101 protein-coding genes and 3 pseudogenes (1 of these 104 running past the window's edge) are annotated in these 112,952 nt (G+C 69.7%); 54 read left to right on the plus strand and 50 right to left on the minus strand.

All coding sequences use genetic code 11. The features are described from left to right. Positions 1 to 96: 96 nt before the first annotated feature. A complete protein-coding gene (locus tag AB0D12_RS21815; protein WP_362685227.1) occupies positions 97 to 648 on the minus strand; it encodes a GNAT family N-acetyltransferase in 552 nt (183 codons plus the stop codon). A gap of 76 nt (positions 649 to 724) precedes the next feature. Between AB0D12_RS21815 and AB0D12_RS21820 the strand changes: the two genes are divergently transcribed. From AB0D12_RS21820 to AB0D12_RS21845, 6 genes are all read left to right on the plus strand, one after another. Further along, entirely contained in the window at positions 725 to 1,111 is a 387-nt protein-coding gene (locus AB0D12_RS21820; protein WP_362685230.1) for a VOC family protein, read from the plus strand. A gap of 166 nt (positions 1,112 to 1,277) precedes the next feature. Further along, positions 1,278 to 1,829 carry a DUF5134 domain-containing protein gene (locus AB0D12_RS21825; protein WP_362685233.1) on the plus strand — a complete coding sequence of 184 codons (552 nt, stop codon included), beginning with the start codon at positions 1,278 to 1,280 and terminating at the stop codon, positions 1,827 to 1,829. A gap of 108 nt (positions 1,830 to 1,937) precedes the next feature. Next, complete coding sequence (locus tag AB0D12_RS21830) at positions 1,938 to 2,873, plus strand: M56 family metallopeptidase (protein WP_362685236.1); 936 nt, start codon at positions 1,938 to 1,940, stop codon at positions 2,871 to 2,873. Positions 2,874 to 2,906: 33 nt separating this feature from the next. Then, positions 2,907 to 3,593: a phosphatase PAP2 family protein gene (locus AB0D12_RS21835; RefSeq protein ID WP_362685238.1), complete on the plus strand. Its 687-nt coding sequence runs from the start codon at positions 2,907 to 2,909 to the stop codon at positions 3,591 to 3,593. 19 nt (positions 3,594 to 3,612) lie between these two features. After that, the gene (locus AB0D12_RS21840; RefSeq protein ID WP_362685241.1) at positions 3,613 to 4,308 is read left to right on the plus strand and encodes an HAD-IA family hydrolase; all 696 of its coding nucleotides are present in this window, start codon (positions 3,613 to 3,615) and stop codon (positions 4,306 to 4,308) included. Positions 4,309 to 4,486: 178 nt separating this feature from the next. Beyond that, entirely contained in the window at positions 4,487 to 5,140 is a 654-nt protein-coding gene (locus AB0D12_RS21845; RefSeq protein WP_362685244.1) for a helix-turn-helix domain-containing protein, read from the plus strand. Here AB0D12_RS21845 and AB0D12_RS21850 read toward each other — a convergent pair. Further along, positions 5,116 to 6,627 carry a hypothetical protein gene (locus AB0D12_RS21850; protein WP_362685247.1) on the minus strand — a complete coding sequence of 504 codons (1,512 nt, stop codon included), beginning with the start codon at positions 6,625 to 6,627 and terminating at the stop codon, positions 5,116 to 5,118. The two genes, AB0D12_RS21845 and AB0D12_RS21850, sit on opposite strands and share 25 nt — an antisense overlap. A gap of 180 nt (positions 6,628 to 6,807) precedes the next feature. Here AB0D12_RS21850 and AB0D12_RS21855 point away from each other — a divergent pair, with 180 nt between their 5' ends. Beyond that, entirely contained in the window at positions 6,808 to 7,470 is a 663-nt protein-coding gene (locus AB0D12_RS21855) for a DUF305 domain-containing protein (protein ID WP_362685763.1), read from the plus strand. Here the strand turns inward: AB0D12_RS21855 and AB0D12_RS21860 are convergent. Beyond that, a complete protein-coding gene (locus tag AB0D12_RS21860) occupies positions 7,448 to 8,137 on the minus strand; it encodes a DUF6214 family protein (protein ID WP_362685250.1) in 690 nt (229 codons plus the stop codon). The two genes, AB0D12_RS21855 and AB0D12_RS21860, sit on opposite strands and share 23 nt — an antisense overlap. Positions 8,138 to 8,348: 211 nt before the next feature. Between AB0D12_RS21860 and AB0D12_RS21865 the strand changes: the two genes are divergently transcribed. Further along, positions 8,349 to 9,716, plus strand: coding sequence for an FAD-dependent oxidoreductase (locus AB0D12_RS21865; RefSeq protein WP_362685253.1), 1,368 nt, complete (start codon positions 8,349 to 8,351; stop codon positions 9,714 to 9,716). A gap of 37 nt (positions 9,717 to 9,753) precedes the next feature. Here AB0D12_RS21865 and AB0D12_RS21870 read toward each other — a convergent pair whose 3' ends face one another. Both AB0D12_RS21870 and AB0D12_RS21875 read right to left on the minus strand, forming a co-directional pair. Beyond that, positions 9,754 to 10,464 (minus strand): SDR family oxidoreductase, encoded by a 711-nt coding sequence (locus AB0D12_RS21870; RefSeq protein WP_362685256.1) that lies wholly within the window; start codon positions 10,462 to 10,464, stop codon positions 9,754 to 9,756. A 78-nt stretch (positions 10,465 to 10,542) separates the two neighbouring features. After that, positions 10,543 to 10,920: a helix-turn-helix transcriptional regulator gene (locus AB0D12_RS21875; RefSeq protein WP_362685259.1), complete on the minus strand. Its 378-nt coding sequence runs from the start codon at positions 10,918 to 10,920 to the stop codon at positions 10,543 to 10,545. Positions 10,921 to 11,129: 209 nt separating this feature from the next. On the opposite strand from AB0D12_RS21875, the gene AB0D12_RS21880 reads away from it, so the two are divergent. The 11 genes and pseudogenes from AB0D12_RS21880 to AB0D12_RS21930 all read left to right on the plus strand — a co-directional run bounded on the left by AB0D12_RS21880 (position 11,130) and on the right by AB0D12_RS21930 (position 21,184). After that, positions 11,130 to 11,621 (plus strand): Lrp/AsnC family transcriptional regulator, encoded by a 492-nt coding sequence (locus AB0D12_RS21880; protein WP_362685262.1) that lies wholly within the window; start codon positions 11,130 to 11,132, stop codon positions 11,619 to 11,621. Positions 11,622 to 11,751: 130 nt separating this feature from the next. Continuing rightward, positions 11,752 to 12,564 (plus strand): dimethylargininase, encoded by an 813-nt coding sequence (gene ddaH / locus AB0D12_RS21885; protein ID WP_362685265.1) that lies wholly within the window; start codon positions 11,752 to 11,754, stop codon positions 12,562 to 12,564. Positions 12,565 to 12,682: 118 nt separating this feature from the next. Further along, a complete protein-coding gene (locus AB0D12_RS21890) occupies positions 12,683 to 13,762 on the plus strand; it encodes an NADH:flavin oxidoreductase/NADH oxidase (protein WP_362685268.1) in 1,080 nt (359 codons plus the stop codon). Positions 13,763 to 13,927: 165 nt separating this feature from the next. Further along, positions 13,928 to 14,368, plus strand: coding sequence for a DUF6153 family protein (locus AB0D12_RS21895; RefSeq protein WP_362685271.1), 441 nt, complete (start codon positions 13,928 to 13,930; stop codon positions 14,366 to 14,368). Between the two features lie 153 nt (positions 14,369 to 14,521). Next, positions 14,522 to 14,685 (plus strand): annotated as a pseudogene (locus tag AB0D12_RS21900) (pyridoxal-5'-phosphate-dependent protein subunit beta); the annotation flags it as partial. Positions 14,686 to 15,096: 411 nt separating this feature from the next. Further along, entirely contained in the window at positions 15,097 to 16,629 is a 1,533-nt protein-coding gene (locus AB0D12_RS21905) for an FAD-binding oxidoreductase (protein WP_362685274.1), read from the plus strand. 312 nt (positions 16,630 to 16,941) lie between these two features. Next, positions 16,942 to 17,234, plus strand: a pseudogene (locus AB0D12_RS21910) (hypothetical protein); the annotation flags it as partial. A gap of 146 nt (positions 17,235 to 17,380) precedes the next feature. Further along, a complete protein-coding gene (locus tag AB0D12_RS21915; RefSeq protein WP_362685277.1) occupies positions 17,381 to 18,466 on the plus strand; it encodes an exo-alpha-sialidase in 1,086 nt (361 codons plus the stop codon). Positions 18,467 to 18,501: 35 nt separating this feature from the next. Next, entirely contained in the window at positions 18,502 to 19,179 is a 678-nt protein-coding gene (locus AB0D12_RS21920) for a uracil-DNA glycosylase (RefSeq protein WP_362685280.1), read from the plus strand. Continuing rightward, entirely contained in the window at positions 19,176 to 20,168 is a 993-nt protein-coding gene (locus tag AB0D12_RS21925) for a BadF/BadG/BcrA/BcrD ATPase family protein (protein ID WP_362685283.1), read from the plus strand. The genes AB0D12_RS21920 and AB0D12_RS21925 overlap by 4 nt, the downstream gene beginning before the upstream one ends. A 95-nt stretch (positions 20,169 to 20,263) precedes the next feature. Then, on the plus strand, positions 20,264 to 21,184 hold the full coding sequence (locus AB0D12_RS21930) for a hypothetical protein (protein WP_362685286.1): 921 nt from the start codon (positions 20,264 to 20,266) through the stop codon (positions 21,182 to 21,184). 75 nt (positions 21,185 to 21,259) lie between these two features. Here the strand turns inward: AB0D12_RS21930 and AB0D12_RS21935 are convergent, their stop codons facing one another. The 6 genes from AB0D12_RS21935 to AB0D12_RS21960 form a co-directional block, all read right to left on the minus strand. Further along, on the minus strand, positions 21,260 to 22,300 hold the full coding sequence (locus tag AB0D12_RS21935; protein ID WP_362685289.1) for a lactonase family protein: 1,041 nt from the start codon (positions 22,298 to 22,300) through the stop codon (positions 21,260 to 21,262). Positions 22,301 to 22,372: 72 nt separating this feature from the next. Continuing rightward, positions 22,373 to 23,524, minus strand: a complete 1,152-nt coding sequence (locus tag AB0D12_RS21940; protein ID WP_362685766.1) for a nitric oxide synthase oxygenase — start codon at positions 23,522 to 23,524, stop codon at positions 22,373 to 22,375. 224 nt (positions 23,525 to 23,748) lie between these two features. After that, the gene (locus tag AB0D12_RS21945; RefSeq protein ID WP_362685769.1) at positions 23,749 to 25,251 is read right to left on the minus strand and encodes an FUSC family protein; all 1,503 of its coding nucleotides are present in this window, start codon (positions 25,249 to 25,251) and stop codon (positions 23,749 to 23,751) included. Between the two features lie 492 nt (positions 25,252 to 25,743). Further along, entirely contained in the window at positions 25,744 to 26,196 is a 453-nt protein-coding gene (locus AB0D12_RS21950; protein ID WP_362685292.1) for an ATP-binding protein, read from the minus strand. Between the two features lie 17 nt (positions 26,197 to 26,213). Continuing rightward, entirely contained in the window at positions 26,214 to 26,408 is a 195-nt protein-coding gene (locus AB0D12_RS21955) for a DUF5999 family protein (protein WP_362685295.1), read from the minus strand. A 225-nt stretch (positions 26,409 to 26,633) separates the two neighbouring features. Further along, positions 26,634 to 28,787: an NB-ARC domain-containing protein gene (locus tag AB0D12_RS21960; protein WP_362685298.1), complete on the minus strand. Its 2,154-nt coding sequence runs from the start codon at positions 28,785 to 28,787 to the stop codon at positions 26,634 to 26,636. A 252-nt stretch (positions 28,788 to 29,039) separates the two neighbouring features. Here AB0D12_RS21960 and AB0D12_RS21965 point away from each other — a divergent pair, with 252 nt between their 5' ends. Further along, complete coding sequence (locus tag AB0D12_RS21965) at positions 29,040 to 31,340, plus strand: LuxR C-terminal-related transcriptional regulator (protein ID WP_362685301.1); 2,301 nt, start codon at positions 29,040 to 29,042, stop codon at positions 31,338 to 31,340. A 107-nt stretch (positions 31,341 to 31,447) separates the two neighbouring features. Here the strand turns inward: AB0D12_RS21965 and AB0D12_RS21970 are convergent, their stop codons facing one another. Continuing rightward, on the minus strand, positions 31,448 to 32,182 hold the full coding sequence (locus AB0D12_RS21970) for a TetR/AcrR family transcriptional regulator (RefSeq protein ID WP_362685304.1): 735 nt from the start codon (positions 32,180 to 32,182) through the stop codon (positions 31,448 to 31,450). 153 nt (positions 32,183 to 32,335) lie between these two features. On the opposite strand from AB0D12_RS21970, the gene AB0D12_RS21975 reads away from it, so the two are divergent. From AB0D12_RS21975 to AB0D12_RS21990, 4 genes are all read left to right on the plus strand, one after another. Further along, a complete protein-coding gene (locus AB0D12_RS21975; RefSeq protein WP_362685307.1) occupies positions 32,336 to 33,559 on the plus strand; it encodes a saccharopine dehydrogenase C-terminal domain-containing protein in 1,224 nt (407 codons plus the stop codon). A 118-nt stretch (positions 33,560 to 33,677) separates the two neighbouring features. Continuing rightward, positions 33,678 to 34,160, plus strand: coding sequence for an Lrp/AsnC family transcriptional regulator (locus AB0D12_RS21980; protein ID WP_327321968.1), 483 nt, complete (start codon positions 33,678 to 33,680; stop codon positions 34,158 to 34,160). A 67-nt stretch (positions 34,161 to 34,227) separates the two neighbouring features. Next, positions 34,228 to 34,923 (plus strand): HAD family phosphatase, encoded by a 696-nt coding sequence (locus tag AB0D12_RS21985; RefSeq protein WP_362685312.1) that lies wholly within the window; start codon positions 34,228 to 34,230, stop codon positions 34,921 to 34,923. 75 nt (positions 34,924 to 34,998) lie between these two features. Then, positions 34,999 to 38,154 (plus strand): carboxyl transferase domain-containing protein, encoded by a 3,156-nt coding sequence (locus AB0D12_RS21990; protein WP_362685315.1) that lies wholly within the window; start codon positions 34,999 to 35,001, stop codon positions 38,152 to 38,154. 36 nt (positions 38,155 to 38,190) lie between these two features. Here the strand turns inward: AB0D12_RS21990 and AB0D12_RS21995 are convergent, their stop codons facing one another. Further along, positions 38,191 to 39,030, minus strand: a complete 840-nt coding sequence (locus AB0D12_RS21995) for an SDR family oxidoreductase (RefSeq protein WP_362685318.1) — start codon at positions 39,028 to 39,030, stop codon at positions 38,191 to 38,193. A gap of 96 nt (positions 39,031 to 39,126) precedes the next feature. Here AB0D12_RS21995 and AB0D12_RS22000 point away from each other — a divergent pair, with 96 nt between their 5' ends. Beyond that, positions 39,127 to 39,588, plus strand: coding sequence for a MarR family transcriptional regulator (locus tag AB0D12_RS22000; protein ID WP_327321972.1), 462 nt, complete (start codon positions 39,127 to 39,129; stop codon positions 39,586 to 39,588). Between the two features lie 38 nt (positions 39,589 to 39,626). Here the strand turns inward: AB0D12_RS22000 and AB0D12_RS22005 are convergent, their stop codons facing one another. The 3 genes from AB0D12_RS22005 to AB0D12_RS22015 form a co-directional block, all read right to left on the minus strand. Then, positions 39,627 to 40,142, minus strand: coding sequence for a histidine phosphatase family protein (locus AB0D12_RS22005; protein ID WP_362685322.1), 516 nt, complete (start codon positions 40,140 to 40,142; stop codon positions 39,627 to 39,629). Between the two features lie 94 nt (positions 40,143 to 40,236). Further along, positions 40,237 to 40,917 carry a class F sortase gene (locus AB0D12_RS22010; RefSeq protein WP_362685325.1) on the minus strand — a complete coding sequence of 227 codons (681 nt, stop codon included), beginning with the start codon at positions 40,915 to 40,917 and terminating at the stop codon, positions 40,237 to 40,239. 146 nt (positions 40,918 to 41,063) lie between these two features. Continuing rightward, on the minus strand, positions 41,064 to 41,987 hold the full coding sequence (locus tag AB0D12_RS22015) for a hypothetical protein (RefSeq protein ID WP_362685328.1): 924 nt from the start codon (positions 41,985 to 41,987) through the stop codon (positions 41,064 to 41,066). A gap of 547 nt (positions 41,988 to 42,534) precedes the next feature. On the opposite strand from AB0D12_RS22015, the gene AB0D12_RS22020 reads away from it, so the two are divergent. Together AB0D12_RS22020 and AB0D12_RS22025 are read left to right on the plus strand one after the other, a co-directional pair. Beyond that, positions 42,535 to 44,235 carry a CocE/NonD family hydrolase gene (locus tag AB0D12_RS22020; protein ID WP_362685331.1) on the plus strand — a complete coding sequence of 567 codons (1,701 nt, stop codon included), beginning with the start codon at positions 42,535 to 42,537 and terminating at the stop codon, positions 44,233 to 44,235. Between the two features lie 74 nt (positions 44,236 to 44,309). After that, entirely contained in the window at positions 44,310 to 44,612 is a 303-nt protein-coding gene (locus tag AB0D12_RS22025) for a hypothetical protein (protein ID WP_362685334.1), read from the plus strand. A 99-nt stretch (positions 44,613 to 44,711) separates the two neighbouring features. Here AB0D12_RS22025 and AB0D12_RS22030 read toward each other — a convergent pair whose 3' ends face one another. Genes AB0D12_RS22030 through AB0D12_RS22040 form a run of 3 tightly spaced genes read right to left on the minus strand, consistent with a single transcriptional unit; the run spans position 44,712 to position 49,437 of the window. Next, complete coding sequence (locus AB0D12_RS22030) at positions 44,712 to 46,055, minus strand: MFS transporter (RefSeq protein ID WP_362685772.1); 1,344 nt, start codon at positions 46,053 to 46,055, stop codon at positions 44,712 to 44,714. Next, positions 46,055 to 48,067 (minus strand): PEP/pyruvate-binding domain-containing protein, encoded by a 2,013-nt coding sequence (locus AB0D12_RS22035; RefSeq protein WP_362685336.1) that lies wholly within the window; start codon positions 48,065 to 48,067, stop codon positions 46,055 to 46,057. The genes AB0D12_RS22030 and AB0D12_RS22035 overlap by 1 nt, the downstream gene beginning before the upstream one ends. Then, positions 48,064 to 49,437 (minus strand): ATP-grasp domain-containing protein, encoded by a 1,374-nt coding sequence (locus tag AB0D12_RS22040; protein WP_362685339.1) that lies wholly within the window; start codon positions 49,435 to 49,437, stop codon positions 48,064 to 48,066. The genes AB0D12_RS22035 and AB0D12_RS22040 overlap by 4 nt, the downstream gene beginning before the upstream one ends. 323 nt (positions 49,438 to 49,760) lie before the next feature. Between AB0D12_RS22040 and AB0D12_RS22045 the strand changes: the two genes are divergently transcribed. After that, positions 49,761 to 51,047, plus strand: a complete 1,287-nt coding sequence (locus AB0D12_RS22045; RefSeq protein ID WP_362685342.1) for a PAS domain-containing protein — start codon at positions 49,761 to 49,763, stop codon at positions 51,045 to 51,047. A gap of 176 nt (positions 51,048 to 51,223) precedes the next feature. Here AB0D12_RS22045 and AB0D12_RS22050 read toward each other — a convergent pair whose 3' ends face one another. The 7 genes from AB0D12_RS22050 to AB0D12_RS22080 form a co-directional block, all read right to left on the minus strand. Then, a complete protein-coding gene (locus AB0D12_RS22050) occupies positions 51,224 to 51,625 on the minus strand; it encodes an SDR family NAD(P)-dependent oxidoreductase (protein WP_362685345.1) in 402 nt (133 codons plus the stop codon). A 1-nt stretch (position 51,626) separates the two neighbouring features. Next, on the minus strand, positions 51,627 to 52,856 hold the full coding sequence (locus tag AB0D12_RS22055) for an acyl-CoA dehydrogenase family protein (RefSeq protein ID WP_362685348.1): 1,230 nt from the start codon (positions 52,854 to 52,856) through the stop codon (positions 51,627 to 51,629). Between the two features lie 117 nt (positions 52,857 to 52,973). Further along, the gene (locus AB0D12_RS22060) at positions 52,974 to 53,222 is read right to left on the minus strand and encodes an enoyl-CoA hydratase/isomerase family protein (protein WP_362685351.1); all 249 of its coding nucleotides are present in this window, start codon (positions 53,220 to 53,222) and stop codon (positions 52,974 to 52,976) included. Further along, positions 53,219 to 54,037, minus strand: a complete 819-nt coding sequence (locus AB0D12_RS22065) for an SDR family oxidoreductase (protein WP_362685354.1) — start codon at positions 54,035 to 54,037, stop codon at positions 53,219 to 53,221. The genes AB0D12_RS22060 and AB0D12_RS22065 overlap by 4 nt, the downstream gene beginning before the upstream one ends. 473 nt (positions 54,038 to 54,510) lie before the next feature. Then, complete coding sequence (locus AB0D12_RS22070; protein WP_362685356.1) at positions 54,511 to 55,203, minus strand: TetR/AcrR family transcriptional regulator; 693 nt, start codon at positions 55,201 to 55,203, stop codon at positions 54,511 to 54,513. Between the two features lie 559 nt (positions 55,204 to 55,762). Continuing rightward, positions 55,763 to 56,392, minus strand: a complete 630-nt coding sequence (locus tag AB0D12_RS22075) for an HAD family phosphatase (RefSeq protein ID WP_362685358.1) — start codon at positions 56,390 to 56,392, stop codon at positions 55,763 to 55,765. 117 nt (positions 56,393 to 56,509) lie between these two features. Beyond that, positions 56,510 to 57,709: an acetyl-CoA C-acyltransferase gene (locus tag AB0D12_RS22080; protein WP_362685360.1), complete on the minus strand. Its 1,200-nt coding sequence runs from the start codon at positions 57,707 to 57,709 to the stop codon at positions 56,510 to 56,512. Positions 57,710 to 57,930: 221 nt separating this feature from the next. On the opposite strand from AB0D12_RS22080, the gene AB0D12_RS22085 reads away from it, so the two are divergent. The 4 genes from AB0D12_RS22085 (at position 57,931) to AB0D12_RS22100 (ending at position 63,733) form a co-directional block, all read left to right on the plus strand. Continuing rightward, positions 57,931 to 58,812: an alpha/beta hydrolase gene (locus AB0D12_RS22085; protein ID WP_362685363.1), complete on the plus strand. Its 882-nt coding sequence runs from the start codon at positions 57,931 to 57,933 to the stop codon at positions 58,810 to 58,812. 4 nt (positions 58,813 to 58,816) lie between these two features. Next, on the plus strand, positions 58,817 to 59,635 hold the full coding sequence (locus AB0D12_RS22090) for a hypothetical protein (RefSeq protein ID WP_362685366.1): 819 nt from the start codon (positions 58,817 to 58,819) through the stop codon (positions 59,633 to 59,635). Positions 59,636 to 60,074: 439 nt separating this feature from the next. Further along, positions 60,075 to 62,162: a DUF4139 domain-containing protein gene (locus tag AB0D12_RS22095; protein ID WP_362685369.1), complete on the plus strand. Its 2,088-nt coding sequence runs from the start codon at positions 60,075 to 60,077 to the stop codon at positions 62,160 to 62,162. An 8-nt stretch (positions 62,163 to 62,170) separates the two neighbouring features. Next, complete coding sequence (locus tag AB0D12_RS22100; RefSeq protein WP_362685371.1) at positions 62,171 to 63,733, plus strand: DUF4139 domain-containing protein; 1,563 nt, start codon at positions 62,171 to 62,173, stop codon at positions 63,731 to 63,733. A 257-nt stretch (positions 63,734 to 63,990) separates the two neighbouring features. Here AB0D12_RS22100 and dacB read toward each other — a convergent pair whose 3' ends face one another. Together dacB and AB0D12_RS22110 are read right to left on the minus strand one after the other, a co-directional pair. Beyond that, on the minus strand, positions 63,991 to 65,610 hold the full coding sequence (dacB, locus tag AB0D12_RS22105; RefSeq protein ID WP_362685374.1) for a D-alanyl-D-alanine carboxypeptidase/D-alanyl-D-alanine-endopeptidase: 1,620 nt from the start codon (positions 65,608 to 65,610) through the stop codon (positions 63,991 to 63,993). A 167-nt stretch (positions 65,611 to 65,777) separates the two neighbouring features. Then, on the minus strand, positions 65,778 to 65,981 hold the full coding sequence (locus AB0D12_RS22110; RefSeq protein WP_362685377.1) for a hypothetical protein: 204 nt from the start codon (positions 65,979 to 65,981) through the stop codon (positions 65,778 to 65,780). 864 nt (positions 65,982 to 66,845) lie between these two features. On the opposite strand from AB0D12_RS22110, the gene AB0D12_RS22115 reads away from it, so the two are divergent. Next, positions 66,846 to 67,319 carry a DUF4142 domain-containing protein gene (locus AB0D12_RS22115; protein WP_362685380.1) on the plus strand — a complete coding sequence of 158 codons (474 nt, stop codon included), beginning with the start codon at positions 66,846 to 66,848 and terminating at the stop codon, positions 67,317 to 67,319. 307 nt (positions 67,320 to 67,626) lie between these two features. On the opposite strand, the pseudogene AB0D12_RS22120 reads toward AB0D12_RS22115, so the two are convergent. After that, positions 67,627 to 67,845, minus strand: a pseudogene (locus AB0D12_RS22120) (MarR family transcriptional regulator); the annotation flags it as partial. Positions 67,846 to 68,251: 406 nt separating this feature from the next. Continuing rightward, positions 68,252 to 68,650 (minus strand): SgcJ/EcaC family oxidoreductase, encoded by a 399-nt coding sequence (locus AB0D12_RS22125; RefSeq protein ID WP_362685383.1) that lies wholly within the window; start codon positions 68,648 to 68,650, stop codon positions 68,252 to 68,254. A gap of 825 nt (positions 68,651 to 69,475) precedes the next feature. Here AB0D12_RS22125 and AB0D12_RS22130 point away from each other — a divergent pair. Further along, positions 69,476 to 69,856, plus strand: coding sequence for a VOC family protein (locus tag AB0D12_RS22130; protein ID WP_362685386.1), 381 nt, complete (start codon positions 69,476 to 69,478; stop codon positions 69,854 to 69,856). A 917-nt stretch (positions 69,857 to 70,773) separates the two neighbouring features. Here the strand turns inward: AB0D12_RS22130 and AB0D12_RS22135 are convergent. Beyond that, complete coding sequence (locus tag AB0D12_RS22135) at positions 70,774 to 71,316, minus strand: FABP family protein (protein ID WP_362685389.1); 543 nt, start codon at positions 71,314 to 71,316, stop codon at positions 70,774 to 70,776. Between the two features lie 403 nt (positions 71,317 to 71,719). Between AB0D12_RS22135 and AB0D12_RS22140 the strand changes: the two genes are divergently transcribed. Then, the gene (locus AB0D12_RS22140) at positions 71,720 to 72,286 is read left to right on the plus strand and encodes a hypothetical protein (RefSeq protein ID WP_362685392.1); all 567 of its coding nucleotides are present in this window, start codon (positions 71,720 to 71,722) and stop codon (positions 72,284 to 72,286) included. Positions 72,287 to 72,771: 485 nt separating this feature from the next. Here AB0D12_RS22140 and AB0D12_RS22145 read toward each other — a convergent pair whose 3' ends face one another. The 3 genes from AB0D12_RS22145 to AB0D12_RS22155 all read right to left on the minus strand — a co-directional run bounded on the left by AB0D12_RS22145 (position 72,772) and on the right by AB0D12_RS22155 (position 75,268). Continuing rightward, positions 72,772 to 73,287, minus strand: a complete 516-nt coding sequence (locus tag AB0D12_RS22145) for a hypothetical protein (RefSeq protein WP_362685395.1) — start codon at positions 73,285 to 73,287, stop codon at positions 72,772 to 72,774. Between the two features lie 529 nt (positions 73,288 to 73,816). Further along, the gene (locus AB0D12_RS22150) at positions 73,817 to 74,239 is read right to left on the minus strand and encodes a secondary thiamine-phosphate synthase enzyme YjbQ (protein ID WP_362685398.1); all 423 of its coding nucleotides are present in this window, start codon (positions 74,237 to 74,239) and stop codon (positions 73,817 to 73,819) included. Between the two features lie 123 nt (positions 74,240 to 74,362). After that, a complete protein-coding gene (locus AB0D12_RS22155; protein ID WP_362685401.1) occupies positions 74,363 to 75,268 on the minus strand; it encodes a LysR family transcriptional regulator in 906 nt (301 codons plus the stop codon). A gap of 141 nt (positions 75,269 to 75,409) precedes the next feature. Here AB0D12_RS22155 and AB0D12_RS22160 point away from each other — a divergent pair, with 141 nt between their 5' ends. The 4 genes from AB0D12_RS22160 (at position 75,410) to AB0D12_RS22175 (ending at position 80,630) form a co-directional block, all read left to right on the plus strand. Beyond that, positions 75,410 to 76,564: an FAD-binding oxidoreductase gene (locus AB0D12_RS22160; protein ID WP_362685404.1), complete on the plus strand. Its 1,155-nt coding sequence runs from the start codon at positions 75,410 to 75,412 to the stop codon at positions 76,562 to 76,564. Between the two features lie 33 nt (positions 76,565 to 76,597). Next, positions 76,598 to 77,938, plus strand: coding sequence for a VOC family protein (locus AB0D12_RS22165; protein ID WP_362685407.1), 1,341 nt, complete (start codon positions 76,598 to 76,600; stop codon positions 77,936 to 77,938). After that, positions 77,935 to 79,473 carry an aldehyde dehydrogenase family protein gene (locus AB0D12_RS22170; RefSeq protein ID WP_362685410.1) on the plus strand — a complete coding sequence of 513 codons (1,539 nt, stop codon included), beginning with the start codon at positions 77,935 to 77,937 and terminating at the stop codon, positions 79,471 to 79,473. The genes AB0D12_RS22165 and AB0D12_RS22170 overlap by 4 nt, the downstream gene beginning before the upstream one ends. Before the next feature lie 62 nt (positions 79,474 to 79,535). Next, complete coding sequence (locus AB0D12_RS22175; RefSeq protein WP_362685413.1) at positions 79,536 to 80,630, plus strand: NAD(P)-binding domain-containing protein; 1,095 nt, start codon at positions 79,536 to 79,538, stop codon at positions 80,628 to 80,630. A gap of 6 nt (positions 80,631 to 80,636) precedes the next feature. Here AB0D12_RS22175 and mltG read toward each other — a convergent pair whose 3' ends face one another. The 3 genes from mltG to AB0D12_RS22190 all read right to left on the minus strand — a co-directional run bounded on the left by mltG (position 80,637) and on the right by AB0D12_RS22190 (position 84,040). Beyond that, positions 80,637 to 81,485 (minus strand): endolytic transglycosylase MltG, encoded by an 849-nt coding sequence (gene mltG, locus AB0D12_RS22180; protein ID WP_362685416.1) that lies wholly within the window; start codon positions 81,483 to 81,485, stop codon positions 80,637 to 80,639. A 110-nt stretch (positions 81,486 to 81,595) separates the two neighbouring features. Further along, entirely contained in the window at positions 81,596 to 82,192 is a 597-nt protein-coding gene (locus tag AB0D12_RS22185; protein ID WP_362685419.1) for a hypothetical protein, read from the minus strand. Between the two features lie 39 nt (positions 82,193 to 82,231). Next, a complete protein-coding gene (locus AB0D12_RS22190; RefSeq protein ID WP_362685422.1) occupies positions 82,232 to 84,040 on the minus strand; it encodes an ABC transporter ATP-binding protein in 1,809 nt (602 codons plus the stop codon). 119 nt (positions 84,041 to 84,159) lie between these two features. On the opposite strand from AB0D12_RS22190, the gene AB0D12_RS22195 reads away from it, so the two are divergent. Then, the gene (locus AB0D12_RS22195) at positions 84,160 to 84,621 is read left to right on the plus strand and encodes a MarR family transcriptional regulator (RefSeq protein ID WP_327322019.1); all 462 of its coding nucleotides are present in this window, start codon (positions 84,160 to 84,162) and stop codon (positions 84,619 to 84,621) included. Positions 84,622 to 84,770: 149 nt separating this feature from the next. Here AB0D12_RS22195 and AB0D12_RS22200 read toward each other — a convergent pair whose 3' ends face one another. Further along, positions 84,771 to 86,384 carry a peptide-N4-asparagine amidase gene (locus tag AB0D12_RS22200; RefSeq protein WP_362685425.1) on the minus strand — a complete coding sequence of 538 codons (1,614 nt, stop codon included), beginning with the start codon at positions 86,382 to 86,384 and terminating at the stop codon, positions 84,771 to 84,773. 157 nt (positions 86,385 to 86,541) lie between these two features. Here AB0D12_RS22200 and AB0D12_RS22205 point away from each other — a divergent pair, with 157 nt between their 5' ends. Next, positions 86,542 to 88,356 (plus strand): ABC transporter ATP-binding protein, encoded by a 1,815-nt coding sequence (locus tag AB0D12_RS22205; protein WP_362685775.1) that lies wholly within the window; start codon positions 86,542 to 86,544, stop codon positions 88,354 to 88,356. Next, entirely contained in the window at positions 88,353 to 90,134 is a 1,782-nt protein-coding gene (locus tag AB0D12_RS22210; RefSeq protein ID WP_362685428.1) for an ABC transporter ATP-binding protein, read from the plus strand. Before AB0D12_RS22205 ends, AB0D12_RS22210 begins: the two co-directional genes overlap by 4 nt. A 56-nt stretch (positions 90,135 to 90,190) precedes the next feature. Here AB0D12_RS22210 and AB0D12_RS22215 read toward each other — a convergent pair whose 3' ends face one another. Next, on the minus strand, positions 90,191 to 90,982 hold the full coding sequence (locus AB0D12_RS22215) for a metal-dependent hydrolase (protein WP_362685431.1): 792 nt from the start codon (positions 90,980 to 90,982) through the stop codon (positions 90,191 to 90,193). A 60-nt stretch (positions 90,983 to 91,042) separates the two neighbouring features. Between AB0D12_RS22215 and AB0D12_RS22220 the strand changes: the two genes are divergently transcribed. The 3 genes from AB0D12_RS22220 (at position 91,043) to AB0D12_RS22230 (ending at position 95,171) form a co-directional block, all read left to right on the plus strand. Beyond that, positions 91,043 to 93,616 carry a DUF3516 domain-containing protein gene (locus AB0D12_RS22220; protein WP_362685434.1) on the plus strand — a complete coding sequence of 858 codons (2,574 nt, stop codon included), beginning with the start codon at positions 91,043 to 91,045 and terminating at the stop codon, positions 93,614 to 93,616. 25 nt (positions 93,617 to 93,641) lie between these two features. Beyond that, positions 93,642 to 94,514 (plus strand): acyl-CoA thioesterase II, encoded by an 873-nt coding sequence (locus tag AB0D12_RS22225; protein ID WP_362685437.1) that lies wholly within the window; start codon positions 93,642 to 93,644, stop codon positions 94,512 to 94,514. A 168-nt stretch (positions 94,515 to 94,682) separates the two neighbouring features. Next, positions 94,683 to 95,171 carry a glutathione peroxidase gene (locus tag AB0D12_RS22230; RefSeq protein WP_362685778.1) on the plus strand — a complete coding sequence of 163 codons (489 nt, stop codon included), beginning with the start codon at positions 94,683 to 94,685 and terminating at the stop codon, positions 95,169 to 95,171. 69 nt (positions 95,172 to 95,240) lie between these two features. Here AB0D12_RS22230 and AB0D12_RS22235 read toward each other — a convergent pair whose 3' ends face one another. Then, complete coding sequence (locus AB0D12_RS22235) at positions 95,241 to 96,467, minus strand: acyl-CoA dehydrogenase family protein (protein ID WP_362685781.1); 1,227 nt, start codon at positions 96,465 to 96,467, stop codon at positions 95,241 to 95,243. A gap of 169 nt (positions 96,468 to 96,636) precedes the next feature. Between AB0D12_RS22235 and AB0D12_RS22240 the strand changes: the two genes are divergently transcribed. Next, positions 96,637 to 97,284, plus strand: a complete 648-nt coding sequence (locus AB0D12_RS22240) for a TetR family transcriptional regulator (protein WP_327322026.1) — start codon at positions 96,637 to 96,639, stop codon at positions 97,282 to 97,284. Positions 97,285 to 97,360: 76 nt separating this feature from the next. Here AB0D12_RS22240 and def read toward each other — a convergent pair whose 3' ends face one another. Further along, a complete protein-coding gene (def, locus tag AB0D12_RS22245; RefSeq protein WP_362685441.1) occupies positions 97,361 to 97,906 on the minus strand; it encodes a peptide deformylase in 546 nt (181 codons plus the stop codon). Between the two features lie 115 nt (positions 97,907 to 98,021). Here def and AB0D12_RS22250 point away from each other — a divergent pair, with 115 nt between their 5' ends. The 5 genes from AB0D12_RS22250 (at position 98,022) to AB0D12_RS22270 (ending at position 102,483) form a co-directional block, all read left to right on the plus strand. Next, the gene (locus tag AB0D12_RS22250) at positions 98,022 to 99,260 is read left to right on the plus strand and encodes a MurT ligase domain-containing protein (RefSeq protein WP_362685444.1); all 1,239 of its coding nucleotides are present in this window, start codon (positions 98,022 to 98,024) and stop codon (positions 99,258 to 99,260) included. A gap of 29 nt (positions 99,261 to 99,289) precedes the next feature. After that, the gene (locus tag AB0D12_RS22255; RefSeq protein ID WP_362685447.1) at positions 99,290 to 100,018 is read left to right on the plus strand and encodes a glutamine amidotransferase; all 729 of its coding nucleotides are present in this window, start codon (positions 99,290 to 99,292) and stop codon (positions 100,016 to 100,018) included. A gap of 138 nt (positions 100,019 to 100,156) precedes the next feature. Further along, the gene (locus AB0D12_RS22260; protein WP_327322030.1) at positions 100,157 to 101,182 is read left to right on the plus strand and encodes a 6-phosphofructokinase; all 1,026 of its coding nucleotides are present in this window, start codon (positions 100,157 to 100,159) and stop codon (positions 101,180 to 101,182) included. Between the two features lie 128 nt (positions 101,183 to 101,310). Beyond that, on the plus strand, positions 101,311 to 102,261 hold the full coding sequence (locus AB0D12_RS22265; protein WP_362685450.1) for a cytochrome c oxidase assembly protein: 951 nt from the start codon (positions 101,311 to 101,313) through the stop codon (positions 102,259 to 102,261). A 63-nt stretch (positions 102,262 to 102,324) separates the two neighbouring features. Continuing rightward, a complete protein-coding gene (locus AB0D12_RS22270; protein WP_327322032.1) occupies positions 102,325 to 102,483 on the plus strand; it encodes a hypothetical protein in 159 nt (52 codons plus the stop codon). 10 nt (positions 102,484 to 102,493) lie between these two features. Here the strand turns inward: AB0D12_RS22270 and AB0D12_RS22275 are convergent, their stop codons facing one another. Then, positions 102,494 to 102,901: an SSI family serine proteinase inhibitor gene (locus AB0D12_RS22275; RefSeq protein WP_362685453.1), complete on the minus strand. Its 408-nt coding sequence runs from the start codon at positions 102,899 to 102,901 to the stop codon at positions 102,494 to 102,496. Positions 102,902 to 103,391: 490 nt separating this feature from the next. Here AB0D12_RS22275 and AB0D12_RS22280 point away from each other — a divergent pair, with 490 nt between their 5' ends. Continuing rightward, on the plus strand, positions 103,392 to 104,099 hold the full coding sequence (locus AB0D12_RS22280) for a lysophospholipid acyltransferase family protein (RefSeq protein ID WP_362685456.1): 708 nt from the start codon (positions 103,392 to 103,394) through the stop codon (positions 104,097 to 104,099). Between the two features lie 65 nt (positions 104,100 to 104,164). Further along, positions 104,165 to 105,196, plus strand: coding sequence for an NAD(P)-dependent oxidoreductase (locus tag AB0D12_RS22285; protein ID WP_362685459.1), 1,032 nt, complete (start codon positions 104,165 to 104,167; stop codon positions 105,194 to 105,196). A 48-nt stretch (positions 105,197 to 105,244) separates the two neighbouring features. On the opposite strand, the gene AB0D12_RS22290 is transcribed toward AB0D12_RS22285, so the two are convergent. The 8 genes from AB0D12_RS22290 to AB0D12_RS22325 form a co-directional block, all read right to left on the minus strand. Further along, entirely contained in the window at positions 105,245 to 106,822 is a 1,578-nt protein-coding gene (locus AB0D12_RS22290) for an alpha/beta hydrolase (RefSeq protein WP_362685462.1), read from the minus strand. A 159-nt stretch (positions 106,823 to 106,981) separates the two neighbouring features. Then, positions 106,982 to 107,722 carry an urease accessory protein UreD gene (locus AB0D12_RS22295; RefSeq protein WP_362685465.1) on the minus strand — a complete coding sequence of 247 codons (741 nt, stop codon included), beginning with the start codon at positions 107,720 to 107,722 and terminating at the stop codon, positions 106,982 to 106,984. Continuing rightward, complete coding sequence (ureG, locus tag AB0D12_RS22300; RefSeq protein WP_362685468.1) at positions 107,719 to 108,396, minus strand: urease accessory protein UreG; 678 nt, start codon at positions 108,394 to 108,396, stop codon at positions 107,719 to 107,721. Before ureG ends, AB0D12_RS22295 begins: the two co-directional genes overlap by 4 nt. 19 nt (positions 108,397 to 108,415) lie before the next feature. Further along, positions 108,416 to 109,090, minus strand: a complete 675-nt coding sequence (locus tag AB0D12_RS22305; RefSeq protein ID WP_362685471.1) for an urease accessory UreF family protein — start codon at positions 109,088 to 109,090, stop codon at positions 108,416 to 108,418. A 10-nt stretch (positions 109,091 to 109,100) separates the two neighbouring features. After that, entirely contained in the window at positions 109,101 to 110,822 is a 1,722-nt protein-coding gene (locus AB0D12_RS22310; protein ID WP_362685474.1) for an urease subunit alpha, read from the minus strand. After that, on the minus strand, positions 110,815 to 111,126 hold the full coding sequence (locus tag AB0D12_RS22315; protein WP_362685477.1) for an urease subunit beta: 312 nt from the start codon (positions 111,124 to 111,126) through the stop codon (positions 110,815 to 110,817). The genes AB0D12_RS22310 and AB0D12_RS22315 overlap by 8 nt, the downstream gene beginning before the upstream one ends. 10 nt (positions 111,127 to 111,136) lie before the next feature. Beyond that, a complete protein-coding gene (locus AB0D12_RS22320) occupies positions 111,137 to 111,439 on the minus strand; it encodes an urease subunit gamma (protein ID WP_327322042.1) in 303 nt (100 codons plus the stop codon). Positions 111,440 to 111,574: 135 nt separating this feature from the next. Further along, on the minus strand, positions 111,575 to 112,195 hold the full coding sequence (locus AB0D12_RS22325) for a TetR/AcrR family transcriptional regulator (RefSeq protein WP_362685480.1): 621 nt from the start codon (positions 112,193 to 112,195) through the stop codon (positions 111,575 to 111,577). A 106-nt stretch (positions 112,196 to 112,301) separates the two neighbouring features. On the opposite strand from AB0D12_RS22325, the gene AB0D12_RS22330 reads away from it, so the two are divergent. After that, positions 112,302 to 112,952 carry the 5' portion of an ABC transporter permease gene (locus tag AB0D12_RS22330; RefSeq protein ID WP_362685483.1) on the plus strand. Its footprint extends 336 nt past the window's final position, so 651 of the gene's 987 nt are visible here — the first part of the coding sequence; its start codon is at positions 112,302 to 112,304; its stop codon lies beyond the right edge, outside the window.

A 112,952-nucleotide genomic window follows, 5' to 3' on the forward strand; every position in this document is an offset into this window, starting at 1 on the left:
CGGATCGCCCACACGTTCCGACCATCACCATCATCGACGCCACCAAACCCAAACGGGTCAGACGCATACCAAAGCCCTAAGTAACCGGTATTGGCCCTAGGACAGGTCCTTCACCAGCAGCTCGAACGCGAGATCGTCGCGCTGCGGGACGCCGACGCGCTCGTCGCCGTACGGGAAAGGGCTCAGCTTTCCCGTACGGCGGTAGCCCCGGCGCACGTACCAGGCGATCAGCTCGTGCCGGACCGAGATCACGGTCATCTGCATCTCGCGCACACTCCAGCGCTCGCGGGCGATGCGCTCCGCCTCGGCGATGATCTGGCGGCCGAGGCCCGCACCCTGCAGCCCGGGACGGACCGCGAACATGCCGAAGTACGCGGCCTCACCGCGGTGTTCGAGCTGGCAGCAGGCGATCAGCTCGCCGTCGCGCTCCACAGCGAGGAGGGTGCCGCCAGGAGCGGTGACTATCTCGCGCACGGATTCCGGGTCGGTCCGCGGCCCGTCCAGGATGTCCGCCTCGGTGGTCCAGCCGCTCCGGCTCGAGTCGCCGCGGTAGGCGGACTGGATCAGTGGAACGAGTACCGGCACATCGGCCTCGACCGCGTCACGGTAGGTGAGGTCGCCGGAGTACCGGGGTGGTGCGGGGTCCATGGGGTGGCTGTCCGTTCTCCGCTGCGTGCAGGTGTCCGACGAGACTAACCCGGCCGTTCGGCCTAGGGTCCGGGGCATGGTGCATGTACTGAGCAGCCGGATCCTGCTTCGCCCGGCCGATCCCGAGCGGTCGCGCCGCTTCTACGGCGAGACGCTGGCCCTGCCGGTCTACCGGGAGTTCGGCACCGGCCCCGAGCGGGGCACGGTGTACTTCCTGGGCGGCGGCTATCTGGAGGTCTCGGGGCGTGCGGCGGCGGCGACTTCGCGCTCCGTACAGCTGTGGCTCCAGGTCGCGGACGTCACGGCGGCGTACGAAGAGCTGTCGGGGCGCGGTGTCGAGGTGCTGCGGCCGCCGCGGCGCGAGCCGTGGGGGCTGATCGAGATGTGGATCGCCGACCCGGACGGCCACCGCATCGCGCTGGTCGAGGTGCCGGCCGACCATCCGCTGCGGTACCGCCCGTGAGCGCGGTACCGCCCGTGAGCACCGCGTCCGACAGCAGAGGTGTGTAGGGGCGCCGGAGGGGCGGGCGCGCTTTCCGGGTGTGCTCCCCGCGTACCCCCGTGCGCTCGCGTAGGTCACGCAGGGCCGGGCATCGACCACTCGACACCGTCGAAGGGGGAGGTGCGCGGTGCACGGACCTGCGATGTCCGACTGGTTGCTCGTCGCGCTGTGCGGGGCGACCGGCGCGTACTGCCTTGCGCGGATGCGCAGTTGCTCCGGCGAGGCACGCAAGGCGGCCGGCGGCGAGGCCCTGATGGGCTTCGGGATGGCCGCGATGGGCGTGTCCGCCGCCGTGCTCACGGTGCCGGAGTGGGCCTGGACGGTGTACGCCGCGGTCTTCGGCGCGGCCGCGCTGCACGCCCTGTGGCCGGCCCGGCGCGGAACGCACCATCTGCACCATCTCGTCGGCTCGCTCGCGATGGTCTACATGGCGGTGGTGATGGCGCCGGGCGGCGGGCACACCGGTCATTCCTCCGTCGGTATGCCGTTGCTGACCGGCGCGCTGCTCATGTACTACACCGTGTATGTACTGCGCTCGGGCGTCCGGCTGATGCCCGTGCCGTCCCCTGCGGGCGGCGCGGCGACGGCGACCATCACCTGGGGTGCCCGCCCCGAGCTGGCGCTCGCCTGCCGGCTCACCATGGGTCTCGCCATGCTGGCGATGCTGCTCGCCCTCTGAGCCGGCGGCGCGGTCCGCCGAACCGCGGGCGCGCCGAAACCGTGTCGTACATCACTTGGCTTGCGCGGCCATACCCGCAAGTAGCCGCACGCTCATAGGCTGTCGCCCATGTTGGTCTCCCTCGTGCTGCTGCTGCTCGGCGCACTGGCCGCCGTCGTGGCCCCGCGACTTGTGTCGCGTACCGACTGGCCGGAGCGCGAGCCCGTGGTGGCCCTGTGGGTGTGGCAGTGCGTAGTGGCAGCCGTGCTGCTGTGCTTCGCGCTCTCCATGACTTTCAGCGCGGCCGCGGCCTGGCAGTTCGTACGGGGTCAAGTCTTCGCGGCCGCACCGCACGGCGTGGTCGAGGCGTACGCCCTCGGCGCGAACGAACCGTGGTCCGCCCTGCTCGCCGTGGCCCTCGCCTGCGGTGGCCTCTGGACGGGCGCGATGCTCACCCGGGAGATCCACCGGACCCAGGTGCGGCGCAAGCGGCGGCGCATGGGACTTCTTGTGCGCTCCCCGATGCTGCCGGGCGAGGAGCCGGGCAGCGAACCGCTGGTCGTACTGGAGGGCGAACGGCCCGACGCCTGGTGGCTGCCCGGCACCGCGCCCCAACTGGTCATCACCACAGCCGCGTTGCGCCGGCTGAAGGGCCGTAAGCTCGACGCCGTACTGGCGCACGAGCAGGGGCACGCGCAGGCGCGGCACGACTGGCTGCTGCACTGTTCGGCCGCGCTGGCCAACGGCTTTCCGCAGATCCCGGTGTTCGCGGCGTTCCGCGACGAGATGCACCGGCTGGTCGAACTGGCTGCCGACGATGTCGCGTCGAAGCGCTTCGGCCGGCTCACCATCGCGCTGGCTCTGGTCGAACTCAATGAGGATCGAGGGGTTTTCGGGCCCTGCCCCACGCCTGACGCCCAGCTGCCGCACCGCGTCAACCGGCTGCTGACGCCGGCGCCGCGGCTCACCGCCGGCCGCAAACTGCGGCTGACCGCGGCCGCCGCACTGGTGCCGCTGGTTCCGCTGCTGGTGGCATTCGTGCCGGCCCTGCGCGCGCTGGGTTAGCCCGACGGGCCGGTCAGCCGCGAGGATCACCCCATGCACTCCCGTCGCCCGGCGCCCTCGACTCCCCCGGCACACGACCCGGTCGCCGTACCGGCCCGTACGGGTGCAGTGCTCGCCGTCGTGTCCGTGGTGCTGGTGGTTCTGGTCGCGGTCTCCTGGGCGCCTCTCGTCTCCTTCGACCGCACCGTCGCCGACGGGCTGCACCACTGGGCGGTGACCGAGCCGGGGCTCACCAGGGTGAACCGGGTGCTCACCGACTGGGTGTGGGACCCGTGGGCGATGCGCGCCCTGATCGCCGCGGCCGCCGCGTGGCTGTGGTGGCGGGGAGAGCGGCTGCCGGCACTGTGGGTCGCGGTAACGAGCGCGGTGGGCACGTTCGTGCAGCAGGGTCTGAAGTCCGCCGTCGGACGGGAGCGGCCACGGTGGCCGGATCCGGTCGACTCGGCCCACTACGCGGCCTTCCCCTCCGGTCATGCGATGACGGCCATGGTCACCTGCGGTCTGCTGCTGTGGTTGCTCAGGCGGCGCGGCGTGGGCGGACGGCTGTGGCACTGGAGCGTCGCGGCCGCGGTCGTATCGGTCGCCGGAGTGGGCCTGACCCGGCTCTATCTCGGCGTGCACTGGCCCTCGGACGTGCTGGGCGGCTGGCTGTTGGGGGCCTCTCTGGTGGCCCTGTCGGCCGCCGCGTACGAGCGTGTGGTCTTGTCCCGGAAGCGCTGAGGCGGAAAGGATCGCGGTCATGGCGATCAAAGGTGTGCTCTTCGACTTCTCCGGAACGCTCTTCCGTATCGAGTCCGCGCGGGACTGGCTGAGCGCGGTCCTCCAGGCGCGGGGCAGTGCGGTCCCCGAGGTCGAACTCTCCCGGTACGCGGATGAGTTGGAGGCGGCCGGAGCACTCCCCGGCGGGTCCTTCCCACAACGGCTGCCGCCGCATCTCACCGAGTTGTGGGCGACCCGCGACGAAAGCATGGAGCGGCACCGGGCCGCGTACACCGGTCTTGCCCGGCAGGTGGAGCTACCGGACGCGGGCCTGTACGACGCGCTCTACGACCGCCATATGAAGCCCGCGGCCTGGCGCCCGTATCCGGACGCCGCCGAGGTGCTGCGCGCGCTGCGGGAGCGGGGCATGGGCGTCGCGGTGGTCAGCAACATCGGCTGGGACCTGCGGCCGGTCTTCCGCGCCCACGGCCTGGACGCCTGGGTGGACGCCTACGTCCTGTCGTACGAGCACGGGGTGCAGAAGCCCGATGTGCGCCTGTTCCGCACCGCCTGCGAGGCGCTGGACCAGGACCCGCGCGATGTATTGATGGTGGGCGACCACCCGGCCGCGGACGGCGGGGCCGCGGATCTGGGCTGCGCGGTCCACTTCGTGGACCACCTTCCGGTGGCGGAACGGCCGACGGGACTGCGGCCGGTGATCGGGCTCATCGGCTGAGCCCTCGACTGAGCTCCACAGCGACGGAGGCACACTGAAGACATGACAAAATCACCCGAACCGGACGATCCCCCGCGTCGCCCGGTTCGGGCAGCACCCTGCTGACCAGGCCCTCAAGGCCTCGCAGTGGGACGCCCTGAGTATATTGGCTCGGAGCCAGTCAACGCAGGAGTCAAGCATGTCCCCGCGGAGCGCATCGGTCAATGAAGAGCTTCGTCGGCGTTCCCGGGAACGGCTTCTGCAGGCGACGGTGGAGCTCGTCGGAGAGCGCGGATACGAGGCCACCACGCTGGCCGACATCGCCGACCGGGCGGGCTCGGCGCGCGGACTGGTCTCCTACTACTTCCCCGGAAAGCGCCAGCTCCTGCAGGCGGCGGTGCACCGCTTGATGCACCTGACACTCGAGGCGGCGCTCGAGCGCGAGCCGCGCACCGATGACGGGCGGGAGCGGCTGGCACGGGCGATCGACGCGATTCTGGGGCTGGCGGTCGACCATCCCCTTCTGATGCGGACCCATATGTCGGGGGTACTGCAGGCCGATGGTTTTGTGCAGGGCCCGGAGCAGCAACGCCTCGCGTTCCTGCTGCGGGACACGATGGAGCGGTACGGATCACCCGATGTCGACGCCGACTACCCGCTGCTGCGTGCCCTGCTGATGGGCGCGGTCTTCGCGGTGCTGCTGCCCGGCGCACCGATGCCGCGGGCACGGCTGCGCGCGGAGCTGTTCCAGCGGTACGGGCTGGACTGGGAACTCGGCGTTCCGCCGGGCGGCAGGCCGCCCGGCGGAACGCATCAGGAGACCCGGGATCAGTGGTCGAAGTCGTCGAAGTAGTCGGGCTGGGTCTGAACATTGAGCTCGTGCATCCGCACCCGCTTCGCCGGGTCCGTCCGACGGTCGTCGAGCTTCAGCACATCGAAGCCCTTGGCGATGTCATTGGCGTAGATGTAGCCGTTGTAGTAGTACGCCGACCAGGCACCGCCGGTCGATATCGTGTCCGCGCTGAGCGGGCCGCGCTCGAAGTAGGCGATCTCCTTGGGCTTCGAGGAGTTGGTGAAGTCCCAGACCGAGACCCCGCCCTGGTACCAGGCCTGGACCATGATGTCGCGGCCCTTGACCGGGATGAGTGAGCCGTTGTGGGCCACGCAGTTCTCGGTGTCCGCCTGGTAGCGGCCGATCTTGTAGTAGCTGCGGAAGACCAGCTTGCGATGGTCGCCCCTGCCAACGATGTCGTAGATGCCGTCGGCGCCGCGGTTCGGCCCAATCTGGGCGTTGCAGGTGGCCGCGCCGCCGCCACCGAGCTCGTCGGTGAAGACGACCTTGTTGGCCCGCTGGTTGAAGGTCGCCGAGTGCCAGAACGCGAAGTTCACGTTGTCCTGGACGCGGTCGATGACCTTCGGGTGCTCCGGGTCCTCGATGTCGAACAGGATGCCGTCACCCATGCAGGCGCCGGCGGCCAGGTCCTTGGACGGCAGCACCGTGATGTCGTGGCAGCCGGTGGTCTTGGAGACGCCCGGGTTGGTGGGCGAGCCCGGGTTGCCGCCGCCGTCGGGGCCCTCGCCCGGGAAGAGCACCGGGAAGTTCACGATCGCCGACTTCTCGGGGGCCTTGCGCGGCACCTTGATGACGGAGATTCCGTCGTGCGGCGGCTGGCAGTCCGGGAAGGTCACGCTCGGCGAGTACGAGGAGACGTAGATGTAGACGTTGCGACGCTCCGGCACGATGGTGTGCGTGTGCGATCCGCACGCGGTCTCGACTGCGGCGACGTACTTGGGGTTGGCCTTGTCGCTGATGTCGAAGATCTTCATGCCCTCCCAGGACGACTTCTCCGTCGCGGGCTGCGAAACGCTGTTGCAGGAGTTGTCGTTGCGCGAGGAGTCGGTGGAGAGGAAGAGCAGGTCACCGGAGACCGAGACGTCGTTCTGCGATCCGGGACACAGGACCTGCGAAACGGTCTTCGGGGCCCTCGGGTTGCTGATGTCGAAGATCCGGAAGCCGTCGTAGTTGCCCGCGAAGGCGTACTTGCCCTGGAAGGCCAGGTCTGAATTGGTGCCCTTGAGGGCGTCCTTGGGGATGTTGGTGAGGTGCTCGACATTGTCGCTGTGGACGACTGCGTCGACAGGGGGTATCTCGCCGCTTGCGATGGCCGATCTGGCTTCGGCGGCCTGCTCCGAGGAGACCTTCTCCTGGGCGGGCGCGTCCCCGGGGTCTGGTGTGGCGACCGCGGGTCCGGCCGCCAGCAGCGTGGCAAGGAGCCCGGCCGCGGCTGCCGCCACGCCCAGACGTCTGCGCCGCACTCGGGTGGTGTGCAACAGGGTCACTGCGTCCTCCCTTGTATCCGTTCGCAGTTGAACGGTTCACGGACCCTCGGCAGTATCTTCCTTTCCATGTACATCTCAATAGATGGCAACAGAGACGTAATGAAAGTTCTTGATCAACGGTGCGCGGAAGCGTGCTAGGACGGTCTCCAGAAACCCCAAGTGCCTCAGGAGGTCACCGTGTTGAACCGCCGTAGGACCGCGCGTGCCCGCAGGTCCGTCGTCGCGGCAGCGGTCACTGCCGCCGTACTCGCCCTGGGCGCCTGCGAGTCGGATTCCGACGCTCCCGCCAAGGCCAAGGGGGCAGCGGGGCCGTCCGTGGTGGCACCCGGGAAGCCGGGCGAGCCGGCCAAGACACTCTCGGCGGAGGAGGCCGCGAAGGCCGCTCCGGACGACACTCCCAATGCGGCGGACGTCTCCTACGCACAGATGATGATCACGCACCACGGCCAGGCGCTGCAGATGACCGCACTGGCACCGGATCGCGCTGGATCGACGCAGGTCAAGCGGCTGGCGGAGCGCATAGCCGCCGCACAGAAGCCGGAACTGGCTGCGATGCAGGGGTGGCTCAAAAGCAACGGCGGGGCGAAGGTGAAGAGCGGTCATGACCACGGTCCGGGCGCAATGCCCGGAATGGCCACCCCGGCCCAACTGGCCCAGCTGCGCGCGGCGAAGGGCAAGGCGTTCGACGAACTCTTCCTGACGCTGATGATCACCCACCATCAGGGTGCGATCACGATGGCCACCGATGTCCTCTCGGACGGGAACAACGTCCTCGTCGAGGAGATGGCGAACGATGTGATCGCGCAGCAGACGAGCGAGATCAACCGGATGCGTTCGATGTGAGGGGCACCTCGACCCCGCCGGGCCCGTCCACCCCGTCGGGCCCGTCCACCCCGTCGGGCCCGTCCACCCCGTCGGGCCCGTCGTCCGGGTCGGACACACGCACCGGTTCCGGCATGGTCGCCGGGTCGGCCCTGCGGCGGTTGTGGCGCGGCGCGAGATACCCCTCGTCCCGGGCGCCCGCGATGAGCCGGAGCGACCTACGGCGACTTCGCCCGGTGGCGCCCATCACCGCGAGCACGGGGTCGCGCCCGTCCTGCTGCGCGGCCCGGTAGACGTCGGCCGCGATCCGTCGAAGGGCGCTGCCGCGCGGCACTGCGGGGCGGGCCCGACGGCGGTCGGGCGTTGGCGCGTCCGCCCGCCCGGTGTCGCCGGGCGCGACCGGAGCCGCCTCCTCTGCCCCGGGTTGCTCCATGGCCACCCGGCAGGCGTCCTCGAGTGGATCCCTGAGCCGGTCGGCGAGCACCGCGAAGCCCTCCAGCGGCAGGGGCGGGTCGGCCCGCAATTCTTCGATGGCGATCCGCCCGTCGGTGACGACGGCGAGAACATCGAGCCGGGCACCGTCGGCAAAGGTCAGCCGGACATTGAACCAGGGCGGGGCGACCTCGCACGCCCCCTGGAGCGAGCCCGTGCCACAGGTGACCGTGCCGCGCCCCTGCAGCTCCCACACCGGCGGGTACGGCAACGCCTCAATCGGTTCGTACCGATCACTAACGTTAAGAAACGTAGTTTCTTGCACAATTAGCACGCAACCAGGCAAAACATCACTCTTTGTGGCGGCACGCGCGCCACGACGCCACAACACACCCCGTTAGCGCATCTCCCCCATCTCCGCCCACCGGTGCGATGCTGGAATCCCCCCTGCGGGAAGGAGCGCAGCTGTGCTTCGCGTCGCCGTCGTCGGATCGGGACCCAGTGGGGTCTACGCCGCGCAGTCCCTAGTCCAGCAGAGTCGGGTGCCGGATGTGCGTGTGCACGTCCTGGACCGGCTCCCCTGCCCGTACGGACTCGTGCGCTACGGGGTCGCGCCCGACCACGAGAAGATCAAGTCCCTCCAGAACAATCTGCGCACTGTGCTCGAACACGAGCGGATCGACTTCATCGGCAATGTGGAGGTGGGCACGCACGGGCTGGACCCCGGGCGGCTGCTGGAGCTCTACCACGCGGTTGTGTACTGCGTCGGCGCCGCCAAGGACCGCCGGCTCGGCGTGCCGGGCGAGGATCTGCCCGGCAGCCACTCGGCCACCGAATTCGTCTCGTGGTACAGCGCACATCCCGATGCGTCGGGCAACGGCTTTGTGCTCGGCGCCCGTTCGGCCGTGGTGATCGGCGTCGGCAATGTGGCCGTCGACGTGGCCCGTATCCTCGCCCGGGGCGCGGAGGAGCTCCGCGCCACCGATGTGCCCCAGGCGGCGCTCGGCGCGCTCGCGGTCAGCCAGGTGCGCGAGGTGCACATGGTGGGCAGGCGCGGCCCCTCGCAGGCGAAGTTCACCACCAAGGAGCTGCGCGAGCTCGGCTCACTGCCCGCGGCGGAAGTGATGGTCGAGCCCGAGGACCTCGCGCTCGACCCGGCGTACGCCGATCCATCGGGCAGCGCACCCACCACCCTGCCGGCGGTCAACCGCCGCAATCTCGACGTCGTACGCGGCTGGGCCGGGCAGCCGCCGCGAGGGCAGGACCGCCGGATCCATCTGCGGTTCTTCCTGCGTCCGGTGGAGCTGCTGGAGCACGGCGGGCGGGTGGCGGGCGTACGGTTCGAGCGCACCGTTCCGGACGGCGACGGAGGCGTTCGGGGCACCGGCAGGTACGAGGAGATCGAGGCGCAACTGGTGCTGCGGGCGGTCGGCTACCGCGGAGTGCCGCCGGCGGGTCTGCCGTTCGACGCCGAGCACGGCACGGTGCCGCACACCGGCGGACGGGTGCTGCGGGGCGGTGTGCCGTCGCCCGGGGAGTATGTGGCTGGGTGGATCAAACGCGGTCCGACCGGAGTGATCGGCACCAACCGGCCGTGCGCCAAGGAGACGGTGGCGTCACTGCTCGACGACGCGGCGATGCTCACGCTGCGCCCCGTCGCCGCCGACCCGCTGGCCGTACTGCGGGAGTCGGGGCACCAGCCGGTCCCGTGGCCGGGCTGGATGGCGATCGAGGCGGCGGAGTCGGCACTGGGACTGACGCTCGGCCGGCGGTCCGTGAAAATCGCCGACTGGCCAGGTCTGTTGAGTGCGGCGGGTGGCGCCACGCACGTCTGAAGCCTGCTGCAGAAGGCTGTGTGCGGGGCCCGCCCGGTCACACGGGCTGCCCGATCGGCCTGACGACGACGGTATTGACGTCGACTCCGCTCGGCTGCCCGATGGCCCACACGAGGGACTCGGCGAGCTGGTCGGCGGTCAGCAGAATCCCGGGAGGAAGGCTGCCCATGCCGTCCCAGAATGGAGTCTCCACCCGTCCCGGAGCGATCAGGGTCACGCCGATGCCGTGCTCGGTGACCATGCGGCGGGTGTTCTCGGCGAGGCCGGTCACCGCCCACTTGGTCGCTCCGTAGATATTGCCCGGGGTGTTGACGAAGCCCGCCACGCTGCCGACGAGAACGATCCGCCCGCGCGTCTCCTTCAGGGCGGGCAGAGCGGCCCTGATGAGCAGAGCGGGGCCGAGCACATTGGTCAGCACCATCTCGCGCCATCCGGCGGGGTCGCCGTCGGCGAGGGTGTCATGAGTGGCGAAACCGGCGTTGGCGACGACGGTGTCCAGCCGCCCGAACTCCTTGACGGTGGCTTCGACGGCCGACCGGACCGAGTCGTAGTCGGCCGCGTCTCCGACGATCGTCAACAGGCCGGCCGGCTTGCCCAGTTCCTCGGCGAACCGGCGGAGCCGGTCCTGGCCGCGTCCGGTGACGGTCACCCGGTGCCCTTGGTCCAGCAGCTGCCGGGCTGTTGCCGCTCCGATACCGCTGCCACCCCCCGTGATCAGAGTGACAGGAGAGTCGGAAGTGTCAGTCATGCCTACCCCCAGAGATCCGCGGCCAGGGCCGTTGCCGTTGCCGTGGCGGGGAGTTCATCACTTGGAGTGCGCTCGATGTCAACCCGCTCCGGACACGGCCTGCTTGTCGCCGTCGCCGAGACGGTCCGCCTGGTGTGCCGCCGCACCGAGGATGCAGTCGAGCAGTCCGGGGAAGAGCGCGTCCAGATCGTCGCGGCGCAGCTCGTTCATCTTTGAGGTGCCCTGGTAGGTCTGCTGGATCACGCCGTTCTCGCGCAGCACGCGGAAGTGGTGGGTGGTCGTGGACTTGGTGACGGGCAGATCGAAGTGCGAACACGACAGGCTCACCTCTGCCGTCGCAAGGTCACGTACCACGCGCATCCGCATCGGGTCGGAGAGCGCGTGGAGCACGTTCTCCAGGCGGATCTCGTCGCCCGTGGGGTGGGCGAGCACGCGGGGGCTTGTCGCGGTGGTCACGGCGGCTCCACTTCATCGAAGGAACTCCATTGTACGAGACCTCTCGTAGTTTGATACACATCGTAATACGAAGAATCTCGTACGAGTCGGGCGCAGGACGCCGCCCGACGCCGCGTCGAGCCACTCCCGCGCCCTGAGTGCACCCACGGGCTACTGTGCGCTCTGCCGTGGCGCGACGCGCGGTGCACCCCGAAGGAGGAGATGACTCCATGTCCCGGCGCGGAGCTGAGCTGGACGAACTCGACCGCAAGATCATCGCGGCGCTGATGGCGGATGCGCGGGCGAGCCTGAGGGAGATCGGCGTGTCGATCGGCCTGTCGGCGCCCGCCGTGAAGCGCCGGGTGGACCGGCTGCGGGAGCAAGAGGTGATCACGGGCTTCACCACGGTGGTGAAGCCCTCAGCGCTGGGCTGGCACACCGAGGCGTATGTGGAGGTGTTCTGTGACGACGCCGCCCCGCCGAGGAGGCTGGCGGAGGTCGTTCGCAACCATCCCGAGATCCAGTCGGCTGTGACCGTCACCGGGCGCGCCGACGCGATCTTGCACATCAGAGCACTGGATGTCGCGCACTTCGAAGACATCCTGGAGCGGATCCGCTCGGAGTCCTTCGTGAAGGCCACCAACAGCTTCATCGTGCTCACACACCTCCTGCCGGGCAGCCCGGAGGCCGGATCGGGACGCCTCGCACCCGACACCGCTTAACAAGTGGTGGCTCAAAGCCTCGTACGCGCAACATAGTTGCGGATGCACGCAACTCATTCATCTTGTCACTGTCCGTCACAAATCAATACCGTGGTCGGTGTCCCCGCAACACGGCGAAAGGAAATCGAGGATGCCGCCCATCCGTACAGCGACGAAGCGCCGATATCTTGTCTGCCCGCCGGAGTACTTCGACGTCCGGTACGCCATCAACCCATGGATGACATCGGAGGAGCCGGTCGATTTCGGCATGGCCCGAAAGCAGTGGAACGCGCTGACATCCCTGTACCGCGAACTGGGCCACACCGTGGAGACGGTGGAACCGGTCGCCGACCTCCCCGACATGGTGTTCGCAGCCAATTCGGCACTCGTACTCGACGGCAAGGTGTTCGGCGCGCAGTTCCACGCACCCGAGCGGCAACCGGAGGCCGCCCACTACCGGAAATGGTTCGAAAACGCCGGATTCGAGACACGCGTTCCGTCCTACACCTGCGAAGGAGAAGGCGACTTCACCCCGGTCGGCGGATACATCCTCGCCGGCACCGGATTCCGCACCCTTCCTGCGGCCCATCACGAGGTACAGGAATTCTTCGGCGCGCCGACGGTGAGTCTTCACCTTGTCGACCCGCATTTCTATCACCTGGACACGGCATTGTTCGCGCTTGACGGCGAGAATATCGCCTACTACCCGGCGGCTTTCTCGGAGGGAAGTCAGAAGGTACTCAAGGCTCTCTTCCCGCACGCGATCACATCCACGCGGGAGGACGCACTCGCCTTTGGGCTCAACTCCCTCTCCGACGGACGCAATGTGGTGATCGCCCAGGACGCGACGGGCCTCATGGAGAGCATCGCAGCGCGCGGCTATGTCCCCGCCCCGGTGGACCTCTCGGAGTTCCGCAAGGCGGGCGGTGGAGCGAAGTGCTGCACCCAGGAGATCCGCGAGTAGTGCCCCCGCGCGCGACGGAACCGCATCTTGTACGAAACCTCTCGTAGTTTGACACCCTCCGTACTACGATGGGTATCGTACGAGTCGTACACCGGTCCCGCCCCGAATGGAGTCCGCCGTGAGCGCGCTGTTCCAGCCCTACACCCTGCGATCGCTGACCATCCCCAACCGCGCCTGGATGGCGCCGATGTGCCAGTACTCGGCCGAGGTGTTCGGGCCGAACGCCGGCGTGGCGAACGACTGGCACTTTGCCCACTACGCCGCCCGCGCCACCGGCGGCACGGGACTGATCCTGACCGAGGCGACCGCCGTCAGCCCCGAGGGCCGGATCAGCCCCGCCGACCTCGGCATCTGGAACGAGGCCCAGGTCCAGGCGTTCCGCCGGATCACCTCCTTCCTCAAGAGCCAGGGCACCGTTCCCGGAATCCAGTTGGCGCACGCCGGCCGCAAGGCGTCGACGGACCGCCCCTGGAAGGGTGGCGCGCCGGTGGGGGCCGATGAGCACGGCTGGCAGCCACTCGGACCCAGTCCGCTCCCGTTCGACGAGGGGCACCCCGTCCCCGACGAACTGACGGTTGATCAGATACGGGAGATCGCCGGGCAGTTCGCCGACGCGGCCCGCCGCGCCCTGGACGCCGGGTTCGAGATCGCCGAGATCCATGGCGCACACGGCTATCTGATCGGCGAGTTCCTCTCCCCGCACAGCAATCACCGCGACGATGAGTACGGCGGCTCCTTCGAGAACCGAGTCCGCTTCGCGCTCGAGGTCGTCGACGCGGTGCGCGCCGTATGGCCCGAGGAGCTGCCGCTGTTCTTCCGTATCTCCGCCACCGACTGGCTGGAGGAGGCCGGCTGGACGGCCGACGACACGGTGCGCTTCGCCTCGCTGCTGAAAGAGCACGGTGTCGATCTGCTCGATGTCTCGACCGGCGGCAACGCCGCGCGGGTCCGCATCCCGACCGGCCCCGGTTACCAGGTGCCGTTCGCCGCGCGGGTCAAGAGGGAGGCCGGTCTCCCGGTCGCCGCGGTGGGCATGATCACCGAGGCCGAGCAGGCCGAGAAGATCCTGGCGAACGGCGAGGCGGACGCGGTCCTGCTCGGCCGCGAGCTGCTGCGCAACCCGTCCTGGGCCAGGCACGCCGCCCGGGAGCTCGGCGGCGACATCCGCATCCCCGAGCAGTACCACCGGTCCGTCTGACGTGTGCACCCGAGAGCCGGCGGCCGCATCCCGCCGGTTCTCGCAACCCTGTTGCCGCGCGCACTCACATGGCACCTGTCACCTGGGTGCGCCCCCCGGGTGATGCACAGAAAGCTCCGGGTCCGCATGCGTAGCGAGTAGCGCACGTAGAGTTCGCATCGCGTTATGATCTCGGCCCGGTCGCCCGTCGGCGTACGACGCAGCCGCCTCGGGGCAGGCACGTCGCGTCTGTGGTGGCTCGGCATCCTGCTTCTCGGCGTCCTCCACACGCACGGCATCGGGGTGGAAGGCGGCTCCGGGCACATCTCTCCCGCGACGATGACCTCCGCGGTCGCCGTCGCGCAGCAGGACACTCCCGGCTCCGCCGCCGACGCCGCTCCCGGCCCTGCTTCGGACCACGACAACGGCGAGGATGCGCCGCATCCCGGAGGCGAATGCCTCTCGAGGCAACCCCAGGACGGCCCGATCCTCGCAGCGCCGTGCTCACCCGGCCCGGACTCGGCGGCGGCCGGCGCGAATCCTCGTGGAATCGGCTCCTCCGATGGTGGCGGGCATGGCGGCCATGCCTCTCCGGATCCACATCAGGCAGCGATCCTCAGGCTGTAGTCGTCGGCGACCCGTCCCGGTCGTCAGTGCCCGAGCTCCCTCTCACCCTGTCCCTTGGCACCCGGCACCCGGCACCCGGCACCCGGCACAGGGTTCACGACGGCCTGCACCCCGAATTCGCCGACCCCTGATCGCTGCGACGAGAGCGGAACGATGCAGTCTCTGATCACCACCGATGTGACCCCCGCCCATGCCACCCTCTCCGGCCTGGTCGGCAATACGCCGTCCTGCGGGTCGCCCGGCCGCTGGTCCCGGACGGCCGCGGCTTCTGGGCGAAGCTGGAGGGTTTCAATCCTGGCGGCATCAAGGACCGTCCCGGACAGCCACACCCGCCCGCCTCACGGACCTCGCCGACCACGTGCCACTCCGATGTAACCGGTATTCACAGACTGCTCGAAGAAGGTGGTGCACCCACCACTTGACGCCGCCCATGTCGACAGGTCCAGCGCGCGCACCGCGGTCGCCGAAGTCACGACAGATGACCACCACTCCGACAGCACGAATATCGAGCCTCGCCGGATCCACCCGGCTGGGCTAATTCACGCCCACACATAGATCCTTCTTCAGCATATCGTCCTCAATTAGCGTGTCGGGTAAAACCGCCCAGGGTCACCCTTGTTACTCTGCGGGCCGCCAGGAATTGTCCACAAAGGATTTTACGCGCCGGCCGGCGGACAGGATCTGCCTTTGCCAAATACTGGCGTAGTCCGGTCGAGAGGAAACGGACCATGACCATGCACGATTTTTCTCGTCGCGGCCTGCTGAAGGCGACGGCGGCCGCAGGCGCCGGCGCGGTCGCTATTCCGGGCATTACGGTCGCAGGCGCCCCGGGCGCGAGCGCCGCGGTCAAAAGGACCCGAAGCCCGAAATGTGAGCCGGCGGAGCTCACCGGCCGCATCGTCCGTCCCAACGACCCCGGGTACGCAGATGCAAGCCTCGGCTGGGACGAGCTCTTCGTTCACTATCCGCTGGTCATCGTCTATGCCCAGGAGACCCAGGACGTGGTCAACGCCCTCACGTGGGCGCGGCAGAACGACGTCGCGCTGCGGGTGCGGAGCGGCCGCCACCACCTTGAGGGCTGGTCGAACGTAGACAACGGCATCGTGATCGACGTCAGCGAGTTGAAGTCGGTCCACATCGACACTGACTCTCGTATCGCGACACTCGGCGCCGGGCTCAACCAGTTGGAAGCGGTGACCACGCTCGCGAAGCAGGACCTCGCGGTGACGACCGGAACGGAGGGCAGCGTAGGCCTGTCCGGTGCGACGCTCGGCGGCGGCTTCGGCTTCCTCACCCGCTACCTCGGCATGGCCTGCGACAGCCTGAAGGCGGCTGAGATTGTCGTCGCGTCGGGTGACGACTGCGCCAAGGCGATCACGGTGGACTTGAAGAACCACTCGGACCTGCTCTGGGCGCTCCGCGGGGCGGGAAACGGCAACTTCGGGATCATCACCTCACTCACCTATAAGGTGGCTCCACTAAAGAGCGTCGCTTATGTGCAAGCGACATGGACCGGCCTCGATGACCTGCATGAGCTCTTCGACGCATATCAGCGTACGGCGCCGTTCGCCGACAACCGCCTCGGAACCCAGCTTGAGTTCCACAGAGGCGTGATCCTGCTGTTCGCGGTTCTCGCGGAAGGGTCGGAGGAAGAAGCGAAGGAGCTGCTCGCCCCGATCCTGTCGATCGGCAACCCCGATGTCACGGCGCAGACCGGTAACTGGGGCGACGTATATGCGGGATTCCAGATTCCGACCGCGGTCGAGCCAGCGAACTGGAAGTTCTTCTCGCAGTTCACCACCAAGCCGTTCCCGGAGAAAGCGATCAGCCTGGTCGACTCATTCATTCGAGACGCCCCCTCGGATGACAGCAACTTCTTCGTCCAGGCCTTCGGTGGGGCGGTTCAGAGGAGCCCCCGCGGCGGCACGGCGTTCCCGCATCGCAACGCGCTTTTCTATTCCGAGCCCGGCGCCGGCTGGGGGACTCGTGGACAATCAGACTGCAACGACCCGATCACCCCGATTGCCCAGACCTGGATCGCCGAGTTCAGCCAGGCACTGCGGCCCTACGTGAACGGCGCCTACGTCAACGTGCCGAACATCGGAGTGCAGGATTGGGAGACCGCCTACTGGGGATCCAACTTCGACCGGCTGCGCAAGATCAAGGCGAAGTACGACCCCCACAACGTCTTCCAGTACGAGCAGAGCATCCCGCCCGCGTCTGTTGACCGGAATTCTCACTCGGGACCCCATTCCGGCTAGGGCACGAGCGCGCGTGGCCTACGTCAGCCCGGAGGCACCCGCTGGCTCTGCATGGGATGCGGGCTCGACTCCAACCCCGGCACCGTTTTGTCGAGTTACAACGGCAAGCACAAATAGGTGCCGGGAACCGCGCCCAAAGGTATCCCGGCCCGCCGTTGGTCACGAACCGCGTCAGTGATTGCTCCAGCAGCTCCAGAGACTGCCGCAGGTCATCAGCCACCCTGTCGCGCGCGGGTTCGTCCAGCGATGCTTTCCGCGTCCAAAGAGTGCCGTACTCCATGAGCCGCAGAATGACGTCACGTACCGCGTCGACTGCCGCTGGAGGTGCGGCGGCTCGGGGGCAGCTGAGGAGGCGGTACGGCGGCCACCGCGATGCTCTTCGCGGTGGCCGGCTCGGCACGATCCTGTTCCAGACTCGCGTCACCGCCTGGGCGGCCTTCCTGCCGCTGCTCGCGGTGCGGAACGCGGGGCTGTCCGCGTTGCCCTGGCTGGCACTGCTCGCGCTGGGCCTCGCCTGCGCCGCCGCTCTGCGCGGACTGCACGGCTCCGGCAGATTCGCCCCGGCGGCACCGATGAGTTCCCGGGCCCCGGCCGGTCTGCACTGAGGACCTGAGTCGGTTCTGTCGTCGACCGAGCCGTCCCGAGCTTTCCCTCCGGGCCGACCTGCGCGAGAGCCGCCCACGGGCCACTGTCAGTGGGCGGGTGCAGACTGGCCCCTATCCGAGACAACGGCGTCCTGGAGGTATCGGCCATGACCGATGTACTTCTGACTGTAGGCACTCGAAAAGGGCTCTTCATCGGCCGCAGACGCGGTGGCACGTGGGAGTTCGACGGCCCGCACTTCAATGCGCAGGCCGTGTACTCGATCGGGATCGATACGCGCCGATCCGTGCCCCGGCTGCTGGTCGGCGGCGACAGCGCGCACTGGGGCCCTTCGGTGTTCCACTCGGACGACCTCGGCAAGACGTGGATCGAGCCGACGAAGCCGGCGGTGAAGTTCCCCAAGGACACCGGAGCGTCCCTGGAACGGGTCTGGCAGCTGCATCCGGCCGGTCCCGCCACGCCTGACGTGGTGTACGCGGGCACGGAGCCCGCCGCACTGTTCCGCTCGGACGACGCCGGCGAGACCTTCGAGCTCGTACGGCCCCTGTGGGAGCACCCGACCCGCTCGCAGTGGGTGCCGGGCGGCGGCGGTGAAGCGGTGCACACAGTGGTCACGGACCGCCGTGACCCGGAGGCCGTGACGGTCGCCGTGTCGACGGCCGGGGTGTTCCGCTCCAAGGACGGCGGGGCCAGCTGGGCGCCGTCCAACCAGGGAGTGTCGGCGGTCTTCCTGCCCGACCCCAATCCGGAGTTCGGGCAGTGCGTCCACAAGATCGCGCAGGACGCCGGCGATCTGGACCGCCTGTATCTGCAGAATCACTGGGGCGTGTACCGCAGCGACAACGCGGGTGCCAAGTGGACAGACATCGGCGCGGGTCTGCCGTCCGACTTCGGTTTCGCGGTCGCCGCGCATCCGCACCGTCCCGACACCGCCTATGTCTTCCCGATCACGGCGGACGCGGACCGGGTGCCTGCCGGGCGTCGCTGCCGCGTCTACCGTACGAACGACGCGGGCAGCAGCTGGGAGGCACTGTCGGCCGGGCTGCCCGAAGGGGACCACTTCGGGACGGTGCTGCGGGACGCGCTGTGCACGGACGACGCGGATCCGGCGGGTGTCTACTTCGGCAATCGCAACGGCGAGGTGTACGCGAGCGCGGACGACGGCGACAGCTGGCAGCTGCTCGCCTCCCATCTGCCGGATGTGCTCTGTGTGCGGGCGGCGGCCATGGCGTGAAACGCACCGTCGCCGCACCAGTAGAGTGACGCCCCGTGGCAGCACGACCGTTGAAAGAAATCGTCGAGCCCGGGTGGGCCGATGCGCTCGCTCCAGTGGCTGAACGCGTCGCCGCGATGGGCGACTTCCTGCGCGCGGAGATCGCCGCGGGGCGCACCTACTTGCCGGCCGGACCGAATGTGCTGCGCGCCTTCCAGCAGCCCTTCGACGAGGTGCGTGTCCTGATCGTGGGTCAGGATCCGTACCCCACCCCCGGGCATGCCGTGGGCTTGAGCTTCTCGGTGGCACCCGAGGTGCGGCCGGTGCCCGGCAGCCTGGACAACATCTTCCGGGAAATGCACGCGGACCTGGGGCACCCCCGTCCCACCAACGGGGATCTCACACCCTGGACCCGGCAGGGGGTGCTGCTGCTGAACCGGGCGCTCACCACCGCGCCCCGCAAGCCCGCCGCACACCGCGGCAAGGGCTGGGAGGAAGTGACCGAGCAGGCCATCCAGGCCCTTGCCGCACGCGGCAAGCCCCTGGTGTCCGTGCTGTGGGGGCGTGACGCCCGCAATCTGCGTCCGCTGCTCGGCGACCTTCCGGCGATCGAGTCCTCGCATCCCTCCCCGATGTCCGCGGACCGCGGCTTCTTCGGCTCGCGTCCGTTCAGCCGGACCAATGAGCTCCTTCAACGCCAGGGGGCGCAGCCGGTGGACTGGCAGCTTCCGTGAGCGTGAGCCGGGTACTCGGAGTCGACTCCGGGGGTTCCGGGCTGCGTGTCGCGCTGGCCGAAGCCGGGAACCCGGAGAAGGCCGAGACCGAGGTGTCGCGCGAGCCGGTGCGCACCGGTGCCGCGGGCATCGACGCGGAGCATCTGCTGGAGCAGTTGCTGCCGATGGCGCGCACCCTGCTCGACCGGGCGGGGGGCGGCACCGTGTCCGCGGTCGCGATCGGCGCCGCCGGGATGGCGACGCTCGGCGACCGGCTGCGCGCCGAGCTCCCCGCGGCACTGGCCGAGTCGTTGGGTGTACGGCGCCTGGCGCTCGCGGCCGACGCGGTCACGGCCTACGCCGGTGCGCTCGGCCAGCGGCCCGGGGCGGTCGTCGCGGCGGGCACGGGCCTGATCGCGCTGGGCACCGACCTGTCCGACTGGCGCCGGGCCGACGGCTGGGGTCATCTGCTGGGCGACTGCGGCGGCGGCGCGTGGATCGGCCGGGCCGGGCTGGAGGCCGCGCTGCGCGCCCACGACGGACGGCGTGGCGGTTCCGCAGCCCTGCTGGCCAGGATGGAGTCGGTGTTCGGTCCGGCGCAGGAGCTGCCGGGTTTGCTGTACCCGCGCTCCGACCGTCCCGCGGTGCTGGCCTCCTTTGCGCCGGAGGTCGGCCGGTGCGCTGCGGACGGCGACGAGGTGTCGGCGGACATCCTCGCGGCGGCCGCCCGGCATATCGCCGAGTCGGCCGCGGCTGTCTGCCCGTCGGCCACCGATGTGCCCGAGGGATGCGAAGTCGCCCTCACCGGTGGGCTGTTCAGGATGGGTGCCCCTCTTCTCGTACCGCTGAGGGCGGAGCTTGCCGGACAACTGCCGTACGCACGGACGGTGTCCGCGGCCGGCGATCCGCTCACCGGCTCGTTGCTCATCGCGTCCGCGCTCGCCACCGATTCGCTGCGGCTGCCGCGCCATCCGACTCTGTTGCACGTACCGACAGAGCAGGACAGCTGAGGCGTACACCATTCATCGGATAAATGCGGACAGATGACGCTTGACCGCCCCCTCCCCGAACAGTCGCGCCCCCAAAACCAGTAGCATGCGGCGCCATGAGCTCCCCCACTGGGCCTGCATCCGGCCTGCCTGTACGAATGCCGCGACCCCGACAGACCGGGCGGCACCGCCGCCCGGAGCCCGTAGCGGCTCCTGAGGGCGCGCCCGCGCTCGTGCTCGCCGTGCCCGGCGCTCCCGCGCCCGCCACGCGCAGCCTGGCCGAAGAGGTCATAAGCATCGCTCGCTCCGAGCTGCCGGGCCTCGAGGTCGGCATCGGTTATCTCGACGGGGACAACGCCGAGTACCCCACGCTCGAAGGCGTCCTCGCGCACACCGCCGCCCGGCGCACCGAGCGGTACGAGATCGCGCAGGCCGCCGGCCGTGAAGTGGCCGCGCCCGAGGGCCCCGCCGCCGTTGTGGTGCCCCTTCTCGCCGGCCCGGACAACGTCCTGATGCGCCGGATCCGCCAGGCCGTCATGGACAGCCGCGCGAGCGCCGAGCTGACCGATGTCCTCGGCCCGCACCCGCTGCTCGCCGAAGCCCTGCACGTCCGGCTCTCGGAGGCCGGTCTGGCGCGTGCCGACCGTGCCCGGCTGTTCACCGTGGCCACGGCGGCCGACGGCATCATCCTGGCCACGGTCGGCGGCGAGGAGGCCGTCCAGGCCGCCGGGATCACCGGCATGCTGCTGGCCGCGCGTCTCGCGGTGCCGGTGATGGCCGCCGCGCTCGACCACGAGGGCGCGGTCGGCGCGATCGCCGAGCAGCTGCGCGGCTCCGGCTCGGTGCAGCTCGCCCTGGCGCCGTACCTCGTGGGCCCGGAGCTGCCCGTGGGCCTGCTCGACTCGGCCGTGAAGGAGGCGGGCTGCGCCGCCTCCGAGGCGCTCGGGGCCTACCCGGCGATCGGAAAGCTGGTGCTGTCGCAGTACGCGACCGCGTTGGGCATCGCGCCGCAGCCTCAGGGCTCGCCGAGTTTCTGACGGCTCCGCCGTACGTACGCAGAAGGGCCCGCACCACGCGAACGGTGCGGGCCCTGCGCAACACCCCGGCGACGGTCAGGCGAAGATCACGCAGGAGGCGGCGGGGACGTCGAGGGAGCCCGACCTGCGCGGAACGCCCGTCCGGTCGATGTCGAACCAGGTGACGTCTCCGGAGCGCTCATTGGCGGCGTACAGCCTGCGTCCTGTGGGGTCCAGGGCCAGGTCGCGCGGCCAGTGCCCGCCGCACGGCACCGTCGTGATCAGCTCCGCCTTCTCGTGCGTCTCGTCGAGCGCGAGGACGGCGATGCTGTCATGGCCGCGGTTGGCCGCCCAGACATGGCGGCCGTCGTGCGAGACAACCACCGCGGACGGGTAGCTGGGCCCGGCCGCGCCGTCCGGCAGCACCGGTGTCTCGCCGAGCGGTTCGAGGACGCCAGAGTCCGCGTCCCAGCGGCAGACGGTGAGGGTCGGCTCGAGCTCGTTCAGCACATAGGCGTGGCCGCCGGCGGGGTGGAAGGCGAGATGGCGCGGTCCGGTTCCGGGGCGCAGGGCTGTCTCGCCGCGCTTCGTCAGCTCGCCCGACTCGGGGTCCAGCACGCAAATCCGTACGGAGTCCGTGCCGAGGTCGACGCTGAGCACCCAGCGCCCGGTCGGATCGGGCAGTACCTGGTGCGCGTGCGGGCCGCGTTGCCGGTCGGGGTGCGGCCCTGAGCCTTCGTGCTGCAGTACGCCGCTGGCGGCGACCGGTTCGCCGTCGGACCCGACCGGGAGCACGCTGACGCTGCCGGAACCGTAGTTGGCGGTCACCAGATGGCCCGAGGCGATCGCGAGATGCGTGGGTCCCGCGCCGCACACCGGCACGCGCGCGCCGATCGGCCGCGGCGACGGCCCGTCCGCCTCGAAAGCCCCCACCGCGCCCTCCGCAGTCTCGGAGACGGCGTAGAGGACCGTGCCGCCGGACGTGAGCGCGAGATACGACGGGTCCGCGACGGCGTCGCTCGCCCCCGTCTCCGTCAGGGCCCCGGTCTCCCCGTCCACGGCGGCCGTGATGATCCCGCGGCCTCCGGCCGAGGTGAACGACCCGATGAAAGCCCGTCCGGCGCTCTTGTCGCCCACAGCATTCCCCTCTCCGCCACTGATTCGCCTGCTGCCCGGCCGACGGTAGCAGGCGGTCTAGACCAACTCCGGCTACGCGTCTCCTTCGCCGCGGGCGCGCGCGGTCGCCTCCGGGTGGTGGACATAGGCGGGACGCCATTGGGTCGTGTCATACGTCCGGTGGAAGACGGGTGTGGCGGAGCCCGAGATCGGCGGCACGATCCACGACCAGTCCGCGCCCACAACACGGCCCCGGCTCTGCTCCCGGTCCAGGTGTGTGAGGAAGCGGCGCGACTCGGTGTGGTGGTCGCTGACCGTGACTCCCGCGAGGTCGAAGGAGTGCAGGACCGCGCGGTTCAGCTCGACCAGTGCGCGGTCCTTCCAGAGCGAGCGGTCGTTCGTCGTGTCCAGGCCCAACTGCTCGGCGATACGCGGCAGCAGGTCGTAGCGGTCGGTGTCCGCGAGGTTGCGGGCGCCGATCTCGGTGCCCATGTACCAGCCGTTGAAGGGAGCGGCGGGGTAGCAGATCCCGCCGATCTCCAGGCACATGTTCGCGATCGCGGGTACGGCGTGCCAGCGCAGGCCGAGGCCCGCGTACCAGCTCTGCTCCGGGTGGTGCAGCTCGACTTCGAGTACGGCGTCGCGCGGCAGCTCGAACCAGCGCGGTTTGCCGTCCCCGTCCTCGATCACCAGTGGCAGGAGATCGAAGTGTGTGCCCGGGCCGCCCGGCCAGCCGAGCCTGAGGGCGAGCTCGGTGATCCCGGCGTTGCGCGGGTCGCCGACGGCGGGCCGGTAGTCGCCGGCGTAGCCCGCGTACCGTACGAGCTGCTCGTTCCAGATCCGCGGTCCTGGGCGGTCCGGCGCGTCCGGGGCGAAGACGGTGATGAGCGGGCGGATCCGGCCGCCGTTGTTGGCTTCGCGCAGATGGTCGGCCGCCTCGCGCGCCACGGAGTCGGCGTCGTCGATGTGCCGGCGGTCGCGTATACGCAGGGAGCGCCAGTAGAGCCGGCCGATGCAGCGGTTGCTGTTGCGCCAGGCGACGCGTGCGCCGTAGACGAGTTCGGCCGGGGTGTGGCGGTAGGTGCCGGTCGCCTCGATCTCCGCGCGTACGGCGGCGATCCGGCCCGCCGGGTCACCGGCCGACGGCTCCTCGCGGTGATGGAGCCGGATGAACTCCTCGGCCTCTTCGACCAGCTCACCGCGGGTGGCGGGCGGGCCGCCCGCCGGCTGCTCGGAGTGGCCCATGGGGCAGCGGACTTCCGGCGCCGGAGCGTCCGCCGATTCGTGCGCTGACACCCGTGCACCGGTCCGGCGCAGGGCTCTGAGCAGAGACTTCCGCATGGCGCGTACCCCCGGTCCTGGAGGGGACGTACGTGGATGCCGCTCTGGTTACCCCTTGAACAGACTGATCCACCCTGTGTGTGCCAGGTGAATGTGCCTCATTCCGCGGCTTGTGTCGTTGTGGCAGGTCAGGCAGGTACGAGGGGGGCGCGGGGAGAGGTGCGCAGGGGCGCGTCGAGCTCCGCGAGCGCCCGCTCCAGCCCGTGCAGATGGGTGAGGGCGGCCTCGGCCCCTGGGTGGTGCTGCGGCGCCCGCACGGAGTCGACGGAGGCCTTCGTCTGCCGGGTGGCAGGCGGCACCAGCGCGTGTACGGCGGCCTCGACGCGCCGGCAAGCGGCGGCCAGCCGGGCGTCGTGGGAGGCGTCCGGGTCGGCGGCGACGGTGGCGAGGCCGCGGACTTCGCGGGCGCAGTCGTCGAGCAGCGCGATCACCTGGCGGGCGCGCGCTTTGCGGGCGCGCAGCGGGCTGAGCGGATGGACGAGCGGGGCGAGCGAGAGCCGTACCCGGCCGAGCAGCAGCTCCAGTTCGGCGGCGAGCGGCGCCGGATCGGCCTCCTCCTCCCCGGCCAGTCGGCGCGCGGCCGCGGTGGTGCAGCCGTGGACGCAGTGCAGTGCGCGCCGGATCCACGCGTCGGTCGCGGTATGGGTGGTGACGGGCAGAATCAACGCGACACCGAGGGCCGCACCGAGCGCGCCGACCGCCGTCTCCTCGAAGCGCAGGAGCAGCAGCCCCGGGTGCAGGACGCCCAGCAGCCCGTACAGCAGACCGGCCATGACGGTGACGAAGAACATCATCCAGCTGTACGAGGGCGTGGCCGTGTAGAAGATGCCGAAGACGCAGACCGCGACCAGGGCGGCCGTCGGTGCCGGCGCGCCGCCGACCGGGACCGCGATCAGCAGTCCCGCGGCGATACCGGTGACGGTGCCGACGACGCGGCGGAAGCCACGGACCAGGGTCTCGCCGCGCGACGCGGTGTTGACGAAGATCCACCAGGCGGTGCCGACGGCCCAGTACCAGCGGTCCGGGGAGATCAGCAGCCCTGCGGCGAGCGCGACGCCGCAGGCGAAGGTCGCCTGGAAAGCCTGCCGGGTGGTGGGGCGGGCGAGCCCGCGGCCGGGGAGCGGCGCGGGCGCGGCGGGCGGCGGCGTACGCCGCTCGATGCACCACAGGCCGAAGCGGACGGCCGAGGAGGCGGTCAGGGCCAGCGCCACCGCCCCGTACAGCTCCGGCAGCTGCGCCGGTACCGCGTGCAGGAACTGGGTGACGAAGAACATCATGAACGCGAAGATGCCCAGTGCCTGCCCGCGCGGGCCCCAGCGCCTGGCGTAGACGCCGCAGAAGACCACGCTGAGCCAGGCGGTGGCGCGCAGCAGCGGCAGCTCGTGCAGAGCGGTCGCGAGCGCGAGGATGGGGAAGCCGGCGGCGGGCAGCAGGGCGGTGGTGACGGCCTGGCGGCGCACGGTCGGGTCGCCGAGCGTGAAGAGCGCGAGGAGCGCGGCGAGTCCGCCGGTGATCGAGGCGATCAGGGAGAGCCCGGCCAGCTCGGCTGCGGCGACGGCGAGGGCGACGCCGAGCACCGCTCGCGTCGAGACGCGCACTCGCACGCGCCCCGGATCGGGGGCCACAAACATCCGCTGCAGGCCGGTCATGCTCTTCATGACGGTCGCCCCGCCCCCCTTGCTGTTCACACGCCCTCTTCAGATATGGCAAAGGCGCCGCGGGTCCGGTCCGGCTCCGTCGCCGTTCCGGCGCTGCGCAGCGCCATCTCTCCGCAGAGGAAAGCATCACCGCACGCGGTGGCTCAACTCGATCGTGATGGACTGAGCCATTGGCACAGTCCAGGCCGGGAAGCGCGGGCCAGAGGAAGGCCAACGGACCGTGACGGTGAACACACTCGACACCCGCATCCTGCGGCTGCTGATCGAGCAGCCGCGCTCAGCCTCCGCGGGTAGAAGGCAGAAGGCCAGTCGGCCGCTCGGGGCGAGCGATCGTGAGGCCCAGGGGTGCAAGGCTGCGACGGAACTCGTCTCCCGGACCCCTGGGCCCATTTCGATGACTATCGGGCTGTTTGCTTCTCTTTGTGTCGTCGACAGGTCCCTCCTTCCGCCGTAGGGCGCGGCCCCCTATCCGGAGCCGACGCGGGTATGCAGCTCGAACCACACCACCTTCCCGGCGCTTGTCCGGTCGCTGCCCCAGGAACGGGACAGCAGGGTCAGCATGTACAGCCCGCGCCCCTCCTCCTCGTGCTCGCGGGCCTGGCGCCTCAGGGGTCCGGATGGGTTCGCGTCCTCGATCTCGCAACGTATCCCGCGGTGCCGGGAAGGCCGGCAGAAGGTGAGCCGGACCGGCCCCCACGCATGGCACAGGGCGTTGGTGACCAGTTCACTGACGAGCAGCTCCGTGTCGTCGATCTGCTCGTGGAGCGCCCATTGAGCCAGCTGGGTGCGGACGATTCGCCGCGCTTCTCGCACCGAGGACGGTTCGGGTGGCAGGAGCCAGGACCTTCTACCGGGGCTCTCGTCCGGAGGAACGCCGAGCCCGGCCTGCTGTGTCGGACCAGCCGCAAACTCAGGCATGGGCGCCGTGAACGGTTTCATGCCGCCCCGACCTCCAGGGCCTGAGCCGTGGGAGCGGACCTGACGTCGGGCAGGAGCTCACCCATGTCCTCGAACACCGTCACACCGTTGCAGAGGAGGCCCCAACCCTGCTCAGGGTGGTAGGCCACGAGGCGGGCAGCGTCATGGTCGGACGCGGTTGAGGATGGGCACGGTGGCTGGTGCTGGCACATTGCTCGGACCTTCGATTCTCCGCCCGACCGGGGCGGATCTCGTATGACGCGACCATCATGTGCCGACGACCAGCATGTCGGGAGGGGATAAATCCCCGTATCGATACCTGAGCCGCCCGAAGTGGGCCTGGTGGGCATCGTTGGGTGAGGGCGCAAACGCTCCGCGTGCGGCGCTACTGCGGATCCCGCTTCACCCGCCCCCTTCACTGACCGGCCGGCGCCTCTTCACTGGCCGGCCGCCACCTCCCGAGGGGGCCACGAAGCCGGGGCCGAGGAGCCGTACAGGGCCCATTCCGCCGCCCTGTCGCGTCCCATCCTCGCTCCGCGCCGTACTGCCGCGGTGTATCTGCGCTCGCCGAGCTCGGCGCGTAGACGGATTTCGGTCCTCTCGTGTCCCGCGGCCAGGTACTGGAACCCCGATTGCGCGATCCCTACGGAACGCCCCACGACCTCCGCCGCGCCCAGCAGCCGGGCACCGTCTTCCGCCTCGCCGGCTGAGGCGGCGGCCCAGGCCAGCGCCTCCAGGCAGAGGGCGATTCCCCATCCGTCCCCTACGACCCGGCGGGTCTTCAGGGCGTCGCGCAGGAGTTCTGCCGCATGGCGTGGCTCACCCTGGCGCCAGCGGTAGAGGCCGAGCGCCCACAGGGCGTAGGAGCGGGACCAGGGCGCCTGTGCCTCATCGCACAGGTCCAGGCACTCCTTCCCGACATCCGCGGCACGAGGATCGCCGGACATGGCACATGCCACGGTGAGCTGATACAGGGCGGTCATCAAGCCGTTGCGATCACCGGCCGCGCGGTGGCCTTCCACGGCTTTCTCCAGAAGGCCGATCGCCTGGCGGAAGTCGCCTTCGTAGAGCGCGCAGCCGCCCAGGAACTGCTCGGCATGGACGAGGGTGGTTGTATCGCGAAGCCGGAGCGCTAGGGCCCGGCACTCCTCCAGCTGCGGCAGCGCGGAGGACGTGTCGCCACGGAGCACCGACAGCCAGCCGTCCACCCACAGCGCCTTGCCGCGGGCCACCGTGTCCTGGGGTGCGAGCGCCAGTGCCCTGCCCAGCCAGTGGCGGCCCTCGCTGAGGAATCCGCTGCACAGCCAGTGGAACCACAGCGAGGCGGCGATATCCAGCCCCTCCTGCACCTGACCGGGCTCGCTGAGGCAGAACTCCAGGGCGGTGCGGAGGTTGGCGTGCTCACTCTGCAGCCGGGCGAGCCAGGTCTCCTGTCGCGGGCTCAGCCACTCCGCCTCCGCGCGGTCCACCAGCTGGTGGTACCAGTCCCGGTGGCGTTGTTGCAGGGCCGGCTTCTGCCCGGCCTCGGCCAGGCGCTCCGCGCCGTACTGCCGAATCGTTTCCAGCAGGCGGTAGCGCACCTGGGCACCCTGCTCCTCCCGGATCAGAACCGACTTGTCGACCAGCCCGGCCACCAGGTCGAGGATGCTCTCCTCGGGTATGCCGTCACCGGAGCAGACCGCTTCGACCGCGTCCAGCCCGCAGCTCCCGGCGAAGACCGATGTGCGTGCCCACACCCGCTGCTCACCGGGGGAACACAGATCGAAGCTCCAGTCGATCGAGGCGCGCAGGGTCTCGTGGCGGGGCAGGTCCGCCGTGGTGTTGTCCGGGGACAGTTCGAGGCGCTCGTCCAGCAGCCGGAGGATCTCTTGGGGCGTGAACGTCCTGAGCTGCGCCGCGGCCAGTTCGATGGCGAGCGGGATGCCGTCCAGATGCCGGCAGAGCCGGACGACCGTCTCCAGGTTTTCGGGGCCGAGGGTGAACTCCGGCGACGCCTCCGCCGCCCGCCGCTGGAACAGCCTGACCGCTGCATAGTGAGCGGCTGCCTCGGGGCGGAGCGTTCGATGGGGTTCCGGCACGGCCAGTGCGGGCACCGAGAGGACGGACTCGCCGTACACCCCCAGGGGCTGGCGGCTGGTGGCCAGCACGCGCAGCCGGGGAGCCGCGCGCAGCAGGCGGTCGGTGAGCGCCGCGCAGCTGTCCAGGATGTGCTCGCAGTTGTCCAGGACCAACAGGGAACGCGTGTCACGAAGGCGGTCGCAGAGCAGGTCCGACGGGTGCCGGGCCGACTGGTCCCGCAGGCCGATCCCCGTCGCGACAGTCTGCGCCAGCAGCCCTTCGTCCTCCAGCGCGCCGAGCTCGACCAGCCAATCACCGTCCGGGAACGCCCTTCGCACCTCGTCGGCAACTCCCGTTGCCAGCTTGGTCTTGCCCACGCCACCCACACCCGTGAGGGTCACCAGGCGGGAATGCCGCAGCATCTTTTTGGCCTCGGCGAGCTGCTGTCGGCGGCCGATCAGGGAGGACTCGTCGCCGAAGGAAGCGCCCCGCCGTAGGTGGGGACCGGTGCCATTGGCGCCGTGGGCGGACATAACACCATGGTTGCACCTGCGGCGGGAGGACCGGATTTCCCCTCCGGCCTTTCAGCCGGGCGGGGGCGTCCGGAGCCGCCGCCCGGGGACCGTCGGAGCCGCAGAGGATTAGGCTGGACGGCGTCGGCCCGGTTCACGAACGGCCTGTGGCTCCGTGGATCGGACCGATCCGAGGAATCGATGACTGTCGTGGCACCAAGCGTCTCGACACGTCGGCAGGAGGGTTGGCTGCCTGCCGAGGTGACGAGCTTCGTGGGACGTCGGCACGAGGTGGCCGAGGTCCGCAACAGGCTGTCCGGATCGCGTCTGGTGACGCTCACGGGTGTGGGGGGAGTCGGCAAGACGCGGCTGGCGTCACATGTCGCAGCCGAGGTCCGGTCGGCGTTTCCGGACGGTGTGTGGCTCATCGAACTCGCGGGCCTGGAGAATTCCGAGCTGCTCGCCCAGACCGTCGCCGAAGCGCTGGAGATCCGTGACCATTCCTCCCGCGGGCCACTGGACATCCTCACCGAACACCTCCGGGACAAGCGCACACTGGTGATCCTGGACAACTGCGAGCATCTGCTGCCGCAGTGCGCCGTGCTGGCCGATTCTCTGCTTCGCTCCGCCCCCGATCTGAAGATCCTGGCCACCAGTCGGCAGGTGTTGGGCCTCCCTTACGAGCACACCCTGGCCGTGCCGACGCTGGGCCTGCCGAGCACCGGGAAACCCCGGCTGTCCCTCAAGTCGCTGGCCCGGTGCGACGCCGTACGGCTGTTCACCGAGAGGGCGGGCGCCGTCCTGCCCGGGTTCTCCGTCACCGAGGCCAACCGTGAAGCAGTGGAACGGATTTGCCGGCAGCTGGACGGCATCCCTCTGGGAATCGAGCTTGCCGTCGTCCGGCTGCGGGCCCTGTCCGTACAGCAGTTGCTGGAGCGGCTGGACGACCGGTTCCAGCTGCTGACCGCCGGTTCGCGGGCGGTGCTCCCGCGCCACCAGACACTGCGCGCGCTGATCGACTGGAGTTACGTTCTGTGCACCGGTCAAGAGCGGCTGCTCTGGGCTCGCGCCTCCGTGTTCACCGGCGGCTTCGATCTGGAGGCGGCCGAGGAGGTCTGCTCCGGCGACAGCATCAGCCGTGAAGAGATCCTCGATGTGGTGACCGGGCTTGTCGACAAGTCGGTCCTTCTCAGGGAGGAGCCCCATTCGACGGTGCGCTACCGACTGCTGGACACACTGCGGCAGTACGGCCGGGAACAGCTCGTCGCAGCTGGGCATACGGCACCCTTGCAACGGCGCCACCGTGACTACTACCGGCGGCTGGCGGCCGAAGCGCGTGCCGAGTTGTTCGGCCCGTCCCAAGTGGCCTGGTTCGCACGGCTCCACCTGGAGCACACCAACCTGCGCACTGCCCTGGAGTACAGCTTCGCCGAATCCGGGGAGGCCGAGACCGGCCTGAGCATGGCCTCGGACCTGCTCTACCACTGGATCACCAGCTACTACCTCGGCGAGGGACGGCGCTGGCTGGACGAGGGGCTCGCCGTCTGCACCGAACCGAACCAGGTCCGCGCCCGAGCGCTGTGGACCAACAGCTGGCTGGCCGTCATCCAGTCGGAGACCGCCGCCGCGGCGGCCATGCTCGAGGAGAGCGGGAAGCTCGGGAAACGGCTCGCGGACGACTCCGTAGTCGCCTACACCGCGCTGTACTCCGGCATGATCGCCATGTATCGGGGAGACGCCGAATCCGCGATCGGGCTCTACGAGGACGCGGTGGCCCGGCACCAGGCCGTCAACGACCCCGTGGGACTCGCGCTGGCGCTGATCCGGCTCTCCCTCGTCCACTCGTTCCTCGGTGACTCGCCGCGCGCCATCGCCTTCGGAGAGGAGTCGCTGAGGGTGTGCGACACGTACGGAGAGGGCTGGCACAGGGCCTACACGACGATGGCGCTCGGAATCGAGGTCTGGCGCCAGGGCGACGCCCGTCGCGCCGCCGAGCTCGAGAAGGCGAGCCTGGTCTTCAACCGTTCGCTCGACGATCCGCTGGGGGTCGGCGTCAACCTTGAGGTGCTGGCCTGGATCGCCGCCACGGAGGAGCAGTACGAGCGCGCCGCCCGGCTCCTGGGCGTCCTGCAGACCGTCTGGCAGGCGATCGGCGCGCCGCTGTCCGGGTACGGACACCTCGTCAAATACCACGACGAATGCGCGTCGCGCACCAGCCGGGCCCTTGGTGCCACGGCCTTCCGTGCTGCCGTCAGGAAGGGTTCCCAGCTCTCCTACGCCGAAGCACTCGGCTACGCGCTCGAGGAACACCCGGCGGCGGAACCGAGCGGAGAGGATGAGCGGCCGTCACCGCTCACCCGTCGGGAGACCGAGATCGCCCATCTGGTCGCGCAGGGGCTGAGCAACAAGGAGATCGCGGCCACGCTGGTGATCGCCCAGCGCACGGCGGAGGGCCATATCGAGCACATACTGAGCAAACTCGGCTTCACCTCCCGTGCCCAGGTGGCTGTCTGGGTCCTCGAGCGCGACCGCTCAGTCAACGGGGACGAGCGCTCTCCCCAGGGCGGCCCGTGACCCGCCGAAGGCACCGTGAACCGGCTCCGCGGCCAACTACCCTTTGTGCATCCAAGGTGAGCACTTGGACGATACGGCGGTCGGCGAAGGCGAAGAGCCGAGCAGGCTCAGCCGCTCCCGCTCCCGCCGCCGTCCCCGCGCTGTTCTTCGCGAAGCCGAGTTGATGCGCTGTCCAGCAGCATCTCCAGCGCGGTGGGATACGCACTGTGGTTCATCCGGGCGACCAGCAGATGCGCCGTCGCTGCGATGTGCGGATGAGTCGCGGCGGGCAGCCGGGCGTACGTGGCCTGCCAGACCTCCTCGTCCGCCGCGCGTGCCGCCGTCGGCAGCGCCAGCGAGGCCGCGTCCAGCGCGGCGAACGCCAGGCTCTGATCGATGAACGCGTGATAGATCCGGACCGACTCGGCGTCCGGGAAGCCGGCTGTGCGCAGCAGCCCCAGGATCGTCTCGTCAGCCGCCACTTCGTAACCCTTGCCCGTCACGCGGCTGGCGGTCAGCACTGCCGCCTGCGGATGCTCGAGATACGCGGCATGGATGCGCAGCCCCAGCTCCCGTAGGTCGGCGCGCCAGTCGCCGGTGCCCTCCCAGCACGCCAGGGCACGGCCGATCAGCATGTTCCCGATGGCCAGCGTCAGGTCGTCGATGCCGCTGAAGTACCGGTACAGCGTGCTGGGGTCCGCCCCCAGGGCGGTGCCGAGGCGGCGGACGGTCAGGCCCGCGCTCCCGTGCTCCCGCAGCATGCGCAGCGCCGTCTCCACGATCAGCTGCTCCGACAGCACCGCCCCGTTCTTCGTGGGACGCCGCCGCCTCCGGGCCTCCTCCGGCACCACAGGCTTGGGCACGGCACGCTCCCTCCACCACCATCACCCTGACCCGACCCAGCTTATGCCAACAGGGTTGACGTTAAAAGCGGCGGGCGCGTTGGATCGGATCCGACAAGCGGCGCGCCCCACAATCGGCGCCTGCACACCGTGTCCGGGAAACGGAGTTTGGCCATGCGTGTTCTTCTCGTGGGAGCCGGCGGCGTCGGCACCGCCATTACCCGGATCGCCGCCCGCCGGTCCTTCTTCGACCACATGGTCGTTGCCGACTACGACATCTCCCGCGCCCAGGCCGCGGTCGCGGCCCTGGAACCGGACGGCCGCTTCAGCGCCGAACGGATCGACGCGAGCGACGAGACGGCCGTCACCTCACTGCTGCACCGGCAGCGCTGCGACGTCCTGCTCAATGCCACCGACCCCCGCTTCGTGATGCCGCTGTTCCAGGCGGCCCTGGCCGCCGGGGCGCACTACCTGGACATGGCGATGTCGCTGTCCCGCCCGCACCCGGAGCGCCCCTACGAACTGACCGGCGTCAAGCTCGGCGACACTCAGTTCGAACGGGCCGCGGACTGGGAGAAGGCCGGACTGCTCGCCCTGGTCGGCATCGGTGTCGAGCCGGGACTGTCCGATGTCTTCGCCCGCCACGCCGCCGAGGAACTCTTCGACGAGATCGAGGAGATCGGCATCCGCGACGGAGCGAACCTCACGGTCGACGGCTATGACTTCGCGCCCTCGTTCAGCATCTGGACCACCATCGAGGAATGCCTCAATGCGCCCGTCGTCTACGAGGCCGACCGCGGCTGGTTCACCACCGCCCCCTTCAGCGAGCCCGAGGTCTTCGACTTCCCCGAGGGGATCGGCCCCGTCGAGTGCGTCAACGTCGAGCACGAGGAGGTCCTGCTGGTCCCACGCTGGGTGGACGCGGGACGCGTCACCTTCAAGTACGGCCTCGGCGAGGACTTCATCCGTACGCTGCAGACACTGCACCTGCTGGGCCTCGACCGCACCGATCCGGTGCCGGTGCCCGCGGCGGACGGATCGGGCACGGTCCAGGTCTCTCCGCGGGACATGGTCGCCGCCTGTCTGCCGGACCCGGCGGCCCTCGGGGAGCGCATGCACGGCAAGACCTGCGCGGGCACCTGGGTCAAGGGAACCAAGGACGGCCGCCCGCGCGAGGTCTACCTGTACCACGTGGTCGACAATCAGTGGTCCATGCGTGAGTACGGCTGCCAGGCCGTCGTGTGGCAGACCGCCATAAACCCCGTCGTGGCCCTGGAACTCATCGCCGCCGGCACCTGGACCGGAAGCGGCGTCCTCGGCCCCGAAGCCCTCCCCGCCCGACCCTTCCTGGACCTGCTGACCGAGTACGGCTCACCGTGGGGCATGCGCGAGCAGTGACTCGCCCTCTCCGCAGAGGAAGGTCTCACCGCACCCAGTGGCTCAACTCGATCGCGATAGACTGGGCCATTGGCGCTGTCCAGGGCGGAGCTCGGGCCGGAGGGAGGCCAACGGGCGCATGACGGTGGACACACTCGACACCCGCATCCTGCGGCTGCTGATCGAACAGCCGCGCACCAGCGTGCGTGAGTACGCCCGGATCCTCGGCATCGCGCGCGGCACCCTGCAGGCCAGGATCGACAGGCTGGAACGTGACGGCGTGATCACCGGCACGGGTCCGTACCTCTCCCCCGCCGCCCTTGGGCATCCGGTGCTCGCCTTCGTCCATATCGAGGTCACGCAGGGGCATCTGGACGAGGTCGGCGACGCGCTCGCGGCCGTGCCCGAGATCATCGAGGCGTTCTCGATCACCGGCGGCGGTGATCTGCTCACGCGCGTCGCCGCGCGGGACAACGGGCATCTCGAGGACGTCATCCAGCGGCTGATCCAGCTGCCGGGCGTGGTGCGTACGCGCACCGAGATGGCACTGCGCGAGCGCGTGCCGCACCGGCTGCTGCCGCTGGTCGAGTCGGTGGGCCGGGCCGCCGGCACGTCGCGCTGAGCATCGGCTCGGCAAGGATGAGCACCGGCTCGGCACAGTCGAACCGAGTCTTGGCATGCTGGTGCGCATGAGCACTTCGCGCACCACTTCTGTCATCTTCGATCTCGACGGCACACTGGTGGACAGCGAACCGAACTACTACGAGGCGGGGCGCCGACTGCTGGCCCAGCACGGCGTGGCGGACTTCAGCTGGGAGCACCACACCCGGTTCATCGGGATCGGGACGCGGGAGACGCTGGAGATCCTGCGTGGGCAGTACGGGATCGAGGTGCCGGTCGAGGAACTGCTGGCCGCGAAGAACCGCCACTATCTGGAGCTGGCGCGCGCTTCGACGGATGTCTTCCCGGAGATGTGGAAGTTCGTGGAGCGGCTCCACACGGAGGGGGTACCGATGGCGGTGGCGTCCGGCTCGTCCCGCGCCGCCATCGAGGCGGTGCTCGCCGGCACCGGTCTCGACGGGTTCATCCCCACGATCGTCTCCGCCGAGGAGGTCGCACAGGGCAAGCCCGAGCCCGATGTCTTCCTGGAGGCCGCGCGCCGTCTCGGTGCCGGTCCTGCCGACTGTGTGGTGCTGGAGGACGCGGCGCCGGGTGCGGCGGCGGCGCACGCCGCAGGTATGCGCTGCATCGCTGTCCCCTATGTCCCGGCGACGGCCGGCGACCCGGCGTTCCAGTCCGCGGGGCTGCTCTTCGCGGGCGGACAGAGCGAGTTCACGGCGCAGGCCGCCTACGACTGGCTCGTTCCGCAGGCTCCCTCCGTCTGATCTTGGACGTCGGGGACCTTGCGCCGGTGGAATCGGCCGATGAGCATGGCGGCGCCGCCTTCTCTGGAGGAACTCATGGGTTCTGCCGCCGTACTCGTCGCCAATCGCGGGGAGATCGCCGTACGGGTGCTGCGCGCCGCCGCTGAGGCCGGAATGCGGACCGCGGCCGTGTACGCCGAGGACGACGCGGGATCACCGCATGTCCAACTGGCCGACGAGGCAGTGCCGTTGCCCGGATCGGGGCCTGCCGCATACCTGGACGGCGGGGCGGTGCTGGCTGCGGCGCGGCGTGCGCGGTGCGCCCTGCTGCACCCCGGATACGGATTCCTCAGCGAGGACGCCGGTTTCGCCGCGCGCTGCGCGGAGACGGGGATCGGCTTTGTCGGGCCATCGCCCGAGGTGCTGGCACTCTTCGGCGACAAGGCGCGCGCACGGGTCCTCGCCGAGCGGGTCGGTGTGCCGGTGCTCGCGGGAACGCGAGGGGCGACCGGCCTGGAGGAGGCCCGGGAGTTCCTCACGGAGCTGGGTCCCGGCGCGGCGGTGATGGTGAAGGCCGTGGGCGGGGGCGGCGGGCGCGGGATGCGGGCCGTGCATGCCGTCGACGATCTTGCGGATGCCTGGGAGCGCTGCCGGTCGGAGGCTCTGCGGTCCTTCGGACGGGGCGAGTTGTACGCCGAGCGGCTGCTGGAGGGCGCCCGCCATATCGAGGTGCAGGTCCTTGGTGACACCACCGGGGCGGTGACCCATCTGTGGGAGCGGGACTGCAGCGCCCAGCGCCGCCACCAGAAGCTGATCGAGATCGCTCCGGCGCCCGCGCTGCCCCCGCAGCTGCGGGACCGGCTGCTGGATGCCGCTCTGCGGATGGCGCGCGAGGCGGGCGTCACCGGGCTCACGACCTTCGAATTCCTCCTCGCCGGTGAGGAGTTCCACTTCATCGAGGCCAATCCGCGGCTCCAGGTGGAGCACACCGTCACCGAGGAGGTGACGGGCGTGGATCTGGTCTCCGTGCAACTGCGTCTCGCCCAGGGCGAGACGCTGGAGTCGCTCGGTCTCGCCGAGTCTCCACCGCCCCGCGGGTTTGCCGTGCAGGCCCGGGTGTACGCGGAAGAGCCCGGGACTGTGAGCCGGTTCGAGGTACCGACGGGGCCCGGCGTACGGGTGGACACGGCGACCCGTGCCGGGCTGACGACGGGCACCCGGTACGACCCTCTCCTTGCGAAAGTGATCGCTCGGGTGCCGGCGGGCGCCGGTTTCGCGGCGGCGTGCGAGCGGACCGGGCGGGCGCTCGGCGAGTTCGGGATCGAGGGCGTACGGACCGGGATTCCGCTGCTCCGGGTGGTACTTGCGGATCCGGAGTTCGCCGCGGGCGGCACGGACACCGGCTTCCTCGAAGGGCTCGCAGACCTCCCGGGTACGGCGGCCCCCGATGGGGGCACTGCCGGGGCACCGATGAGCGGCACCGTCGTGGCGGTCGATGTCGCGCCCGGAGACAGGGTGCGGAGCGGGCAGCAGTTGCTCGTCCTCGAGGCGATGAAGATGGAGCACGTGGTCAGGGCGGGCGCGGCCGGGACCGTACGGTCCGTGCCGACGGCGGTGGGCGACACGGTGGCAGAGGGACAGGCTCTGGTACTGCTCGATCCGGCCGGTGGCGAGCCTGCCGATGACGGGCCGGTCGAGGAGGGCGTCGACCTCGGCTCCGTACGCCCGGATCTCGCCGAGTCGCTGCGCCGCCATGCGATCGGCCTGGACGAGAACCGTCCCGACGCGGTGGCCAAACGGCATCGGATCGGCCGCCGCACAGCCCGCGAGAACATCGACGCACTCTGCGACCCGGGCAGCTTCACAGAGTTCGGGGCACTCGCCATCGCCGCCCAGCGGCGCCGCCGCTCGCTGGAGGACCTGATCGTCGCCACACCCGCCGACGGCATGGTCACCGGCACCGGGAGGGTCGACGGGACGCCGTGCGTGGCGATGTCGTACGACTACACGGTGCTCGCGGGCACTCAGGGGCACCAGAACCACCGCAAGACCGACCGGATGCTGCAGCTCGCCGAGCGGCGGCGGCTTCCTGTGGTGCTGTTCGCGGAGGGCGGCGGCGGGCGGCCGGGCGATACGGACACCACGGCCGTCGCAGGGCTCGATCTCATGACGTTTCACCAGATGGGGCGGCTCAGCGGTCTGGTGCCGCTGGTCGGGGTCGTGTCCGGGCGCTGTTTCGCGGGCAACGCGGCGCTGCTCGGCTGCTGCGATGTGGTGATCGCGACGCCCGAGGCGACGATCGGCATGGGTGGCCCGGCGATGATCGAGGGCGGCGGGCTCGGAGTGCACCGGCCCGAGGATGTCGGTCCGCTCTCCGTCCAGGTACCGAACGGCGTGGTGGACATCGCGGTCGCCGACGAAGCGGAGGCGGTGGGAGTGGCGCGCCAGTACCTCTCGTACTTCGGGGGCCCGCAAGGCAGTTGGGACTCCGCCGACCCGCGGGCGCTGCGTCACGCCGTGCCCGAGAACCGGCGCCGGGCGTACGACATTCGGGTGGCGGTCCAGGGGCTCGCGGACACCGGCTCGGTGCTGGAGCTGCGCCGCGGTTTCGGGACCGGCGTGATCACCGCACTGGTACGGATCGAGGGCCGTCCGATGGGCCTGATCGCCAACAACCCCGGGCAGCTGGGCGGCGCGATCGACAGCGACGCCGCCGACAAAGCCGCCCGCTTCCTGCAGCTGTGCGACGCCCACGGCCTACCGGTCGTCTCACTCTGCGATACGCCCGGTTTCATGGTCGGTCCTGACGCGGAACGGACCGCGACCGTACGCCACTTCTCCCGGCTCTTTGTGACGGGCGCCCATCTCGGCGTACCGCTGGTCTGCCTGATCCTGCGGAAGGCGTACGGACTCGGCGCGATGGCCATGATGGGCGGCTCGACACGGGCTCCCCTGGCCACCGCCGCCTGGCCGAGCGGCGAGCTCGGCGGCATGGGCCTGGAGGGTGCGGTACGCCTCGGCTACCGCAATGAGCTGGCCGCGATCGAGGATGCCGAGGAACGGCAGCGGGCCTTCGATGCGCGCGTCGCCGAGCTGTACGAGCACGGCAAGGCGGTCAACGCGGCGGCCGCGCTGGAGATCGACGCGGTGATCGACCCGGCGGACTCGCGGCGCTGGATCCTGGCAGCGCTGGACGCCTGGTCGCCGGAGCCGGACGGGGCGGCGCGGCGGCCGTACGTCGACACCTGGTAGCCACGCCGTCATGCGGTCGGCGTCCGTCGCGCGTGGTCAGCCGACCCAGCCGCCGGTGAGGCCGAGCACCGCCGAACCGTCCAGGTCGTTGAGCTTGGTGCCGGTGAAGGCGCGGGCCCAGTCGGACGTCTGGATACGGAACGCGGGCCGGTCCGCGGTCAGCGCCTGCAGAACCGACTCGGCAGCCTCGGCCGGGGTCTGTGCGCCGCTGAGGAACTGCGAGACGGTGCGTTCCACGTAGGACCGCAGCGCATCGGTGTACGGACCGGCCGTGGCAATCGCGGCCTCCGGGTCGACACCGATGTTGCTGACGAACTCGGTCGCCACAGCGCCGGGTTCGACGACGGAGACGGTCACACCGAGCTTGGCAGCCACCGGCGCCAGGCTCTCCATGTAGCCCTCGACGGCGAACTTCGCAGCGCAGTAAGCCTCATTGAACGGCTGCCCGATGACCCCACCGACGCTGGTGACGGTGATCAGACGGCCACCGGAGGCTCGAAGGTGGGGCAGGGCCGCCTTGGAGACATGGAGCACTCCGAAGAAGTTGACCTCCATCACCTTGCGCACATCGGCAACCGTCTCGTTCTCGAGCGTGCCGAGGTGCCCGGCACCCGCATTGTTGATCACGGCGTCGAGGCGGCCGTGGTCACTGATGACGCCCTCGATCGCGGCGGCGACGGAGGTCTCGTCGGTGACGTCGAGCTGCCGGATGTCGAGCTCGACCCCGGCGTCCGCGGCCGCCTTGCGCAGCGCGTCGGCGCGGCTGGTGTCGCGCAGGGTGGCCACGGTCTGCCAGCCGGCCCGCGCGGCGGCGACGGCGGCGGCCAGGCCGATGCCCGAGGAGGTGCCGGTGATCAGAACAACCTTGGAAGACATGGTGTGCCTTTCGTGCATGGACACTGAGCAATTCAGTGCGTGTACACACACCATAACAATTCTGTGCGTGCACACGCAACAGGTAGGATCGGGCCCATGGCAAAAAGGAAGCTCACCCAGGCAGAGATGCCCGTGGCCGACCACGCCTTCTACGGACTGGTCTGGGCCGGAACCGTTCTGACCGAACGCGTGGACCGCGCCCTGAGCAAGGCCCACGACCTGCCGGTCTCCTGGTTCGAGGTGATGCTCTGGCTCGCCTCGAACCCGGATCCTGTTCCGGCCTCCGTGCTCGGCAACAGCACCATGCTCAGCCGCAGCCAGGTGTCCCGCGTCATCGACGCCCTCCAGAGCCGCGGTCTTGTCACCCGCACCCCGTCCCCTCGTGACGCGCGCTCTGTCGAAGTGGCCCTGACGCCGGAGGGCCACCAGCTTTTCGAAGAGGCCGACGCCACGCGACGCTCCTGCCTGGCTCCGGTCTTCACCGACCTCCTCGACACGGAGGATCTCGAAGCGCTCAGCACGGTGTGGCACAAGCTCAAGGCCGGCAAGGACGACTGACGCCTGCTCTCCGAGTGCCGAGCGGCTCCCCGTACCGGTCAAGTCCCCCGAGGGACCGCCATATCGGTGAGCAGAGCCGCGCCGGGGGCGAGCTCGGACCAGTCGCCGTGCCAGGTGAGAACGGCGATGGCGCTGGTGGGGAACTTCTCGCGGGTACGCTTCAGGGCGTCGCCGAGCGCCTCCGCAGCCAGTGACAGCACCAGCTCCTGGACTCCAGGGTTGTGACCGGCCAGCAGCAACGTGTCTACGGATGCGGGTGTTTCACGTACGACAGCGAGCAGTGTGTGGAGGTCCGCATCGTAGACGCGGTCCTCGTGCTGCACGGGTGGCTGGGTTTCAAGGTGTTCGGCTGCCAGTTCCCAGGTCTCTCGGGCACGGACAGCGGTGGAGCAGATCACAAGGTCCGGGGTGTAACGGGCGTCCCGCAGCCAGCGACCGGCAGCGGAGGCGTCCCTACGGCCCCGCCCGGTGAGCGGTCGGTCGAAGTCCGCCATATCCGGTGGCCGGGCTGACTTGGCGTGCCGCAGGACGATCAGCCGACGCAGTGCTGTCACAAGAACTCCCGCCGTCGATGGTCCATGCCCGACCGCCAGTATCCTGCCGCTGCGCGTGCTGTGCGGCTGAGGTCTCGGTTTTCCTGGCAGCGGTTCACGCGCGTTTGCTGGAGTCGAGATGGGCGAACACGACCACGTTGTCCGTGTAGTCCTTCACCTTCCTGTCGTACTCGCCTCCGCAGGTGATCAGACGCAGCTGCGCGGAGGGGGTGTCGGCGTACACCCGCTCATTGGGGAAGTGCGCCTTGCTGAAGGTTTCGACGGAGTCGACCTTGAACGTGGCGACGGTGTCGTCTGCGCGGGTGATGTCGACCTTGCTTCCCGCCTTGAGGGAGCCGAGCTCCACAAAAACGGCCGGGCCGGTCTTGGTGTCGACGTGGCCTGCGACGATTGAGGTGCCGCGCTCGCCAGGTGTGGGGCCCTCCTGGAACCAGCCGACCAGATTGTCGTCGTCTCCGGGTGGCGCGTTCAGCTGTCCCGAAGAGCCGACGGACAGCGGCGTGAAGGGCGCGTCGACGGCGATCTCCGTGATCGAGAGCCGCTTCGGGGCGGAACGGGGCAGCGCCAGACCGGCACCAGGGGCCGCAGGGGCGGCAGGGGCGGGCCTGGAGGGAGCCGAAGCCACAGCGCGGGCCGGCGGAGCGACTTCTGCCGGGTTGGTGAAGGAGTTGTACACAAGGAGGAAGCCCAGCCCAACCGCCACAGCGGGCCACATCAGGGCGCGGCCGAAGGGACGGGAGGCGGGGGCTGTGCCGGGCGGCTGCAGGGCGGCCATGCGAGCGGGCCTTTCGCGTACGGGGGCCAGTAAGGCGCGGGCGGGCGACGGAATAGTCCGGGGAGCGGAAAGGGCAATCGCCGCGGCCACCGCCCGGGAGGGACGGCGGCCGCGGCAGCCAGCGAACTACTAGTGGTTCGGCCCCATCAGGCCGCAGCACCCGAGGCGCTCCGGCGCAGCCGGTACGCCCCTGCGCCGAGACCAATGAGCATCAGCACCGAGCCGGCAGCCAGGCTGTTGCCGGACATGGCCAGAGCGCCACCACCGGCGTGGACACCACCATTCGGCTTGTCCTTCTTCCAGGACCCGTGGTCGCCCTTGTCGTGGTCGCCCTTGTCGTAGTCGCCCTTCTCGGAGTCGCCCTTCTCGGAGTCGCCCTTGTCGGAGTCGTCCTTGTCGGACTTGTCCTGCCCCCAGTCCCCGGCCACGACCATGGCCAGAGCGCCACCACCGGTGTGGACACCACCGTTCGGCTTGTCACCCTTCCCGTGGTCACCCTTGTCGCCCTTGTCGGAGTCGTCCTTGTCGCCCTTGTCGCCCTTGTCGGAGTCGTCCTTGTCGCCCTTGTCGGAGTCGCCCTTCTCGGACTTGTCGGAGTCGTCCTTGTCGGACTTGTCCTGCCCCCAGTCCCCGGCCACGACCATGGCCAGAGCGCCACCACCGGTGTGGACACCACCGTTCGGCTTGTCACCCTTGTCGTGGTCACCCTTGTCGTGGTCACCCTTGCCGTAGTCGCCCTTGTCGGACTTCTCGTGGTCGCCCTTCTCGGACTTGTCGTAATCACCCTTCTCAGACTTCTCGGAGTCACCCTTCTCAGACTTCTCCGAGTCGCCCTTCTCGGACTTCTCGGAGTCACCCTTCTCGGAGTCACCCTTCTCAGACTTCTCGGAGTCGCCCTTCTCGGACTTCTCGGAGTCGCCCTTCTCGGACTTCTCGGAGTCGCCCTTCTCAGACTTCTCGGAGTCACCCTTCTCAGACTTCTCCTGGCTGTCGCTGCTGGAAGACGAGCCGCTGTCCTTGTCCCAGTCATCGGCCGAGGTCACGGCAAACGCGGCAGGAACGGAGATCATGAGGACCGCAGTGGTAGCGGCTGACGCGAATAGAGTGCGGGCAGAGCGCATGGGGCACATTCCTTTCGCCGCGTCTGCGAAGACCGACACTTCATCGGTCACCGGATCGCAGGGGCGACTTGATTCACCGTCAGCCTCTTTTCCCCTCCGCACCAGCGGAGAGCGCCGCATTAGAGCTACACCATGGGCTCTTCGAGTGAGTGCAGGCCGATAATCACCCGTTGGACGGCACGCCACGCCGAGGTGAGGTTTCGTCCGTCGCCGGACCGCTCATCCGCCGCCGGCGCCTCATTTCAGCTTGGTTCTCGGCCTCGACAGAGCCGCGGGCCGATCCACCGATTCCGACGGGGAGCCGCGCTGACTCCATGTCTCAGGTACCGCGCGTCGACGGCTGCGCACCTGGTCGGGCGTCGGCCCCCCACCCTTACCCGTGGGTAATTTGGCTGATCATCGTCTCCCCCGCGGCTGTTCCGCACCTCTACGCTCCGATCACCGCGCCGTGGGCAGTGCCTCCGTGGCACAACAGTCCGAGCCAGATGGAGCATGAGTGAGACGAACGCAAGACCACGGCGGACACCGCGCCAGGGTCCGGACGACCAGTGCCACCGTCGCCGCGGCACTCGCCCTCCTCGGCACAGTCGCCGCGGCACCCGCAGCACAGGCGGCATCCACCTCAGCGGCCCCGGGACCGGCGCGCGCGGCAGCTCAAGCGACGGCGGGGCCCTCCCTCCGCCTCGCCGACATCCCGATGAAGGACGGTGTCGTCCTCAAGGCGAACGTGTTCACCCCCGCCCCCAGCACACCCGGCGCCGACGCGCACGGCCGATACCCGGTGATCGTGCAGCCGGCCAGTTGGGGGCAGAACGACCTCGAGTACGTCCTCCAGGGCAGGAAACTCGCCGCAAGCGGCTACGTCGTGGTCACCTACACCGTCCGCGGCTTCTGGCTCTCCGGAGGCGAGGTCGATGTTGCGGGGCCCAAGGACGTGGCGGACATCTCATCGGTCATCGACTGGGTCATCGCCCGGACTCCGGCCGATCCGCAGCGGATCGGGATGACCGGTCTCTCCCTGGGCGGCGGTCTGACCCTGATGGGAGCCGCCGCCGACCCGCGGATCAAAGCGGTGGCTGCGATGAGCGGTTGGGGGGATCTGGTCGACTCGCTCTACAGCGGCGAGACCCGGCACCTGCAGGCCGCCGCCGTGCTCGCCGCCGTTGGGGCGCCCGCCGGTCGCGAAAGCGCCGAGTTCCAGCGGACGCTGGCCAACCTCTTCGGCGACCGCAATACCCCCGAAGTCATCGGATGGGCGCGGACCAGGTCCCCGGGCGCTTATGTGGACCGCATCAACGCCAACGGCACAGCCGTCTTCCTCGCCAGTGCATGGGGGGAGAGCATCTTCAACTCCAGCCAGATCACTGCCTTCTATCAGAAGCTGACCGGCCCCAAGCGGATCGAGCTGCGCCCCGGCGACCATGCCACGCAGGAGGTCACCGGCCTGCTCGGGCTGGACAATGCCACCTGGGCGAGCGCACTCAGCTGGTTCGACGAGCACCTCAAGGGCAGCGGCGGCACACCTCGGCCGCCGGTGGAGCTGGAAGTACGGCCCGGCGGCGCACACGAGACCTATCCCTCCTGGCAGGCCATCAGTTCGCGGACCGAGCGGCTGCAGCTCGGCAGAGCGAACGACTTCGGCACCGGCTCGCTCGACGGCGGCACACCCGGGAGCAGCGGCACGACTGGGACAGGATGGCGGACGACGGTCGTCGGCGGTACGAACTCGGGCGCCGACGGCGGCATCACCGAACTGTCCGGGCTGCTCGACCAGGTCCTCAAACTGCCTCCCGTCGTCGTGGTCCCGTTGCTGCCCCGCTGGGCCGGAGCCGTATGGCAGTCGGCGCCGTACACGGCCGCGCAGCACATCCGCGGAGCCGTCAAGCTGCACACGACCGTCACCGCCTCCGCGCCGGAGGGCACGGTGATCGGCTATCTCTACGACGTGAACGCCCTCGGCGTGGGGAAGCTGATCTCCCACGCCCCGCAGAGCTGGTCCGGCAGGATGCCGGAGCAGGCCTTCCCCCTCGACATCCCGCTTTTCGCCACCGCCTACGACCTGCCCGCAGGACACCGGCTGGCTCTGGTCCTCGATACCAAGGACCCGCTGTACGGCGGTCGCACACCAGTGAACAGCAAGGTGTCGTTCGGCTCACCGGAGGACGACCCGTCCGAACTGGTGCTGCCCCTGCGCTGAGCGCCGACCCGTCCGACCTCGCCAGGTTGTGGAATCACTTTCCGTCAGGCGCCCTTGGCTGGCAGGATCTTCGAATGTCCAAGATTCCCAGGGATGTTCGAGCCTCGATCCGTCACTTCGCCTTCACCCTCGCCAACGGCACGGTGGACATCCCGCTCTTGGGAGACATCGATTACCGCCCGGGTCTGGTCACCGTGGGCTCGGAGCTGGAGATGGTCTTCACGATCTTCACCAACGTCCTCGAGGTGGACCAGGAGGGCAAGGTGACCAACTACGACCAGGCCGAGCATCGCGCCGCGGAGTGGATCCGGGGGTACTGCGACCCCAGCTACGAGGAGCAGCCGCCCTTCGCCGAATGGGAGACCGAACTCGCCTGACTGCGTCAAGCCGTGAACCGCATCGCAGACAACCCTGCGATGCGGCCGCCTACCGACTGCTCATCCCGCGAGGTCGTGCCGCCTCGGCGAGCGTGCGGATCAGCTCGCCGTCGTTGATCCGCGCTTCCTTCCCTGCGTAGTCACAGTCGTTGTCGAAGCGCGCCGTCCCACTGCATCGCTCCGCAGGACCAGTTGGAGAGCGATCATCACCACGCAGGTCACGATCGCACTGTGCCACAGCAGGGCGTCCAGCCGGCCTGCCGACAGGTAGGCTCCCGCAGCCACGGCTGCGAGCGCGCACACGCCTCGGTCCACAATGCTCTCGACCGAGAGGAGCGTGGCGCGAGGGGCGTGCGCCGGGATGGCATCGTTGACCAGCTTCCGCTGGATCGGGTAGGTGAAGCCGGTGACCGCGGCGAACAGGCACAGCAGTGCGACCACGGTCCAGGGCCCGCCGAAGGTGATGCTCGCCAGTGTGCCCGCCAGCGCCAGGCTGAGCAGGGACACCATGGCCACCGGTGACAGACGGCGGCCGAGCCATTGGGGACGCGCCGAGGCCACGGCCTCCGCCACGGTCATGGCCGCCAGCACCCCGCCGTGCGAGGTCTCGCCGATGCCGTGGGCCAACAACATGGGCTGGAAAAGGTTGACCTGGCAGATGCGGGAGAGGGTGAACACGGCCACGCCCTGCACCATGACCAGGGCGAGCCAGGGTGTGGCTCGTACGCAGCGCAGCGCGGCGCCCGCGTCGTGCAGGAACGCTCCACGGTTCCGGTTCGTCCCGCCTCTCCCCGGCGCCCGACCCGACCGCCCCTCCCCGCGGGGCGGGGCAAGTCGGGGCAGCGCGAGGGCACATGCCAGGGAGCCCGCCGCACTCGCGGCGCTCAGCACGTACGGCGCCGCGTGAGCGACGGCCATCAGGGGGCCGACCAGCGGCCAGCACATCACCTTCGCGGCCAGGCCGAGGGCGCGAGCCGTGCCCTCGGCCTTCAGATAGTGCTCGCCGCCTCCCTCGGCCCGCAGCCCGTCGTACAGGTAGGCGCTGGCTGCGCCCGATGTCAGGGACCGGCCGGCGGCGATGGCCAGGAAGTGGAGGAGGAAGCCCGCGTACGAGGGGGTGAGGACCGGGGCGAGGTTCGCGGCAGTCATCACGACTGCCCCGGCCCGCAGGCAGTTGCGTGCGCCGATGCGGTCGGCCACGATCCCGGTCGGGATCTCGAACAGGCAGAACGCGACATAGTAGATGCTCTGGATCCCGAAGATCTGCCCGTCCGACAGTCCCGCCTCCCGCTGGTAGGCGTAGAACACCGGCATCCACCACAGCAGGTTGAACAGCAGTTGGAAGCCGTTGTTGAGTCGGATGATCCGGCGAGCCGCGGGTGTCGGGGGCGGGCCCGCCGGACGGGCCCGGGAGGTCGGCCGCGGCCGGTCAGGACGGCGGATCACAGTGCGTAGGGGCGGATCTGAACCAGTCGGAAGTCCCCCTGGTCGGTCATCAGCCACTCGATGTCGAGCGGATGGTCCGCGTCGCCTTCGCTGAAGTGGGACTGCAGCAGCCGACCGGTGAGGGCCAGGTCCATCAGCCGGCTCCTGGTCGCGGTGGGCAGGTCCTCGCCGGACGAGCCGAGAGCCACCGTACGGCCGCCGCCCTCAACGGTGTTGTAGAGGTACTGCTGCGGCAGGGTCGTCCCGTCGACCACCGTCTCGGGGGATCCCGGCGAGCAGTTGAGGTAGACGTTGCGGAAGTCCTCGCGCTTCGTCGGGTTGCAGGTCACCAGTACGCCCCCGAGATCCGCGGGGACGTACTGCTGGATGATCACCCCCATGTATGTGTCGTCCAGGGAGATGCCGACCTGATGGCGCAGGCGCACGCTGCGCGGCGACAGCAGGGAGGCCCACACCCGGCGCACCGCGTCCAGGAGTTCGCCGGCCCCGCGGACGGTGGTGACCGAGTCGTAGACCCCCGCCGCAGAGAACCCGGGAAGGTCTTCGGCATTGGAGGAGGAGCGCACCACCAGGCGGCTTCCTGCGGCGAGTGGGGCGGGGAACGCCTGGGTGATCTGCCGGGTCACCTCTTCCGGCATCGGGGTGTTCCGGACGACGTGTTGCAGGTGCAGACAGAGCGAGTCCAACACCTCGACCGCGTCGAGTTCGAGCGCCATCTTGAGCTTTCCGATGCCCTGTTGCAGGGCTGGTGAGGAGGTGAGGAAGCGTTGCTGCAGGGCGAACGGGAGGGCGACTCCGTCGGGGGCCGCGACGGTACGTGCGGCGAATTCGGACGCCGCCTGCCGCAGCCCGCCGGTGGTGGCATCCGTGACACCGAGTCGGGCCGCGAGATGGCCGTACAGATCCGTGCGGGGCGGCCGCGACTGCCCGTAGAACGCGGTGAGATCGGCCGTGCGGCTGTCGAGGACGTGGTGAAGCTCTCCGAGGTTGGCCGCTTTGGTGCCGTAGCGGTCCCGGTCCGCGCGGCGCAGCCGGTGCAGAGCCAGGGCCGGTGCGTCCTCGAGCAGCGGAGGTTCCATCCGGATCCGCTGCTGGTGCCACGTCGGCGCTTCCAGGGCCGGGGCGGTCGCCAGCGGCACGAGGGTGATCTCGTCGTCCCGCACGAGGTAGCGGACCCACGCACCGTTCAGGTCGTCCTTCTCGACGATCTGTTCCAGGTCGCGCACGATCGCATTGGGGATGCCCCAGCCGGCGGCGAGGACGTTGGTGTGCGAGAGCGGCGTGGTGGGCGCGGTGTTGAGGAATCCGGCGACGCGCGGCACGTCGTCCGGCAGGCAGGCCATGGCCACGATGTCCGACCAGCCGAGCCCGTCGGCGGCTGCCTCGTACTCCTCGGCCGTCCGGAAGTAGCGGAGCCTGCCGATGGCCTCGGCGGCGTTCAGCGGTGTCCGCGTCCGGTTGCCGAAGAGTTCGTGGCTGGGTATCCGCGGCACCCGGACCTCGCTGATCGCGGTCAGCTCCTGTTCCTGTCCATGGTTCGCCGGCTTCAGCAGCAGCGGCAGTCGGCCGTCGACCCGGCCGCGGACGAACGCGTAGAACGCGTCGAGCAAGGCGCCGTGCATGGTGTCGGATTCGGTCGTCTCGAGGACCAGGAACGGTCGCTCGCGGCCGTCGGAGTCCTCGTCGGTGTGCAGGGAGAGCACACCCAGGAGGAAGCGACGCCCGGGATCCCGGTACACCGAGGCGTTGAAGGCATCCAGGCACGCGTCCAGGGCCTCCAGCTCCATGTCGAGGATGCGGGTGGCGACGTAGTTGACGTGGAAGGGGTGGACGGCCGTGTCGAGCAGGTGCCAGGTGTCCTCGGCGCGGTCGACGACGACCTTCAGGTAGGGGTGACCGGCCAGCACGCCGGAGAGGGTGCGGAACAACGGCAGGGACAGATTCTCGCCGACGACCGTGCGGTCCACGGCAGGGTCCGGCGCGCCCGGAGGAAGGAGGTGGGTGGTCATGAGCGGGCCTCCTCGGGCGAAGCCACCGGTAGGACGTGCGGCAGGAGGTCCACCAGGGTCCGGAAGTCACGTATGACGGTCTGCGGGTCGACGGCGGAGAGCAGGCAGAGTGCCGCCATGGTGTTCGCGCCGGCGGCCGGGTCGTAGACCGGCACCAAAGCACCGTCGGGAAGTGAATTCTCGGCCACCACCGACAGCCGGCTGCCGTCGCTGACCGGGACGGCTTCCGTCACCGTCGGGAAGTCCCAGACGCGCCGGTCCGGCCAGGCGTCACCGGCACCGTCGACAGCCAGTACGACGAGCGAACCCGCCGCGCCTCGCGCCTCCCCCGGCGTACGGGCGCGCGTCGGCCAGGTGACCGGGCGTCCCAGAAGGTGGTCGACGAGCATCCCGATGAGGTCCAGGCCGAAGACCTCCTCGATCTGCGGGACGGTCATCGCGCCGCCGAACCGGGCCGCGGTCTCGATCACCCACATCTGGCCTTCGGCACCGAGCTTGATCTCGGTGTGCGTTCCGCAGTTCGCGAGGCCCAGCGCGTCGACGGCATCCCGCGCGAGGGCCACGACGCGCTCCTGGGCGACGTGCGACAGCGAGGCGGGGGTGATGCCGGCGCGCTCGGTGAACGGTTCCACCGTCGGCATGCGTCCGCTGAGACAGACGGGTCGGAAGTCGCCGTCGATGACGACACCTTCGACGCTCACGTAGTCGCCCCACCCCGGCTCGTCGAACCAGTCCTCGGCCGATCCCGCGACAATCTGCTCGACCAGGAAGTCCGCGTCGGCGTCGGCCACGTGGAGTTCGGCGTATCCCAGTTGGGCGGATTCGGCCATCACTTCCCGCGACCGCCCCCAGGCCTCCGCTACCTCCCGCGAAGAGCGGATGACCTGGTGTGCGGTGGAACCGGCGCTCCAGGCCGCCTTCAGCAGCAGGGGTAAGGGAAGGGCCGCAGCCGCGTCATACAGCTCCTGCTCCGAGGCGACCGGGCGGAACCGGGGCTGGGATATGCCGTGTTCCTGCCAGGTACGCCGCATCATCCGCTTGTCGCGGGCGAGTGCGCAGGAGCTGCCCGCCCCGGCGAGGCCGAGCTTCTCGCAGGCTTCGGCGACGGCCACGACCGCGTACTCGGAGAATGTGACAACCGCGTCCGCACCGATGGCCTGGGCCCGGGCAACGATCAGGGACACCAGGTCGCGCCGCTCCGACTCGGTGGGGACCAGGACCGAGGCGCACAGGCGCTCGGCGGTCGCGGCCACGCTGGGAGGAAGTGCGCTGAGCGCCAGCAGGTGCACTGCCGACTTCGCGGCGACCCGTGTCAGGGCATAGCCGAGGGGCGGGCCGCCCTTGGCATGCACGAACAGCACCTTGCTCACAGAAATCCAACTCCTCTGGATGATGATGGTCCGTCAGAACGATGGAGGCGAGCGACATGACGGGTGCCCACCACCGCTCCAGCAAATCAGCCGACAGGCTCCCGAATCGCCGCATCGAACGCCGGCCGATCAGGCAAATGCCTGAGTTGCAGGCACCGTTGAACCGGCGGGGAGGCCCCGTGATGACGTATGGCGGAAGTGACGGCCGGCATCGCGGCCCGGCGCCGTCCAGGTCGGCCGAGAACCGAGCATGCGCGGAAACAGAGCGGATACACATCGCGATGTCACACGCAATCCGGTTGAAACTTGATGGAAAGGTCGTCGTGGACGAGACCACTCTCAAAGCGCTGCTCGAGCACCTGCCCGTGTACTGGTGGGAGGCCGACGGGCAGCTGCGCGTCATCGACAGCGGCGGCGGTGCCTTCATTGACTCGCGGACGCCACAGCGGTTCCTCGAGGCCATGCGGCAGGATTTCGCGGCGTCCTGGCACTCCCCCGAAGTCAGTCACTGGCAGGCGCGGTTCGACGGGCGGGTCTTCGATGTGAGCTGGCCCCTCGACGAAGTGGGGTGCGGGGGCCGGGCCCGCGGACTGGCCTTGGAGGTCAGCGCCGGGACCGCCGCCGGGCGCCGCTTCGACGCATTCGCGGACTTCGCCCCCGCCGCAGCCTTCATCCGGGACGAGGACGGGCGCTACCTCTGGACGAACCACGCCTACGCGCACCTCTACGGCACCACGCCGGGGAACGTCATCGGGAAGCATGTGCAGGACTTAGACTCCCTCGCCGACGCCGCGCAGTTCCTCGCGCTGGACCGGGAGATCCTCTCCCACGGCAGATCAGTGCGGCACACCCTCACCTACCACCGGTCCGACGGCACCAGCGCATACGCGGCGGGCCACCGGTTCCCCGTCCTGGAGGGCTCACAGACCTGCGTGGCAGGAATCTACGTGGACATCACCGACTACACGCGCGCGCTGGACCAACGCCGGGAGGCGGAGGAAAGCCTGCACGCGCTGCGCGACCACAGCGGGCTGCCCTGCGCCCTGATCTCGGCGGGCGGACGGATCCAGCAGGCGAGCGCCGCGGCCGCCGAACTCCTGCAGACCCGGCCATCGGATCTCGTCGGCCGCCGCGCCCACACGGTGCTGGCTCCGGCGCCGGAACTCGACCTGCTGCACCGCAGATGGAACGACCTGATAGCCCGCCGTCGCAGGAGGTTCGAGACGTCCGCCGTGCTGGTCGACGCCCGCGGCCATCAGCGCCGGGCCCGGCTGCATCTGACGACAGTGGGCCGTTCCTCGACCCGCGCTGCGGAGGTCTGGGCGGTCGTCACCCACCAGGGGCTCGCCCACGAGGCACATCCTCCGCTCACCGCCAGCCAGATCCGCATCCTGTCCCTGCTGGCCGTGGGCAGCAGCAACGGGGAGATCGCCACCTCGCTGCACCTGTCCCGGCAGACCGTCGACTACCACCTCAGCCGACTGCGGGATCTACTGGGAGCCGCGACCAGACCCGCACTGGTCGCCCGGGCGTACGTCCTGGGCATCCTCTCTCCCCAGACCTGGCCACCGCGTTCGGCCACGGCCACCCATCCGCTCAGCTCCGCCTGAGGCCGGCGCGGCGCCGCAATCAGCCCGGAACAGGGACCGCTGGGGGCGGCCGGACTTCGAAACCACGGTCTGGCGAGATGCGCCTCCTCAACCGAGGAAGCTCAGGCGGACCTGCCGGTCGGGGGTGTCGCGGTGGGTGTCCGCCAAACTCCGTCAGGGCAACCCCAATTCAGCCGTCATCGGCGGAGGGCCGCCAGATCCGTACCGGGCAGGTGGATCCAGCCCTCCTGCGGGTGAGGTCCTCGAGGGCGGGCAGCTCGCGGGTCCTGGACTTCTCCCACTGGCCCGCCCGCCGCTTGAGCTGACGCTGCGCATACGGCGTGTGGCTGGCCAGTTCCGAAGCGCTCAAGCGTCAGATCCACACAGCGCTGAGCCGCCTCTTCGTCGACGGCGTGCGCACCGACGCCGACCGCTGTGCCCTTGACCTGGGCCGCGGCGGCATCCGCCGCCTCCTGGGACCGGGCGGTGAGGACGACGTTTGCTCCGGCCGCGGCGATGGCCCGGGCGATCGCCGGCCCGATACCGCGCGAGGCGCCGGTGACGACGGCGGTGCGACCGCTGAGATCGAGTCCTGCCATCTCAGCTCACCGCTGCCGTGGCCGCGTCGCGGTACTGCCGCAGTTCCTGTCTGGCGATGGCCCTCTTGTGGACCTCGTCGGGACCGTCCGCCAGCCGCAACGTCCGCAGGCCCGCATACATCATCGCCAACGGGAAGTCGTCGGTCACTCCTGCTCCCCCGTGCACCTGGATCGCGCGGTCGACGATCTTCAACGCGATGTTCGGGGCGGCCACCTTGATGGCCGCGATCTCGGTGCGCGCTTCCTTGTTCCCGACCGTGTCCATCAGATACGCGGCCTTGAGCGTGAGGAGGCGGATCATCTCGATGTCGATACGTGCTTCCGCTATCCAGTCCTGGACATTGGACCGTTCGGCAATCGGACTACCGAATGTCACCCGTGACTGCGCGCGCCGGCACATCAGCTCAAGCGCCCGCTCGGCCGCGCCGATCGCCCGCATGCAGTGGTGGATACGACCGGGCCCGAGCCGGGCCTGGCTGATCGCGAAACCCTCACCCTCGCCCTTGAGTACGTCCTTGGCCGGCACCCGTACGTCGGTGAAATCGATTTCGGCGTGCCCCTCACGGTCCTGGTAGCCGAACACCGGCAGCCCGCGCATCACCGTGATCCCGGGGGCGTCGATCGGGACGACCATCATCGACTGCTGCCGGTGCGGGGCAGCGGTGGGATCCGTCTTCCCCATGACGATGAGCACCTTGCAGTTGCGGTGCAGGGCATTGGACGCGAACCACTTACGGCCATTGAGCACGTACTCGTCACCGTCGCGCTCCATCCGCAGCTCGATGTTGGTGGCGTCCGAACTGGCGACACGCGGCTCCGTCATCGCGAAGGCCGAGGCCATCGTCCCGTCGAGCAGGGGCCCCAGATACTTCTCCTTGTGTTCGTCGCTGCCGAACAGCGTGAGTACCTCCATGTTGCCGGTGTCGGGAGCGTTGCAGTTGCACGCCTCGGAGGCGATGTGACTGCGCCCCATGATCTCCGCCAGCGGCGCGTACTCGAGATTCGTCAGCCCGGGTCCCCACTCGGGGTGCGGGTGGAAGAGGTTCCACAGTCCGCGCCCCCGCGCCTCCGCCTTGAGTTCCTCGATGATCGGCGGATGGAAGTGCGGGTCACCCGACGCGAACATCTGCTCGTGGTACACCGCCTCAGCGGGGTAGATGTGCGAATCCATGAACTCGAGCAGATCCGCCTGGTACTTCTTGGCGCGGTCCGACGTCTCAAACAGGGACATCCGAACTCCTGACAGGTAGGGAGGGAAAACTCGGTGAGCGCTTGTCGGGGTGACTGGCCACGCCTTCGACGAAATCGGCCCCGCGGGTGGCCTGGAGCATGACGTCTTCCGCGCGGGTCACGGAATCGGCGAGACCTCGCCGGCCGCCTGCAGCCGCTGGAGGTCGGCGCCGGCGCAGAATCCGCGTCCCGCGCCGGTGACCACGACGGCGCGTACGTCCGGGTCGTCCTCGGCGGCGTCGAGCAGTGTGAAGTAGCTTTCGAGCTCGTCGGTCCAGGCGTTCAGCTTGGCGGGCCGGTTGAACGTGAGCACCGGCCCGGGCCCGCGGTGTTCGGCGAGGACGAGTTCGTCGGGCGCGCCGGTCATGACTGCGCCAGCAGGGAGTTCTGGTAGCGGCGCATCCCGCGCAGCCACCGGTCGTAGTCCGAGCCCTTGTGCCGGTACATGTCCAGAACCTCTTCGTGCGGCAGGATCAGGAAGCGCTCGTCCTCGATCGCGGCCAGGACGGCGTTGGCGACCTCGGCCGGCTCGAGGACGTCACCCGCGGACGTGACGGCCTGGGTGGCGGCTCTCCCCAGGGCGTCCCCGGAATCCTTCCCCAGGGACAGCATGTTGGTGTTCACCCCCATCGGGCACAGACAGCTGACATGGACCCCGCGATCGCCATAGGTGACACTCAGCCATTCGGCGAAGCCGACGGCCGCGTGCTTGGTGACGGCGTACGTGGCGGAGCCGATCTGGGTGAGCAGCCCGGCAGCCGAGGCGGTGCTGACGAAGTAGCCCTCGCCGCGCTCGAGCCACCGCGGCACCAGCAGCGTCGCCGCACGGATGTGGGCGCGCAGGTTCACGTCGATCGAGACGTCCCAGTCCTGCTCATTCGCATCCAGGCCGGGTGCCCCGGCGATACCCGCGTTCGCGAAGTAGAGGTCGACCGGACCGAACGCGCTTTCCGCGAGAGCGATCAACTGCTCGATCTGGGGGGTGTCCGACACGTCCGCGCCCGCGCTCACGGTGCTTCCCGGATGGTCGGCGTTGACTGACGCCGAAACCGCCCGCGCGGTGTCCGCGTCAAGGTCAGCGACGACGACCCGGGCACCCTCGCGAGCGAGCCGTGCGACCAGCGCGCCGCCGATGCCGCCTCCGCCACCGGTGACGATGGCAACTCTCTGTGCAACGTTCACAGCGAACCTCTCCGTGGCGGGGCGTGCGGTGCCGGGCCACGACCCCCGAGATGAGGTGACCGTGGTCTCCACCCTGTATAATTGAATCCGACGTCAAGTTCAACTAGCGGGCGCGCATCACCACGCGGAGCAGGCCGCCTCGCCCCACTGGACTGCGGACAAAGAATTCAAGGCGGGCATCGCTGCCCTTTCGCCTGTCCCAGGGGTACGAGCAGCTCACCGAACACGGCCCGGCCCGGCGGCCGTGTCGTCGCAACTGCTTGACGTTCGACGGCTGCGCAGCCTCGACGACGGCTACAGCCAGATGCCGTTCCCCGCCCCTGACCTGTCGGCTTACCCACCCGCGTGGTGAGTGAGGTGGCCGAGCATCGAGGCTCACGCCACCTGGTCCGTCGCCGCTGCGGGCGCCGGAGTCCAGGATCGTCGAACGGTCGTGGACAGCGGGCTCCGCCCCGGCCGGCGCTACTGCCGGATCAGCGGTGGCCGGGGAACCGCAGGGCGTTCGCCCAGAGCCGGGTGACCGTGGAGACGAGCTCCTCGAAGTCCGCCGGCGTACCTTCCTCTTGCCCTTCGCCGCGCACGAAGGCGCTGTAGGCCATGACGCTGACCATGCCCGACAGTGCACGGGAGGCCATCATCGGATCGACCTCACGGTCTGCGACACCCCGCGCCTGCAGGTCGGCGATGCCGCGGGCGTTGCGGTGGATGAACGCATCCCCGCGCCGGCTTCGGAACTTACGGAACTCCGGCTCCACTTGTGCGACCTGCTCAAGCAGCGCCATCAGCTTCGCGTTCCGTTTATATGCCTCGAGATACGCGCGATTGCTCGCCTCGAGTACCGCATACGGATCGTCAGTACCCTGCACCCGGCCCATACCGGGGTGCATCATGTCCTCCTGCGCCTCCAGCAGGACGGCGGCAAGCACCTCTTCCTTGTTGGCGAAGTAGGTGTAGAAGGATCCCGCCGCGCATTGGGCCTCTTTGGTTATGTCGGCCAGGCGGGTGTCGAGGTAGCCGTCCCGCTCGAACACCTTCCGCGCGGCCTTCACCAAAGCGGCGCGTGTCCGCGCTCCGCGCTTTGTCGTCGGCAGCTCGCGAAGTGATGAGAGGGGCGCCATCGGCGGTGCCTTCTCGCTGTAATTCTCCTCGGGCGTCATGGTATCCATCGCCAAAAGCGTACTTGAATCCGACGCCAGAGTCATGAATTGGCCAGGGCGAGCGGCGGTCGGGGAAGGTCCCGGAGTCGGTTCCCGCAGGCAACGCCGCTCAGACCAAGCCGCCGGTACTCACTGACAGCGGCACTCAGTTGTGAGGTGCGCTTGCGGCGCACATCGTCATGTTGGCGTCGTGCTTGGCCAACTCCTCCGTTACCTGCTGCAGCCATGCGCGCAGCGCCGACCGGACCGTGCGTTCAACGCGGGGAAGGAACCCGCGATGCCGAGGCCGACTGGGCGATGACCAGCTCCGGGACCATGCATCACTCTTCTGCGTCGGACACATCTCGTCCGTCGACGGATGTTCAGCTCCGGCGGGCGGGTACGTCGCCGAGCAGGGTGCAGGCGTCCGGCCGCCTGGTCGGGCAGAGGTGGTACCGACGTACATGAGCACCGCAGTGGGCGGGCGCGAGCACCGCCGCTCGGCCCGCGGGCGGTGTCGATCCCGGGTATGACCGGTCCCCCGCGACCGGTCCCCCGTCGATCGACCTCCCGTCGATCGGTCGATCGGTCAGGCGGTGATCCTGAAGCGTTCGGCGAGTTGGCGGCGGGTGTCGGCGGCACCGGTGTGAAGCACACCCCCGATTCCGATCCGCGCCGCTCCGTCGAGGTTCTGCCGCAGATCGTCGATCATGACTGCCTCCTCGGGGGAGACGCCGAGTCGTTCACATGCGATCGCGTAAATCCGCCGGGAAGGCTTGCGGATCCCGACCTCGGCGGAGATGACGACCGCGTCGGCCACAGCGGCGAGGGCGACGCCGTCGTAGGTTCCGGTCCCGAAAGAATTGGATACCAGCGCAACGGGATACCCGGCGGCGCGAAGATCACCGAGCAGGGCGAGCATGTCCTGGTCGATCGACATTCCGGCTTGCATCCGGGCCGTGAGCCCCTCGGCGGGCACGTCGGCGCCGTGGGCACGGAGACGTTCGGCGAATCCTCGCTCGAAGGCTTCGGCGTCGATACGGCCGCACTCGTGGTCGGCCAGGAGGCTGCGTGATGGCGGGTCCCGGCTGAGGAGGTCCAGCGGCAGGCGCGGGTCGCCACCGAGTGAGGCGCCGAAGTCGGTGAACGCCCGCAACACACTGGAGGTGATGACCCCGCCGAAGTCCACGAGGACGGCGGTTCGGGTCTTTTCCACCACGCTCGACACAGTATCCACACCCTCTCTCGCGGCCGGCTTACCACCGGCCGATGCGACCGCGACCGGCTTCCCCCCGGCCGTTGCGAGGCAGCCACGGTCCGCCGATTCTCATGAGGACTAAGCGACCTCGAACAGCCCGGCTGCGCCCATTCCGCCGCCGACACACATCGAGATCACTACATATCGGACGCCACGGCGCTTGCCCTCAACCAGGGCGTGCCCCACCAGGCGGGCACCGGTCATTCCGTACGGATGGCCGACCGATATTCCGCCGCCATTGACGTTGAACCGCTCCGGGTCGATGTTCAGCTCGTCACGGCAGTACAGCGCTTGGGAAGCGAACGCCTCGTTGAGTTCCCACAGACCGATGTCGTCGATGGTGAGGTCATGCTGCTTCAGCAGTTTCGGAATGGCGAACACCGGACCGATCCCCATCTCGTCCGGCCCGCAACCGGCAACGGCCATACCCCGGTATACGCCCAGCGGCTCCAGTCCGCGGCGCTCGGCTTCCTTCGACTCCATCAACACCGACGCCGAAGCCCCGTCCGACAATTGTGAGGAGTTGCCCGCCGTCACGCTGGAATGCGCGGTCACCTGACCGTCCGGCAGCACGGGCGCCAACCCGGCCAGGCCCTCGAGTGTGGTCGACGCGCGGTTGCCCTCGTCCCGGGTCAGGGTCACGGCCTCGTCCCGCACCTCCCCGGACTGCTTGTCCAGGACCTTCTTGACGCTGTCGAGCGCGACGATCTCCTGGTCGAACCGCCCAGCCTCTTGCGCCGCCGCAGTGCGCTGCTGTGACACCAGCGCAAACTCGTCCTGTCGATCCCGGCTCACGCCGTAGCGTTCGGCGACGATCTCCGCCGTCTGCAACATCGGCATGTAGGCACTCGGCTTGTGCTCGACCAGCCAGGGATCCGTCATGCGGTGGGTGTTCATGTGCTCGTTCTGCACCAGGGAGATCGACTCGACACCGCCGCCGACAGCGACCTGCATGCCGTCGCCGACGATCTGCTTGGCGGCCGTCGCAATCGCCATCAGGCCCGACGAGCACTGCCGGTCGATCGTCATGCCGGACACGGAGTCCGGAAGTCCGGCGCGGAGAGCGGCCTGGCGGGCGACGTTGCCGCCGGATGACCCCTGCTGCACGGCGCAGCCGAAGATCGCATCCTCGACCTCGCCTCCCTCGAGACCGGCGCGCTGCACCGCGTGCGAGAGGGCATGGGCGGCAAGTTCCTGCGCCTGGGTGTCATTGAACGCGCCGCGGTACGCCTTCCCGATCGGCGTCCGTGCCGTCGAAACGATGACTGCTTCCCTCATGTCGCCTCACTGCTTCCTGTCGGTCCGGTTCGTCCGGGCGGGCCGCAGGGTGACGGGAGCCGGCCTCGCGACCGTTTATAGTTGAATTCGACGTCAAGTTCAATATCTCTGGACGGAGGGCGGCACGCGGCTGCCGTTGCGGGAACTGTGCGTGTTCTCGACCTTGACAATCCCCTTCCACAGCCTAAGGTGACCGACCAGTCGGTATGAAGGGGCGGATCGTGACCGAACTGAGCATCTCCACCGCTGCGGGCGTGTTCGACGCGACCGTGGCGGGTCCGTCCGAGGGCCGCCCGGTGCTGCTGCTCCACGGCTTCCCGCAGACGCGGCTGGTGTGGCAACGGCAGATCGCGGATTCGGCCGCGCACGGCTACCGGGTGGTGGCACCCGACCAGCGTGGGTACTCTCCCGGGGCCCGCCCCGAGCGGCCCGCGCACTACCGCATGAGCGTCCTGGTCGACGATGTGGTCGCGATCACGGAGGAACTGGGCTGGGGGTCGTTCGACCTGGTCGGCCATGACTGGGGAGGCGCGGTGGCGTGGTGGACCGCCCATGCCCACCCCGACCGCGTACGCACCCTGACGGTGGTCTCGACCCCGCACCCCGGCGCTCTGGCCACCACCCTGCGTAGCGACAAGGACCAGCGCGAACGATCGCAGTACATGATCGCCTGGCGTGAAACGCCCGCGACCGAAGAGCGCATGCTGGCAGGCGATGCCGAGGCGCTTCGCGCCACTTACGCCGGAAAGGTCCCGCAGGCCAGTGCTGAGGCCTACGTGCGTCACCTCTCCCAGCCGGGTGCTCTCACCGCGGCGCTGAACTGGTACCGGGCCGGCCGCCCCGACGGCGCGATCGGCGTCATCGAGGTGCCCACGCTGTACGTCTGGAGCACGCAGGACAGCGCATTCGGCCCGGCGGCCGCGCGGGAGACCGGGCAGTGGGTCAACGGGCCGTACCGGTTCGAGACCCTTCAGGGCGTCAGCCACTGGGTCCCCGAGGAGGCGCCCGAAACGCTGAGCCGCCTGCTGCTCGAACATCTGCGGGCGCACGGCGAGTCCGGAACCACAGCGAATACCCCCTCTGCCGACTCTCAGAAGAGGTGACCCCATGAAGACAGCGCGAACAGCCTGGCGCCGACTCGAGCCCGTACACGGCATGATCTATTTCGCCCCCGAGGGAAGGCGACGGTACGCGGACCTCGGACTGAGCGGACGCTCCGGGTACTTCGCCTCCCGGAGCGCGGCCTTCGGCCGAGCATCCGCTGAGCTGGTCATCTCGACCTTCTACAACTTCAACCCCGGTCTCGTACGGAAAGCGGTCGACGGGGTCTGGGACGCGGTGACGCCGCAGCAGGTGCTGGACGCGCGGCACGCCGCCGCGAGCGAGGCCCTGCGACGGGCCGGCATCCACGAACTCCCCGCTTTCGACGAGGTCCTGGCGCTGACCCGCAGGGCCGCCGACGCGGCCTGCGAACACGCGCAGGGCCGCCCGCTGTTCGCCGCGCATGCTGCGCTGCCCCGGCCGGAAGAACCGGTACTGCAGCTGTGGCACGCTCAGACGCTGCTCCGGGAGTTCCGTGGAGACGGCCATGTCGCGTGCTTGCTGAGCGAGGGCGTGGGGGGTTTGGAGGCCCTGGTTCTGCACGCTGCCACCGGTGAGGTTCCCGTCGACTTCCTCAAGGGAAGCCGCGCATGGCCCGAGGAGGAGTGGGCCGACACCGAGGAGCGCCTGCGCACGCGAGGTCTCCTCGACGGCGACTCCCTGAGCCCGGAAGGCGTACGCCTGCGCCAGCACATCGAGGACCGCACCGACCGCCTGGCCCTTCCCGCCTACGCTGCCCTGGGTGACGCCGACTGCGAACGTCTCGCCGAACTCGCGAGCCCCTTCGGACGCGCCGTCGTCGAAGCCGGCCTCCTCAACAGCTGACCTCCGCTCTTCACGCCCCCTCCGCACGCTCCCGCGGTTCGTCTTCTTTGGCTGACCAACCGCTCGGTTGCGGATCTCCCGGCGGGTGGGGCGGTACAGCTTCTTTGGCCAGCGTGCTTTCGGGGTCCGGCACGAAGTCATCGGCGCCGCAAGCTATGGGAAGACGCGTATCGGCATCGGCTGACACGGCACCCAGGCGCTCCATGGCCCGCTGGTGCGCCACCCGAGGAAGCTCAGCCGCACCTGACGGTCCGGGTTGTCGCGGTTGGTGTCCACCAACCTCCGCCAGGACAACCCCGGCCCTACTCGCCGGCACGGGCATACCGAACAGCTGCGACCGCGGGCCCGAGAGGGACGCCATCCTCCTGATGCGACGCGGACGCGCAGACCGCCCGGGCGTAGGCTTCGCTCAGCATGGACGCGGCGGGGGGCGGAGCACATGACGGCTGAGTCAAGACAGAGGTGGGGGTCGACCCTCGATTCGGTCGTGGTGTACGCGCAGGGCGCGGTCTGCCGCCGCCTGGCCCGGGGCAGCGTGTCGCCTGACGGCCGGGTGCGGGTGGCGGGACTGCCCCGCTCACTGGACCCGGGCTCGCTGCGGGCCCGTGTCCTGGGCGCCCCCGGGGTGCGCGTCACCGAGGCCCGGGTGGAAGTCGAGGCCGAGCCGCTCGGCACGGGCACGCCCGACGAGTTGCGGCGCGAGGTCGAGCGGCTGAGCGACGAGTACGCGGCGGCGCAGGGACGCCGGGACCGACAGTTGAGCCTGATCGAGGAGGTCAGGGCTCTCCACCCGGTCCCACCTGCCCGCAGGCGCGAGGACCCGCACCGCCGTACCCCGGTCGACGCGTGGCTGGAGCTCGCCGACTTCGTCGACGAGCGGCTGACGGGACTGCACAACCGCCTCGTCGAGCTGGAGGAGGCACTGCGCAACGTCGAGCACGAGCTCACCGTCGCCGCCGACAGGCTCGCCCGCGCCTCCACCGACGCGCCGTCAGCGCACGTGGAGACCACGGTCTGCGCGGTCCTGACCCTCGACGGCACCGGTGACGCGGAGGTGGAGCTGGAGTACGGGGTGCCGGGCGCCGTCTGGGTGCCGGCCTACCGCCTCACTCACCGTCAGGGCGACGGCAGCGGCCGTCTGGTGCTGCGCGCCTCGGTCGCCCAGCGGACCGGCGAGGACTGGACCGGCGTGCGCATCGCCCTGGCCACCGCCGATCTTCGGCGCCGCACCGACCTGCCGAGGCTCCGCTCGATCCGGATCGGACGCAGTCAGCCCGCCCCCGCGCCTTCCGGCTGGCGCGAGCCCCCGGCCGGGCTCGTCGACCTGTTCTCCGGGTACGACGCGGCAGGACCTGGCCCAGCCACGACCGCCGCACCCGCGGCTGTCGGGGCCGGCTCCGCGCCCGTGGGTGCCGCGGGCGGCTCCGTGTCCGGTCCCCTTCCGCCACCGCCGCCGGCGCCGCAGGGCTACGGCGGTCCCCCGGCCGCAGTCCCGGTGCCCGGCGGCGCAGACGGCGCTCCGCCGGAAGTCTTCGGCGGCGGGATGCCGGCCCTCGCGCAGCCGGCCGGGTCGCGACCGGGCGGCAGGCCGCGGACCGGCGGCAGGTCCTTCGCGGGTGCCCCCGCCGCCATGGCGCCCGCGGCTCCTGGCCGGGCTGTGCCGCCAGCCCCTCCGGCACCGGTAGCCGGTCCGCCGCAGCCGAGCGGCGCCGAGCTCGACTACGCCGCCCTCGTCCTGTGCGGCCCCGACGAGCAGGGCCGTCGCAGAGGCCGGCTGTTTCCCGACTCTCCCTTCGACCCGGCGGCGGCCGAGTACCGTCGCCGCGCCGAAGCGGTGGCCGCGCTGCCGTTGCCCGGACAGGCCGTGCGGCCTCGCGAGTCGGCGGGTTACTTCGACCACCGCTTCGATGCCACCGCCCGCGCCGACATTCCGTCGGACGGCACCTGGCACACCGTCACCGTCGGCGAGATCCCGGTCGGCCTGCGTACCGAGTACCTCTGCGTGCCGTCCGTGGAGCAGACCGTGTACGCGACGTTGGTGCTCTCCAACGCCACCGACCAGGCACTGCTGGCCGGCCCGGTGGAGGTCACCGTCGACGACGACTTCCTGCTGACCGCCGCACTGCCCACGCTCGCCCCCGGCGGTGTCCGCCGGGTGGGGCTCGGGCCGGCCGAGGGCATCCGGGTCATCCGCCGTACGAACCTGCACGAGTCGACCTCGGGCCTGCGCAACAACGCCACCGTGCTTGACCACCGCGTCCACGTGGAGCTGGCCAACCGGCTCGCGAGGCCCGTCACCGTGGAAGTCCGCGAGCGAGTGCCGGTCACCTCCGAACCGGACGTCCGGATCGAGGAACGGGCCGACTGGACGGCACCCGAGGAAGGCGCGGGGCCCGATCGACATGCGCCGGGCACCCGCGTCTGGCGGCTGGACCTGCCCGCAGGCGCCACTGCCGTCCTCGACGGCGGCTACGAGATCCGACTCCCGACCGGCAAGGCCCTGGTCGGCGGCAACCGCAGGAGCTGACACACGCCATGTCCACGGCCCCGAAGCCGATCGCCCTCCCCGTCACCGCCGTCACGTGCCTTGAGGATCGCGCCCACATCGAGCGCGCCGTCGTGCTCGACCTGGAGGCCGGGGTCCAGCGGCTGCGTCTCGGGCCGGTCAGTGCGCTGGCCGTCGACCGGACCCTCCATGCGGAGCTGACCGCCGATCACCCCGCGACCGTGCTCGACGTGCGCATCGTCCGCAGCTGGACGCCGCGCGGGCCGCTGCCGTCCACCGACGACGACTCCGCCCTGCGCCACCGCGTACACGCTCTCGAAGAGGAGCGGCTGGCCCTGGGGCAGCGACGCGACCGGCTCTATGCCCGCCTTGACCTGCTCGGCCGCCTCGCCGCCGATCTGCTCCGGGAGATCGGCGAAGGGGCCGGCTCCGGGGAGACCGAACGGGCCCGCTGGGCCCACGAACTGGACCGGGTGGACGACGAGCGCGACGCGCACGGCGAGCAACTCCGCACCGTGGAGGCCCGGCTGGCCGCCCTCGCTGCCGAACTCGGCGAAGCCCAGCGGGCCATGCACCTCTCCGAGGAGGAGCCCGCGGAGTTGGTCGGCCATATCGAGTTGACCGTGGAGGCCGCGGTCGCCGGGCCGGTCGGGCTGCGCCTGAGCCACCTCACCCCGTGTGCGCTGTGGCGGCCCGCCTACCGGGCCGTGCTCGTCGGGGACTCGCTGACACTGGAGACCGACGCGATGGTCTGGCAGCGCACCGGTGAGGACTGGTCGGACGTACGCCTGACATTGTCGACGGCCCGCTCGGCGCTGGCCACCGATCCGCCGCGGCTGGGCGAGGACCGGCTGACGCTCAAGGACCGCTCCGCAGCGGAGCGCCGCACGGTCGACGTCGAACTGCGCGAGGAGGAGATCGGGGCGCTCGGCCCGGCCCCGGTGCTCGGCCTGCCGGGGGTGGACGACGGCGGCGAGGCGCGGGTGTTGAGATCCCCCTCGCCGGTCTCGGTGCCCGGTGACGGCCGCGCCCACCGAGTGCTGCTCTCCGCATTCACCACGGCCGCGCGCAGTGAGTACGCCTGCTCAGCGGAGTTGTCCCCCCTGGTCACCCAGGTGGCGCGGTTCGACAACCTGTCCGGCCATGCGCTGCTCGCCGGGCCCGTGGACCTGATCCGCGGCAGCGGTTTCAGCGGCCGCGGCACGCTGGACTTCACCGCCCCCGGCGCCCCCGTTGAGCTGGCCTTCGGCAGCTGCGACGACTACAGGGTGGTCCGGCATGCCGAGGAGTCCCGCGACTCCGCCGGAATCACCCAGCGGACCGTGGTCACCCGCACGGTCCGGCTGCATCTGTCCCGGTTCTCCGCCCCCGGGGAGCACGGCGAGCGGGTGGTCGTCCTTCGGGAGCGGATCCCGGTCTCCGAGGTCTCGGCGGTGGAGATACGCCTGCACAAGGATTCATGCTCCCCGGCGCCCGACGTGGTCGACGCCGAGGGCATCGCCCGCTGGGACGTCACCCTCCCGCCCGGCAGCCGCCGCACGGTCACCCTGGTCTACGAGCTGTCGGCGAGCGCCAAAGTCACCGGGCTCTGAGCTCGTTGGGCCGCTGCACGCCTGCTGGTGCAGGCCTGATCCGGGCTCCCGCCCCCAGCCGGGGGCCGTCTCGCACACCCGAAGGACGTGAGGGCCGGTCACCGCAGGGGCCGCCGGTACGCGGGCTGCCTGGAGCGTTCTCGATCGTGGCTCCTCAGGAACTACTGCAACGGTGGGAGGGCGAGAGGCCGTTGGCTATTTCCCCGACAGCCGCACGGCGTGCGGATGCCCTCGATCGGCCGCGTTTCAGTCCTCATTCAGTCTTCCCGCCGCGCCGCCGCCTCCTGCAGATACGCGGAGATCATGGCGAGGTCGTTGGCAATGTCCAATACGCCGTTGACGTCGGTCGTCGGGGTGGAGGCGCCGTTGACGCCGGCGTAGAAGACGTCGAAGCGGCCGTTGCCCTTGTCCAGATAGCCGGCGAGCGTGATTGCGCCGACGCCCAGACGGTTGTTGAGCGCGTCCAGCCCAACGGCGGCGCCGGTCTTGGCGAACACCTTTCCGCGCGCGGGGCAGTCGCGGCAGTTGTTGGCCAGCAGGCCGTCGACGCCGAGGATGGGAAGCGAATTCCGGAAACGCTCCGCCTCGGGGGTGCGCAGCCAGTACGTCAGCATCTGCACCAGGGCCTTCGGCGTGGCCCGGTCGACGGGATTGCCGCCCCGGCCGTCCGCGAGCTGCACCTGCTTGCGGTCAACGCCCGCGCGGTCCAGGAAGCCGGCCAGGACCGGGAAGCCGTCCATGCAGTCCTGGCTGCCTGTCGTGACGGCCATCAGGCACAGGCCGAGGTTGGCGCCAAGGTTGTGGCTGACCTTGAAGATGAGCTTGGCGTACTGGGCGTAGGGCGGGGATGTGTACGTGGCCACGCGCGGCCGGCCCTCGTATGAGCTGGGGAGCCGGTCGGCCGGGTTGGGTCCCGTCGGGTGGGCGGTGACCTCCACCCCGGCTCGCTCGAGCGCCTCGATCAGCGCGGTGCGTCCGAAGGCCGCCGGGTCGGCGATGTCGGACACCTTCAGCGCCGGGTCGGCGTCGGCTGCGATGGTGCCGGACAGCTGGATCCGGGTGCCGTTGTCGGAGGTTGTCACCTCGATGTCGGTCGGCTCCCCCGCTGCGACGGTCTTCACTGTCGACGTGACGCGGTACGGGGCGACTTTCGGCCGCCAGTCCAGCTGCGCGGGCGCGCCGGGGCGGTCGCCGGGTGTGGTGAGCAGGTCGATGAGATTGTCGTTGATGATCAGCGGGGCCGGGGTGGGGTCGAAGACGGGCTCGGGCAGGAAGAGCCGGTCGTCGACGATCACATTCCCGTCGACCTGGGTGATGCCGGAGCGCCGTACCTGTTGCGCGATCAGGTCGATCCCGGCGAGTGGATTCTCCGGAGTGAGTGTGGCGCCGGGGAAGCTGTTGGCATACGTGTGGTCGAGGTCGGTATAGGCGACCGTGCCGTCGGGGCGGGTTCTGCCGCCCATGGTGAGGTCGCCCTGGGCGACCAGGTCGAGATTGCCCTCCAGGGTGCTCCCGCGCCGCTCGCCGACCGCGTAGACCGGCGTACTGAAGCGGTGGTCGCCGCCGAGGGTCTTCCATGTCCCGGACACGCTGAACAGCTTGGCCGTCGACCCAGGTATGAAGAACTGCTCGGCGAACCGGCTGTGGACCACGCGCCCGCTGTCCGGGTCGCGCTGGAGCAGGCCCCACTGGGCGTTGGGGTAGTCCGGCTTCCGCATGATCTCCGTAATCCGCGGGTCGAGCCGGTCGGAACCGCTGTCGTCGAGCGGCGACGCCGCCTGGACTGCCGTGCTCGAAGCCAGGGCTCCGAGCAGCAGGGCGCAGCATCCGGCGACAATGCGACGCCGAAAGGACCCTGGATTCTCTCCTCGCACCACAGCACGCCCCCGTTCGTCTCGGCGGCCTCCAACCCATGGGGTCAGGTATGCACCCCATGGGGCGCCGGATGTGCGCGGCGCGGACGGCCATCGCCCGATCGGCGCGGCACATTCGTCCTAAGCCCTGTGCCGACCGGTCGTGACAGCCGTCCCGGACTTTGGACCAGTCATTCGTACAGACCTGCAGCCCCGGCGATGTCGTTGCTGTAGCCCCAGAGTCCACATTCTCCCCCGAAGGTCCACGCGGTGCCATATGACGGGTTGACGTCGTAGTAGAGCTCGCCCTTCTCGTCGAGATGCTCAAAGGACTTGAACTGAGCCCAGAGGATCAGTCCGCCGATGGGGCCGATGGACACGCTTTCCGCGAGCACGGGCTTATCGCTCCTGATGAACCCGTCCTTGAAGCGATATCGCTCGTCGTTTCAGCCGTCACAACCGCAGTTGGGATCGACGCATAGGCGCAGACGGCCGTTGGGCGATTCTGTCAGCTGAGTCCGGCTGCGACAGCGAAGCGAACGCGGCGAGGCAGAAAGCCCGTTTGAGCTGTCGGTTGCCTCGCCAGGAGGGGTGTTCGCCGCGGATGGGTCTTCGGGCGCACGCTCTGACGCCGAGGACGGGCCGACAACGGGACAGCCTTGCCCGGTTCCACAAGCCTCCGCTCCCGGGACCGCTCTGGCGGGCGCCCGGGAGCCGATCCACACAGGGGACGGCCGACGGGTGAGCGCCATGAAAGGGGACCCGCCCATTACGCGGTCCGGATACGCCGCGCGGGCGTCCGCTTCGACGGGCGCACACGGCCCGGTCAGCGGTGGTCGCCTCAGTCCCCTCGTCATCGACGAGCCGCCGAGCAGCAGACCGAATCCGCCCGCTCGGCACGAGGCACTGCCTTGGCTGAACATCCCCGTCGCCTCATCCGTATCCCTCATTGCGTGCCGTGCCAGCCGCCTTGAAGTGCCAGCTCCCGACGATGAGAAGAAGTAGGTCTCTATGCCGAATCGGGAGGCATCATGCGTCCGAACCGACGCGCAGCACGACCCAGGGTTTCGACGCGGACGATCGCGATCATTGCTACGGCGTGTGCCGTGGTTGCCGCCGTTCTGATCGCGATGCGAGGCACCGGCGGGGAAGCATCGGCATCGGCAGACCAGGTGGCCTCTGGACTCCCCCAGCACAGCAGCGGTCACTATGACGCCTCGGATGTGGCGGGCCAAGCCACGCCCGGCCAGGCTCAGCCCGTGACCCAGGTGGACCGCACGTTCCTCGTAAAGGTCCGGCAGGCCGGGTTGTGGGAGATCCCCGCGGGCCGTTTGGCACAGACGCACGCGTCCAGTGATGCCGTACGACGTGCAGGGCTCCATCTGGTCGACGGGCACAGCAAGCTCGACCAGCTGGTCCGCGAAGATGCCCGGATCCTCGGCGTCGAGCTGCCGAACGAGGCGACACCGGAACAGCAAGGGTGGGTCAAGCAGCTCGACGAGGCTCAAGGGGACGAGTTCGACCGACTTTTCGCGAATCTGCTCCGCGCATCGCACGGCAAGATCTTCGCCACCATCGGCGAGGTCCGGGCCGCCACCCAGAATGACCTGATCCGCCGTCATGCCCGTCAGGCAAACCAGACCGTGCTGGACCATCTGGAGGTGATCGAGGACACCGGCCTCGTCGACCCCAAGACGTTCCAGGAAGTCGAGGCCGCTGTCGCGCCGAAGTAGACGCCGGCAGTGCCCACTTCAGCGGGGGCACGAGGGGCCGGGCAGCTGCTTTCGCCAATGGACGACGCCGTTCCCGGTCTCTCGAAAACCTGCCGCAGCGGGGCTCCTGAACTTCTCTTTGCCAGCTGCACAACCTGGCCAAGTTCCTTTGCACTGTGCAATGATGCGTGCGGGGCTGGTCGATGGTCGACCTCTGCCCGGGAGCGGCACTGGCACGGTGACGCAGCTCAGGACGGCATGCCTGGCAGTCGACCGGCCCCTTGCACATCCACGGTCCGCCCCGACCGGGAACTCGCCTCTTCGGGGTTCAATCGCCCCGCCGTGGTGGGGCGTCGGTCCAGCCGAGCGGATAGAGGGCGGCATGCTCGTCCGGGACCGAAGGCTCACCACCCGCTTCACTGAACGCCGTCAGCGCCCCGATCAAAGCAGACCGCTGCCCTGGTGTGAGCCGTTCCACGATCGAGGAGATCTCCACGCGTCGCCGCGCCGTGACGTCCTCGACCAGCCGATAACCCTCAAGAGTCAAGCCTTCACAACGCCAGACCTCGGGAACCACGCCCTGCATGGTGCTTGACCTGCACCATCGGCGAGGTGACGACCCATCAGAACAAGCGTCACGAGCGTCGTTTCAGCGTCAATCGCCGTGCTTTTGCAGTGCCCTGCCAGCTGGCGAAAACTGACCCTTTTTGATGTCAGCGGCCGACTTGTAAAGGTCGTCTGCGCCGTAGGTGCACGGCGAGGGGCCGAGCGAGTCGGTCCAGCCCAGCGCGTTCAAGACATAGGCGTGGTGGTTGTCTGCCGGTTCCAGGCCCAGCGGGTCGACAGATCGACTACGGCTCCCAGCGCGGCCCCACCGCCCCGACGCCCGGCGCGTGAACCGGCGCAGGGAACAGGCTCGGCGGCGATGCGCTCCATGGCGACAGATTGCCCCGTCAGTCCATGCTCGGGAATGAATGGTGTTCGTGCGCCACAACCCAGCGTCCGCGTTCCTTGCGCAGCCCGACCGTCAGGCGTAGCCGGTTTTCGGGGTCTTCTCGCAGCTCCTTCTGAGTTCCGCAGCGCAGCAGTGCGTGCGCGAAGGCGACATCGTCGCCCGCCGTGATGTCGATCGAGACGATCTCGAACGAAGCACCTTGCCGCTGCCATTCGAAGAACGGCGGCCACGTCTCCCGGTAGAGGTCTATGCCCCGGACTCCGTCTTTTTGTGGCGGCACATCGAACATCACGATGTCGTCGGCGTGATCGACGAGGACACCGTCCAAATCCCCGGCGTGCACGGCCTCCGCCCAGCGCTCGATCAGCACCCGGATCTGCGTGTCGTCATCATCCACGGCTGCGTCCCTTTCAAGGATGCCGCCCTTCGGCGACCTTGTTTGACTGCGTACGAAGTGAGGACCGCCTCGGCAACCGTGATTCATCGGTCTCCGTCGTCCAGACCCTTTACCCCATTCCACTCCAGTGGAGAGCGTGAAGCGATCGGGCGATAATCCAAGCGATAACCGTTTCGGTTTCGCTTCGGTTGGGAGGACGCGTATGCAGTCCTCGGCCCGCGGCCCGGCTCCACTTATCGGTGTCGCCCTGGCGCTGATAGCCAGGTCGCAGCTCCGTGGACGCCGCCCCCGCCGACAGGTCACCGAGCGCCACCCCCGTCGTCCGTCATCCCGGTGGTCGCCTCGACCAACGTCTACGCACCAGTACCCCGCGCAACGCCGTCGAGAGCCGCATCAACCACCACAGGCATCGGGCAAGTTGGGGCAGGCAGCGGTTGTGTGACCCAAGCACTCCATGCCGAGGTTTCCCCGGGAAGGCCTCGCCCGGACGGCTGTTTCCTGCGGCAGAGGTCAATCCTGCGCTGGGGACCGTTCGGACCGAACTGGGTCGCGCCCACGTCATCGAAGTCGTCCGTCGCCGAGATGTACGTCGGCAGCTCGGCACTGGTGGAAGACGGCGGCTTCCCAGGTCGTGTCTCAGAGTCAGCTTCCCTACTGCATGGCCAACGGCCTTGCCCGGCTGCCCGGACAAGGTCGGCCCTGAAATCACTTCGCCGGTGCTCGCCTCGTCCGGTTACGATCACGGGATTGTTTTCACTGCGGGGAGCCCATGAGGTTCGCGTGTGGTCTCCCCGGCAGTTCCCAGGATGAGAGCAGGTTTCGTCGATGGCATGTCGTATCAGTGAGCTCGTGCTCGGTTGCCGCGACCCTGAGGTGCTGGCGCGGTTCTGGTGCGAGGTCCTGGACTTCGTCGTGCTCGATCGCGAGGACGACGGCTCGCTGGAGATCGGGCCGCGCGAAGGGTTCGGAGGTCCGCAGCCGACGATCATCCTCAGTCGCAGGGATGAGCCGGAGCAGGGGAAATCCCGGCTGCACATCGACGTCAACGCCACCGACCGCGATCAGGACGCCGAGCTCGAACGCCTTCTGAAACTCGGTGCGCGCCCGGCCGACATCGGCCAGACAGGGCAGGAGCAGTGGCATGTCCTGGTCGACCCCGAAGGTAATGAGTTCTGCCTGCTCAAGGCCCGCCTCAACCCACTCTGATGCTCATCGGTCACGCCTCGACACCTCGAAGCCAACTCCCCCACACACGACCCGCTGTGCGATCAAGCTCGCGCACCTAACTGACAGCCGTACGAGCGGGCGCCCGTATCCCGAAGGAGGCGGGCACCCGCGCCGTCAGCCGACCGAGGTCACCGCCCGGACCATCCGGCCGCCCTCGCGGATCGCGAAGCCGAGACCGAGCTCCAGCGGCACCTCGCGGCCCAGCTCCACCGCCGTCGTGACGGTTCACAAGCCGCTGTTCCCAAGAAGAGAGCGGCGGTTCCCCAACCCCGGCCGTAAGCCTGTCGGCTCAAAGCCAGCTCCCTCCCAAAGGGAGACACATCACCCAAGGAAACTCAACCGCACTTGACGGTCCGGGTTGTCGCGGTTGGTGTCCGCCAAACTCCGTTGGGGCAACCGTCAAGGTACCTGAGCACGGACGCTCCACATGATGCGTCATCGGAATCACGTTGGAGCGGCGTGATCCAGGAAAACAGCAGGTCAGGTGTGGTTTCTCGACCCGTCGGGAGCGCGCTCCTGGGCGCCAGGAGCGTCAAATGGGCGTCACGGCCGATACACCGTGACCGCTCGTCGCAGGTGTGCCACCTACGCCAACAGCCGACCTCGGTGAGCTCAGCACCGGTTAGAGGAACCCGCACGTGGGACGAGACCGGACCCGCCGCCGCCTCGCTCTGTCTTGGCCATCCACCTGCGGCAAGTCGAGTGGAGTGCGGGGCGCCAAGTACGCGTTGACGAAGAAGCAGGCCGCCATGCTCCGGGAGATCGCGGCGGCGTCCGATGCCGCCCGGGGCGCGGTGGTCGCGGTCGCCTCGGTGTCGGCCCTGCGCAACGGCGTGGGCACACGCTCGCCTGCGACTTCCGGATCGAACCGCGAGCACCGCACGCCTGACGCCTGGTCAGGGGTTCCGTCGAAGCCGTGCCGAAAGGTGGTGCTGCAGGGGTTGACCGACCGCCGCGAGGTCATGGACGAAGGCGAGCGTGTCCTCGTCCGTCACGGTGTAGCGGCGGCGGGTGGCGTTCACCTGCTTGGCCGTGGGAGTGAGAGCCACCTCGTGGGTGGTGAGGTCGACCGTGCCGGCGTCGGCGCTGCCGACCAGGATCTCCGCGATGCCGGTGGGCTGGGTGATCAATGCCTCCACACGTCCATCAGGTTGGAGCCGCCACCAGCCGCTCTCCCGGGCCGACGGCCGCAGCGGGGAACCGTCCGCGCCGAGCAGCCAGGCGCGCGCCTCGTAGTGGAGAAAGGGCCGCCCGTCGTGGCTGAAGGTGACCTCCTGCGCGTACGTGAACTCCTCGTCGAGCGTCGGATATCCGCCCCGGCCCCGGCCGGCCCAGGTACCCAGCAGCCCGATCACCGGCGCGAGCAGTGCGTGCGGTGCGGGTGCCTCGTCCGATCGCAGGGCGTCGGGATACGGGGGCTTCTGGGCGGGGTCGTACATGATGCGCGCTCCTGGGTCGAGGCCGGTGCCGGACGGCAGCTTAGGCGGACGGGCGGACCACCCGGGCGTAGGCATCGCTCAGCATGAACACGGCGCGGGGGCGGAGTACATGACGGCTGAGCCGGCACAGAGATGGGGGTCGACCCTCCAAAGCCGTCTCGGAACGGCAACCGCGGACTCTTCGCCCAGCCGTACCGGCCACGGGTCCGCGCGACTACGTGTGCGAGTACGCAGTTTCCCGGATGCCGGGGAGGCTCGCCGCTGTGAAGATCGCTCCACGAGCCGTGCGTCGGGGCAGGCTGGATGCTCTCTGGCGTTCTTCTCCCTTAGGTCGGAGCTGTTTCGGTCGTCCGACGCGTCACCGGCGTCGAGCAATATGGGTGCGGTACAGGGAAGGCAACGCATGAACCAGCGTCAGCAAGTGGAATTCCACGGCTCGTGCGGGCACCTGATCTCGGCTCCGGCCGACCGCGCCGAGCAGGACGTCCGTTGCCCCCACTGCCACCAAGTGGTCCGGGCCCCGTCGGCCGATGTTCCATACGCCTCGCCCGTGCTCGCGCCCGATCCCGCGCCGGCCGGTGCGGCGGAGCCGACCGCCCTGACCGCCCTCTACGTGACCGCGCTGATGGCCGGTGTGCTGGGCACCGCCCTCGTCTACCTGGTCATGTTCAATGAGTTCTCCGAGTCCGAACTGGTCACGATCACCCCGCTGTGGCTCTTCCCGATCGTCTTCGGCCTGTACGGTTTCGTCTCCCAGCGGCTGCTGCGCCGTATCGCCGCGGGGCGCGCGGGAACCCTTGGCCAGGCCGCCCGCATGTCGATCGACGTGGCCGGTCTTCGGGCGGCCCTGGTGCTCTTCCCGTTCCTGGTGCTGAGGTGGCGCAGCTCACTGCTCGTGTCGCTGGCGGCGGCGGTCTTCTGGGCCGTGCTGCTGTGGCTCTTCTTCGCGGTGCTCTTCCCGACCCTCTGAGCGCCGCCACGGCATCACGCAACGCGACGAAGGGAAACAGCGATGTCGCCATCGGTCTGCTCGATGTTTGAGGCAGCTCGCACTGGCGTCTGAAAACGGTGAGAAGCAGGTAACGAACTGTGCCGCTGACCTTTCCGTCTCATGGTGCTCACTGCCAGGGCTCTCGGTCTCGGGCAGTTTTGCATTGCCGTAGCGGCGCCAGGCAGCCCCCGTGCCCGATCGGGCGGTGCCCGGAGGGGCAACACCGAGGAACTCCGGTGAGGGCGCCAGAGACGCCCTGGTGAGCGGATCCCCTGGTCGGCCCACGACCGGTTCCGCGATCTTCCAAACTCGTACTCAGGGATCCGAGCGCGGCGGCGCTTGACTGAGCCAGTGGGATTCCACCGCCCGCGCGGCCATCTGCGGGAAGTCTCACTTCCGCACGCCGCTGCGGGTCCGCGGCCGGAATACCGCCGTGGACCCGCGCTGATTGCGAAGGCGGGTCCTCAGTGCTGAAGCACGACCTTGAGAACCACGATGACCAACCCAAGGAGAAGATTGATGGCACCGGCGAGCAGCATCAGACGGCGTGAAGCGCCGGCGCGGCTGGCGGCCACGGTCGCCCAGCCGACCTGCCCGGCCAAGGCGACCCCGAGTGCCAGCCATGCCGTCCCCTGAACGCCCAGTCCAAGGAATGGACTGATGGCCACGGCACCGGCCGGTGGGACGGCCGCCTCGACGATCGGGCGCTCTTCCGCGCACGTACGGCGGACGTCCTGCCAGCTCAAATGGTGCACCATTCGAGCCCCGAAAAGGCGGGAGAAGACGTGCGCGGCCCAGAACACCACAGCGGTGCACAGCAGCAGCAGAACGAGTTCCAGCCGGGGAAACGAGCCGAGCGTTCCGGCGCCGACCACCACGGAGGCGGCAAGCAGCGAGCCGTAGACGGCGCCGGTGTAATCGATCTTGGCCGAGGTGGCCGCCTGGGTCTCCGAGGCTCGCTTAGGGGTCCGGCGTTTCATGCCTCCAGGGTCGCCGAGCAGACCATGCTCCGCACGAGCAGCAGCCGTGTGCCGCCTGAGGCCGGCCTTCGTGTGTCATCGCTCTCCGGCGCCAGGTGCAGGCCACAGACCGGCGAGCAGCAACAGGCGCTGCGCTTTGCAGCAGCCGAGGAGCAGCCGCCAGCCACGTGCGTTCGTGAGGCGTCGTCCTTCGCGCATCTCGGGCAGGACGCCGCTGTCCCGCGGCCCCGCTGGTCCACGCATGGCCCACATTGCCTGGTGACAGGCCCTGAGCATCGGCCAGTCTCGTATCCGCACCGGATCGCGGCGGAAGCCGAGGCGGTGGTGTGTGAGCTGCGGCGTCGGCATCCGGGCTGAGGTCCGCGCTTCCCGGACCACTCCGCTGGCCAAAAGTCTCAGGACAGTCGATTCAACTGGTCAGCCGCGGTGCGGTTCCTGTACCACCAGCAGACGAAGAATCTGCTGAGCCGCAGACAAGAACGCCACTTGGTGGGGTCGGGGATGCCGGGTACGGTCGCGCTCGCGACTGCTACCCAAGGAAAGTCAACCGCACTTGACGGTTGGCATTGTCTTTGTTGGTGTCCACCAGGCAGACCGACTGCCAGGTGCCGAGCTCCAGCCGGCCGCCGATCACCGGCAGCGTGGCGTGCGGCGGCACCAAGGCGGGCAGTACGTGGTCCCTGCCGTGGCCCGGGCTGCCGTGCCGGTGCTGCCAGCGGTCGTCTGCCGGCAGCAGGGTGTGCAGCGCGGCGAGCAGATCGTCGTCGCTGCCCGCGCCGGTCTCGATGACCGCGACGCCCGCCGTCGCATGCGGGACGAAGATGTTGAGCAGGCCGTCCCGGCCGCTCGCGGTCTCCTGGAGGAATTGTTCGCAGGCGTGGGTCAGATCGGTCACCGTCTCGACGGAGCCGGTGGTGATGGTCAGGATCCTGGTGGTGAACTGTCCGGGCATGGGTCCATCTTCTCGTCCATTCGGCAAGATCGCCGATGCCCGGACCGAGGACGCACTCGCGCGGGACCTCGTTCGACAGCGCACATACGAAGGCGCGGTGACCGGGTGTCGTCGCGCACGGCGTCAGGGCTCAGCCGTCGCCGCCCGCCGCAGTGCCTCGATGAGCACCTCCACCGACGGCCGCCCCCGCGAGGCGGCGCGTACGGCCACCACGACATGTCGCTCGACCAGGTCGTCGAGGGGCACCGAGGCGATGCCCTCCGAGCGCAGCCTCAGCATCAGCCCGGTCAGCGGCGCCACGCCGAGACCCGCCCCGACCATGGCCAGGGAGGTCGCGGTGTCGGTGACCTCATGGGCGACGCGCGGTTCGAATCCGGACCGGCGGCAGGCCGTACGCACCGCACGTCCGTAGTACGTATGGGGCGCGGGCAGGATCCAGTCCCGGCCGGCCAGCTGGGTCAGCCGCCAGGACGTCGCGTCGGGCGGCGCCTGATCGGCCGGCACAGCCACTGTGAAGCGCTCCGAGTGGAGTCGTACCAGCTCAGAGGTCTCGTCCCGGGCGAGCGGAGCGTCCGGATAGTCGAGTCCGAGCGCCAGGTCCACCCGACCGGCGGAGACCTCCGCGTGGGCCTGGTCGACATCCACCTCCTGGCTCACCACCTCGACCCCCGGGTGGTGTTCGCCGAGCCAGCGCAGGGCGGGCGGAAGGAAGGCCGCTGCCGCTGTGCCGAACACGCCGAGCCGCAGCCGCGCCGAGATCTCCGTACGGGTGCGCTCGATGGCGGCCGCCGCCTCGGCCTGGGCCCGCAGTATGCGGCCTGCGTGGACGACCAGCGTGTGCCCGGCGTCCGTGAGCTCGACCCGTCGCCCGACTCTCCGTATCAGCTGCGCGCCCGCGGTCCGCTCCAGCTGGGCGATCTGCTGGGAGATCGCGCCAGGGGTGTAGCCGAGGGCCGCAGCGGCCGCCGTCATGGTGCCGCAGCGGTCGAGTTCGGCCAGTGCGCGCAGATGTACTCCACCCAGTTCCATGGAGAGGATCTAAAAGATCGACTGCTGAAACTGTCAATGGACGCGAAGAGTCGGTGACGTCCACCATGGCTGTCACCGCACGGACTCCGCCTCATGCCGCGATCCACCGCGATGTGTCGAGCAGACGGGACGGCTCTATTCATGGTTCACAGCGCTGAGGTCGTCATCGTCGGCGGTGGCGTCGTCGGGGCGAGCATCGCCTTCCATCTGGCAGAGGCCGGGGTGCGGGACGTCCTGGTTCTGGAGCGCGACGAACCGGCGTCGGGCTCGTCGGGCAAGCCGATCGGCGGGATTCGCGCCCAGTTCTCGGATCCGCTCAACATCAGGCTGGGGCAGCGCAGTCTGGAGGCCTGGCGGGCCTTCACCACCCGCCCCGGGGCCGACATCGGCATCGAGAGCGTCGGCTATCTCTTCCTCCTCGGCAGCGAGGCCGAGGTGGCGACGTTCCAGCAGGCCGTCGACGTACAGAACGAGCTCGGTGTCCGCAGCAGGATCATCACGCCCCGCGAGGCGCACGAGCTGTGCCCCTACGTGGATCCGCATTCCGTCGTCGCCGCCGCGTACTCCCCCGACGACGGTTATGCGCTGCCGAAGGCGGCCGTGCACGGCTATCTGCGCGCCGCCCGACGCCTCGGCGCGACCCTCCGTACGCACTGCACCGTCACCGGCATCGATGTCGGCGGCGGGCGGGTGCGGGCGGTGCGTACGACGTCGGGGACGGTGCGCACGTCGACGGTGGTCTGCGCCGCGGGTCCCTGGTCAGCGGCCGTCGGCGCGATGGCCGGTGTGGAGCTGCCCGTCACCCCGCTGCGCCGGCAGATCGCGCTGACCGGGCCGCTGAGTCCCGCGCCGCCGAGGGTCCCCTTCACCCTCGACTTCGACTCCACGCTCTACTTCCACAACGACGGAGCGGGCGGGCTGGTCCTCGGGCTGTCCGACCCGCGCCAGGAGCCGGGATTCGGGCGCGAGTTCAGCCAGGAGTGGCTGGAGCCCTTCCGCGAGGCGGCGACCCGGCGGGCACCTGCACTGGCCGGCCTTCAGGTCCGGAGCGGCTGGGCGGGGCTGTACGAGATGACTCCGGACCGCAACGCCCTGATCGGCCGGGCGGGCGAGGTGAACGGCTTTCTGTATGCCACCGGATTCTCCGGGCACGGCTTTCTGCAGGCGCCCGCGGTCGGCGAGATCGTCCGTGACCTCTACCTCGACAGGACGCCGTTCATCGATGTCGGGCCGCTCGCCGCGACCCGCTTCGAGGGACACGCCGCGGCCGTCCGCCCCGAGGCCCACATCATCTGATCCCGCAGTACACCGGAAGGTAAGGAGGACCGCATGATTCCCGTCTGGCGGCTGCGCGCCGCGTTCGCCCGCCGTCTCTCCGACATGTACGGCACGGAAGTCCCCGCGTACACGACGCTTCTGGAGGTGTCGGCACAGGTCAACGACGAGGTGATCAGCAAGGGCGGCGATACGGGACGGCTCGGCGGCATCGAGCGGGTCACGGCGGAGCGGCACGGCGCCATCCGGGTCGGTACCGCGCGCGAGATGCGCCAGGCCGCCCAGGTCTTTGCCGCGCTGGGCATGGAGCCGGTGGGCTTCTACGATCTGCGCGAAGCCGCGGCCAGCGCCGTCCCTGTCGTGTCCACCGCCTTCAGGCCCATCGAGGCCGAGGAGCTGGAACGCAACCCCTTCCGGGTCTTCACCTCCATGCTCACCACGGCCGACCGGCGCTTCTTCGACGCCGGACTCGAGGCCCGGCTGGAGTCCTTCCTCGGCCGGCGCGAGCTGTTCCCGCCGGAACTCCTCGACCTGGCCGCGCGGGCCGAGCGGGAGCAGGGCCTCGACGAGGCAGCGGCAGAGCAATTCCTGACTCTGGCGGTCGCCGCCTTCGAGCTGTCATCACAGCCCGTGGACCGCGCCTGGTACGCGGAGCTGGAGCGGATCTCCGCCGTCGCCGCCGACATCGGCGGCGTCACCAGCACCCATATCAACCACCTCACCCCCCGCGTCCTCGACATCGACGAGCTCTACCGGCGGATGGCGGACCGCGGCATCACGATGATCGACCGGATTCAGGGCCCGCCGCGCTGGGACGGCCCTGACGTGCTGCTGCGCCAGACGTCGTTCCGGGCCCTGGCCGAGCCCCGCCGCTTCCGTGAACCCGACGGCAGTGTCGCCGCCGGTTCCCTGCGGGTCCGGTTCGGCGAGGTCGAGGCGCGCGGCATCGCGCTCACCCGGTCGGGCCGCGCGCTCTACGACGAGCTGATCGGCGAACCGGCCGAGGTCTGGGCCGGCCGCTTCCCGCGTACCGAACACCAACTGGCCGTCCGGAAAAAGGCGTTCTTCCGCTACGAGCCGGAAGCAGGCCGGCCCGGCGACGGCCGCCGCCCGCCGGAGGATGTCGCAGGCCTCCTCGACGGGGGCTGGGTGAGCGCCCACCCCATCGTCTACGAAGACTTCCTGCCCGCGTCTGCCGCCGGCATCTTCCAGTCGAACCTCACCGACGAGGGCACCCGGGACACCACCGCCACCGGCGCCCACTACGACCGGCAGTGGCTCTCCGGCGTACTGGAGCGCCCCGTCCACGACCCCTTCGGCCTCTACGCCGCTCAGCAGGACAGCTCACTTCGGCAGGCCCGCCGGGCCCTCGGACTCTCCAAGGACACATCTTGACCACCAACAGCATCACGCTCCCCGACAACGACTCCCTGCGCACCCGGGCGAAGCAGAGCCTGCTCCACTGCGGTGCGCAACTTCCCCCGGGCGGTGGCGATCTCGTCGCCCGCACACCGCTGACCGGCGAGGCTCTCTTCACACTGCCCGCCACGCCGCCCGAGCAGGCCGACGCGGAGATCGGCGTGGCCGAGGAGGCGTTCAGGCAGTGGCGTACCGTTCCCGCGCCGCAGCGTGGCGCGCTGGTCAAACGGCTGGGCGAGCTGCTGACCGAGCACAAGGAGCACCTGGCGGACCTCGTCACCATCGAGGCCGGCAAGATCCGTTCCGAGGCGCTCGGCGAAGTACAGGAAATGATCGACATCTGTGAGTTCGCGGTCGGGCTCTCGCGTCAGCTGTACGGCCGGACCATGGCCTCCGAACGGCCGGGTCACCGGCTCTCGGAGAACTGGCACCCGCTGGGTGTTGTCGGTGTGATCTCCGCCTTCAACTTCCCGGTCGCCGTCTGGTCGTGGAACACCGCGCTCGCGCTGGTCTGCGGCGACACGGTCGTCTGGAAGCCCTCGGAGCTGACCCCGCTGACCGCCCTCGCCTGCGACGCCCTGCTCGCCCGCGCCGCCGCCGACACCGGTGCGCCCGCGGGTGTGCACCGGCTGCTGCTCGGCGGGCGCGAGGCGGGTGAGCGGCTGGTCGACGACGCACGGGTGGCCCTGGTGAGCGCGACGGGATCGGTCCGTATGGGACGGGAGGTCGCCCCGCGTGTGGCCACCCGATTCGGCCGCTGTCTGCTCGAGCTGGGCGGGAACAACGCGGCGATCGTCACTCCGTCGGCCGATCTCGACCTCGCCGTGCGCGGGATCGTCTTCTCCGCCGCGGGCACCGCGGGCCAGCGCTGCACCAGCCTGCGCCGCCTGATCGTCCACGAGGACATCGCGGACCAGTTGGTGGAGAAGATCGTCCACGCCTACGGCCAGCTGCCTGTCGGCGACCCGTTCCAGGAGACCACCCTGGTGGGCCCGCTGATCTCCGGCACGGCGCACCGGGGTATGACCGAGGCGCTGGCGGCGGCCGAGGCCGACGGCGGGAAGATTCTGACCGGCGGCGACCGACAGCTGGCGGAGCAGGCGCCGGAGGCGGCGTATGTACGGCCCGCGGTCGTACGGATGCCCGCGCAGACCGCCGTAGTCCGCCGGGAGACCTTCGCGCCGATTCTGTATGTGCTCAGCTACCGGACGCTGGAGGAGGCGGTCGCGCTGCAGAACGGGGTCCCGCAGGGCCTGTCCTCCAGCATCTTCACGCAGGACCAGCGGGAGGCGGAGCGCTTCCTGGCCGCCGACGGCTCCGACTGCGGTATCGCCAATGTCAACATCGGCACGTCCGGTGCGGAGATCGGCGGAGCATTCGGCGGGGAGAAGGAGACCGGCGGCGGCCGCGAGTCCGGCTCGGACGCCTGGAAGGCTTATATGCGCCGGGCCACCAACACGGTGAACTACTCGGACAGCCTGCCACTGGCCCAGGGGGTCAACTTCCTCTGACCCCTCCGATTTCCGCTGAGCGGAGCGGGAAGATCCACGACCCCGGCGCGGTTGGTAGAACCGTGAACAACTTCGGGGTGCGAGACGTGGACGTGGTCGTCATCGGCGCCGGACAGGCGGGACTGTCCGGCGCCTACCATCTGCGACGCGCCGGACTGGAGCCGGACCGCGATTTTGTGGTGCTCGACCATGCCCCGCGGACCGGCGGAGCCTGGCAGTTCCGCTGGTCCTCGCTGACGTACGGCAAGGTGCACGGCATGCATGCTCTGCCTGGCATGGAGCTGACCGGAGCCGATGACGGGCGGCCCTCCTCCGCGGTGATCGGCGAGTACTTCTCGGCGTACGAGGAGCGCTTCGACCTGAAGGTCCACCGGCCCGTCGATGTCACGGCGGTGCGCGAGGGCGAGGACGGGCGGCTGCTCGTCGAGACCTCGGAGGGGAGCTGGTCGGCGCGGGCGCTGATCAATGCGACGGGCACCTGGGACCGTCCGTTCTGGCCGCGCTACCCCGGCCAGGAGACCTTCCGCGGGCGGCAGTTGCACACCGTGAACTACCCGGGGCCCGAGGAGTTCACCGGGCAGCGCGTGATCGTGGTGGGCGGTGGCGCCTCGGGGACGCAGCATCTGATGGAGATCGCGGAGGTGGCAGCGGACACGACCTGGGTGACGCGCCGGCCGCCCGTCTTCCGCGAGGGGCCGTTCGACGAGGGTGCCGGCCGGGCGGCGGTGGCCATGGTGGAGGAGCGGGTTCGGCGCGGACTGCCGCCGATGAGCGTGGTCTCCGTCACCGGGCTGCCGGTCAACGACGCCGTACGCCGCGCCGGCGCGGACGGGGTTCTGGACCGGCTGCCGATGTTCGACCGGATCACTCCGACCGGGGCCGCCTGGGACGACGGGCGGACGGTGGAGGCGGATGTGATCCTCTGGGCGACCGGTTTCCGCGCGGCGATCGACCACCTCGCACCACTGCGGCTGCGCGAGCCGGGCGGCGGCATTCAGGTGGAGGGCACCCGCGCCGTCCGTGACGCCCGCATCCATCTGGTCGGATACGGGCCTTCGGCCTCGACGATCGGCGCCAACCGGGCGGGCCGGGCGGCGGTCCGTGAGATCAGGCGGCTGCTGGAGCGCGAAGGCGAGATCGAACCGGCCCTGGTCTGATGGCCGTCAGCCGCTGTTGCCCGCGCTCCTGCGCTTGGCGTTGAACTCCTCGACATTGCGCCGGTGATCCTCGTAACTGGCGGTGAAACGGGTGTCCCCGGGCGCCACGGTGACGAAGTAGAGCCACCTCCCGGGCGCCGGATTGACCGCCGCGTTCATCGCCTCATCCCCCGGATTGTCGATCGGAGTGGGCGGCAGCCCCCGGCGTTCATAGCTGTTGTACGGACTGTCGAGCTTGATGTCGCTCGCCGTGGTGTCCAGGGTGCTGCGGTTCAGCGCGTAGTTCAGCGTCGAGTCCATCTGCAGCGGCATCCCCTCGGCGAGCCGGTTGTAGATGACCCGCGCCACCTTCCCCATGTCCTGGGGCGTATCGGCCTCGGCCTGCACAATGCTGGCGATGTTCACGGTCTGATAGGCCGTCACTCCGCTGCGCTGGGCGCCGCTGCTGATGTGCATGGCCCCGAACCGCTGCCCGGCCGTGTTGACCATGTAACTGAGCAGGGTCGTGGGCGTGGTCTTGGAGTCGACCGGATACGTGGCCGGGAAGAGGTAACCCTCGGGATTGCCCCTGGCGTCGGCGGGCAGTTTCAGTTTCGCCGCGCCTGCCGCCTTCCGGGTGGTGCCGGGTGCCACATCGAGGGTCTTGTCGACCGCCCCGTACACCTGCGAGGCGCGCCAGCCCTCGGGCACGACCAGTGTCGCCTTCTTCTCCGTGGTCTCCTTCGGCAGCAGGAGCGGCACCAGTACCGCAGCAGCCGCGACGACCACCGCGCTCACCACGATCAGGACCAGTCGGCCACGGCGGGTCAGGCGGAGCCTGCGACCGGGCTGTGCCGACGACGGTTCGTTCCTCATACGGGCACGCTAACCCGGAGCCCGCGCCGATCACGGCACCCGGCGAGGCGCGAGACAGGCTCCGCCGGGTGCGCCGTACGTCGGGAGGTCGTGAGGTCTACCGCGCAGGTCTATCGCACGAAGGGCGGCAGCGCGGCGAACTCCGGTACCACCTGGACCGCCTCGGCAAGGGTGTCGAGGGTGCGCCTGACCCTGGTCAGCGGGTGGTCGGGGAACTGCGCGTCCCACTGGGCATGGTCGGCGGCGTGGAAGGGCAGACCGCCCTGGACCTCCGGCGCGTACGGGTGCGGCCTGAAGTACTTGTCGGTGCCGACCTGGGCCATCACCATGGCCTCCCGCATTCCCGTCATGCCGCGCTCGGGCGCCTGGATCTTCACCACGGTGCTGCATGTCGCGCGCGGCACGGTGAAACTGCCGATGAACGCCTGGCCCGCGGGCTGTCCCGGCAGCGGCAGCTTGAGTATCTGCTTCAGCGCGGGCAGCTGTCCCAGACTCTTCACCGAGGCCTCGATCAGACCGCCGCCCGCGTCGGCCGTGAGGCGGGTGAGTGCGGCACGCAGCGCGGGACCGTCGTCGAGCGAGGCGGGCAGGTCCGGCGGCAGCCCGAAGAAGTGCAGCGACAGCACATCGCCTTGGTCGTTCGCCCATACGTCGTCGTCGACGGGCCGGTATCCGGGCAGTTCTTCCACCCCGAGAAGAGCTCTCATGGGCGGTGATCATGCCGTACCTGACGAGGGCGGTCCGTGTCAGGGTGCGACGGGGGCCAACTGCGCGTCCCTGCGCACCAGAGCGGCATAGCGGCCGTCCCGCTCGAGCAATTCCTCATGGCTGCCGCGCTCGGCTATGCGCCCCGCGTCGAGTACGACGATCTGGTCGGCGTCCCGGACCGTGGAGAGGCGGTGGGCGATGGTGATGGTCGTACGGCCTGCGGAGAGTGCGTCGATGGCCTGCTGCACGGCGTACTCCGTACGGGTGTCGAGGGCGCTGGTCGCCTCGTCGAGGATGAGGACGGGCGGATCGCGCAGGATGGTGCGGGCGATGGCGAGCCGCTGCTTCTCACCGCCGGAGAAGCGGTAGCCGCGCTCGCCGACCAGCGTGTCGTAGCCGTCGGGCAGGGACGCGATGTGGTCGTGGATCTGCGCGGCGCGGGCGGCCGCCGCTATCTCCGCGTCGGTGGCGTCCGGTTTGGCGAAGCGCAGATTGTCGGCGACGGAGGCATGGAAGAGGTACGTCTCCTGGGAGACGACGCCCACGGCCCGGGCGAGAGTGTCGAAGTCGAGGTCGCGCACATCGACGCCGTCGACCGTGACGCGGCCGCCGGTGACGTCGTACAGCCGGGGCACCAGATAGCTGAGCGTGGATTTTCCGGAGCCGGTGGGCCCGACGACGGCGAGGCTGCCACCCGCCGGCACCGTGACATCTATCCCGTCGAGGGTCGGCCGGGCCTGCTTCGCCTCGTAGGCGAAGTCGACGTCTTCGAAGCGCACTTCGCCTCGGACCTTTTCGAGCCGGACCGGTTCGACAGGCTCCGTGATGTCGACCGGCAGGTCCAGATACTCGAAGATCCGCTGGAAGAGAGCGAGCGAGGTCTGCATCTGCACTCCGGTGGAGAGCAGGCTCACCGCGGGCCGGAACAGGCCCTGTTGGAGCGAGACAAAGGCGACGAGCGTGCCGATGGAGATCGCGGGTCCGCCGGACTGGAGCGCCAGGCCCGCGGCCCAGTAGATGAGGGCGGGCATGGCGGCCATGACGATGCCTATGGTCGACATCCGCCACCGGCCGGCCATGCTGGAGCGCACTTCGAGGTCGACCAGGCGCTCGGACTCCTCGGCGAAGGACCTGGTGAGCGAGTCGGCCCGGCCCATTGTGCGGCCGAGCAGGATGCCGCTGACGGAGAGCGACTCGGTGACGGTGGCGGCCATGGCGGCCATCTGCTTCTGCCGCTGCGTGGTGATCTTCTTGCGCTCGCGGCCGACCCGGCGGCTGATCCAGACGAACAGCGGCAGCAGGAGCAGCGAGACGGCGGTGAGCCGCCAGTCCAGCGCGAGCATCGCGACGACGGTGGCGACCACGGCCGTGAGGTTGGAGACCAGGGAGGTCGCCGTGGAGGTCACGGTCGCCTGCATCCCGCCGATGTCATTGGCGATGCGCGACTGGACCTCTCCGGTGCGGGTCCTGGTGAAGAAGGCGAGCGGCATGCGCTGCAGCTGCGCGTAGACGGCGGTGCGCAGGTCGTGCATGACGCGCTGGCCGACGGTGGTGGATATCAGCGTCTGGAGCACACCGAAGACGCTGTTCATCACCGCAGTGAGGATCATGCCGAGGGCGAGCAGGCTGAGCAGCCCGGTGCGGCCCTGCGGGATGGCGGTGTCGAGGATCTCGCGCAGCAGGAACGGCGAGGCGACCGAGACGAGCGAGGCGGCTGCGACGAGCAGCCCGACGATCGCGAGCCGGCCGCGGTAGGGACGGAAGAGCCGGAGAATGCGCCGCACCTCGGCGGGCGGCTGCTCCGGGTCCTTGGGCGGGGGTGTCCAAGTGACGGCTTCGGGGTGCATGGGCTCCTTCGACAGGGGCTGAGTCGGGGGTGGGACAGGGGCGATTCAGCAAAGTTTTGGAGAGCTTAGCTCACTGTTACCTATATTCACAATGAGCCTGCTCCTGATATTGTTCCGGCATGCTGTACTCATCTTCCGGGGCATCCGACGCCGACGGCCTGCTGGCCGAGCAACTGCTGCGGCTGACGCGACGACTCCACCGCAGTCAGAAGCGGCAGCTGGAGTCGGCCGACATCGCGATCACACCCGCGCAGTCCCGGCTGCTGCGCACCGTCGCGCATTACGACCAGCCGCCGCGCATGGCCGATCTCGCCGCGCGCCTGGAAGTGGTACCCCGCGCCGTGACCAGCCTGGTCGACGGCCTGGAGACGAGCGACTGCGTCCGCCGCATCCCCGATCCGAGCAATCGCAGGGTCACCCGGATCGAGCTCACCGACACCGGCCGCGCCACGCTCCGGGCGCTGCGCAGCGCCCGCCGCGCGGCCGCGGAGGACATCCTGGCTCCGCTCACCGCCGAACAGCGCGAGGTGTTCGGCGGGCTGCTGTCCACCCTGGTCGACGGACCGGGACCACGCTGCTGAAGGATCGGGCGACGGGCCGCAGCTCCCCCTCCGCACTGCTGGAGCGGGAGCATACGATCCGTCGCGGTCCGCGCCGCCGGCCGCGGCAACTCACCTTCGGACCCCTGCGGTCGGCGCGGTCGACGCGCGCCTGCGACCCCGTGCCCGCTTCAGCAGCGCAGCCGGTCCTCGGTCACCGTCCCCTGGACGGTCCGCAGGCTGCGGTCGTAGCAGCCCCCGGAGCCGTACAGCCGGTAGCGCTCCGCCGTCGTCCCGACCGCGTGCCGCTGGTCGCGCGGCACATTGGCGGTGTAGGTCGCATCGCCGCTGTACGTGTCGTCGAGCCGCGACCAGGTCAGGCGCTTCCCGCCCTGAGCGACGACCGCGTCGGCCTTGTCCCCGAGGGTGAGGACGGTACGCAGCCGGTCGCCCGCGCCCAGCGTTGTGACTCCGTCCATCGTGTACGTCCGGTGCGTGGCCGAGATCCGGCGTCCGCTGGTCACCGTCCCGTCGTCCGTCCAGGTGCCCTTGAGCGCGTCCAGGTTCTCGCCGTCGGTCCAGCGGTGTACGGAGGTGTTGCCCAGCACGCGGGTCACGGTCGTCGCGACGCGACCGTGCGAGGTGTTGAGGTGACCGGCGACGGTGAGCCGGTGACCGCCCTTGGTGTCGAGCCGGTGCTCGGAACCGGGCGTGTACGTCACCGAGTTGACGGGCGCGCTCTCCTCGTGGCGGGTCAGCGCGCCGGTGACGACATCACTCCCGTTGTCCTGCCACACCAGCACATTGGTGGGTGTGCTCCAGCCGGTCTGGCCGACCGGGACTCCGACGACGGACACCTCGACGCGGTGCGGCCGACCGTCGTTGAGCCGCGCGGCGAAGGGCGTGAGATCGTACTGGACCGGCTTGATGTCGAAGGCGCGCGGCCCCGGCGTCACGTACCAGAGGAAGGGGTTGGACCAGCCGCCCGTCCAAACCGTCGGGAACGGCGCGGCGATTCCCGCGAGCTGTCCGTCCACCTTGATCTGCACCTCGCGGTACGGACCACCCGCGGCTCTGCATGAGTACGGGGCAGCGTCGGGGACGGTCAGATACCAGTACTCCTCGCAGCCGCCGCCCGATCCGGTGGCGTACACCTCGGCAAGGATCCGCTCGGAGCTGCGCGGAGTGGTGAGCGAAGTGCCATCGAGGGCAAGCACCTTGTCCGGCGCCCTGTCCGGCGCCTCGTCGGGCAGCGCTGCCGGCTTCGCGGCGCGCTCGGCCGCGTAGAAGGTCAGTGTGACCTTCACGTCGAAGACGCCGGTGTACGTCTCATTGACGACATTGCCGATGAGCATCTCGACCGGCTGGGTACGGCGCAGGATGTCGCTGTAGCGCGTGATGTCCTTCTCCACCGACCAGGCGATGCCGTCCGGCGAGGGCTGCGGCGTTGAGGTGCGCAGGATCTCCACGCCGCCGACGGCGAGATGCCCGAGCCGGTCGTACTGCCGCCCCTTGACGCTCCCGTCGAGCCGCAGCACCACCTTGCTCCATCGGTCGCCGCATCCCTTCGGCGGTGCGTAACTCCCCTTGTACGGCGTGAAATCGCGGAACTGCGCCTCGGCGACGGTCACTTGGCAGGACTTCGCATGGGGGCGGGTGACGGGCGGCACGGCGGTGACCGGGTCGTGCCAGTCGGTACCGAACTCCGCGGGCGGTGTACCGGCCGCCGCGGCGGGTCCGGCGCCGAGCAGCGACCCCGCGGCCAGCGCCAGTCCGGCGAGCATGGACATGATCTGTCTCTTCATGCGTCAGGAGTGAAGCGTGCGGCAGGTCAGGTGCGCCAGAGCGAGTCCTCAGATCTTGGCGCGTTCTGTGTCCCCGGCGCAAAATTCGATTGCCGCGGAGGGTCCCGAAAGGCGAACCTTGCACGGTTTGAGCCACACTTTCGAGCCCTGGGACATCATGCAGATTCGCGATCTTCCGTATCCCGATCCAGGTGATCCCGACGTCCGGTCCGGCACGCACTTTCTGCTGTGGCTCGGTCGGAATCAGCTGGGCGGTCAGTTCAAGGCCTTGTTCTGGGGGTTGATGCACCAGCTCGGCATCGCCGGGCTGCCGCTCGGCGTGGGCCTGGCCGTCCAGGCCGTGGTGGACCGTTCCGGCGAGCGGCTGGCGTATGCGGGCGGGCTGATCGTGCTGCTCGGCGCGGCCATCTCGCTGGGCGACACGATGCTGCACCGCGCCGCCGTCACCAACTGGATCACCGCAGCGGCCCGTGTCCAGCAGCTGCTGGCCCGCAGGACCGCGGAGCTCGGGGCGGTCCTGACCCGCCGGGTCGCCGCCGGCGAGGTCATCGCGGTCTCGACCGGTGACGTGGAGAAGATCGGCTGGTTCGTCGAAGCGCTGTCGCGGTTCGCGGCGGCCGCCACCACGCTGGTCGTGGTCTGCGTCGGTCTGGTGATCTACGAGCCCGCGCTCGGCTTCATGGTCGCGATCGGCGTACCGGTACTGACCCTGGCCGTACTGCCGTTGCTGCCCCGCGCCACCCGGCGCGCGGACATCCAGCGCGAGAAGGCGGGCAAGGCCACCGAACTGGCCTCCGACACGGTCGCCGGCCTGCGGGTGCTGCGCGGTATCGGCGGAGAGGAGCTGTTCCTCGGCCGCTACCGCCGGGCATCGCAGGAGGTGCGCCGGGCCGCCGTCCGCAGCGCCCGTATGTGGGCGCTGATCTCCGCGATCCAGGTGCTGCTGCCCGGTCTGCTGATGACCGCCGTGGTCGGGTACGGCGCGAAGCTCACGCTCGACGGCCGGATCGAGGTGGGCCAGCTCGTCACCGTCTACAGCGCGGTGCTGCTGACGCACTACCCGTTGAGAAACGTCGAGGAGATCGCCATGGCCTTCTCCTTCTCCCGGCCCTCCGCGAAGCGGGCGGCACGGGTGCTGGCGCTGCGCCGCACGACGGAGCCGTCCGGGGTCGAGTACGGCCGCCCGAGCGGTGATCTGTACGACCCGGTCACCGGAGTTCTCGCTCCGGCAGGCCGGTTCACCGCCGTGGTGTGCGGCGACCCGGACGCTGCCGGGCTGCTGGCCGAACGCCTCGGCGGGCATCCGGCCGCCGAGGCGGACAACCCCACGTCCGTACTGCTCGGCGGCGTGCCGCTGGACGAGCTGACGCTGGACGAGTCCCGTGCCGCCGTCCTCGTACAGGACAAGGATCCGGTGCTGCTCTCCGGCACACTGCGGGAGCTTCTCGACGTCCCCTCGTCCGGCCACGTGTGCGCCGAGGACGCGCTCGACGCGGCGCAGTGCGGGGATGTGCTGAACGCGCTCGCCCAGGCGTCCGTGGACACCGACGGCGATCCGATGCGGACGCGGATCACCGAGCGCGGCCGGTCCCTGTCGGGTGGTCAGCGGCAGCGCCTCGCGCTGGCCCGTTCGCTGGTGACCGACCCCGAGGTGCTGGTCCTGGACGAGCCGACATCGGCCGTCGACTCGCACACGGAGGCGCGGGTCGCGGCGGGCGTCAAGCGCCTGCGCGCCGACCGTACGACCGTGGTCTTCGCCTCGTCGCCGCTCCTGCTGGACCTCGCGGACCGGGTGGTGCTGGTGGACAACCACGAGGTGGTGGCCGTCGGTGTACACCGCGAGCTGCTGCACACCGAGCCGCGCTACCGGGCCGTCGTGACCCGTGAGACGGACGACGAGGCCGAGGAGCGGCTGAAGACGGCCGAAGCGGCTGAACTGGAAGCATTCGCAGAGATCGAGGAGTCGGCATGATCGGCATCGCGCCGCCGGAGTACGACCCGGCGGCACCGGAGTCGGCGACGACGCTGCCCGTCGGCAGTGCCGCGACCGTACGGTCCTATGTGCGCGAGCTGCTGCACCGGCACCGGCGCGCCTTTGTCGCGCTGATCGCCGTCAACGCGATCGCGGTGATCGCGTCCATGACGGGCCCGTATCTGCTCGGCTCGGTGGTGGAGCGGCTGACGGACGGGGCGCGCGAGCTCCATCTGGAGCGCACCATCGCGGTGTTCGCGCTCGCGCTCGTCCTTCAGACCGTGTTCGTACGGCTGGTGCGGCTGCGCGGCGCGATGCTCGGCGAGGAGATGCTGGCCGATCTGCGCGAGGACTTCCTCGTGCGGTCGGTCGGCCTGCCGCCGGGCGTGCTGGAGCGGGCCGGTACCGGCGATCTGCTCTCCCGGATCACCACCGACATCGACCGGCTGGCCAACGCCATGCGCGAGGCCGTGCCGCAGCTCGCCATCGGCGTGGTGTGGGCGGCGCTGCTGCTTGGCGGACTCGCGGTGACGGCGCCGCCGCTCGCACTGGCGGTGCTGGTGGCCGCACCGCTGCTGGTGGCGGGCTGCCGCTGGTACTTCAAGCGGGCCCCTTCCGCGTACCGCTCTGAGGCGGCCGGGTATGCGGCGGTCGCTGCCGTCCTCGCCGAGACGGTCGACGCGGGCCGGACCATCGAGGCGCACCGCCTCGGCGATCGCCGCATCGCGCTCTCCGACCAGCGGGTCAAGGAGTGGACGTCGTGGGAGCGCTACACGCTCTATCTGCGCTCGGTCCTCTTCCCCGTCATCAACATCACGCATGTCACGGTGCTCGGCTCGGTGCTGATGATCGGCGGCTGGTTCGTCCTGCGGGGCTGGATCGACGTCGGCCAGCTGACAACGGGGGCGCTGCTTGCCCAGATGCTCGTCGACCCGGTCGGAATCATCCTCCGCTGGTACGACGAGCTGCAGGTGGCCCAGGTGTCGCTGGCCAGGCTGGTGGGCGTCCGGGAGATCGAGCCGGACGCGGGCGACGGCAAGATCAGCCCGGACGGACGCGATGTGCGCGCGGACGGGGTGCACTTCGGCTACCGCGAGGGCGTGGACGTGCTGCACCAGGTGTCCCTGGCCGTGGCGCCGGGCACCCGGCTGGCCCTGGTCGGCCCGTCCGGCGCGGGCAAGTCGACGCTGGGCCGGCTGCTCGCGGGTATCTACGCGCCGCGGGCGGGACGGATCACCCTCGGCGAGGCCGAGCTGTCCCGGATGCCGGCGGAGCGCGTCCGCGAACATGTAGCGCTCGTCAACCAGGAGCACCACGTCTTCGTGGGCTCGCTGCGCGACAACCTGCTGCTGGCGCGTACCGGCGCGTCCGACGCGGAGCTGTGGGCGGCGCTCGGCGCGGTCGACGCGGACTCCTGGTCACGGAGTATGGACGACGGCCTGGACACCGAGGTCGGCTCGGGCGGCCTCGCCCTGACCCCGGCCCAGGCCCAGCAGATCGCATTGGCGCGCCTGGTTCTCGCGGACCCGCACACACTGGTCCTGGACGAGGCGACCTCGCTCCTCGACCCGCGGGCGGCACGGCATCTGGAACGCTCGCTGTCGCGGGTCCTGGACGGCCGCACGGTGGTGGCGATCGCTCACCGCCTGCACACAGCGCACGACGCGGATGTGATCGCGGTGGTGGAGGAGGGCCGGATCAGCGAGCTGGGCAGCCACGACGAACTGGCGGCGGCGGACGGGGCGTACGCGGCACTGTGGCGTTCCTGGCACGGGTGAGCGCCGCGGGCCGGGTCGGTAGCCGTGTGACCGGGCCCGCTGAGCGCCGCGGACGGCTAGATATAGCCCAGCGCCGCCGCGCCGCCCACTCCCCCGAGCAGCATGAACACCGGCATCAGCACCTTCAGCTCCACCCAGCTGCCCGCCCTGAACCGCATCGCCTTCGGCGGGCCGATCGGGTACCAGCGCTTGCGGCCCACCGGTATCGGCCACAGGACCGGACAGCCCGAGACAGTCAGCGCATCGCCGATGTCATGTACCAGGGCGCCCAGCACGATCGGCAGCCCCAGCCACAGGTACTCCTGGCCCGGGGCCGTGAACAGCCAGTCCGAGCCGTTGCCCGGCTTGTCCAGCACTCCGGCCAGGATCCACGCGCTCGTCGCGCCCAGCAGCCACACCAGTACATCGCTGGAGACCCGCGCGGCCCGCCACAGCAGGCCCTCCACCGCGAGCACCAGGTGGATGAAGAGGATCGCGAGGACCGCCCACCGGCCCCCGGTGATCGCCAGCGCCGAGGTGCCGGCGCCGATCAGTACCGCCCACAGCCAGGTGTGGGTGAGTGTGCGGTGGCCGCCGGTCCTGCGCTTGTCGCCGGGCTTCTTCGTCGCCTTGTAGACGGCGTACGACAGCTTGTCGACGACCTCGCACAGTCCGCGCGAGACGGGCCCGAAGGCCCTCGAGATCGTCGCCGCCTTGTGGTCGAGGTCGGGCGCGAGTGCCGCGCCCGCGCAGATCAGCCCTCCGACGACGAGGACAGGCCACGGCATCGGGTGGCCGGCGGCGGCGGTCGCCGCGCCCACCCCCAGCCAGGCAGCCGCCCCGGAGAGAGAGTGCGCCGGTCCCATCATGTGCGTTCCCGCCCCATTGCTCTTGTGGTGAAGCCCAGTTGACAGGGCAGCGTATCGCCCGTGATCTTGTCGCCGTCGCCCGGTTCCCTGATCCGGGCAGAAGGCAGGCAAGATGGGGGCGTGACCCTTATTGATCAGCTGCCGCCGGATGCCGACCCCGATGCCCTCTTCGAAGCCTTCTCCTCGTGGGCCGAAGGCCAGGGCATCACGCTCTATCCGGCTCAGGAGGAGGCGCTGATCGAGGTGGTCTCCGGGGCCAATGTGATCCTTTCCACGCCCACCGGCTCGGGAAAGAGCCTGGTCGCGGCGGGTGCGCACTTCACGGCGCTGGCTCAGGACAAGGTCACGTTCTACACGGCGCCGATCAAGGCGCTGGTCTCCGAGAAGTTCTTCGACCTCTGCAAGCTCTTCGGCACGGAGAACGTCGGGATGCTGACGGGCGACGCGTCCGTCAATGCCGACGCCCCTGTCATCTGCTGCACCGCCGAGGTGCTGGCCTCCATCGCGCTGCGCGACGGCAAGTACGCCGATATCGGCCAGGTCGTGATGGACGAGTTCCACTTCTACGCCGAGCCGGACCGCGGCTGGGCCTGGCAGATCCCGCTTCTCGAACTGCCGCAGGCGCAGTTCATCCTGATGTCGGCGACGCTCGGCGACGTCGCCATGTTCGAGAAGGACCTGACCCGCCGCACCGGCCGCGAGACCTCGGTCGTGCGGTCCGCGATCCGGCCCGTCCCGCTCTCGTACGAGTACGTCACGACGCCCATCACGGAGACCCTGACCGAGCTGCTCGAAACCAGGCAGGCGCCGGTCTACATCGTGCACTTCACGCAGGCCCAAGCGGTCGAGCGCGCACAGTCGCTGATGAGCATCAACATGTGCACGCGCGAGGAGAAGGACAAGATCGCCGAACTGATCGGCAGCTTCCGCTTCACCACCAAGTTCGGGCAGAACCTGTCCCGTTACGTGCGCCATGGCATCGGGGTGCACCACGCCGGCATGCTGCCCAAGTACCGCCGCCTTGTTGAAAAGCTGGCGCAGGCGGGCCTGTTGAAGGTCATCTGCGGTACCGACACGCTCGGGGTCGGTGTCAACGTCCCCATCCGAACGGTGCTGTTCACCGCTCTCACCAAGTACGACGGCAATCGTGTACGTACTCTCCGCGCCCGCGAGTTCCATCAGATCGCCGGTCGCGCCGGGCGGGCCGGATTCGACACCGCCGGTTTTGTGGTCGCCCAGGCCCCCGAGCACGTCATCGAGAACGAGAAGGCGCTCGCGAAGGCCGGCGACGACCCGAAGAAGCGCCGCAAGGTGGTCAGGAAGAAGGCCCCCGAGGGCTTCGTCGCCTGGTCGGACACCACATTCGAGAAGCTGATCGGCTCCGAGCCGGAGCCGCTGACGTCGCGCTTCCGGGTCACCAACATCATGCTGCTCTCGGTGATCGCCCGGCCCGGGAACGCCTTCGAGGCGATGCGCCGCCTCCTCGAGGACAACCACGAGCCGCGCAAGGCGCAGCTGCGCCATATCCGCCGGGCCATCGCCATCTACCGCTCGCTGCTCGACGGTGGAGTGGTGGAACAGCTGGACAAGCCCGATGCCGAGGGCCGCACCATCCGGCTCACCGTCGACCTCCAGCAGGACTTCGCGCTGAACCAGCCGCTGTCGACGTTCGCACTCGCCGCCTTCGACCTGCTCGACCCGGAGTCCCCGTCCTACGCCCTGGACATGGTCTCTGTCGTCGAGTCGACGCTCGACGACCCTCGCCAGATCCTCGCCGCCATGCAGAACAAGGCGCGCGGTGAGGCGGTCGGCCAGATGAAGGCGGACGGCATCGAGTACGAGGAGCGCATGGAGCGGCTCCAGGACATCTCCTACCCCAAGCCGCTGGAAGAGCTGCTCTGGCACGCGTACAACGTCTACAAGAAGTCGCACCCGTGGGTCGGTGACCACCCGGTCTCGCCGAAGTCCGTCATCCGTGACATGTACGAACGGGCCCTCACCTTCACCGAGTTCACCTCCTGGTACGAGCTCGCGCGCACCGAGGGCATCGTGCTGCGCTATCTCGCGAGCGCGTTCAAGGCTCTTGACCACACCATCCCCGACGACCTCAAGACCGAGGACCTTCAGGACCTGATCGCCTGGCTCGGCGAGATGGTGCGGCAGGTCGACTCCAGTCTGCTCGACGAGTGGGAGCAGCTCGCCAACCCGGAGATCGAGACGGCCGAGCAGGCCCAGGAGAAGGCCGACCAGGTCAAGCCGGTCACCGCGAACGCTCGCGCCTTCCGTGTGCTCGTACGCAACGCCATGTTCCGCCGGGTGGAACTGGCCGCGCTGGACCACGTCCGCGAGCTCGGCGAGCTGGACGCCGACTCCGGCTGGGACGAGGACGCCTGGGGCGAGGCGATGGACAAGTACTGGGACGAGTACGAGGACCTGAGCACCGGACCCGATGCGCGCGGCCCCAAGCTGCTGCTGATCGAGGAGGATCCGGAACACGGTCTGTGGCGGGTCCGGCAGATCTTCGCCGACCCGAACGGCGACCATGACTGGGGTATCAGCGCGGAGGTCGATCTGGCGGCCTCCGACGAGGAATGCCGGGCCGTCGTGCGCGTCACATCCGTCGGCCAGCTCTGACACTGGGAACACAGGAGACCACCCGATGACGAATCCGGCCGAGCGCCTGGTCGATCTGCTCGACCTGGAGCAGATCGAGGTCAACATCTTCCGCGGCCTCAGCCCGAACGAGTCCCTGCAGCGGGTCTTCGGCGGGCAGGTGGCGGGCCAGGCACTGGTCGCAGCTGGCCGCACCACCGACGGCGAGCGGCCGGTCCACTCGCTGCACGCGTACTTCCTGCGGCCGGGAATCCCCGGCGTGCCGATCGTCTACCAGGTCGAACGCGTCAGGGACGGCCGCTCGTTCACCACCCGCCGGGTCACCGCGGTCCAGCAGGGCAAGACCATCTTCAATCTGACCGCCTCCTTCCACCGGCCGGAGGAGGGCAGCATCGAGCATCAGCTGCCGCCGCGGCTGGAGTTCCCGGACCCCGAGACACTCCCCTCGGTCACCACGGAGATCCGCGAGCATCTGGGCGAACTCCCCGAGGCGCTGGAGCGGATGGCCCGCCGCCAGCCCTTCGACATCCGCTATGCCGAACGGCTGCGCTGGACCCCGGCGGAAATCAAGGAGGCGGACCCGCGCAGCGCGGTGTGGATGCGCGCGGTGGGCCCGCTGGGCGACGACCCGCTGGTGCACACCTGCGCACTGACGTATGCGAGCGACATGACGCTTTTGGACGCGGTCCGTATCCCGGTGGAGCCGCTGTGGGGGCCGCGCGGCTTCGACATGGCCTCACTGGACCATGCGATGTGGTTCCACCGGCCGTTCCGCGCGGACGAGTGGTTCCTGTACGACCAGGAGTCGCCGATCGCGACCGGCGGCCGGGGGCTGGCTCGTGGCCGTATCTACGACCGCGAGGGCAGGCTGCTGGTGTCGGTGGTGCAGGAGGGGCTCTTCAGGCCGCTCGGCGGCTGACAGCGGTCCATGGCCGCTGAGGCGGCAGCGGCGAGGAGCCGCGGCGTCCCCCTGGTTGCACTCCGCACCGGAGTCACCGTCGACCGCTCCCCGAGGCGACCGGCTTCGTGGCAGCGCGTCCCCGGGGTCCACAATGAACATCGAATGCCTGCCACCGAGGAGAATCCGATGACCCTGTACGACATCCCGCTGCGCACGCTGACCGGCGAGCCCACCTCCCTGGCCGACTACCGTGGCCAGGCGGTCCTGCTGGTGAACGTCGCCTCCAAGTGCGGTCTGACCCCGCAGTACGCCGGCCTGGAGCGACTGCAGAAGCAGTACGGCGAGCAGGGCTTCACGGTCCTCGGTGTGCCGTGCAACCAGTTCGCGGGCCAGGAGCCGGGCAGCGCGGAGGAGATCGAGTCCTTCTGCTCGGCGACTTACGGTGTGACCTTCCCCATGCTGGAGAAGACCGATGTGAACGGCGCGGACCGGCACCCGCTGTACGCGGAGCTGACGAAGGTCGCGGACGGCGAGGGCGAGTCCGGGGACGTGCAGTGGAACTTCGAGAAGTTCCTGATCGGCAAGGACGGCGCGGTCGTGTCCCGGATCCGCCCGCGCACCGAGCCCGAGGCCCCCGAGGTCGTCGCCGCGATCGAGGCGTTGCTCTCCGCCTGACGTCAGGCGGCCTCGATCGCCGGAGGGCTTGACCAAGCCCGACCGGCGATCGAGGCCGAACCGGCCGCGCTAGCGGATCGGCATGCCCGAGAGGGTTCTGGCGATCACCAGGCGCTGGATCTCGCTGGTGCCCTCGAAAATCGTGTAGATCGCGGCGTCGCGGTGCATGCGCTCCACGGGGTACTCCCGGGTGAAGCCGTTGCCGCCCAGGATCTGGATGGCCTGCGCCGTGACCTTCTTGGCGGTCTCACTGGCGTACAGCTTGGACATGGAGCCCTCGGCGGAGAGGAAGGGCTTGCCCGTCACCGCCATCCAGGAGGCGCGCCACACCAGCAGCCGTGCCGCGTCGATCTGGGTGCGCATGTCGGCCAGCTGGAAGGCGATGCCCTGGTTGTCGATGATCGGGCGGCCGAACTGGCTGCGGGTCATGGCGTAGTCGAGTGCGACTTCGTACGCGGCGCGGGCAGTGCCCACCGCCATCGCGCCGACCGCGGGGCGGGACGCCTCGAAGGTGGCCATGGCCGCGTTCTTCACACGCTCGCCGCCGGACTTGGCGCGCTCACGCGCCCGGGCCAGGCGCTCGTCCAGCTTCTCCTTGCCGCCGAGCAGGCAGTGTCCGGGAACGCGTACGTTCTCCAGCACCACCTCTGCGGTGTGGGAGGCGCGGATGCCGTGCTTCTTGAACTTCTGGCCCTGAGAGAGACCGGGGGTGTTCGGCGGCACGATGAACGAGGCGTGGCCCTTGGAGCCGATCTCCGGGTCGACGACCGCGACCACGACATGGACGTTGGCGATACCGCCGTTGGTCGCCCAGGTCTTGGTGCCGCTGAGTACCCACTCGTCCTTGGCCTCGTCGTACACCGCGCGCGTACGCATCGCGCCGACGTCGGAGCCTGCGTCCGGCTCGGAGGAGCAGAAGGCCGCGACCTTCACATCGTCCACGTCGCCGTACATCTGCGGAATCCAGGTGCCGATCTGCTCCTCGGTTCCGTTGGCGAGGACACCGACGGCCGCAAGTCCCGTACCGACAATGGAAAGGCCGATGCCGGCGTCGCCCCAGAAGAGCTCCTCCATCGCCATCGGGATGCCGAGACCGGTCGGGTCGAAGAATTGCTGGGCGTAGAAGTCGAGGGAGTAGATTCCCACCTTGGCCGCTTCCTGGATGACCGGCCAGGGGGTCTCCTCACGCTCGTCCCACTCGGCGGCGGCCGGGCGCATCACGTCCTTGGCGAAACCGTTCAGCCAATCGCGGACCTGCTTCTGGTCGTCGTTGAGTTCGAGCGTGAACTCGGCCATGTTCCCCTCCAGCACTGCGGTGACTTCCTGCATGTTACTTGCGGTAACAACAGTCTGTTACCGGCAAGTAGCTCATGTCAACCGGCCACCGCCCGATCCCCTGTACAGGCGGGCATGGTGTTACGTTGCGCAGGCGTCACGCAATCGCTCGGGCGGGGAGAAACAAACCATGGAGACCACACAGCACGCAGCCGGCCAACAGCGGTCGGCCGACCAGCGGCGCCGGGAGCTGCTCGAAGCCGCGGACCGGGTGGTGCTCCGGGACGGCCCGCAGGCCTCCATGAACGCCATCGCCGCCGAGGCGGGCATCACCAAGCCCATCCTGTACCGGCACTTCGGCGACAAGGGCGGCCTCTACCGTGCGCTCGCCAAGCGCCACACCGACGCCCTGCTGGACGCGTTGCGGGCAGCGGTGGACGCTCCCGCCGACCGCCGTGAGCGGGTCGAGGCAACGCTCGACACGTACCTCGCCGCGATCGAAGCACGGCCGCAGGTCTACCGCTTCCTGATGCATCCGGCCGAGGACACCCAGCCGTCGGAGGCGGGCTTCGACGTCGGCCGCCACTCGGCGCCACTGCTGCGCCGGCTCGGCGAGGAGCTGGCGAAGGTGATCTACGACCGGGTCGACCTGGGGCCCAACAGCGAACAGCTGGCCCGGGTGTGGGGCCATGGCATCGTCGGCATGATGCACGCGGCCGGGGACTGGTGGCTCGGTGAACGCCCGTGCTCCCGCGCCGAGTTGGTGCACAGCCTCGCCGATCTGCTCTGGGGCCGGCTGGCCGCGGCCGGCGACCGCGCAGGCGGTCCGGTCTTCTGAAGCGGGTCGTCGACGGCCGGTCGTTGAGCACCGGTCGTTGACGGCCGGTTGGTGACCGTTGGCCGTTGACGGCCGGTCAGGCCGTGGTTCCCCAGCTCGCCCGCCGCGCCGCGCGCAGCGCCTTGGCCCGGCGCCAGCCCTTGAGGCGGTCCGTGTAGACCATCCCCTCCAGGTGGTCGCACTCGTGCTGCAGGCACCGAGCGAAGAAGCCGGTGCCCGCGACCCGTACCGGTTTCCCGTCCGCCGTCACGCCTTCGACCACCGCGCGGTCGAAACGCTCCGTACCGGCCTCGAGACCCGGCAGCGACAGACAGCCCTCCGCTCCGCGCACCGTGACGCCGTCCGCCTCCACCAGACGCGGGTTGACGATATGTCCGAGGTGGCGGACGTCCTCGTCGTCGGGGCAGTCGTAGACGAACACCCGCAGCGGTATCCCCACCTGGTTCGCCGCGAGGCCCACTCCCTGGGCCGCGTACATCGTCGCGAACATGTCCTCGATGAGCCTCGACAGCGCGGGAGAGAAGTCGGTGACGGTCTCGCAGGGGGCGTGCAGCAGCGGATCTCCGAGCAGGCTCATGGCCTTCACGAGTCCGGAACTGCCGGGGATCGGCCGGTTTCGCATGTCCGTAAGCGTACGTTCCGCCTGGACCTCCACTCTTTCCGACGGTGCCGAGGTACGGGCGGCAGACCGGACCTCGATAGGCTGAGCCCGACCGATGCAAGGAGGATCAAGGACGATGTCAGGCAACTCGGAGCCCCTGACGCCGCGCGCCAAGCTGGCCGTGACGGCAGGCAAGGCCGCAGCAGCGGTGTCGCGCGCCGCCGGACGCGGCAGCGGATCGGTGATCGGCGGCCGGGTCGCGCTCAAGCTCGACCCCGATCTGCTGGGGCGGCTGGCGCAGCACCTGGACGTCGTCCTCGTGTCGGCGACCAACGGCAAGACCACCACGACCCGGCTGATCGCCGAGGCGCTGCGGGCCAGCGGCCCGGTCGTCTCCAACGCGCTCGGCGCCAATATGCCCGCGGGCATCACTTCGGCGCTGGCCGGCGGTTCGGACGCCAAATTCGGTGTGATCGAGGTCGACGAGAAGTACCTCGCCGGCGTCGCCCGCGATGTGACCCCCAAGGCGATCGCGCTGCTCAACCTCTCGCGCGACCAGCTGGACCGCGCGGCCGAGACCCGGATGCTCGCCGAGAAGTGGCGCGAGGGCCTGTCCGGTACGAAGGCCATGGTCATCGCCAACGCCGACGACCCGCTGATCGTATGGGCCGCGTCCTCCTCCCCCAACGTGGTGTGGGTGGCCGCCGGCCAGGAGTGGAAGGACGACGCCTGGTCCTGCCCGTCCTGCGGCGGTGTGATGCAGCGCCCCGGCGACGACTGGTTCTGCGGCGAGTGCGGCTTCCGCCGTCCCGCGCCGAGCTGGGTGCTCAGCGGCGACCATGTCCTGGACCCGCACGGCTCGGCGTGGCCGATCCACCTCCAGCTGCCCGGCCGCGCCAACAAGGCGAACGCTGCCACCTCCGCCGCGGTCGCCGCCTGCTTCGGCGTGCCGCCGCAGGTCGCGCTGGAGCGCATGTACTCCGTGCAGGCCGTCGCCGGCCGGTACGACGTCGTCAACTTCCTGGGCCGCGATCTGCGACTGCTGCTCGCGAAGAACCCGGCCGGTTGGCTGGAGACGTTCTCGCTGATCGACCCGCCGCCGACCCCGGTCATCCTCGCCGTGAACGCCCGCGGCGCCGACGGCACGGACACCTCGTGGCTCTGGGACGTCGACTACACCCGGCTCGCCGGCCATCCGATCTTCGTCATCGGCGACCGCAAGCTGGACCTCGCCGTGCGTCTCGAGGTGGCGGGCCTGGACTTCCGCGTGTGCGAGTCCGCAGACGAGGCGGTACAGCTGGCCCCGCCCGGACGGATCGAGGCGATCGCCAACTACACGGCCTTCCAGGACCTGCGCCGCCGCGTCGGCAACTGACCCGCGGACCCCGAAAAGGACTTATGAGCATGAGCGACAACAGCCTGCGTCTGGTCTGGGTCTACCCGGACCTGCTCAGCACCTACGGCGACCAGGGCAACGCCCTCGTGGTGGAGCGCCGGGCCCGCCAGCGACGCCTGGACGTGATGCGTATCGACGTACGCAGCGACCAGCCGATCCCGACGTCCGGAGACATCTATCTCATCGGCGGCGGCGAGGACCGGCCGCAGCGGCTCGCCGCCGAGCGGCTGCGCCGCGACGGCGGACTCAGCCGGGCCGCCTCCAACGGCGCGATCATCTTCTCCGTCTGCGCCGGCTACCAGATCCTCGGTCATGAGTTCATCAACGACCTCGGTGAGCGCGAGGCGGGACTCGGCCTGATCGACGTGGTCTCCACGCGCGGCGATGGTGAGCGGTGCGTCGGCGACGTACTGGCGGACATCGACCCGCGGCTGGGCCTGCCGCAGCTGACCGGCTTCGAGAACCACCAGGGCATCACCCACCTCGGCCCGACGGCCCGCCCGTTCGCCCGCACGATCCTCGGCCGGGGCAACGGCACGGGCGACGGAACCGAGGGCGCGTACAACGAGACCGTCTTCGGCACCTATATGCACGGCCCGGTGATGGCACGCAATCCGCAGATCGCGGACATGCTGCTGAAGCTTGCCCTCGATGTGAACGCACTGCCGCCGCTCGACGAGCGGTGGTACGAGGCGCTGCGCGCCGAGCGCATCGCGTCCGCGACGCAGCCTGCCTGACGCCCGCCCGACAGCCGGCTGCCGTCCATCAGTCGGACGCCCGGTTCGGCCCCGCCACCTTGCGCCGGTAGGGTGGCGGGGATCCTGCCGGACGACGTGGTCCGGGAATCGGCCCACGTTGCAAAGGTATTTCGGGCTATGCGCATTGGTGTGCTCACCTCCGGCGGCGACTGCCCCGGTCTGAACGCCGTCATCCGTTCCGTCGTGCACCGCGCCGTCGTCGATCACGGTGACGAGGTCATCGGCTTCCACGACGGCTGGAAGGGCCTTCTGGAGTGCGACTACCGCAAGCTCGACCTTGACGCGGTGGGCGGCATCCTGGCCCGCGGCGGCACGATTCTCGGTTCGTCCCGGGTCCAGCCCGCGCATCTGCGCGACGGCGTGGAGCGGGCCAAGGGGCATGTTGCCGAGCTCGGCCTCGACGCGATCATTCCGATCGGCGGCGAAGGCACCCTCAAGGCGGCCAACCTCCTCTCCGAGAGCGGGCTCCCGATCGTCGGCGTGCCGAAGACCATCGACAACGACATCGCCTCGACCGATGTCACGTTCGGGTTCGACACCGCCGTCGGTGTGGCGACCGAGGCGCTGGACCGGCTGAAGACCACCGCCGAGTCGCATCAGCGGGTGCTGATCGTCGAGGTCATGGGCCGGCACACCGGCTGGATCGCGCTGCACTCCGGCATGGCGGCGGGCGCTCACGCAATCGTCGTCCCGGAGCGGCCTTTCGACATCGGCGAGCTGACCGAGCGGGTCGGCGACCGGTTCTCGGCGGGCAAGAAGTTCGCGATCGTCGTGGTCGCGGAGGGCGCCAAGCCGCGCGAGGGCTCGATGGAGTTCAACGAGGGCGGCAAGGACGTCTACGGTCATGAGCGCTTCGCGGGCGTGGCCCAGCAGCTCTCCGTCGAGCTGGAGCAGCGGCTCGGCAAGGAGGCCCGCGCGGTGATCCTCGGGCATGTGCAGCGCGGCGGCACCCCGACCGCGTACGACCGCGTGCTCGCGACCCGCTTCGGCTGGCATGCCGTGGAGGCGGCGCACCGCGGTGAGTTCGGCATGATGACCGCGCTGCGCGGCACGGACATCGCCATGGTGCCGCTGGCGCAGGCCGTGGAGACGCTGAAGACCGTCCCGGCCGAGCGGTACGCCGAGGCGGAGTGCGTGCTCTGATTTGGTACATATATGAATGAACTGCCCCCGGTCGCAGCTGCGTCCGGGGGCAGTTCTACTCTGGTGCGGACAACCGGTACGAAAAAGGTCCGGTCGGCATCAAGGAACGTTCCGGCGGGAGTGCGCAGATGGATCACAGCGGGCACGGCATGACGATGGATCTGCCGCCGTTCACGCTGGGGCGAGGGCTCGAGTACTCACCGGATCCGTTCTTCCTGGCCGGCTGTCTGCTGGGGCTCGCTCTGTACGGCTGGGGTGTGCTGCGACTGCGCAGGCGCGGCGACAGCTGGCCGGTCAGCCGCACCGTCTTCTTCACCGTCGGCGTGCTGAGTGTGGCGCTGGTGATGTGCACCAAGCTCAATAACTACGGCATGGTCATGTTCAGCGTGCACATGGTGCAGCACATGGTGATCAGCATGCTCTCGCCGATCGTGCTGCTGCTGGGCGCGCCGGTGACGCTGGCCCTGCGCGCGCTGCCGGTCGCGGGCCGCGGCCGCAAGGGTCCGCGCGAGCTGCTGCTGGCCCTGCTGCACAGCCGTTACCTGCGGATCGTCACGCACCCCGCCTTCACCATCCCGCTCTTCATCGCGAGCCTGTACGCGCTCTATTTCACCCCCCTCTTCGACTTCCTGATGGAGTCCAGGACGGGGCATGCGGCGATGATGGTGCACTTCCTCGCCGTGGGCCTGGTCTTCTTCTGGCCGATCATGGGCGTGGACCCGGGGCCGCACCGGCCCGGCTATGTGATGCGGATGCTGGAGCTCTTCGCGGGCATGCCGTTCCACGCCTTCTTCGGCATCGCGCTGATGATGGCGACCGAGCCGATGATCAAGGCGTACAAGAATCCACCGGCCTCGCTCGGTATCGACGCGCTCAGTGACCAGAACGCGGCGGGCGGCATCGCCTGGGCGTTCAGCGAGATCCCCTCGGTACTGGTACTGATCGCTCTGGTCTTCCAGTGGTACCGCTCCGATCAGCGGCAGGCCAAGCGGTCGGACCGCGCCGCGGACCGGAACGGGGACAAGGAGCTCGAGGCGTACAACGCGTATCTCGCTTCGCTCCAGGCGCGCGGGCAGTAGCGCGCGACCCCCCTCCCGGGTGACGATGACTCCGACGGCCGTGGCCGTCGGAGGAGGGCGCGCATGTCCGGATCCGCGAAGGCGATGGGAGTGCTCACCGTCGGGACCCTGGTGGTCGTGACGGCCTACACGGCGGCACTCGGAAGCAATGGCTGGCTCTGGTTCGGCTGGGTGGTGCTCGGTCTGGTGACGATCGGGGTGGTCACGTCGCGCACCAGCTGACCGGGAGGCCTCAGAAGCGGAAGACGACTCCGGTCGCGACGTCGAGCGCACACGCGTTCGGATAGGTCTTGTGCCAGGCGATGGGGAAGCCGCGCCAGGTGCCGGTGGCACTGACCGTGACCGGGTCGTACTTTCTGTTGCACGGACGTGGGTCGCCGGGCAGCACATCCAGGTCGCCGTTGACCGCGGAGAGCGCCCTGCAGGCGGCGCGGGCGTGCGGATGCGGTCCGTCGGTCTGCGTCGGGCACCGCAGCAGGACTCCGCGAATCCAGGTGTTCTCGGAACCCGACACGGTCAGAAACAGGCCCCTGGCACGCGTGGGCACCTCACCGGCGGTGTGCGCGGGTGAAGCCGCTGCGGGGGCAGCGGCCGCGAGGCCGATCAGGGCGGCTGCGGCAAAGGTGGCACTGCGGCGCATCGGCACTCCAGGGGCTCGGGCCCGACGCACGGCGGGTCGGGGACAGGGCCAGAGCACCCTTCGACGGCGGCGCGGGCAAGGGGCCGCGCCGCCGGGTAGCGCGTACGGGCGCGGCGAATCGCCCGCACGACAGATCTGGCACGCCGTCACAGGGCCGGGCCCGGGCTGCGGGGCGGCCCGCCGGAGGCCAGGTCCCGGCACTGAAACTCCCCGTCTACACCCCGCTGTGACGCCGGCGCCCCCGTACGTACCGCCGGACACCTCCCGAAGCGGGTCACGCCAACCGCCCCGACGGGCTGTTCGCCGCCGTCAGCCGCCGGACACGAGACCTGACCGATCGTCACGAAGGTCGGCAACGAGCCATCATGAGTCCGATCAGAGGTGGTTACAGCGGACGAGACATGCACATACACTGACCCCCGTCGAAATACCCCATGACCTGGCAGAACGCGGCCCCGGAGCCGAACCGGTACAGTTGGGAGCGACCCCCGTGTTCTACTACGTGCTCAAATACGTCATTCTGGGGCCGCTGTTGCGGTTGCTGTTCCGGCCCAGGATCGAGGGAGTCGAGCACATCCCCGCGGAGGGCGCGGCGATCGTCGCGGGCAACCATCTGTCGTTCTCGGACCACTTCCTGATGCCGGCCATCATCAAGCGGCGTATCACCTTCCTCGCCAAGGCCGAGTACTTCACCGGCCCCGGCCTGAAGGGGCGGCTGACCGCCGCGTTCTTCCGCAGCGCCGGGCAGATCCCGGTGGACCGCTCCGGCAAGGAGGCCGGCCAGGCGGCCATCCGCGAGGGTCTCGGAGTGCTGAGCAAGGGCGAGCTGCTGGGGATCTACCCCGAGGGCACCCGGTCGCACGACGGCCGGCTCTACAAGGGCAAGGTCGGTGTCGCGGTGATGGCGCTCAGGGCGCAGGCGCCGGTGGTGCCCTGCGCGATGGTGGGGACGTTCGAGATCCAGCCGCCCGGACAGGTCATGCCGAAGATCAAGCGGGTCACCGTCCGCTTCGGCGAGCCGATGGACTTCTCGCGGTACGCGGGCATGGAGAACGAGAAGGCGGCCATCCGCGCCATTACCGACGAGATCATGTACGCGATCCTCGAGCTGTCCGGCCAGGAGTATGTGGACCGCTACGCCGCCGAGGTGAAGGCGGAGTTGGAGCAGCCGAAGAAGTTCCCGCGGCGAAGAAGCTGAGAGCGAATCTGCGCTCGGCCAATCCGCCTGGGCTCGGCGTCCACCGCACACCTAGCGTGCCTTCCATGACCAAGGGAAGAGTGTTCGTGCTCGGTGCGACAGGACAGGTGGGACGGGCCGCGGTGGCCGCGCTCGCCGCGGACGGATGGGAGATACGGGCGGCCTCGCGCGGCGGCGGCCGGGACGAGCGCCGGCCCGAGGACGTCCAGGCGGTCCGGGTCGACCGGGAGGACGACGCGGCTCTGGCCGCCGCGCTCGGCGACGGCTGTGATGTGCTGGTGGACATGGTCGCTTACGGACGGGGCCACGCACGGCAGTTGAGGGCGCTCGCGGACCGGATCGGCTCGGCGGTCGTGATCTCCAGCGGCGCGGTGTACGAGGACGACAAGGGCCGCAGCTTCGACACCCAGGACAAGCCCGGCGGCTTTCCGCGCTATCCGGTGCCGATCCCGGAGTCGCAGCGGACGGTGGCGCCCGGGGAGGCGACGTACGGCACTCGCAAGGTGGCGCTGGAGCGGGAACTGCTCGCGGCGGGCCACGAGTTGCCGGTGACCCTGCTGCGCGCGGGCGCGATCCACGGACCGCACTGCCGTGGTCCGCGCGAACTGTTCTTCGTGCGGCGGGCGCTGGACCGGCGGCCGGTGCGCATCCTCGCGTACAACGGGCAGTCCCGCTTCCACCCCGTCCATGTCGGCAATCTCGCCGAGTTGATCCGGCTGGCGGCGGCGAAGCCGGGCTCACGGGTGCTCAACGCCGGTGATCCGGACGTACCGACGGTCGCTGAGATCAGCGCGGGAGTGGACGCGGCGCTCGGCGTGACGAGCAAGACCGTCCTCATCGACGGAGCGGCGCCGGTGGGCACGGTGGGTCTCACGCCGTGGGGGTCGGAACATCCGATCGTGTACGACATGTCGGCGGCGGAGCGGGAGTTGGGCTACCGAGCCACCACGAGCTATGCCGATTCGCTGCCGGCGACCGTCGAGTGGCTCGCCCGGCAGCTCGACGGCCGCGACTGGCGCGAGAGCTTCAGCAACCTCGTGAAGTACGAAGACGACTGGTTCGACTACGCGGCGGAGGACTCCTGGCTGGAGGGATGAAAGGAGGGGCGGCCGTGACCGGCCGCCCCTCCCCCGTACCGCTGAGCCTTACGGCTTCGGCGTGGCGTGCGGAGCGCACGTCACATCGCTGCTGTCCAGCTTGCCGCTGAGCAGGTAGGCGTCCACCCGCTCGTTGATGCACGGGTTGACCAGTCCGGTCACACCGTGCGAGCCGGCGTCCTTCTCGATGATCAGACGCGAGCCCTTGAGCCGCTTGTGCAGCTCGACGGCGCCGTCGAAGGGAGTGGCGGCGTCACGCGTGGACTGCACGATGAGCACCTGCGGCAGGCCCTTGCCGGTCTTTACGTTGACCGGGGTCTGCTGCTTGGACGACCAGGTGGCGCACGGGAGGTTCATCCAGGCGTTGGCCCACGTCATGAAGGGGTAGTCCTTGTGGAGCCGGGTGTTGTCCCGGTCCCACTTCTTCCAGCTGGTCGGCCACTTGGCGTCCGCGCACTCGACAGCCGTGTAGACGGCGTTGCCGTTCTCCGAGGCGATGTTGCCCGCGGTGTCGGACAGGTCGGGCGCCGCCGCGTCGACCAGTGCCTGGGTGTCACCGGCGATGTACTTGCTCCAGGTCTGGGCGATGGGCGCCCAGGAGGAGTCGTAGTACGGCGCGCTCTGGAAGTAGCTGATGAGCTCCGCCGGTCCGAGGACCCCGCCGAGCGGGCTCTTCTTGGCGGTGGCCCGCAGCTTCAGCCACTGCTGCTCGACCTTCTCGGGAGTGTTCCCGATGTGGAAGGTCGCGTCGTTCTTGGCGACCCAGGCCTTCCAGTCGTTCCAGCGCATCTGGAAGGCGACGTCCTGGTCGAGGTTGGCCTCGTACCAGACCTTCTCGCGCGAGGGGTTGACCACGCTGTCGACGATCATCCGGCGCACATGGCCCGGGAAGAGCGTCGCGTAGACCGCGCCCATGTACGTGCCGTAGGAGACGCCCAGGAAGTTGAGCTTCTTCTCACCGAGGGCGGCCCGGATGACGTCCAGGTCGCGCACGGTGTTCGGCGTCGTCATGTGCGGCAGCATCCAGCCGCTGCGCTCGGCGCACCCGTCCGCGTACTCCGCGGCGAGCTTGCGCTGGGCGCGCTTGTCGGCCTCGCTGTCCGGCACCGGGTCGGCCTTCGGCGCCTTGACAAACTCCTGCGGGTCGACACAGGAGATGGGCGTCGAGTGGCCGACACCCCGCGGGTCGAAGCCCACGAAGTCGTACGCCTTCGCGGTGTTGGCCCACAGCGGGTTCTTGTTCGTGACCCGGGTCGGGAAGCGCATGCCCGAGCCTCCGGGGCCGCCCGGGTTGTAGACCAGGGCGCCCTGGCGCTCCGCCTTGGTGCCGGTGTTGCCGATCCGGTCGACGGCTATCTTGATCTGCTTGCCGTTCGGCCGCGCGTAGTTGAGCGGCACGCTCACCCAGCCGCACTGGATGGGCTTGGCAAAACCCCAGTCCGCCGGGCAGTCCGCCCAGTCGATGCCCTGCTTGGCGGCCCGCTCCGCGGCCACCTGAACGCCGCGGGCCTCGGACCAACCGCTGTTGCGGGTCTCGGCGTTGGCCGCCGGAGCCGCGATCGCGCCCGTTATGAGGGTGCCCGCGATCAGAGTGCCGGCCGAGCCGAGCACTGCTGTGCGTCTCACGTAGAACTCCCCCTTCTCTAGTCGAGTTCTCCGGGGGGATCCTTTCGTCTCCGGGGCTGCTGGGAACAGGTCGGACTGGTGTTTCTTTACCGAACCAATAACCGGTGAGTAGTGTCCCGCTGAGCGGTGCAGGGAATTGCCCGGGTTCGCCCCATTACCTCACTCGGGCAGTTCCGCCTGCAGCACCTCGTCGAGTACGCGACGTAGTTGACGCGCGTCGGGCGCGACGGCATTGACCAGTACGGCAGGACCGGCGAGCGGTGTGAGAGCCGCGCTCGGGCCCAGCAGCCGGGGCTCCGCGGGCTTCTCCTCGAACGCGGGGTCCACGATGAGGAGCTGGCCCACGGCCCGGTGGCCGCCCAGCACCGCCCCGCCGTCCCAGCCGCCGGGCGCGCCGGGTCCGCAGCCGAGTTCCTGGTCCAGGAGAGGGCGTCCGGCCCGGTGGACGGTGAGGCGGCTCGCAAGGGTGCCCGGCTGCTCGCCGTACCGGCCGAGGATCTGCTCCTCGCGGAGCACCAGCCGTGCGGTGGCGGCGAGTTCGACACGGGTGCGCATCCGCAGATCGCTGCCGCGCGCGGAGATGAGGGGTTCCGGCAGCCAGCGCAGTTCGGCGTCGTCGCCCACCTTCAACCGGACGTCGTAGTGGGCCTGTTCGGGGATGCGTCCGGGCAGGGCGATGGTCGCTGCGGCGGAGTCGACGGCCAGCCGTGTGCCGTCCTCCACCTGCACGTCGATGGCGAGCCGGTCACCGCCGAGCGGCGCGCTCATCGCGCCGACGACAGTAACCCGGGTGTATGGACCGGTGGCCCGGGTGCGGCGCAGTGCGAGCGGCCCGTCGCTCTCCAGTACCGGCAGGCCGTCCCGGGTGGCGACGATACGGGCCGTGGCCTGGATGCTCATGCGGTCCAGGCGGCGAGCCGCGCGCGCACCCAGTCGGCGACCGGCGCCACCCCTTCCTCGTCCTTCAACGAGGTGAAGGCGACGGGAAGTTCACCGCGCTGCTCCTTGGCATCGCGCGCCATCCGGCCGAGGTCGGAGCCGACGTACGGCGCCAGGTCGGTCTTGTTGATCACGAGCAGATCGGCGGTGGTGACGCCCGGCCCGCCCTTGCGCGGGATGTCGTCGCCGCCTGCCACATCGATGACGAAGACCTGGGCGTCGACAAGGCCCTTGGAGAAGGTCGCGGTGAGATTGTCGCCGCCGGACTCGACGAGGATCAGATCGAGCGGGCCGACACTCTCCTCCAGGTCCTCGACTGCTTCGAGGTTGGCGGAGATGTCGTCGCGGATCGCGGTGTGCGGGCAGGCGCCGGTCTCGACGGCCTGGATGCGCTCGGGCGGCAGTACCGCGTTGCGGAGCAGGAATTCGGCGTCCTCGCGGGTGTAGATGTCGTTGGTGACGACGGCGATGGACAGCTGGTCGCGCAGGGCACGGCAGAGCGCGGCAACGGTCGCGGTCTTGCCGGAACCGACGGGGCCGCCGAGGCCGATGCGCAGGGCGCGCCGGGTGCCGTCGGGGCGTGCGGCGTCGGCACTGACAGCGGCCGGGCCGTGGTGGGAGTGGTCGAGGTGCATGGTGCGGCTCCTGTTGGTCCTACGAGGCGAAGAGGCGTACGGGCCAGGCTGCGTGTGCCTCCGCGGTGAGGTCGAGCAGCGGGGCGGAGGCGGCGGGCAGCGCGTCGAGTCCTTCGACGGCCGCCTCGGCCGCTGCCCGCGCGGCCTGTCCGGCGACCGCGTCGAGTTCGGGCGCCAGCCGTGCCAGCACCGCCGTCGCCTCGAAAGGGTCGAGGCTGAGGAGGCGTACGGCCGCGGTGGCCGGGCCGCTGACCGCCTCGTACACGGCGCAGTGTGCGGCGTCCTCGGGGCCGAGGGCTGCGGAGCGGGCGGCGAGCCCCAGCACGATCGGCTGGTGTGCGCCGCGCGGGCGGGCCGCGGCGAGCGCGTCGAGCTCCTGGCTCGGCCAGGTGGAACGGGCGGCCCGCATCATCTGCCGGCCGAGTTTGCGGGCGGTGGCCCGCAGGGCGGGCGAGGGGGTACGGGCGTCGGCGGCCTCGTCGAGCGCCAGCGCGTCGAGGCCCAGGGCGGCCGCGGCGGCGAGAGCCGCCGCCGTGAGGCCGGTGGTGTGCAGCCGGCCCCGGCAGAAGTCCGCCAGGTCCCGGGCATCGCGTATGCGTCCTGCCTTGACGGCCGGTTCGGCACCGCCGGAGTGGGCGTGGCCACCGGCGGGGAACCGGCCGTCGGCGAGGACGAGGAGTGCGGCGCGGCTCATCGCGTACCCATCAGAAGAGGAAGTAGCGCTGCGCCATGGGCAGTTCCGCCGCCGGTGCGGGCTCGACCACATCGCCGTCGATGGTCACTGTGAAGGTGTCGGCGTCGACCTCGACACGAGGCAGCGCGTCGTTCTCCCGCATGTCGGCCTTGGTGATCCGCCGGGTGTTCTTGATGGGTACGAACTGCTTGCCCAGGCCCAGGCGTTCGGGCAGTCCGTCCTCAATCGCCGCCTCGGCGACGAAGTTGAACGAGCTCACCGACGCCGCCCGGCCCAGCGCGCCGAACATCGGCCGCGGCAGCACCGGCTGCGGAGTGGGAATGGAGGCGTTGGCGTCGCCCATCTGCGCGTACGCGATCTGGCCGCCCTTGATGACGAGCTGCGGCTTGACGCCGAAGAAAGCCGGCTCCCAGAGCACCAGGTCGGCGAGCTTTCCCGACTCGACCGAGCCGATCTCGTGGTCGAGGCCCTGAGCGACCGCCGGGTTGATCGTGTATTTGGCGACATAGCGACGTGCCCGGTGGTTGTCGGCGCGGCCGTCGCCGGGCAGTGCTCCGCGGCGCTTCTTCATGACGTGCGCGGTCTGCCAGGTACGCATCACCACCTCGCCGATGCGCCCCATGGCCTGGGAGTCCGACGAGATGATCGAGATGGCGCCGAGGTCGTGCAGGATGTCCTCGGCCGCGATGGTGGAGGGCCGGATCCGGGACTCGGCGAAGGCGAGATCCTCGGGAACGGCCGAATTGAGGTGGTGGCAGACCATCAGCATGTCGAGGTGTTCCTCGATGGTGTTGACGGTGTGCGGCCGGGTGGGGTTGGTGGAGCTGGGCAGGACGTACGGCTCGGAGACCACGGTGATGATGTCCGGTGCATGCCCGCCGCCGGCACCTTCGGTGTGGTACGCGTGGATGGTGCGTCCGGCGATGGCGGCGAGTGTGTCCGCGACGAAGCCCGCCTCGTTCAGCGTGTCCGTGTGGATGGCGAGCTGCGCGCCGGTCTCCTCACACACGCTCAGACAGGTGTCGATGACAGCAGGGGTCGACCCCCAGTCCTCGTGGATCTTGAATCCGAGCGCTCCGCCGCGCAGTTGGGAGTGCATGGCCTCGCGGGACATCGTGTTGCCCTTGCCGAGCAGCCCGATGTTGACGGGGAGGGTGTCCAGCGCCTCGAACATCCGGGCAAGGTGCCAGGGGCCCGGGGTGATGGTGGTGGCCTTGGTGCCCTCGGCCGGTCCGGTGCCACCGCCGACGAGAGTGGTGACGCCGGTCGCCAGGGCCTGGTCGATGAGGGTCGGCGAGATGAAGTGGACGTGCGCATCGATGGCGCCCGCCGTGACGATCTTCCCGTTGCCGGCGATGACTTCGGTCTCGGGACCGATGACGAGATCGGCATGTACGCCGTCCATCGTGTCCGGGTTGCCGGCCTTGCCGATGCCGGTGATCCGGCCGTCGCGGATGCCGATGTCGGCCTTGACGATGCCCCAGTGGTCGATGATGACGACACCGGTGACGACCGTGTCGGGTGCGCCTTCGGCCCGCGTCGTACGGGACTGCCCCATCGACTCGCGGATCACCTTGCCGCCGCCGAACACGGCCTCGTCGCCCGCGAGTCCGGGCCCGCCGGAGCGGTCCTCCTCGATCTCGACGAGCAGGTCGGTGTCGGCGAGCCGGATACGGTCGCCGGTGGTGGGGCCGAAGAGATCGGCGTAGACGGCGCGGTTCAGCTCAGGCATCGAGGGGTCCTCCGGTCTCGCCGCGCAGCCCCGGGACGACACGCGCTCCGGTGAAGGGGACGAGTTCGACGTCGACGGGGATGCCGGGCTCGAAGCGCACGGCGGTTCCCGCGGCGATGTTCAGCCGCTTGCCGCGGGCGGCCGCGCGGTCGAAGTCCAGACCGGGGTTCGCCTCGGCGAAGTGGTAGTGGGAGCCGACCTGGACGGGCCGGTCGGCAGCGTTGACGACAACGAGGCGGGTGACCTCACGGCCCTTGTTGAGTGCGATGGAGCCGTCGGCGAAAAGGATCTCTCCCGGGATCATCTGCGTCCCCTCAGACGATCGGGTCGTGGACGGTGACGAGCTTGGTGCCATCCGGGAAGGTCGCCTCGACCTGGACGTCGTGGATCATCTCGGGGATGCCCTCCATGACGTCTGCGCGGGTGAGGACCTTGCGTCCCGAGGCCATGAGTTCGGCGACGGTACGGCCGTCCCTCGCGCCTTCGAGTATGTGCGAGGTGATCAGCGCGACGGACTCGGGATGATTCAGCAGCACCCCGCGCTCGCGGCGCTTCTCCGCGACGTCGGCGGCCACATGAATGAGCAGTCGTTCCTGCTCGTGCGGGGAGAGTTGCACGTGTCCGCCTCACTGTCGTCCGGCCCGGTCCCGCCTGGGTAGCGGGAACATAGCTCACGTCAACACTCTGTTGACCTATGCGCGGGAGTCTCCCGACCTGGGGTTGAACGTTAGGGCGAAAGTTTTTCCGGCGCGTTAACTGATCTTGGGATCCCGCATGGACATCAGCGCCCGGAGTCCGTCCTCCAGGACTTCGACCCGCACATCACCGAAAAGCGCCTGCTGGGCGATGAAGCCCTGGGCGGTGGCGATGAGGGTGCGGGCGACATGGTCGGCGGGTACATCGGCGGCCATCAGACCGTTGTCGCGGTAGGCGTCCACGACCTTCGCCCAGGCCTGGCGCATGGCGCTGTATCCCTCGTCCAGCGTGGCGGCGAGCTGCTCGTTGCGCAGGGTCTCGGTCCACACCTGCACGATCAGCCGCGCAAAGGCCTGCCGGTCGCCGCCGGGCACCTGCTCCTCCAGCATGCCGCGCAGCACACGGCCGAGGAGCACGTCGGGGGTGGGCGGCGGGGTGGTCCTCGCGGCGTCGTCGAAGGCTCCGCGGATCGCACTGAACGCCTCGTCGGCGATGGCCGCGATCAGCTCCTCCTTGCTGCGGAAGTAGCGGTAGACCGCGCCGGCCGACAGACCTGCCTCACGCAGGATGTCCTGCATCGATGTGGCGTGGAAGCCGTTGCGGGCGAAGCAGCGGGCGGCGCCGTCGAGGATCTGGCGGCGGCGGGCGTCGAGGTGTTCCTGGGATACGCGGGCCATGACCCAAACCTAAAACGAACATTCATTCTTGACAAGGATCCACCTCGGCGGGACAGTGAGGCCAGAGCCAAAACGAACGATCCTTCTCTTTGAATTGAGGGCCATCATGCCCGCTACGTCCACCCGCCGCATGGTCGCGGCGATGGTCCTGATCCCCGCCCTGGTGGCGCTGGCCCTCTGGGCCTTCGCCTGGCCGGCCGCTCGCACCGCGCCCCGCGACGTACCCATCGGCATCGCCGGACCGGTGGCCGCGACCGCACAGCTGGAGCAGCGATTCGAGCAGCGCGAGGGGACCTTCGACGTACACCGCTACGACGACGAGGCCGCCGCCCGCTCCGCGATCGAGGGCCGGGTCGTATACGGAGCGGTGGTCGTCACCGCCGAAGGACCGCGACTGCTGACCGCTTCGGCGGCCAGTCCGGTCGTCGCCCAGCTCCTCAAGGAGGCCGTCACCACACAGGCTCCGGCCGGTACGCAGGTGCAGGTCACGGACGTCGTGCCCGCATCCTCCGGCGATCCGCGCGGCAGCGCACTGGCGGCGAGCATCCTTCCGCTGGCCCTGGCCGGTGTCGCCGCCGGCGCCGTCGTGACCCTGCTGGGGCTGCGCGGGGCCCGCGCGGCGACCGCACTGATCGGCACCGCGGTCCTGGTCGGCATCACCGCCGCCGCCCTCGCCGACAGCTGGCTCGGCGTGCTCACCGGCTCCTGGTGGACCGAGGCGGGGGTACTGGGCCTGACCGTCCTGGCCATCGGCGCG

This window comes from Streptomyces sp. NPDC048479, assembly GCF_040651435.1.
GTDB lineage: Bacteria > Actinomycetota > Actinomycetes > Streptomycetales > Streptomycetaceae > Streptomyces.

Excerpts from the sequence above, each read along its gene's own strand:
- AB0D12_RS21815 (WP_362685227.1), bottom strand. The coding sequence starts at position 648 with ATGGACCCCGCACCACCCCGGTACTCCGGCGACCTCACCTACCGTGAC.
- AB0D12_RS21820 (WP_362685230.1), top strand. The coding sequence starts at position 725 with ATGGTGCATGTACTGAGCAGCCGGATCCTGCTTCGCCCGGCCGATCCC.
- AB0D12_RS21830 (WP_362685236.1), top strand. The coding sequence starts at position 1,938 with ATGTTGGTCTCCCTCGTGCTGCTGCTGCTCGGCGCACTGGCCGCCGTC.
- AB0D12_RS21835 (WP_362685238.1), top strand. The coding sequence starts at position 2,907 with ATGCACTCCCGTCGCCCGGCGCCCTCGACTCCCCCGGCACACGACCCG.
- AB0D12_RS21840 (WP_362685241.1), top strand. The coding sequence starts at position 3,613 with ATGGCGATCAAAGGTGTGCTCTTCGACTTCTCCGGAACGCTCTTCCGT.
- AB0D12_RS21845 (WP_362685244.1), top strand. The coding sequence starts at position 4,487 with ATGTCCCCGCGGAGCGCATCGGTCAATGAAGAGCTTCGTCGGCGTTCC.
- AB0D12_RS21870 (WP_362685256.1), bottom strand. The coding sequence starts at position 10,464 with ATGACTGACACTTCCGACTCTCCTGTCACTCTGATCACGGGGGGTGGC.
- AB0D12_RS21880 (WP_362685262.1), top strand. The coding sequence starts at position 11,130 with ATGTCCCGGCGCGGAGCTGAGCTGGACGAACTCGACCGCAAGATCATC.
- ddaH (WP_362685265.1), top strand. The coding sequence starts at position 11,752 with ATGCCGCCCATCCGTACAGCGACGAAGCGCCGATATCTTGTCTGCCCG.
- AB0D12_RS21895 (WP_362685271.1), top strand. The coding sequence starts at position 13,928 with ATGATCTCGGCCCGGTCGCCCGTCGGCGTACGACGCAGCCGCCTCGGG.
- AB0D12_RS21905 (WP_362685274.1), top strand. The coding sequence starts at position 15,097 with ATGACCATGCACGATTTTTCTCGTCGCGGCCTGCTGAAGGCGACGGCG.
- AB0D12_RS21915 (WP_362685277.1), top strand. The coding sequence starts at position 17,381 with ATGACCGATGTACTTCTGACTGTAGGCACTCGAAAAGGGCTCTTCATC.
- AB0D12_RS21930 (WP_362685286.1), top strand. The coding sequence starts at position 20,264 with ATGAGCTCCCCCACTGGGCCTGCATCCGGCCTGCCTGTACGAATGCCG.
- AB0D12_RS21940 (WP_362685766.1), bottom strand. The coding sequence starts at position 23,524 with ATGGGCCACTCCGAGCAGCCGGCGGGCGGCCCGCCCGCCACCCGCGGT.
- AB0D12_RS21945 (WP_362685769.1), bottom strand. The coding sequence starts at position 25,251 with ATGTTTGTGGCCCCCGATCCGGGGCGCGTGCGAGTGCGCGTCTCGACG.
- AB0D12_RS21950 (WP_362685292.1), bottom strand. The coding sequence starts at position 26,196 with ATGCCTGAGTTTGCGGCTGGTCCGACACAGCAGGCCGGGCTCGGCGTT.
- AB0D12_RS21955 (WP_362685295.1), bottom strand. The coding sequence starts at position 26,408 with ATGTGCCAGCACCAGCCACCGTGCCCATCCTCAACCGCGTCCGACCAT.
- AB0D12_RS21960 (WP_362685298.1), bottom strand. The coding sequence starts at position 28,787 with ATGTCCGCCCACGGCGCCAATGGCACCGGTCCCCACCTACGGCGGGGC.
- AB0D12_RS21975 (WP_362685307.1), top strand. The coding sequence starts at position 32,336 with ATGCGTGTTCTTCTCGTGGGAGCCGGCGGCGTCGGCACCGCCATTACC.
- AB0D12_RS21980 (WP_327321968.1), top strand. The coding sequence starts at position 33,678 with ATGACGGTGGACACACTCGACACCCGCATCCTGCGGCTGCTGATCGAA.
- AB0D12_RS21985 (WP_362685312.1), top strand. The coding sequence starts at position 34,228 with ATGAGCACTTCGCGCACCACTTCTGTCATCTTCGATCTCGACGGCACA.
- AB0D12_RS21990 (WP_362685315.1), top strand. The coding sequence starts at position 34,999 with ATGGGTTCTGCCGCCGTACTCGTCGCCAATCGCGGGGAGATCGCCGTA.
- AB0D12_RS21995 (WP_362685318.1), bottom strand. The coding sequence starts at position 39,030 with ATGTCTTCCAAGGTTGTTCTGATCACCGGCACCTCCTCGGGCATCGGC.
- AB0D12_RS22000 (WP_327321972.1), top strand. The coding sequence starts at position 39,127 with ATGGCAAAAAGGAAGCTCACCCAGGCAGAGATGCCCGTGGCCGACCAC.
- AB0D12_RS22010 (WP_362685325.1), bottom strand. The coding sequence starts at position 40,917 with ATGGCCGCCCTGCAGCCGCCCGGCACAGCCCCCGCCTCCCGTCCCTTC.
- AB0D12_RS22015 (WP_362685328.1), bottom strand. The coding sequence starts at position 41,987 with ATGATCTCCGTTCCTGCCGCGTTTGCCGTGACCTCGGCCGATGACTGG.
- AB0D12_RS22025 (WP_362685334.1), top strand. The coding sequence starts at position 44,310 with ATGTCCAAGATTCCCAGGGATGTTCGAGCCTCGATCCGTCACTTCGCC.
- AB0D12_RS22035 (WP_362685336.1), bottom strand. The coding sequence starts at position 48,067 with ATGACCACCCACCTCCTTCCTCCGGGCGCGCCGGACCCTGCCGTGGAC.
- AB0D12_RS22050 (WP_362685345.1), bottom strand. The coding sequence starts at position 51,625 with ATGGCAGGACTCGATCTCAGCGGTCGCACCGCCGTCGTCACCGGCGCC.
- AB0D12_RS22055 (WP_362685348.1), bottom strand. The coding sequence starts at position 52,856 with ATGTCCCTGTTTGAGACGTCGGACCGCGCCAAGAAGTACCAGGCGGAT.
- AB0D12_RS22060 (WP_362685351.1), bottom strand. The coding sequence starts at position 53,222 with ATGACCGGCGCGCCCGACGAACTCGTCCTCGCCGAACACCGCGGGCCC.
- AB0D12_RS22070 (WP_362685356.1), bottom strand. The coding sequence starts at position 55,203 with ATGGATACCATGACGCCCGAGGAGAATTACAGCGAGAAGGCACCGCCG.
- AB0D12_RS22080 (WP_362685360.1), bottom strand. The coding sequence starts at position 57,709 with ATGAGGGAAGCAGTCATCGTTTCGACGGCACGGACGCCGATCGGGAAG.
- AB0D12_RS22090 (WP_362685366.1), top strand. The coding sequence starts at position 58,817 with ATGAAGACAGCGCGAACAGCCTGGCGCCGACTCGAGCCCGTACACGGC.
- AB0D12_RS22095 (WP_362685369.1), top strand. The coding sequence starts at position 60,075 with ATGACGGCTGAGTCAAGACAGAGGTGGGGGTCGACCCTCGATTCGGTC.
- AB0D12_RS22100 (WP_362685371.1), top strand. The coding sequence starts at position 62,171 with ATGTCCACGGCCCCGAAGCCGATCGCCCTCCCCGTCACCGCCGTCACG.
- AB0D12_RS22130 (WP_362685386.1), top strand. The coding sequence starts at position 69,476 with ATGGCATGTCGTATCAGTGAGCTCGTGCTCGGTTGCCGCGACCCTGAG.
- AB0D12_RS22135 (WP_362685389.1), bottom strand. The coding sequence starts at position 71,316 with ATGTACGACCCCGCCCAGAAGCCCCCGTATCCCGACGCCCTGCGATCG.
- AB0D12_RS22140 (WP_362685392.1), top strand. The coding sequence starts at position 71,720 with ATGAACCAGCGTCAGCAAGTGGAATTCCACGGCTCGTGCGGGCACCTG.
- AB0D12_RS22145 (WP_362685395.1), bottom strand. The coding sequence starts at position 73,287 with ATGAAACGCCGGACCCCTAAGCGAGCCTCGGAGACCCAGGCGGCCACC.
- AB0D12_RS22150 (WP_362685398.1), bottom strand. The coding sequence starts at position 74,239 with ATGCCCGGACAGTTCACCACCAGGATCCTGACCATCACCACCGGCTCC.
- AB0D12_RS22155 (WP_362685401.1), bottom strand. The coding sequence starts at position 75,268 with ATGGAACTGGGTGGAGTACATCTGCGCGCACTGGCCGAACTCGACCGC.
- AB0D12_RS22160 (WP_362685404.1), top strand. The coding sequence starts at position 75,410 with ATGGTTCACAGCGCTGAGGTCGTCATCGTCGGCGGTGGCGTCGTCGGG.
- AB0D12_RS22165 (WP_362685407.1), top strand. The coding sequence starts at position 76,598 with ATGATTCCCGTCTGGCGGCTGCGCGCCGCGTTCGCCCGCCGTCTCTCC.
- mltG (WP_362685416.1), bottom strand. The coding sequence starts at position 81,485 with ATGAGGAACGAACCGTCGTCGGCACAGCCCGGTCGCAGGCTCCGCCTG.
- AB0D12_RS22185 (WP_362685419.1), bottom strand. The coding sequence starts at position 82,192 with ATGAGAGCTCTTCTCGGGGTGGAAGAACTGCCCGGATACCGGCCCGTC.
- AB0D12_RS22190 (WP_362685422.1), bottom strand. The coding sequence starts at position 84,040 with ATGCACCCCGAAGCCGTCACTTGGACACCCCCGCCCAAGGACCCGGAG.
- AB0D12_RS22195 (WP_327322019.1), top strand. The coding sequence starts at position 84,160 with ATGCTGTACTCATCTTCCGGGGCATCCGACGCCGACGGCCTGCTGGCC.
- AB0D12_RS22200 (WP_362685425.1), bottom strand. The coding sequence starts at position 86,384 with ATGAAGAGACAGATCATGTCCATGCTCGCCGGACTGGCGCTGGCCGCG.
- AB0D12_RS22205 (WP_362685775.1), top strand. The coding sequence starts at position 86,542 with ATGCAGATTCGCGATCTTCCGTATCCCGATCCAGGTGATCCCGACGTC.
- AB0D12_RS22210 (WP_362685428.1), top strand. The coding sequence starts at position 88,353 with ATGATCGGCATCGCGCCGCCGGAGTACGACCCGGCGGCACCGGAGTCG.
- AB0D12_RS22215 (WP_362685431.1), bottom strand. The coding sequence starts at position 90,982 with ATGATGGGACCGGCGCACTCTCTCTCCGGGGCGGCTGCCTGGCTGGGG.
- AB0D12_RS22225 (WP_362685437.1), top strand. The coding sequence starts at position 93,642 with ATGACGAATCCGGCCGAGCGCCTGGTCGATCTGCTCGACCTGGAGCAG.
- AB0D12_RS22230 (WP_362685778.1), top strand. The coding sequence starts at position 94,683 with ATGACCCTGTACGACATCCCGCTGCGCACGCTGACCGGCGAGCCCACC.
- AB0D12_RS22235 (WP_362685781.1), bottom strand. The coding sequence starts at position 96,467 with ATGGCCGAGTTCACGCTCGAACTCAACGACGACCAGAAGCAGGTCCGC.
- AB0D12_RS22240 (WP_327322026.1), top strand. The coding sequence starts at position 96,637 with ATGGAGACCACACAGCACGCAGCCGGCCAACAGCGGTCGGCCGACCAG.
- def (WP_362685441.1), bottom strand. The coding sequence starts at position 97,906 with ATGCGAAACCGGCCGATCCCCGGCAGTTCCGGACTCGTGAAGGCCATG.
- AB0D12_RS22250 (WP_362685444.1), top strand. The coding sequence starts at position 98,022 with ATGTCAGGCAACTCGGAGCCCCTGACGCCGCGCGCCAAGCTGGCCGTG.
- AB0D12_RS22255 (WP_362685447.1), top strand. The coding sequence starts at position 99,290 with ATGAGCGACAACAGCCTGCGTCTGGTCTGGGTCTACCCGGACCTGCTC.
- AB0D12_RS22260 (WP_327322030.1), top strand. The coding sequence starts at position 100,157 with ATGCGCATTGGTGTGCTCACCTCCGGCGGCGACTGCCCCGGTCTGAAC.
- AB0D12_RS22265 (WP_362685450.1), top strand. The coding sequence starts at position 101,311 with ATGGATCACAGCGGGCACGGCATGACGATGGATCTGCCGCCGTTCACG.
- AB0D12_RS22270 (WP_327322032.1), top strand. The coding sequence starts at position 102,325 with ATGTCCGGATCCGCGAAGGCGATGGGAGTGCTCACCGTCGGGACCCTG.
- AB0D12_RS22275 (WP_362685453.1), bottom strand. The coding sequence starts at position 102,901 with ATGCGCCGCAGTGCCACCTTTGCCGCAGCCGCCCTGATCGGCCTCGCG.
- AB0D12_RS22285 (WP_362685459.1), top strand. The coding sequence starts at position 104,165 with ATGACCAAGGGAAGAGTGTTCGTGCTCGGTGCGACAGGACAGGTGGGA.
- AB0D12_RS22295 (WP_362685465.1), bottom strand. The coding sequence starts at position 107,722 with ATGAGCATCCAGGCCACGGCCCGTATCGTCGCCACCCGGGACGGCCTG.
- ureG (WP_362685468.1), bottom strand. The coding sequence starts at position 108,396 with ATGCACCTCGACCACTCCCACCACGGCCCGGCCGCTGTCAGTGCCGAC.
- AB0D12_RS22305 (WP_362685471.1), bottom strand. The coding sequence starts at position 109,090 with ATGAGCCGCGCCGCACTCCTCGTCCTCGCCGACGGCCGGTTCCCCGCC.
- AB0D12_RS22310 (WP_362685474.1), bottom strand. The coding sequence starts at position 110,822 with ATGCCTGAGCTGAACCGCGCCGTCTACGCCGATCTCTTCGGCCCCACC.
- AB0D12_RS22315 (WP_362685477.1), bottom strand. The coding sequence starts at position 111,126 with ATGATCCCGGGAGAGATCCTTTTCGCCGACGGCTCCATCGCACTCAAC.
- AB0D12_RS22325 (WP_362685480.1), bottom strand. The coding sequence starts at position 112,195 with ATGGCCCGCGTATCCCAGGAACACCTCGACGCCCGCCGCCGCCAGATC.